The sequence below is a fragment of the Actinokineospora guangxiensis genome, from assembly GCF_042657845.1.
GTDB classification, from domain to species: Bacteria; Actinomycetota; Actinomycetes; order Mycobacteriales; family Pseudonocardiaceae; genus Actinokineospora; species Actinokineospora guangxiensis.
Genome location: NZ_JBHSKF010000001.1, coordinates 676,364 through 788,030, shown reverse-complemented (window position 1 = coordinate 788,030; position 111,667 = coordinate 676,364). Strand labels below are relative to the sequence as shown.

Annotated in this window: 115 protein-coding genes and 1 pseudogene (2 of these 116 cut by a window edge); 29 read left to right on the top strand and 87 right to left on the bottom strand. The window is 71.9% G+C overall.

The features are described 5' to 3' along the window. Window positions 1–1,589, bottom strand: the 5' portion of a protein-coding gene (pcrA, locus tag ACFPM7_RS03785) for a DNA helicase PcrA (RefSeq protein ID WP_378243738.1). It extends 757 nt beyond the left edge of the window; only the first 1,589 of its 2,346 coding nucleotides appear in the window; it begins with the start codon at window positions 1,587–1,589; its stop codon lies off the left edge, out of view. Between the two features lie 276 nt (window positions 1,590–1,865). On the opposite strand from pcrA, the gene ACFPM7_RS03780 reads away from it, so the two are divergent. From ACFPM7_RS03780 to ACFPM7_RS03750, 7 genes are all read left to right on the top strand, one after another. Beyond that, complete coding sequence (locus ACFPM7_RS03780) at window positions 1,866–2,147, top strand: chorismate mutase (RefSeq protein ID WP_378243863.1); 282 nt, start codon at window positions 1,866–1,868, stop codon at window positions 2,145–2,147. Window positions 2,148–2,199: 52 nt separating this feature from the next. After that, complete coding sequence (locus tag ACFPM7_RS03775; RefSeq protein WP_378243736.1) at window positions 2,200–2,505, top strand: hypothetical protein; 306 nt, start codon at window positions 2,200–2,202, stop codon at window positions 2,503–2,505. Window positions 2,506–2,582: 77 nt separating this feature from the next. Beyond that, window positions 2,583–3,257, top strand: a complete 675-nt coding sequence (locus ACFPM7_RS03770) for a PIG-L deacetylase family protein (RefSeq protein ID WP_378243734.1) — start codon at window positions 2,583–2,585, stop codon at window positions 3,255–3,257. Window positions 3,258–3,338: 81 nt separating this feature from the next. After that, the gene (locus tag ACFPM7_RS03765) at window positions 3,339–4,265 is read left to right on the top strand and encodes a hypothetical protein (protein WP_378243732.1); all 927 of its coding nucleotides are present in this window, start codon (window positions 3,339–3,341) and stop codon (window positions 4,263–4,265) included. Window positions 4,266–4,519: 254 nt separating this feature from the next. Further along, a complete protein-coding gene (locus ACFPM7_RS03760) occupies window positions 4,520–5,371 on the top strand; it encodes a hypothetical protein (protein ID WP_378243730.1) in 852 nt (283 codons plus the stop codon). A 223-nt stretch (window positions 5,372–5,594) separates the two neighbouring features. Continuing rightward, window positions 5,595–6,944 (top strand): serine/threonine-protein kinase, encoded by a 1,350-nt coding sequence (locus ACFPM7_RS03755; RefSeq protein ID WP_378243725.1) that lies wholly within the window; start codon window positions 5,595–5,597, stop codon window positions 6,942–6,944. Window positions 6,945–6,955: 11 nt separating this feature from the next. Further along, window positions 6,956–8,659, top strand: coding sequence for a serine/threonine-protein kinase (locus ACFPM7_RS03750; RefSeq protein ID WP_378243723.1), 1,704 nt, complete (start codon window positions 6,956–6,958; stop codon window positions 8,657–8,659). A gap of 8 nt (window positions 8,660–8,667) precedes the next feature. Here ACFPM7_RS03750 and ACFPM7_RS03745 read toward each other — a convergent pair whose 3' ends face one another. Then, window positions 8,668–9,570, bottom strand: coding sequence for a LysR family transcriptional regulator (locus ACFPM7_RS03745; protein WP_378243721.1), 903 nt, complete (start codon window positions 9,568–9,570; stop codon window positions 8,668–8,670). Window positions 9,571–9,656: 86 nt separating this feature from the next. Between ACFPM7_RS03745 and ACFPM7_RS03740 the strand changes: the two genes are divergently transcribed. Then, on the top strand, window positions 9,657–10,580 hold the full coding sequence (locus ACFPM7_RS03740; protein WP_378243719.1) for a DMT family transporter: 924 nt from the start codon (window positions 9,657–9,659) through the stop codon (window positions 10,578–10,580). On the opposite strand, the gene ACFPM7_RS03735 is transcribed toward ACFPM7_RS03740, so the two are convergent. Both ACFPM7_RS03735 and ACFPM7_RS03730 read right to left on the bottom strand, forming a co-directional pair. Then, a complete protein-coding gene (locus ACFPM7_RS03735) occupies window positions 10,531–11,181 on the bottom strand; it encodes a response regulator (protein ID WP_378243717.1) in 651 nt (216 codons plus the stop codon). The genes ACFPM7_RS03740 and ACFPM7_RS03735 overlap by 50 nt on opposite strands. Beyond that, window positions 11,178–12,446, bottom strand: coding sequence for an ATP-binding protein (locus ACFPM7_RS03730; protein ID WP_378243715.1), 1,269 nt, complete (start codon window positions 12,444–12,446; stop codon window positions 11,178–11,180). The genes ACFPM7_RS03735 and ACFPM7_RS03730 overlap by 4 nt, the downstream gene beginning before the upstream one ends. A gap of 124 nt (window positions 12,447–12,570) precedes the next feature. Here ACFPM7_RS03730 and ACFPM7_RS03725 point away from each other — a divergent pair, with 124 nt between their 5' ends. Beyond that, the gene (locus tag ACFPM7_RS03725; protein ID WP_378243713.1) at window positions 12,571–14,004 is read left to right on the top strand and encodes a PspC domain-containing protein; all 1,434 of its coding nucleotides are present in this window, start codon (window positions 12,571–12,573) and stop codon (window positions 14,002–14,004) included. Beyond that, entirely contained in the window at window positions 13,997–14,197 is a 201-nt protein-coding gene (locus ACFPM7_RS03720) for a hypothetical protein (RefSeq protein ID WP_378243711.1), read from the top strand. Before ACFPM7_RS03725 ends, ACFPM7_RS03720 begins: the two co-directional genes overlap by 8 nt. A gap of 73 nt (window positions 14,198–14,270) precedes the next feature. Here the strand turns inward: ACFPM7_RS03720 and guaA are convergent, their stop codons facing one another. Then, window positions 14,271–15,833 (bottom strand): glutamine-hydrolyzing GMP synthase, encoded by a 1,563-nt coding sequence (gene guaA / locus ACFPM7_RS03715; protein ID WP_378243709.1) that lies wholly within the window; start codon window positions 15,831–15,833, stop codon window positions 14,271–14,273. Between the two features lie 225 nt (window positions 15,834–16,058). On the opposite strand from guaA, the gene ACFPM7_RS03710 reads away from it, so the two are divergent. Then, entirely contained in the window at window positions 16,059–17,507 is a 1,449-nt protein-coding gene (locus tag ACFPM7_RS03710) for an aldehyde dehydrogenase family protein (RefSeq protein ID WP_378243708.1), read from the top strand. Here the strand turns inward: ACFPM7_RS03710 and ACFPM7_RS03705 are convergent. Continuing rightward, window positions 17,504–18,916, bottom strand: a complete 1,413-nt coding sequence (locus ACFPM7_RS03705) for an FAD-binding oxidoreductase (protein WP_378243706.1) — start codon at window positions 18,914–18,916, stop codon at window positions 17,504–17,506. The two genes, ACFPM7_RS03710 and ACFPM7_RS03705, sit on opposite strands and share 4 nt — an antisense overlap. 286 nt (window positions 18,917–19,202) lie before the next feature. On the opposite strand from ACFPM7_RS03705, the gene ACFPM7_RS03700 reads away from it, so the two are divergent. Further along, window positions 19,203–19,646, top strand: a complete 444-nt coding sequence (locus ACFPM7_RS03700) for an NUDIX domain-containing protein (protein WP_378243704.1) — start codon at window positions 19,203–19,205, stop codon at window positions 19,644–19,646. Here the strand turns inward: ACFPM7_RS03700 and ACFPM7_RS03695 are convergent. The 6 genes and pseudogenes from ACFPM7_RS03695 to guaB all read right to left on the bottom strand — a co-directional run. Then, window positions 19,619–21,310, bottom strand: a pseudogene (locus ACFPM7_RS03695) (FAD-dependent monooxygenase); the annotation flags it as partial. The gene ACFPM7_RS03700 and the pseudogene ACFPM7_RS03695 sit on opposite strands and share 28 nt — an antisense overlap. Window positions 21,311–21,323: 13 nt before the next feature. Next, complete coding sequence (locus ACFPM7_RS03690) at window positions 21,324–22,289, bottom strand: MBL fold metallo-hydrolase (RefSeq protein ID WP_378243702.1); 966 nt, start codon at window positions 22,287–22,289, stop codon at window positions 21,324–21,326. Window positions 22,290–22,388: 99 nt separating this feature from the next. Next, a complete protein-coding gene (locus ACFPM7_RS03685) occupies window positions 22,389–24,110 on the bottom strand; it encodes an FAD-dependent oxidoreductase (protein ID WP_378243700.1) in 1,722 nt (573 codons plus the stop codon). Window positions 24,111–24,143: 33 nt separating this feature from the next. Further along, a complete protein-coding gene (locus ACFPM7_RS03680) occupies window positions 24,144–24,359 on the bottom strand; it encodes a DUF397 domain-containing protein (RefSeq protein ID WP_378243861.1) in 216 nt (71 codons plus the stop codon). Between the two features lie 192 nt (window positions 24,360–24,551). Further along, window positions 24,552–25,694, bottom strand: a complete 1,143-nt coding sequence (locus tag ACFPM7_RS03675; protein ID WP_378243698.1) for a GuaB3 family IMP dehydrogenase-related protein — start codon at window positions 25,692–25,694, stop codon at window positions 24,552–24,554. 41 nt (window positions 25,695–25,735) lie between these two features. Continuing rightward, window positions 25,736–27,247, bottom strand: coding sequence for an IMP dehydrogenase (gene guaB / locus ACFPM7_RS03670; protein WP_378243696.1), 1,512 nt, complete (start codon window positions 27,245–27,247; stop codon window positions 25,736–25,738). 208 nt (window positions 27,248–27,455) lie between these two features. On the opposite strand from guaB, the gene ACFPM7_RS03665 reads away from it, so the two are divergent. Then, window positions 27,456–27,824, top strand: coding sequence for a DUF5319 domain-containing protein (locus ACFPM7_RS03665; RefSeq protein ID WP_378243859.1), 369 nt, complete (start codon window positions 27,456–27,458; stop codon window positions 27,822–27,824). A 63-nt stretch (window positions 27,825–27,887) separates the two neighbouring features. Here the strand turns inward: ACFPM7_RS03665 and ACFPM7_RS03660 are convergent, their stop codons facing one another. From ACFPM7_RS03660 to ACFPM7_RS03645, 4 genes are all read right to left on the bottom strand, one after another. After that, entirely contained in the window at window positions 27,888–28,814 is a 927-nt protein-coding gene (locus tag ACFPM7_RS03660) for an anti-sigma-D factor RsdA (RefSeq protein WP_378243694.1), read from the bottom strand. Window positions 28,815–28,816: 2 nt separating this feature from the next. Then, window positions 28,817–29,389 (bottom strand): sigma-70 family RNA polymerase sigma factor, encoded by a 573-nt coding sequence (locus tag ACFPM7_RS03655; RefSeq protein WP_378243692.1) that lies wholly within the window; start codon window positions 29,387–29,389, stop codon window positions 28,817–28,819. A gap of 324 nt (window positions 29,390–29,713) precedes the next feature. Next, window positions 29,714–30,310, bottom strand: a complete 597-nt coding sequence (locus tag ACFPM7_RS03650) for a response regulator transcription factor (RefSeq protein ID WP_018682728.1) — start codon at window positions 30,308–30,310, stop codon at window positions 29,714–29,716. 122 nt (window positions 30,311–30,432) lie between these two features. Further along, window positions 30,433–31,254: a hypothetical protein gene (locus tag ACFPM7_RS03645; protein ID WP_378243690.1), complete on the bottom strand. Its 822-nt coding sequence runs from the start codon at window positions 31,252–31,254 to the stop codon at window positions 30,433–30,435. A 224-nt stretch (window positions 31,255–31,478) separates the two neighbouring features. Here ACFPM7_RS03645 and ACFPM7_RS03640 point away from each other — a divergent pair, with 224 nt between their 5' ends. Continuing rightward, window positions 31,479–32,033 carry a dihydrofolate reductase family protein gene (locus tag ACFPM7_RS03640; protein WP_378243688.1) on the top strand — a complete coding sequence of 185 codons (555 nt, stop codon included), beginning with the start codon at window positions 31,479–31,481 and terminating at the stop codon, window positions 32,031–32,033. Here ACFPM7_RS03640 and ACFPM7_RS03635 read toward each other — a convergent pair whose 3' ends face one another. After that, window positions 32,034–32,969: a MerR family transcriptional regulator gene (locus ACFPM7_RS03635; RefSeq protein WP_378243686.1), complete on the bottom strand. Its 936-nt coding sequence runs from the start codon at window positions 32,967–32,969 to the stop codon at window positions 32,034–32,036. It abuts the gene before it with no gap. A gap of 218 nt (window positions 32,970–33,187) precedes the next feature. On the opposite strand from ACFPM7_RS03635, the gene ACFPM7_RS03630 reads away from it, so the two are divergent. Continuing rightward, window positions 33,188–33,487, top strand: coding sequence for a WhiB family transcriptional regulator (locus ACFPM7_RS03630; RefSeq protein WP_378243684.1), 300 nt, complete (start codon window positions 33,188–33,190; stop codon window positions 33,485–33,487). A gap of 55 nt (window positions 33,488–33,542) precedes the next feature. Here ACFPM7_RS03630 and groL read toward each other — a convergent pair whose 3' ends face one another. Both groL and groES read right to left on the bottom strand, forming a co-directional pair. Continuing rightward, window positions 33,543–35,162: a chaperonin GroEL gene (gene groL / locus ACFPM7_RS03625; RefSeq protein ID WP_378243682.1), complete on the bottom strand. Its 1,620-nt coding sequence runs from the start codon at window positions 35,160–35,162 to the stop codon at window positions 33,543–33,545. 80 nt (window positions 35,163–35,242) lie between these two features. Then, window positions 35,243–35,536 (bottom strand): co-chaperone GroES, encoded by a 294-nt coding sequence (gene groES, locus ACFPM7_RS03620; RefSeq protein WP_189209554.1) that lies wholly within the window; start codon window positions 35,534–35,536, stop codon window positions 35,243–35,245. A 194-nt stretch (window positions 35,537–35,730) separates the two neighbouring features. Between groES and ACFPM7_RS03615 the strand changes: the two genes are divergently transcribed. The 4 genes from ACFPM7_RS03615 to ACFPM7_RS03600 all read left to right on the top strand — a co-directional run bounded on the left by ACFPM7_RS03615 (window position 35,731) and on the right by ACFPM7_RS03600 (window position 40,166). Beyond that, the gene (locus ACFPM7_RS03615) at window positions 35,731–36,759 is read left to right on the top strand and encodes a toll/interleukin-1 receptor domain-containing protein (protein ID WP_378243679.1); all 1,029 of its coding nucleotides are present in this window, start codon (window positions 35,731–35,733) and stop codon (window positions 36,757–36,759) included. Next, window positions 36,756–37,256: a GNAT family N-acetyltransferase gene (locus ACFPM7_RS03610; RefSeq protein WP_378243857.1), complete on the top strand. Its 501-nt coding sequence runs from the start codon at window positions 36,756–36,758 to the stop codon at window positions 37,254–37,256. Before ACFPM7_RS03615 ends, ACFPM7_RS03610 begins: the two co-directional genes overlap by 4 nt. A gap of 56 nt (window positions 37,257–37,312) precedes the next feature. Then, the gene (locus ACFPM7_RS03605; RefSeq protein ID WP_378243677.1) at window positions 37,313–38,200 is read left to right on the top strand and encodes a patatin-like phospholipase family protein; all 888 of its coding nucleotides are present in this window, start codon (window positions 37,313–37,315) and stop codon (window positions 38,198–38,200) included. 82 nt (window positions 38,201–38,282) lie between these two features. After that, window positions 38,283–40,166, top strand: coding sequence for an N-acetylmuramoyl-L-alanine amidase (locus tag ACFPM7_RS03600; RefSeq protein WP_378243675.1), 1,884 nt, complete (start codon window positions 38,283–38,285; stop codon window positions 40,164–40,166). A gap of 7 nt (window positions 40,167–40,173) precedes the next feature. On the opposite strand, the gene tsaD is transcribed toward ACFPM7_RS03600, so the two are convergent. From tsaD to tsaB, 3 genes are read right to left on the bottom strand one after another with little or no spacing between them, the layout of a single operon-like run. After that, the gene (gene tsaD, locus ACFPM7_RS03595) at window positions 40,174–41,211 is read right to left on the bottom strand and encodes a tRNA (adenosine(37)-N6)-threonylcarbamoyltransferase complex transferase subunit TsaD (RefSeq protein WP_378243673.1); all 1,038 of its coding nucleotides are present in this window, start codon (window positions 41,209–41,211) and stop codon (window positions 40,174–40,176) included. After that, complete coding sequence (gene rimI, locus ACFPM7_RS03590; RefSeq protein WP_378243855.1) at window positions 41,208–41,690, bottom strand: ribosomal protein S18-alanine N-acetyltransferase; 483 nt, start codon at window positions 41,688–41,690, stop codon at window positions 41,208–41,210. The genes tsaD and rimI overlap by 4 nt, the downstream gene beginning before the upstream one ends. 2 nt (window positions 41,691–41,692) lie before the next feature. Beyond that, complete coding sequence (gene tsaB / locus ACFPM7_RS03585) at window positions 41,693–42,340, bottom strand: tRNA (adenosine(37)-N6)-threonylcarbamoyltransferase complex dimerization subunit type 1 TsaB (RefSeq protein WP_378243671.1); 648 nt, start codon at window positions 42,338–42,340, stop codon at window positions 41,693–41,695. Between the two features lie 117 nt (window positions 42,341–42,457). Here tsaB and ACFPM7_RS03580 point away from each other — a divergent pair, with 117 nt between their 5' ends. Beyond that, window positions 42,458–43,786 carry an acyl-CoA synthetase gene (locus tag ACFPM7_RS03580; protein ID WP_378243853.1) on the top strand — a complete coding sequence of 443 codons (1,329 nt, stop codon included), beginning with the start codon at window positions 42,458–42,460 and terminating at the stop codon, window positions 43,784–43,786. Here the strand turns inward: ACFPM7_RS03580 and tsaE are convergent. From tsaE to glmS, 5 genes are read right to left on the bottom strand one after another with little or no spacing between them, the layout of a single operon-like run. Then, window positions 43,761–44,237: a tRNA (adenosine(37)-N6)-threonylcarbamoyltransferase complex ATPase subunit type 1 TsaE gene (gene tsaE / locus ACFPM7_RS03575; protein WP_378243668.1), complete on the bottom strand. Its 477-nt coding sequence runs from the start codon at window positions 44,235–44,237 to the stop codon at window positions 43,761–43,763. The genes ACFPM7_RS03580 and tsaE overlap by 26 nt on opposite strands. 18 nt (window positions 44,238–44,255) lie before the next feature. Further along, window positions 44,256–45,293, bottom strand: coding sequence for an alpha/beta fold hydrolase (locus ACFPM7_RS03570; protein ID WP_378243666.1), 1,038 nt, complete (start codon window positions 45,291–45,293; stop codon window positions 44,256–44,258). Further along, entirely contained in the window at window positions 45,290–46,369 is a 1,080-nt protein-coding gene (alr, locus tag ACFPM7_RS03565; protein WP_378243664.1) for an alanine racemase, read from the bottom strand. Before alr ends, ACFPM7_RS03570 begins: the two co-directional genes overlap by 4 nt. Further along, the gene (locus tag ACFPM7_RS03560) at window positions 46,362–47,789 is read right to left on the bottom strand and encodes an NAD(P)H-hydrate epimerase (RefSeq protein WP_378243662.1); all 1,428 of its coding nucleotides are present in this window, start codon (window positions 47,787–47,789) and stop codon (window positions 46,362–46,364) included. The genes alr and ACFPM7_RS03560 overlap by 8 nt, the downstream gene beginning before the upstream one ends. Then, complete coding sequence (glmS, locus tag ACFPM7_RS03555) at window positions 47,789–49,633, bottom strand: glutamine--fructose-6-phosphate transaminase (isomerizing) (RefSeq protein WP_378243660.1); 1,845 nt, start codon at window positions 49,631–49,633, stop codon at window positions 47,789–47,791. The genes ACFPM7_RS03560 and glmS overlap by 1 nt, the downstream gene beginning before the upstream one ends. A gap of 50 nt (window positions 49,634–49,683) precedes the next feature. Here glmS and ACFPM7_RS03550 point away from each other — a divergent pair, with 50 nt between their 5' ends. Then, complete coding sequence (locus ACFPM7_RS03550) at window positions 49,684–50,460, top strand: dienelactone hydrolase family protein (RefSeq protein WP_378243657.1); 777 nt, start codon at window positions 49,684–49,686, stop codon at window positions 50,458–50,460. A 411-nt stretch (window positions 50,461–50,871) separates the two neighbouring features. On the opposite strand, the gene ACFPM7_RS03545 is transcribed toward ACFPM7_RS03550, so the two are convergent. The 13 genes from ACFPM7_RS03545 to ACFPM7_RS03485 all read right to left on the bottom strand — a co-directional run bounded on the left by ACFPM7_RS03545 (window position 50,872) and on the right by ACFPM7_RS03485 (window position 64,684). Further along, window positions 50,872–52,437, bottom strand: a complete 1,566-nt coding sequence (locus ACFPM7_RS03545) for a hypothetical protein (protein ID WP_378243655.1) — start codon at window positions 52,435–52,437, stop codon at window positions 50,872–50,874. Then, window positions 52,427–52,741 carry a type VII secretion target gene (locus ACFPM7_RS03540; protein ID WP_378243653.1) on the bottom strand — a complete coding sequence of 105 codons (315 nt, stop codon included), beginning with the start codon at window positions 52,739–52,741 and terminating at the stop codon, window positions 52,427–52,429. Before ACFPM7_RS03540 ends, ACFPM7_RS03545 begins: the two co-directional genes overlap by 11 nt. Before the next feature lie 3 nt (window positions 52,742–52,744). After that, the gene (locus tag ACFPM7_RS03535) at window positions 52,745–53,281 is read right to left on the bottom strand and encodes a hypothetical protein (RefSeq protein WP_378243651.1); all 537 of its coding nucleotides are present in this window, start codon (window positions 53,279–53,281) and stop codon (window positions 52,745–52,747) included. Between the two features lie 11 nt (window positions 53,282–53,292). Beyond that, window positions 53,293–55,509: a WXG100 family type VII secretion target gene (locus ACFPM7_RS03530; RefSeq protein ID WP_378243649.1), complete on the bottom strand. Its 2,217-nt coding sequence runs from the start codon at window positions 55,507–55,509 to the stop codon at window positions 53,293–53,295. 26 nt (window positions 55,510–55,535) lie between these two features. Continuing rightward, window positions 55,536–55,901 carry a hypothetical protein gene (locus tag ACFPM7_RS03525; protein WP_378243647.1) on the bottom strand — a complete coding sequence of 122 codons (366 nt, stop codon included), beginning with the start codon at window positions 55,899–55,901 and terminating at the stop codon, window positions 55,536–55,538. A gap of 153 nt (window positions 55,902–56,054) precedes the next feature. After that, window positions 56,055–57,386: a phosphoglucosamine mutase gene (gene glmM, locus ACFPM7_RS03520; protein ID WP_378243645.1), complete on the bottom strand. Its 1,332-nt coding sequence runs from the start codon at window positions 57,384–57,386 to the stop codon at window positions 56,055–56,057. 88 nt (window positions 57,387–57,474) lie between these two features. Continuing rightward, complete coding sequence (gene rpsI / locus ACFPM7_RS03515; protein ID WP_378243851.1) at window positions 57,475–57,909, bottom strand: 30S ribosomal protein S9; 435 nt, start codon at window positions 57,907–57,909, stop codon at window positions 57,475–57,477. 146 nt (window positions 57,910–58,055) lie between these two features. Next, on the bottom strand, window positions 58,056–58,499 hold the full coding sequence (rplM, locus tag ACFPM7_RS03510; RefSeq protein WP_378243643.1) for a 50S ribosomal protein L13: 444 nt from the start codon (window positions 58,497–58,499) through the stop codon (window positions 58,056–58,058). 265 nt (window positions 58,500–58,764) lie between these two features. Further along, window positions 58,765–59,055, bottom strand: a complete 291-nt coding sequence (locus tag ACFPM7_RS03505; RefSeq protein WP_378243641.1) for a WXG100 family type VII secretion target — start codon at window positions 59,053–59,055, stop codon at window positions 58,765–58,767. Between the two features lie 59 nt (window positions 59,056–59,114). Continuing rightward, window positions 59,115–59,396, bottom strand: coding sequence for a WXG100 family type VII secretion target (locus ACFPM7_RS03500; protein ID WP_378243639.1), 282 nt, complete (start codon window positions 59,394–59,396; stop codon window positions 59,115–59,117). Window positions 59,397–59,610: 214 nt separating this feature from the next. Further along, entirely contained in the window at window positions 59,611–59,865 is a 255-nt protein-coding gene (locus ACFPM7_RS03495) for a hypothetical protein (protein ID WP_378243637.1), read from the bottom strand. Window positions 59,866–59,941: 76 nt separating this feature from the next. Next, window positions 59,942–63,931, bottom strand: a complete 3,990-nt coding sequence (gene eccCa / locus ACFPM7_RS03490) for a type VII secretion protein EccCa (RefSeq protein WP_378243635.1) — start codon at window positions 63,929–63,931, stop codon at window positions 59,942–59,944. A 42-nt stretch (window positions 63,932–63,973) separates the two neighbouring features. Then, window positions 63,974–64,684: a hypothetical protein gene (locus ACFPM7_RS03485; protein WP_378243633.1), complete on the bottom strand. Its 711-nt coding sequence runs from the start codon at window positions 64,682–64,684 to the stop codon at window positions 63,974–63,976. Window positions 64,685–64,816: 132 nt separating this feature from the next. Here ACFPM7_RS03485 and eccD point away from each other — a divergent pair, with 132 nt between their 5' ends. Genes eccD through mycP (ACFPM7_RS03470) form a run of 3 tightly spaced genes read left to right on the top strand, consistent with a single transcriptional unit; the run spans window position 64,817 to window position 69,035 of the window. Then, entirely contained in the window at window positions 64,817–66,220 is a 1,404-nt protein-coding gene (eccD, locus tag ACFPM7_RS03480; protein ID WP_378243631.1) for a type VII secretion integral membrane protein EccD, read from the top strand. Further along, window positions 66,217–67,650 (top strand): type VII secretion-associated serine protease mycosin, encoded by a 1,434-nt coding sequence (gene mycP, locus ACFPM7_RS03475; RefSeq protein WP_378243629.1) that lies wholly within the window; start codon window positions 66,217–66,219, stop codon window positions 67,648–67,650. Before eccD ends, mycP (ACFPM7_RS03475) begins: the two co-directional genes overlap by 4 nt. 5 nt (window positions 67,651–67,655) lie before the next feature. After that, the gene (gene mycP, locus ACFPM7_RS03470; protein WP_378243627.1) at window positions 67,656–69,035 is read left to right on the top strand and encodes a type VII secretion-associated serine protease mycosin; all 1,380 of its coding nucleotides are present in this window, start codon (window positions 67,656–67,658) and stop codon (window positions 69,033–69,035) included. 52 nt (window positions 69,036–69,087) lie between these two features. Here the strand turns inward: mycP (ACFPM7_RS03470) and ACFPM7_RS03465 are convergent, their stop codons facing one another. The 3 genes from ACFPM7_RS03465 to eccB form a co-directional block, all read right to left on the bottom strand. After that, window positions 69,088–70,140, bottom strand: a complete 1,053-nt coding sequence (locus ACFPM7_RS03465) for a hypothetical protein (protein ID WP_378243625.1) — start codon at window positions 70,138–70,140, stop codon at window positions 69,088–69,090. Window position 70,141: 1 nt separating this feature from the next. Beyond that, complete coding sequence (locus ACFPM7_RS03460; protein ID WP_378243623.1) at window positions 70,142–70,456, bottom strand: hypothetical protein; 315 nt, start codon at window positions 70,454–70,456, stop codon at window positions 70,142–70,144. Window positions 70,457–70,559: 103 nt separating this feature from the next. After that, a complete protein-coding gene (gene eccB, locus ACFPM7_RS03455; protein WP_378243621.1) occupies window positions 70,560–72,197 on the bottom strand; it encodes a type VII secretion protein EccB in 1,638 nt (545 codons plus the stop codon). Between the two features lie 547 nt (window positions 72,198–72,744). On the opposite strand from eccB, the gene eccE reads away from it, so the two are divergent. The 3 genes from eccE (at window position 72,745) to ACFPM7_RS03440 (ending at window position 76,479) form a co-directional block, all read left to right on the top strand. Then, the gene (gene eccE, locus ACFPM7_RS03450) at window positions 72,745–73,929 is read left to right on the top strand and encodes a type VII secretion protein EccE (RefSeq protein ID WP_378243619.1); all 1,185 of its coding nucleotides are present in this window, start codon (window positions 72,745–72,747) and stop codon (window positions 73,927–73,929) included. Window positions 73,930–73,976: 47 nt separating this feature from the next. Then, window positions 73,977–74,684, top strand: coding sequence for a hypothetical protein (locus ACFPM7_RS03445; RefSeq protein WP_378243849.1), 708 nt, complete (start codon window positions 73,977–73,979; stop codon window positions 74,682–74,684). 220 nt (window positions 74,685–74,904) lie between these two features. Further along, window positions 74,905–76,479, top strand: a complete 1,575-nt coding sequence (locus tag ACFPM7_RS03440) for a S8 family peptidase (RefSeq protein ID WP_378243617.1) — start codon at window positions 74,905–74,907, stop codon at window positions 76,477–76,479. A 77-nt stretch (window positions 76,480–76,556) separates the two neighbouring features. Here the strand turns inward: ACFPM7_RS03440 and ACFPM7_RS03435 are convergent, their stop codons facing one another. From ACFPM7_RS03435 to infA, 9 genes are all read right to left on the bottom strand, one after another. After that, window positions 76,557–76,766, bottom strand: coding sequence for a hypothetical protein (locus ACFPM7_RS03435; protein ID WP_378243615.1), 210 nt, complete (start codon window positions 76,764–76,766; stop codon window positions 76,557–76,559). A 167-nt stretch (window positions 76,767–76,933) separates the two neighbouring features. Beyond that, on the bottom strand, window positions 76,934–77,710 hold the full coding sequence (gene truA / locus ACFPM7_RS03430) for a tRNA pseudouridine(38-40) synthase TruA (RefSeq protein ID WP_378243847.1): 777 nt from the start codon (window positions 77,708–77,710) through the stop codon (window positions 76,934–76,936). Between the two features lie 62 nt (window positions 77,711–77,772). Further along, window positions 77,773–78,354: a 50S ribosomal protein L17 gene (gene rplQ, locus ACFPM7_RS03425; protein WP_378243613.1), complete on the bottom strand. Its 582-nt coding sequence runs from the start codon at window positions 78,352–78,354 to the stop codon at window positions 77,773–77,775. Between the two features lie 40 nt (window positions 78,355–78,394). After that, window positions 78,395–79,447: a DNA-directed RNA polymerase subunit alpha gene (locus tag ACFPM7_RS03420; RefSeq protein ID WP_378243611.1), complete on the bottom strand. Its 1,053-nt coding sequence runs from the start codon at window positions 79,445–79,447 to the stop codon at window positions 78,395–78,397. Between the two features lie 88 nt (window positions 79,448–79,535). Further along, the gene (gene rpsD / locus ACFPM7_RS03415; protein ID WP_378243609.1) at window positions 79,536–80,141 is read right to left on the bottom strand and encodes a 30S ribosomal protein S4; all 606 of its coding nucleotides are present in this window, start codon (window positions 80,139–80,141) and stop codon (window positions 79,536–79,538) included. Between the two features lie 23 nt (window positions 80,142–80,164). Beyond that, entirely contained in the window at window positions 80,165–80,572 is a 408-nt protein-coding gene (gene rpsK, locus ACFPM7_RS03410) for a 30S ribosomal protein S11 (RefSeq protein ID WP_026424141.1), read from the bottom strand. Between the two features lie 194 nt (window positions 80,573–80,766). Next, the gene (gene rpsM / locus ACFPM7_RS03405; RefSeq protein ID WP_378243606.1) at window positions 80,767–81,147 is read right to left on the bottom strand and encodes a 30S ribosomal protein S13; all 381 of its coding nucleotides are present in this window, start codon (window positions 81,145–81,147) and stop codon (window positions 80,767–80,769) included. Window positions 81,148–81,302: 155 nt separating this feature from the next. Beyond that, a complete protein-coding gene (gene rpmJ / locus ACFPM7_RS03400) occupies window positions 81,303–81,416 on the bottom strand; it encodes a 50S ribosomal protein L36 (protein WP_010148647.1) in 114 nt (37 codons plus the stop codon). 82 nt (window positions 81,417–81,498) lie between these two features. Beyond that, window positions 81,499–81,720, bottom strand: coding sequence for a translation initiation factor IF-1 (gene infA / locus ACFPM7_RS03395; protein ID WP_005166804.1), 222 nt, complete (start codon window positions 81,718–81,720; stop codon window positions 81,499–81,501). 345 nt (window positions 81,721–82,065) lie between these two features. Between infA and ACFPM7_RS03390 the strand changes: the two genes are divergently transcribed. Next, entirely contained in the window at window positions 82,066–83,043 is a 978-nt protein-coding gene (locus ACFPM7_RS03390) for an aldo/keto reductase (RefSeq protein WP_378243603.1), read from the top strand. 133 nt (window positions 83,044–83,176) lie between these two features. On the opposite strand, the gene pdxR is transcribed toward ACFPM7_RS03390, so the two are convergent. The 29 genes from pdxR to rpsL all read right to left on the bottom strand — a co-directional run bounded on the left by pdxR (window position 83,177) and on the right by rpsL (window position 101,908). After that, a complete protein-coding gene (pdxR, locus tag ACFPM7_RS03385; protein ID WP_378243601.1) occupies window positions 83,177–84,583 on the bottom strand; it encodes a MocR-like pyridoxine biosynthesis transcription factor PdxR in 1,407 nt (468 codons plus the stop codon). 8 nt (window positions 84,584–84,591) lie between these two features. Next, window positions 84,592–85,365, bottom strand: a complete 774-nt coding sequence (gene map, locus ACFPM7_RS03380) for a type I methionyl aminopeptidase (protein ID WP_378243599.1) — start codon at window positions 85,363–85,365, stop codon at window positions 84,592–84,594. A 44-nt stretch (window positions 85,366–85,409) separates the two neighbouring features. After that, a complete protein-coding gene (locus tag ACFPM7_RS03375; RefSeq protein WP_378243598.1) occupies window positions 85,410–85,964 on the bottom strand; it encodes an adenylate kinase in 555 nt (184 codons plus the stop codon). Continuing rightward, the gene (gene secY / locus ACFPM7_RS03370; RefSeq protein WP_378243596.1) at window positions 85,961–87,271 is read right to left on the bottom strand and encodes a preprotein translocase subunit SecY; all 1,311 of its coding nucleotides are present in this window, start codon (window positions 87,269–87,271) and stop codon (window positions 85,961–85,963) included. Before secY ends, ACFPM7_RS03375 begins: the two co-directional genes overlap by 4 nt. A gap of 366 nt (window positions 87,272–87,637) precedes the next feature. Then, window positions 87,638–88,084: a 50S ribosomal protein L15 gene (gene rplO, locus ACFPM7_RS03365; RefSeq protein ID WP_378243594.1), complete on the bottom strand. Its 447-nt coding sequence runs from the start codon at window positions 88,082–88,084 to the stop codon at window positions 87,638–87,640. Next, window positions 88,084–88,266, bottom strand: a complete 183-nt coding sequence (gene rpmD, locus ACFPM7_RS03360) for a 50S ribosomal protein L30 (RefSeq protein ID WP_378243592.1) — start codon at window positions 88,264–88,266, stop codon at window positions 88,084–88,086. Before rpmD ends, rplO begins: the two co-directional genes overlap by 1 nt. Before the next feature lies 1 nt (window position 88,267). Further along, on the bottom strand, window positions 88,268–88,930 hold the full coding sequence (gene rpsE / locus ACFPM7_RS03355) for a 30S ribosomal protein S5 (RefSeq protein WP_378243590.1): 663 nt from the start codon (window positions 88,928–88,930) through the stop codon (window positions 88,268–88,270). A gap of 34 nt (window positions 88,931–88,964) precedes the next feature. Beyond that, window positions 88,965–89,366, bottom strand: coding sequence for a 50S ribosomal protein L18 (gene rplR, locus ACFPM7_RS03350; RefSeq protein WP_378243845.1), 402 nt, complete (start codon window positions 89,364–89,366; stop codon window positions 88,965–88,967). A 2-nt stretch (window positions 89,367–89,368) separates the two neighbouring features. Further along, a complete protein-coding gene (gene rplF / locus ACFPM7_RS03345) occupies window positions 89,369–89,908 on the bottom strand; it encodes a 50S ribosomal protein L6 (protein WP_378243588.1) in 540 nt (179 codons plus the stop codon). 12 nt (window positions 89,909–89,920) lie between these two features. Beyond that, window positions 89,921–90,319 carry a 30S ribosomal protein S8 gene (rpsH, locus tag ACFPM7_RS03340; protein WP_378243586.1) on the bottom strand — a complete coding sequence of 133 codons (399 nt, stop codon included), beginning with the start codon at window positions 90,317–90,319 and terminating at the stop codon, window positions 89,921–89,923. Window positions 90,320–90,396: 77 nt separating this feature from the next. Further along, window positions 90,397–90,582, bottom strand: coding sequence for a type Z 30S ribosomal protein S14 (locus tag ACFPM7_RS03335; protein WP_189209506.1), 186 nt, complete (start codon window positions 90,580–90,582; stop codon window positions 90,397–90,399). A gap of 4 nt (window positions 90,583–90,586) precedes the next feature. Further along, on the bottom strand, window positions 90,587–91,150 hold the full coding sequence (rplE, locus tag ACFPM7_RS03330) for a 50S ribosomal protein L5 (protein ID WP_378243583.1): 564 nt from the start codon (window positions 91,148–91,150) through the stop codon (window positions 90,587–90,589). Between the two features lie 2 nt (window positions 91,151–91,152). Further along, a complete protein-coding gene (gene rplX / locus ACFPM7_RS03325; RefSeq protein ID WP_378243581.1) occupies window positions 91,153–91,470 on the bottom strand; it encodes a 50S ribosomal protein L24 in 318 nt (105 codons plus the stop codon). Between the two features lies 1 nt (window position 91,471). Continuing rightward, window positions 91,472–91,840 carry a 50S ribosomal protein L14 gene (gene rplN / locus ACFPM7_RS03320; protein WP_378243579.1) on the bottom strand — a complete coding sequence of 123 codons (369 nt, stop codon included), beginning with the start codon at window positions 91,838–91,840 and terminating at the stop codon, window positions 91,472–91,474. 64 nt (window positions 91,841–91,904) lie between these two features. Next, window positions 91,905–92,192 (bottom strand): 30S ribosomal protein S17, encoded by a 288-nt coding sequence (gene rpsQ, locus ACFPM7_RS03315; RefSeq protein ID WP_378243577.1) that lies wholly within the window; start codon window positions 92,190–92,192, stop codon window positions 91,905–91,907. Then, entirely contained in the window at window positions 92,189–92,431 is a 243-nt protein-coding gene (rpmC, locus tag ACFPM7_RS03310; RefSeq protein WP_378243575.1) for a 50S ribosomal protein L29, read from the bottom strand. The genes rpsQ and rpmC overlap by 4 nt, the downstream gene beginning before the upstream one ends. Continuing rightward, a complete protein-coding gene (gene rplP / locus ACFPM7_RS03305; RefSeq protein WP_378243573.1) occupies window positions 92,431–92,850 on the bottom strand; it encodes a 50S ribosomal protein L16 in 420 nt (139 codons plus the stop codon). The genes rpmC and rplP overlap by 1 nt, the downstream gene beginning before the upstream one ends. 3 nt (window positions 92,851–92,853) lie before the next feature. Beyond that, the gene (gene rpsC / locus ACFPM7_RS03300; protein ID WP_378243571.1) at window positions 92,854–93,666 is read right to left on the bottom strand and encodes a 30S ribosomal protein S3; all 813 of its coding nucleotides are present in this window, start codon (window positions 93,664–93,666) and stop codon (window positions 92,854–92,856) included. Next, window positions 93,666–94,082: a 50S ribosomal protein L22 gene (gene rplV / locus ACFPM7_RS03295; protein ID WP_378243569.1), complete on the bottom strand. Its 417-nt coding sequence runs from the start codon at window positions 94,080–94,082 to the stop codon at window positions 93,666–93,668. Before rplV ends, rpsC begins: the two co-directional genes overlap by 1 nt. A 33-nt stretch (window positions 94,083–94,115) precedes the next feature. Then, window positions 94,116–94,397 carry a 30S ribosomal protein S19 gene (rpsS, locus tag ACFPM7_RS03290; protein WP_033384221.1) on the bottom strand — a complete coding sequence of 94 codons (282 nt, stop codon included), beginning with the start codon at window positions 94,395–94,397 and terminating at the stop codon, window positions 94,116–94,118. Between the two features lie 17 nt (window positions 94,398–94,414). Continuing rightward, the gene (gene rplB, locus ACFPM7_RS03285) at window positions 94,415–95,248 is read right to left on the bottom strand and encodes a 50S ribosomal protein L2 (protein WP_378243566.1); all 834 of its coding nucleotides are present in this window, start codon (window positions 95,246–95,248) and stop codon (window positions 94,415–94,417) included. A gap of 13 nt (window positions 95,249–95,261) precedes the next feature. Beyond that, window positions 95,262–95,561 carry a 50S ribosomal protein L23 gene (gene rplW / locus ACFPM7_RS03280; RefSeq protein WP_378243564.1) on the bottom strand — a complete coding sequence of 100 codons (300 nt, stop codon included), beginning with the start codon at window positions 95,559–95,561 and terminating at the stop codon, window positions 95,262–95,264. Next, a complete protein-coding gene (gene rplD, locus ACFPM7_RS03275; RefSeq protein WP_378243562.1) occupies window positions 95,558–96,235 on the bottom strand; it encodes a 50S ribosomal protein L4 in 678 nt (225 codons plus the stop codon). Before rplD ends, rplW begins: the two co-directional genes overlap by 4 nt. A gap of 1 nt (window position 96,236) precedes the next feature. After that, the gene (gene rplC, locus ACFPM7_RS03270) at window positions 96,237–96,887 is read right to left on the bottom strand and encodes a 50S ribosomal protein L3 (protein ID WP_378243560.1); all 651 of its coding nucleotides are present in this window, start codon (window positions 96,885–96,887) and stop codon (window positions 96,237–96,239) included. Between the two features lie 31 nt (window positions 96,888–96,918). Further along, window positions 96,919–97,224 carry a 30S ribosomal protein S10 gene (gene rpsJ / locus ACFPM7_RS03265; RefSeq protein ID WP_003938093.1) on the bottom strand — a complete coding sequence of 102 codons (306 nt, stop codon included), beginning with the start codon at window positions 97,222–97,224 and terminating at the stop codon, window positions 96,919–96,921. Window positions 97,225–97,566: 342 nt separating this feature from the next. Beyond that, window positions 97,567–98,760 carry an elongation factor Tu gene (gene tuf, locus ACFPM7_RS03260; RefSeq protein ID WP_378243557.1) on the bottom strand — a complete coding sequence of 398 codons (1,194 nt, stop codon included), beginning with the start codon at window positions 98,758–98,760 and terminating at the stop codon, window positions 97,567–97,569. Window positions 98,761–98,923: 163 nt separating this feature from the next. Further along, a complete protein-coding gene (gene fusA / locus ACFPM7_RS03255) occupies window positions 98,924–101,023 on the bottom strand; it encodes an elongation factor G (RefSeq protein WP_378243555.1) in 2,100 nt (699 codons plus the stop codon). A gap of 38 nt (window positions 101,024–101,061) precedes the next feature. After that, the gene (rpsG, locus tag ACFPM7_RS03250; protein WP_378243553.1) at window positions 101,062–101,532 is read right to left on the bottom strand and encodes a 30S ribosomal protein S7; all 471 of its coding nucleotides are present in this window, start codon (window positions 101,530–101,532) and stop codon (window positions 101,062–101,064) included. A gap of 1 nt (window position 101,533) precedes the next feature. Continuing rightward, window positions 101,534–101,908 (bottom strand): 30S ribosomal protein S12, encoded by a 375-nt coding sequence (rpsL, locus tag ACFPM7_RS03245; protein WP_030473471.1) that lies wholly within the window; start codon window positions 101,906–101,908, stop codon window positions 101,534–101,536. 404 nt (window positions 101,909–102,312) lie between these two features. Between rpsL and ACFPM7_RS03240 the strand changes: the two genes are divergently transcribed. Next, complete coding sequence (locus tag ACFPM7_RS03240; RefSeq protein ID WP_378243550.1) at window positions 102,313–102,855, top strand: hypothetical protein; 543 nt, start codon at window positions 102,313–102,315, stop codon at window positions 102,853–102,855. An 88-nt stretch (window positions 102,856–102,943) separates the two neighbouring features. Here the strand turns inward: ACFPM7_RS03240 and ACFPM7_RS03235 are convergent, their stop codons facing one another. The 6 genes from ACFPM7_RS03235 to rpoB form a co-directional block, all read right to left on the bottom strand. Further along, the gene (locus ACFPM7_RS03235) at window positions 102,944–103,405 is read right to left on the bottom strand and encodes a hypothetical protein (protein ID WP_378243548.1); all 462 of its coding nucleotides are present in this window, start codon (window positions 103,403–103,405) and stop codon (window positions 102,944–102,946) included. After that, window positions 103,402–104,337: a WXG100 family type VII secretion target gene (locus tag ACFPM7_RS03230; RefSeq protein ID WP_378243546.1), complete on the bottom strand. Its 936-nt coding sequence runs from the start codon at window positions 104,335–104,337 to the stop codon at window positions 103,402–103,404. Before ACFPM7_RS03230 ends, ACFPM7_RS03235 begins: the two co-directional genes overlap by 4 nt. Then, entirely contained in the window at window positions 104,334–104,684 is a 351-nt protein-coding gene (locus ACFPM7_RS03225) for a hypothetical protein (protein ID WP_378243544.1), read from the bottom strand. The genes ACFPM7_RS03230 and ACFPM7_RS03225 overlap by 4 nt, the downstream gene beginning before the upstream one ends. Window positions 104,685–104,773: 89 nt before the next feature. Continuing rightward, window positions 104,774–105,511 carry a D-Ala-D-Ala carboxypeptidase family metallohydrolase gene (locus ACFPM7_RS03220; RefSeq protein WP_378243542.1) on the bottom strand — a complete coding sequence of 246 codons (738 nt, stop codon included), beginning with the start codon at window positions 105,509–105,511 and terminating at the stop codon, window positions 104,774–104,776. Window positions 105,512–105,732: 221 nt separating this feature from the next. Further along, window positions 105,733–109,632 carry a DNA-directed RNA polymerase subunit beta' gene (locus ACFPM7_RS03215; protein ID WP_378243540.1) on the bottom strand — a complete coding sequence of 1,300 codons (3,900 nt, stop codon included), beginning with the start codon at window positions 109,630–109,632 and terminating at the stop codon, window positions 105,733–105,735. Between the two features lie 113 nt (window positions 109,633–109,745). Continuing rightward, a protein-coding gene (gene rpoB / locus ACFPM7_RS03210) for a DNA-directed RNA polymerase subunit beta (protein WP_378243539.1) crosses the window boundary here: on the bottom strand, window positions 109,746–111,667 show its 3' portion. The gene runs 1,573 nt beyond the window's last position; only the last 1,922 of its 3,495 coding nucleotides appear in the window; its start codon lies beyond the right edge, outside the window; it ends in the stop codon at window positions 109,746–109,748.

The window sequence follows — 111,667 nt, the reverse complement described above, 5'->3', positions numbered from 1 at the left end:
CGGGTGCCGTCCTGGGGGTCGTCGCTGGCCTCCAGTTCGGCGCGGTAGCCGGTCTGCTCCAGCACCGCGTCGAGGATCTCGGCGACGTCCTGGCCGTCGTCGACGAACCGGCGCAGGCCGTCGAGCAGCTCCACGAAGCCCGCGATCGCGCGCTGCGAGCGGGGGTTGAGCATCGCGACCTTGCCGTCGGCGGCGTCGCGCAGGGCCGCGGCGAAGGACGTCCGGTAGCGCTCGGCGTGGGTGGACACGCACGCCTCGGCGCGGTCGCCGATGCCGCGCTTGGGCACGTTGAGGATGCGGCGCAGGCTGACCGTGTCCTCCGGGTTGGCCAGCACGCGCAGGTAGGCCATCGCGTCGCGGACCTCGCGGCGCTCGTAGAAGCGCACGCCGCCGACGACCCGGTAGGGCAGGCCGAGGCGGATGAAGATCTCCTCGAAGACCCGGGACTGGTTGTTGGTCCGGTAGAAGACGGCGATGTCGTTGTTGTTGGCGTCGCCGGAGTCGACCAGCCTGTCGATCTCGTTGGCGACGAAGGACGCCTCGTCGTGCTCGTTGTCGCCGACGTAGCCGACGATCTTCTCGCCCTGGCCGTGGGCGGTCCACAGTCGCTTGTCGCGGCGGCCGGAGTTGCGCGAGATGACCGCGTTGGCCGCGTCCAGGATCGTCTGGGTGGAGCGGTAGTTCTGCTCCAGCATGACCGTGGTCGCGTTCGGGTAGTCGCGCTCGAACTCCACGATGTTGCGGATCGTCGCGCCGCGGAAGGCGTAGATGGACTGGTCGGCGTCGCCGACCACGCACAGCTCGGCGGGCGGCACGTCCGGCAGGCCCTTGCCGATCAGCTCGCGCACCAGCACGTACTGGGCGTGATTGGTGTCCTGGTACTCGTCGACCATGATGTGGCGGAAGCGGCGGTGGTAGTACTCGGCGACGTCCGGGAACAGCTGGAGCATCTCGACCGTGCGCATGATCAGGTCGTCGAAGTCCATCGCGTTGGCCTGGGCCAGGCGCTGCTGGTACTCCACGTAGACCTCGGCGACGCGCCGCTCCAGGTCGTTGGTCGCGTTCGCCTTGGCCGTCTCCGCGTCGATCAGCTCGTTCTTGAGGTTCGACAGGTGCACCGACAGGGTGCGCGCGGAGTAGCGCTTCGGGTCGAGGTCGAGGTCGCGGGCGACCAGGGTGATGAGCCTGCGCGAGTCGTCGGCGTCGTAGATGGAGAAGCCCGACGTCAGGCCGATCGTCTTCGCCTCGCGGCGCAGGATGCGCACGCACATGGAGTGGAAGGTCGACACCCACATCGCGTTCGCCCGGCGGCCGACGAGGTCGACCACCCGCTCCTTCATCTCGGCCGCGGCCTTGTTGGTGAAGGTGATGGCCATGATCTCGCCGGGGTGCACGCGGCGCTCGGCCAGCAGGTAGCCGATGCGCCGGGTGAGCACCCTGGTCTTGCCGGAACCGGCTCCGGCGACCACGAGCAGCGGGCTGCCCGCGTGCTCGACGGCCCTGCGCTGCTGGTCGTTGAGGTCGTCCAGGCTGGACGCGCCGGAGCGCGGCGGCGGGGACGAGCTGGGGAGGTCGAATAGCGCTTCCATTTGGGTCGCCACGCTACCCGGGCCCACCGACGATCGCGACGATCCCGCCTCGACCCGACGGGCGCGGATGTGCCACACTCGTGGCGTGCTGCGCACCTTCGAGTTTTTCTACGGGAACCGGACTCCGGCTCCCGTGGTGGCGTAGCGCCAAGACCCCCACACGAAGCCCCGGAGTCCGGTCGGACCCGGGGCTTTTCCGCGCCGGGCCGGGTGGCTCCACTCCCGCGGAGGACCACAATGAGCACCGTGTCCCAGGAATCCACGCCCCAGGAGTCCATGCTCGAGCAGGCCAAGCCCGCCACCGAGCTGCCGCAACCGGCCGAGGTCGCCGAGCTGCGCAAGGAGATCGACGACCTCGACAAGGAGATCCTGCGGCTGGTCAAGCGCCGCGCGGAGGTCTCCCAGCGGATCGGGGCGGCGCGGATGGCAGCCGGCGGGCCGCGCATCGTCGTGAACCGCGAGATGGACGTGCTGGCCCGCTACCGCGAGCTCGGCCAGGCGGGCCGGATGCTGGCGATGGCGCTGCTGGACCTCGGCCGCGGCAAGCTGGGCCGCTAATCAGGGAAATCCCCCCATACCGGGCCGCCGCACCTGGGGCACACTGGCAATCATGGGACTCATCGCGCTGATCGTGGTCATCGTCGGGCTCGTCGTGACGATCGGCCACGCGGCATATCTCGGGCTGTTGAACGCGGCGGCGAAGAAGAAGGGCTCCGCGGGGGAGGTCACCGCGCGCGACATGCGCGCGCGGCTCCCCGTGGCGGGCGCGACGGTGGCGGGCGCGGTGCTGGCCGGGCTCATCTCCGGCGGCTCCGGCTTCGCCGACATCCTGGCGATCCTGCTGGCGGGCGGTTCGGCGGCGATCGCGGCCTCGGCACAGGCGGCCACCCAGCAGCGCTACCGGATCGAGAGCTGAGCCGGAGAAACTGAACACTTCCGGGTGATCCGCCTACCCGGGTCCGGGACTCTGCGCTACGACCTAGGCTCCTGGAAATGAGCACTGCTCTGGTGGTGTGCGCCCACCCAGACGACGTCGACTTCGGCGCGGCGGGCACCGTCGCGTCCTGGACGTCGGCGGGCGACGAGGTCGTCTACTGCGTCGTGACGTCCGGGGACGCGGGCGGGCACCCCGGCGCGGTGCGGGAGGCGGAGCAGCGGGCCGCGGCCGAGGCGGTCGGCGTGGCCCAGGTCGTCTTCCTCGGGTACCCGGACGGCCGGGTGACGGCGTCGCTAGACCTGCGCCGCGACATCGCGCGCGTCATCCGCCAGGTCCGCCCCGACCGGGTGCTCACCTGGAGCCCGGAGATCAACTGGGACCAGGTCGCCACCACGCACCCCGACCACCGGGCGGTCGGCGAGGCGACCTTCGCCGCGGTCTACCCCGACGCCCGCAACCCGCACGCGCACCCCGAGCTGCTCGCCGAGGGCCTACAGCCGTGGTCGGTGCCCGAGCTGTGGCTGGCCGACGGCCCGGCCGGGCTGCGCAACCGCGCGGTCGACGTGACCGCCCACTTCGAGCGCAAACTCGCCGCGCTGGCCGCCCACGTCACCCAGACAGGCGGCAATCCCGACCTCCCGGCCCAGCTGCGCGCACACTTCACCGAGGTGGGACAGCGGCACGGCATCGACGGGCAGGCTGAGGAGTTCCAGGTAGTCGACACCAGATAGCGCGTAGTCGGTCGGTGACACAGAGTCGACGCAGGGTCGGATTTCGGCGTCACGACCGGCCAGAACGGGAGTCTCCACAGCATGACGAGGGGGCACGACAGCGGCAGGCACCGGCGGGGCGGGAGTCCGCTGGGCTGGACTCCGCGCGCGAGCAGGCGGGAGCGCTCGGCGCACGCGGTGGCCGAGGCCGAGACCGAGGTGATCCCGGTGGTCGACGAGTTCCCGGACTCGCCCGCCGCCGGGCTGGCCAAGTTCAACCTGGGGTCGATCCCGGCCTCGGTCTCCCCGCCGCGCAGCTGGCGCAGGGCGGCGTGGTTCTCCGTCGCCGCGTCGGCGCTGGTGCTCATCGGCCTGGTCTTCGCGGCGGCGACGCTGGTCACCGCGCCGCGCAAGCCCGACATCGTCGACGCGCTGCCGGGCATGCCGACGGCGCCGAACCTCGTCGTGGCCCCGACCGAGGAGCCGGTCCGCGAGCCGCTGCCCTCCGGGGGCGCCGCCACGACGACGACCCCGACCCCGGCGCCGGTGCCCACGACCACGACCCCGCCCGAGCCGGGACGGCCCGAGCGCCCGGAGCCGGTTCCACCGCCGCCCGGCGAGGCGGGCCCGCCCGCGCCGCCGCGCCCGCCCGCCCCGTCCGCCGCGCCGCAGAAGCCGCCGCGCACGACGATCTCCACGCCGATGCTGGTGCCGCCGCCCGCGACCGACGCGACCCTCATGGGCGACCGGACCGAGGAGTACTACGCGCAGGTCGCCGCCAACCCGGACGCGGCCCACGAGCTGACGACCGGGCCGCTGCGCCGGGAGGGCCCGGAGTCCATCGAGCGCCGGTACGCCGGTGTCGAGGAGGTCGAGGTCACCGCGATGACCATCGATCCCGGCCGGGGGACCACCCGGTCGCAGCTGCGCGTGGTGCGCGAGGACGGGTCGGTGTCGACCGTGGAGCGGGAGCTGACCTTCACCTACGGCGACAACCCCATGATCAGCGGCGACACCGCCGCGTCCTGAGCCCCTCCCCCGCCCGCCGGACCCGTGCGCCCGACCGGGTCGGGCGGTTGGACCTCGCGGCCGGACGGCCTGCTCCGATCGCCCTCGTGACGCCGGTAAACACGCGCGCTCCGAGTGAGCCGTTGCTCCGTTCGAGTGAATCTCCCCACCACCCTCTTTCCTCGATCGGGTGAACAGCCGAGAAAGGGTGGTGTGCGTGCTCTGAGCAGGGTACGAGTGGGCCGGTAGTGCATCGAGTGCGAAGGACAGCGGCAGTGGACCGACCGGGTACCGGCAAGCGCCGGGTTCGTTCGGGGGCCGTCCGTGCCACGGAGATCATCGACCGGGCCACCCGGCGATTCCCCCGCCACGCGGCCCCCGCCGCGGCGGACGCGCGGGCCGCCGGGCCCGTCCCCGCCGAGGCCGACGCGCCCGAGGAGACCCGCTCCCCCGCCTCGCGCGCGGCGAAGCTCGCCGGCCTGGCGCTGGCCGCGCTGACCCTGTGCGGCACGGTGGGCGCGGCCGTGGCCGTCTCCCGGGAGCGCGGCGAGACCGCCTCGGCCGGGCAGGCGGGCCCGATCACCGGCCCCCGCGCGCTGCTGCCCGACGACCTCGCGGCGGCCGTCTCCGGCACCGCGCGCCCCACCCAGCCGCCGCGCACCGCCGCCTCCACGGCGATCGTCGGCGCCCCGCCCGCCTCCGGCGAGGACAGGGCCGGTGGCGACGGCGGTGACGACCGAGGGGACGTCGGGAAGGGCGACGGGAAGAGCGACGGCACCCGCCCCGCCGCCGAGGACCCCGAGCCGCCGCCGTCGACAGCGGGGATGAGCGACGAGGACTTGGTCGCCGAGTACTACCGCCTGGTGCGCGAGGACCCGGTGGACGCCTTCGGCCTGCTCTCGGGCACCTCGTTCGGCGCCGACCTCGGCCACTTCATCTCGTCCTGGTCGGGCGTGACGGACGTGCGGGTCGGCGAGATCAGGACCACCGCCGACGGGGTGCTGGCCGACGTCCGGATGCTCCTCGCGACCGGGCAGACGCTCTGGGTGCGCCAGCTGTTCGACGTGACCGAGACCACACCGCGGCGGATCGCCAACGTCACTCTGCTCTCCGCTCAGGTCAGCTGACCAGCGATTCACACGTTCGGGCGACCACCTCCGTCCGGCTGTGACACCATGTAGCGGCTACTGAATCGCCCCGGTGATCCGGGACCGCGTTCAAACGCGCTGCGTGAACGCCTAGCCTGGACAGGTCGGCCTGGGGCCAACGTCGCCGAGTGGGTACCCGCCCAGGACGCACAGACGAGCAGGCCCGCGGATGAACGGCGCGGGCGAGGGAGGTTCCGGTCGGATGAGCGACGAGGGCCGGCTGGTCGCCGGGCGCTACCGGCTGGCCGAGCGCATCGGCAACGGCGCGATGGGCATCGTGTGGCGCGGCGTGGATGAGCGCCTCAACCGCGAGGTCGCGGTCAAGCAGCTCATCCTGTCGCCCCTGCTGCCCGCCGACGAGGCCGAGGAAGCCGTCGCGCGCTGCATGCGCGAAGGCCGCATCGCCGCCAAGCTGCACCACCCGAACGCCATCGGCGTGTTCGACGTGGTCGACGCCGACGGCACGCCGTGGCTGGTCATGGAGTACCTGCCCTCGGCGAGCCTGGCCAACGAGCTGGCCGACAACGGCCCGCTGCCCGTGGCCGAGGTCGCGCGCATCGGCCAGCAGATCGCCGCCGCGCTGGCCGCGGCGCACGCGGCGGGAATCGTGCACCGCGACGTCAAGCCCGGCAACATCCTGCTCGGCCACGACGGCACGGTGAAGATCACCGACTTCGGCATCTCCCGGGCCACCGACGACGTCACCGTCACCAAGACCGGCCTGATCGCGGGCACTCCGGCGTACCTGTCGCCCGAGGTGGCCATCGGCAAGGACCCCGCGCCCGCCTCCGACGTCTACTCCCTCGGCTCGACGCTGTACGCCGCGATCGAGGGCGAGCCGCCGTTCGGGCTCAGCGAGAACACCCTGGGCCTGCTGCACGCCGTCGCCGCGGGCCGGATCAACCCGCCGCAGCGCGCGGGCGCGCTGACCCCGGTGCTGATCGCGCTGCTGGCGCCCAACCCCGAGGACCGCCCGAGCGCGGTGCGGGTCCGGGAGATGCTGAGCGCCGTCGCCCGCGGCGAGGAGCCGGACGTGCCCGCGACGGCCCTGGTGGCCCCGGTGCTCGCCGGCGACGACAGCACCCGCATGGTGGCCAGGCCCAGCGAGCTGACCGGCACCGGCGCGCGGGCGCTGGGCACCACCGGCAGCGGCAGGCCCGTCGCCCCGCCGCCGGCCAAGTCGCACCGCCCGCTGATGTTCGCCAGCGCGGGCGTGGCCATCGTGATCGCGCTCGGCGCGTGGCTGCTGGTGCGCGCCACCGGCGCCGACGACCAGCCCGGCGGCACCCCGCTGCCCTCGCGCCAGCCGGTGACCACCACCCAGGTGATCACGACCACGGAGGCGACGACGGAGCCCGAGACCACCAGGACTACGGTCGCTCCGAGGACGACGCAGGAGCCGACGACGACCACCGCGGTTCCCACGACCACGGAGCCGACGACGACCACCGAGACGACCACGACGACCGAGCCGACGACGGACGAGCCCACCACCACGACGGCAGAGCCGACCACCAACCCGGTGACCACCACCGCCGCCAACCCCAACTGACCGGAGCTTCGATGTCCAGCGAGCAGACCCTGGTCGCGGGCCGCTACCGGCTCGGGAGCAAGATCGGCAGCGGCGCGATGGGCGTGGTCTGGCAGGCCCGCGACGAGCGCCTGCACCGCACGGTGGCGGTCAAGCAGCTGCTGTCGCAGCCCGGCCTGAGTTCCGAGCAGGCCGAGGAGTCGCGCCAGCGCGCCATGCGCGAGGGCCGCATCGCCGCGCGCCTCTCGCACCCCAACGCGATCACCGTCTACGACGTGGCCGAGCACGAGGGCCTGCCGTGGCTGATCATGGAATACCTGCCCTCGCGCAGCCTGGCCGCCGAGCTCAACGAGCGCGACACCATCGCCCCCACCGAGGCGGCCCGCATCGGCTCGCAGGTCGCCGCCGCACTGGTGGCCGCGCACGCGGCGGGGATCGTGCACCGCGACATCAAGCCCGCCAACGTGCTGCTCGGCGACGACGGCACGGTCAAGATCACCGACTTCGGCATCTCCCGGGCCACCGGCGACATCACCGTCACCGCGACCGGGATGCTGGCGGGCACGCCCGCCTACCTGGCCCCCGAGGTCGCCAAGGGCGAGACGCCCGCGCCGTCCTCGGACGTGTTCTCCCTCGGCTCGACGCTCTACACCGCCGTCGAGGGGCACTCGCCGTTCGGGCTCAGCGAGAACACGCTGGCCCTGCTCTACGCCGTCGCCGCCGGCCGGATCACCCCGCCGAAGCAGGCCGGCCCGCTGACGGCGCTGCTGATGCAGCTGCTGCGCCCGGACCCCAACGAGCGCCCGTCGATGGCCGCGGCGCGCGACGGCCTGGCCGCCATCGCCGCGGGCAAGGCGCTGCCCGCGGTCGCCAACCAGCTGACCGACCCGTACCCGAAGCCGCAGGGCAGACCGGTGCACAGCCCGCCGCCGCACACCCCGGCCCCAGGCACCCGGCTGGACATCCACCCCTACGGCGACCCGACCCCGCCGCCGCGCACCCCGCCGCCGGGCATGCCGATGGGCGCCCCGCAGGGCACCCCGCCGCGCGGGCAGCGCCCGATGCCGCCGCACACCCCGGCAGGGGGTGTGCGCTCGGCCGCGCAGGCGGGCGGTGCCCGCTCGGTCGCCCCGGCCGCTGCCCCGCCGCGCAAGCAGGGCCGCGACGTCCGCTCCATCGTGCTGACCGTGCTGGCCATCGTGGCCGCCGCGCTGGTGGGCATCCTCGTCGCAAGCCTGATCACCAAGGGCGGCGACGACAACAAGGCCGACGGCAACCTGCCCACCACCACGAACGAGCAGCCCGCCACCACCACCTCGGCCGAGGCGCCCGAGACGACGACCGAGCGGCCGACGACCACGACCACCACCACGACGACCACCACCACGAAGCCCGCTCCGCAGGCCCCGCAGTTCGCGAAGTTCGTGAAGGACTACTACGGCCTGCTGCCGGAGAACATCGAAGGCGGCTGGAACCTGCTGACCGAGAACGCCCAGGCGCTCTCCGGCGGCTACGAGAACTTCAAGAAGTTCTACGGCGGCCTCAAGGACGTCTCCATCCGCAACATCAAGGCCGACGACCAGGGCAACGTCACCGCCCGGGTCCGCTTCGAGCCCAAGGACGGCGACGCCTCCAACGAGGCCTACACCTTCCGCGTGGTCGCCCTGGAAGACGGCACCTACCGCATCGACAGCTTCCGCTCAGGCGGCGGGGGCGGCGGAGACGACGACGGCTGAGCGGGCTCTCAGACCGGCCCCTCCGCCGCCTCGCGCAGCGCCGTGAGCAGACCCGCCACCGCGGGATGGTCCATCGATGACTCCCGAACGGCGGCGTGGATGACCCGCACCGGCTCCGGCTTGCGCAGTCTGCGCACCACCACCCCCGGGTGCCTGCTGCCCAGCCCCATCCTCGGGATCACCGTGACCCCGAGCCCCGCGGCCACGAAGCCCTGCGCCGAGGCGTAGTCCTCGCTCTCCACGACCACGTCCGGGCTGAACCCGGCCGCCGCGCACGCGTCGAGCAGGATGCGCAGGCAGGGACCGGGCGGCCACTCGCTGCCCACCCACGGGTCCTCGGCCAGGTCGGCCAGGTCCAGCACGCGCTTGGCGGCCAAGCGGTGCCCGCGCGGCAGGACGGCCTGGTACGGGTCGTCCAGCAGGTGCATGGTGCGCACGCCCGGCGCGACGAGCCTGCTGGAGCGGTGGATGAAGATGGCCAGGTCGGCGTCGCCGCGCTCGACCTCGACCAGGGGGTCCTCCGGGTCGATCAGCTTCAGGTCGACGCGGACGCCGGGGTGCTCGCGGCGCACCCTGGCCAGCGCGGGCGGGACCAGGGCGGCGCCCGCGGTAGAGAAGTAGCGGACCGCGACCCGGCCGGTGACACCCGCGCGCAGGTCGGCCAGGGCGGTCTCGGCTTCGGCGAGGCGGGTGCCGATGAGGCCGGCGTGCTCGGTGAGCAGGACGCCCGCGGCGGTGGGGCGCACGCCGCGACCACTGCGCTCCAGCAGGGCCACGCCCGCTTCCCGCTCCAGCGCGGCGATCTGCTGGCTGATGGCCGAGGGCGTGTAGCCGAGGTTCGTGGCCGCGGCGCTGACCGAGCCGCTGGTCACCACGGCCCTGAGCACCTGCATCCTGCGCACGTCGAGCATGTAGCCGAGCTTAAACGTCGGTGCACGACATTTCACTTGTCCTGCGAGGTCGGCGGGGGCACCGTGGGCCGCGAGAGGAGCGTGCGATGGCGGGCGGACGGGGAACCCTGGTCAGGATGGGCCTGGTGGCCTTGATCTGGGGGTCCAGTTTCTTGTGGACGGAGATCGCGCTGCGCGGGCTGGCGCCGGTGCAGATCGCGGTGGTGCGGTGCGTGCTCGGGGCGCTGGTGCTCATCGGGCTCTGCTACGCCTCGGGCAACCGGCTGCCGCGCGAGCGGCGCAGCTGGTTCCACATGGGAGTCGGGGCGCTGCTGGCCAACGCGCTGCCGTTCACCCTCTTCGCCGTCGGACAGCAGACCGTCGACTCCGGGGTCGCCGGGGTGATCAACGCGACCACGCCGCTGTGGCAGCTCGTGCTCGGACTGGCGCTGGGCTCCGACCGCGGCCTGGGCCCGGTGCGGGTGGCCGGGCTGCTCCTCGGCTTCCTCGGCACTCTGGTGATCTTCGCGCCGTGGGACGGGTCGCTGGGCTGGGGCGCGCTGGTGATCCTGGCCGCGGCGATCAGCTACGCCGTGGCCTACGCCTACCTCGACCGGACGATGAAGGGCCGCATGCAGCCGATCGCCATGTCGGCGACGCAGCTGAGCGCCGCGGCCGGGCTGATGCTGCTCGTGCTGCCCTTCGGGGGGACCGAGCCGGTCGCGCTGAGCTGGCCGGTGGTGCTGGCCGTCGGTGTGCTGGGCGTGTTCGGCACCGGCTTCGCGTTCGCGCTGTTCTACCGGCTCCTGGCCGACGAGGGCCCGACGAACGCCGCCGTGGTCGGCTACCTGCTGCCCGTGGTCTCGGTGCTGCTCGGCTCGACGTTCCTCGGCGAGCCGCTGAACGCGCGCATCGTCGCGGGCATGGCGGTCGTGCTGCTGGGCGTGGCGATGACCAGGATCACGCGCAGGCCCGCGGCGGTCACACGAGTCGTCGGTCCGACGCCCACCGCGACAGCTCGTAGCGATTAGACAGCTGCGTCTTGCGCAGGACGCTGGAGACGTGGGTCTCCACCGTCTTCACCGAGATGAACAGCTCGGAGGCGATCTCCTTGTAGGCGTAGCCGCGGGCGAGCAGGCGCAGCACGTCGCGCTCGCGCGGGGTCAGCAGGTCCAGCTCGGGGTCGCTGATCGGCGCGGCGCCCGGCCGGTCGGCGAAGGCGTCCAGGACGAACCCGGCCAGGCGCGGGGAGAACACCGCGTCGCCCTCGGAGACGCGGATGATGGCCTTGGTCAGCTCGGCGGCGGAGATCGTCTTGGTGACGTAGCCGCGCGCGCCCGCCCGGATGACCGCGATGACGTCCTCGGCGGCGTCGGAGACCGACAGCGCCAGGAACACCACCTGGGGGAACTTCTGCCGCGCCTGGCGCAGCACCTCGGCGCCGCCGCCGTCGGGCATGTGCACGTCGAGCAGCACGACCTGCGGCTTGAGGTGCCCGATGCCCGCCACGGCCTCGCCCACCGAGCCCGCCTCGCCGACGACCTCGATGTCACCACCGGCGCTATCCAGTTCGGAGCGCACGCCCGCGCGGAACATGCTGTGGTCGTCGACGAGGAACACCCGGACAGTCATGCGCCCACCTTCGCACGTGGCATCTGCAGTTCGACCTCGGTGCCCTCGCCCGGCGTGGTGCGCAGCCGGACACGGCCGCCGTTGCGCTCCATCCTGCCGTGGACGGAGTCGGCGAGGCCATGCCTGTCGTCGGGGACGGTGTCCGGGTCGAAGCCCTTGCCGCGGTCGCGGACGAACACCGTCACCACGTCGGGCTCCACCTCGGCGTAGACCGACACCTCGCCGACCCCGGCGTGCTTGGCCGCGTTGACCATGGCCTCGCGGGCGGCGGCGACCACGGCGTGCAGGCCCGCGGCGTCGAGGGGGCAGTCGCCGACGACGACGCTCTGCACGCTGATGGCGAAGGTGTCCTCCACCTGGCCCGCCGCGCGCGCCAGCACTTCCGAGAGCTGTTCCTCGACCGCCTCGCCGTCCTTGGCGTCGACCTTGCCGTAGCCCGACGGGCTGTAGAGCCAGGTCCGCAGCTGGCGCTCCTGGCCGCGGGCCAGCCGCAGCACCTCGCGCGGGGACTCGGACTGCTTCTGGATCAGCGCGAGCGTCTGCAGCACGGAGTCGTGCAGGTGGGCGGCGATCTCGGCGCGCTCCTCGGTGCGGATGCGGGCCCGCCGCTCGTCGCCGAGGTCGCGGACCAGGCGCAGCCACCACGGCACCGTCAGCAGGGCGACCCCGACCAGCGCGGCGATGACCGCGACCAGGGTGAACTGCACCTGGTCGAGGCCCATGCTGGTGAGCAGGAAGACGGCGATGCCCGCGGCGACCAGCGCCGCGCCGGAGAGCACCCGCACGACCGCCGCCGCGCCGCCCCCGCCGAGCACCGCGCCCTTGGCCTTGCGCCGGGTCGACTGGTCGGCCTCGCGCCAGACCAGCGCCGCGCCGACCAGGGTGACGCCGATGCCGCCCGCCACCCAGCCGTTGACCGCGCTGGAGAGCGCCCAGGTGCCGATGATCAGGCCGACGCCGAGGGCGAGCAGGCCGATGGCCTGCTGGCGCTCGCGGCCGGACACCTCGCGCATGGGGGTGTCGGCGGGCTGCTGCGGGGCGAAGATCCAGAACAGGCCGTAGGCCAGCACCCCCGCGCCGCCGAGCGCCGCGCCCACGGTGAAGGCGATGCGCACCCACAGCACCGGCAGGCCGGTGTGGTCGGACAGGCCGCCCGCGACGCCCGCGAGCGCGCGGCCGCTGCGGCGCCGCTGCAACCGGTCCCCGCCGGTCAGCGCCACCGTCTTCGGCCCGCTGCGCTCGATCTCGGCCTCCGGCTCGGTCATGGCTGTCTGCACTCCAGCATGCTCACACGGGCGCGCGTCCACAACATCGGGGAAGGACCCTGACATCGGGTTCAGGGTCGATCCCCGATGCGCGCGGCGGGGTCGAGGGGCGATCCTCGGTAGCGTGAGTGGAGCATCGAAGTCCTCCCAGGTGGAGGACACCATCAAAGACATGTGGGCGACGCGGCCCAGACGACCGCGGCGGGGCCGCAAGGTCGCGGGCGTCGCCGCCGGCATCGGCGAGCGCTACGGGATCGACCCCGTCATCCCGCGCGTGCTGTTCGCCGTGCTGTCCTTCTACGGCGGGGCGGGCGTGCTGCTGTACGTGCTCGGCTGGCTGCTGCTGCCCGAGGAGGACGACGAGGTCTCCCCGGTGGAGTCGCTGGCGGGCAAGGGCCGCAGCGCCACGTCGGGGCTGTTCACCATCCTGCTGATCCTGGCGCTGATCCCGCTGTTCGGCTGGTTCTTCGACAAGGACTTCGGCGGCTTCTTCGGGCTTCTCGTCGGCGCGGGCGTACTGTTCCTGCTGCACCGGGGCCGCTCGCACCTGGGCAAGGTGCCACAGCCGCCCGCCCAGCAGACCTACGCCCCCGAGCACGCCACCGGGTACCCGCTGTACCCCTCCTACCCGGCGTACCAGACCGCCGGGGAGTCCTACCAGGGTCCCGCCGCGGCCCCTGGACAGGCAGCCCCGACGGACACCTTCAGCGCGTCCACCCACGGCGCACCCAGCTCCAGCGCGGCTGCCCCCAGCACGCCCGCTGGCGGCAGCCCCACCAGTGCTTCCAGCGGGTCGGAGGCCCCCATGAACAGCCACCACGCGGTCGACGTCGAGCAGCCGCCCACGCCGCCGGCGTGGGACCCGCTGGGCGCGGCGCCGTTCGCCTGGGACCTGCCCGAGCCCGCCCGGCACGAGCCGGAGCCCGACGCGCCCGCGGTGGTCCGCAAGCGCTCCAAGGCCGGGCTGGTCACCGTCGGGGTGGCGCTGCTGGCCGTCGGCGGGCTCGTGCTGGCCGGGCCGGTGCTCGGCGGCTGGGTGAGCGTGCCGCACATCATCGGCGTCGTGCTCGGCGTGCTGGGCCTGGGCATGTTCCTCGGCGCGTTCCGCGGCGGCGGCGCGGGCCTGATCGGCCTCGCCGCGCCGCTGGCCGCGGTCGGCATCGTGCTGACGGTGGTCTGGCCCAACGGCTGGGAGGGCTCGGGCGGCCTGGGCGACCTGCAGGCCCGCCCGACCACGCTGGAGCAGGTGCAGCCGGTCTACGCCCGCAACGTCGGCTCGGTCGACCTCGACCTCACCGCGCTGCCCGACAGCGGCTCGGTGACCACCAAGGCGGTCATCGACGTCGGCGACGTGACCGTCATCGTCCCGGAGAACGCCGACCTGGTGGTGCGCTGCTCCAGCGGTCTCGGCGAGGTGTTCTGCCTGCACGAGAGCCGCGGCGGCTCGGCCCCCTCGGTCGAGCTGACCGACTACGGCCCCGACGGGCCCGGCGGCCTGAAGATCGAGCTGCACGCCGAGACGAGCGGCCCTGGAAACGTGGAGGTCATCCGTGGCTGAGTGCACCAAGCACCGCAAGCCGAACCTGTTCACCATGGTGTGCGGCCTGGCGACGATGGCCGTGGCGGCCTTCATCCTCAGCGACGGCCGGATGTGGGTGCCCGTGCTGGACCTGCGCTGGATCGTCGCGGGCGGCGCGGTCTTCCTGGGCCTGCTGTTCCTGGCGGCCTCGACCAGGCGCAAGCGCGAGTAGCCCCCGTTCCACTCACACCACCCCGCTCACACGACGGCGGCCGTCCCACCCGGGACGGCCGCCGTTCTCGCGTCTACTCCCACTCGATGGTGCCCGGCGGCTTGCTGGTCACGTCCAGCACGACCCGGTTCACCTCGGCGACCTCGTTGGTGATGCGGGTGCTGATGCGCTCCAGCACGTCGTAGGGCAGGCGGGTCCAGTCGGCGGTCATCGCGTCCTCGCTGGACACCGGGCGCAGCACGACCGGGTGGCCGTAGGTGCGGCCGTCGCCCTGCACGCCGACGCTGCGCACGTCGGCCAGCAGCACCACCGGGCACTGCCAGATGTCGCGGTCCAGGCCGGCGGCGGTCAGCTCCTCGCGGGCGATGGCGTCGGCGGAGCGCAGGATGTCCAGGCGCTCGGCGGTGACCTCGCCGATGATGCGGATGCCCAGGCCGGGGCCGGGGAACGGCTGGCGCTGCACGATCGTCTCCGGCAGGCCCAGTTCGGTGCCGACCCGGCGGACCTCGTCCTTGAACAGCGCGCGCAGCGGCTCGACCAGCTCGAACTCCAGGTCCTCCGGCAGGCCGCCGACGTTGTGGTGGCTCTTGATGTTGGCCGTGCCCGCGCCGCCGCCGGACTCCACCACGTCCGGGTAGAGGGTGCCCTGCACCAGGAAGCGGAACTTCTCGCCGCCCGCGGCGGCCTGCAGGTCCAGCTCGGCCTGCTCGAAGACCCGGATGAACTCCCGGCCGATGATCTTGCGCTTCTGCTCGGGGTCGGTCACCCCGGCCAGGGCGTCCATGAACCGCTCGCGCGCGTCCACGGTCACCAGGTTGACCCCGGTCGCGGAGACGTAGTCGCGCTCGACCTGGGCGCGCTCGCCGGAGCGCAGCAGGCCGTGGTCGACGAACACGCACGTCAGCCGGTCGCCGATGGCGCGCTGCACCAGCGCGGCGGCGACGGCGGAGTCCACGCCGCCGGAGAGCCCGCAGATGGCCTTGCCGTCGCCGATCTGCTCGGCGATGCGCGCGACCTGCTCTTCCACGATCGACGCGGTCGTCCACTGCGGACGGATGCCGGCGATGTCGTGCAGGAAGCGGCGCAGCACCTCCTGCCCGTGCGGGGAGTGGCCGACCTCGGGGTGGTACTGCACGCCCGCGAAGCGGCGCTCGGTGTCCTCGAACGCCGCCACCGGGGCGCCCTGGCTGGTCGCGGTGACCGCGAAGCCCTCGGGGGCCTTGGTGACGGCGTCGCCGTGGCTCATCCACACCGGGTGCCGCCCGGGCAGCGCGTCGTGTAGGACGCCGCCGTCGGGGGCGAGGTCGGTGCGGCCGTACTCGCGGGTGCCGGTGCGCTCCACCACGCCGCCGAGGGCCTGGGCCATGGCCTGGAAGCCGTAGCAGATGCCGAAGACCGGCACGCCCGCCTCGAACAGGGCCGGGTCGACCGCCGGGGCGCCGTCGGCGTACACGCTGGACGGGCCGCCGGAGAGGACGATGGCGGCCGGGTCGCGCTCCAGCAGCTCGGCGACGGGCGCGGTGTGCGGGACGACCTCGGAGTACACCTGGGCCTCGCGCACGCGGCGGGCGATGAGCTGGGCGTACTGGGCGCCGAAATCGATGACGAGGACGGGCCGGTGGTCGGGGCTTGCCATGGGGCCTCCGGGTTCGGGCGTGCGCGTCGGCACGCAGGGTTCGCGTGCCGACCGGTCCCTCCCTGGGTTTCTCTCCCGGAGATGCCTGCCCGCTCCCGCGGGCTTTCCGTGGCGCTCGAACCAGACCCGCTCATCGCGGCGGAACCCTAGCCACCAACGTCGGTCGACGTGCGGCCATCCTAACTCCGGCGGGCTTCGGCGCCCGGCGCGGCCTACGGTTGGGGCATGACGTTCGACACCGCCGCCAAGCCCCGCCCGTTCTGGGTCGCGGGGTCGGCCCGCTCGGGGACCGAGACCCTGGACGTGCACCACCCCTACGACGGCACCGACGTGGCGACCGTCTCGGTGCCCTCGGCCCAGGACGTCGACGAGGCGGTCGCCGCGGCGGCCGGGGTGGCCAGGGAGTTCCGCTCGACGCCCGCGCACGTGCGCGCCGCCGCGCTCGACCACGTGTCCCGGGCGCTGGCCGCGCGCTCGGAGGAGATCGCCGAGACGATCACCGCCGAGAACGGCAAGCCGCTGAAGTGGGCCGAGGTCGAGGTGGCCCGCGCGGTGTCGACCTTCCGCTTCGCCGCCGAGGAGGCGCGCCGCTTCGTCGGCGAGCTGCAGCGGCTGGACACCGACCCCAACGGCGAAGGCAGGCTCGGCGTCGTGCTGCGCCGCCCGCGCGGGCCGGTGCTGGCGGTCGCGCCGTTCAACTTCCCGCTGAACCTGGTCGCGCACAAGGTCGCGCCCGCGCTGGCCGTCGGCGCGCCGGTCATCGTCAAGCCCGCCTCGGCGACCCCGCTCTCGGCGCTGATCCTCGGCGAGATCCTGGCCGAGACCGACCTGCCCGCGGGCGCGTTCTCCGTGCTGCCGGTGCGCGGGCGCGACATGGCCGCGCTGGTGCGGGACCCCCGGCTGCCGGTGATCTCCTTCACCGGGTCCACGTCGGTCGGCTGGGGGATCATGGACTCCGCGCCGCGCAAGCACGTGGTGATGGAGCTGGGCAGCAACAGCGCGGCCATCATCTGTCCTGACTGGACGGACTTCGGGCACGCGGCCAAGCGGATCGCGACCTTCGGCAACTACCAGGCCGGGCAATCCTGCATCGCGGTGCAGCGGGTCATCGTGCACCGCGACGTCGCCGAAGCGTTTGTGCCCGAGCTGGTCTCGGCGGTGCGCGCGCTGGTCGTGGGCGACCCGCACGACCCGGCCGTGGAGGTCGGGCCGCTCATCGATGAGGACAACGCCGAGCGGGTCGAGTCCTGGATCGCCGAGGCGGTCTCGGGTGGGGCGCGGGTGCTGGTCGGCGGCGAGCGGTCGGGGACGACGATCAGCCCGTGCGTGCTCGCCGACGTGCCGCCGGAGGCGTCGGTGTGCCGGGAAGAGGTGTTCGGGCCGGTGCTGGTGGTGTCGGTGGTCGACAGCGTGGACGAGGCGTTCGCGCAGGCCAACGCCACCGAGTACGGCCTGCAGGCGGGCGTGTTCACCCGCGATGTGCAGGTGGCGTTCCGGGCGGCGGCGGAGCTGGAGGTCGGCGGGGTCGTCGTCGGCGACGTGCCCAGCTACCGGGCCGACCAGATGCCCTACGGCGGGGTGAAGGGCTCGGGCACCGGGCGCGAGGGCGTGCGCTCGGCGATGGCCGACTACACCGAGGACCAGGTCGTGGTGCTCTCCGGGCTGACCCTCTAGGCCTTGGCCAAGCCCTGGGCGAAGGCGAAGACGTTGTCGGGGTCGTAGCGCTTGGCGGTGTCGCGCAGGCGGTTGACGTTGTCGCCGTAGTACATGATCCCCCAGTCGGGCATGGCGGACTCGATGTAGTTGACGTAGCCGCCGCTGAGCCCGTCGCGGGCCAGCGCGTCGCGCACCTCGGCGACCGCGCGCGAGGCGGACGCGGCGGCCTCGGCGGTGGCCTCCTGGTAGATCTGCACCGTCGCCAGCGCCTCCCGGTGCGGGAAGGCGGTCTCGGCGGGGCCGACCTCGGCGATGGCGCCGCCGAGGGAGTCGATCAGCAGGTCCATGCCGTCGCGGCCGTCGACCTGGGCGACCAGCCTGCCCGGGTCGGTGGGCGCGGCCAGCACCCGGGAACTGGCGGCGAAGGCCTCGCGCGGCGCGCGGGACGGCGCGCAGGCCGCGAGGCTGCCGCAGCCCGCGAAGTGCACCACGACGTCGAGGAAGTCGCCCTCGCGGACCAGCCGGTTCGCCGGGGTGGCGGCCAGCCCGTCGAGCAGGCCCTCCAGCCGCGAGCGCGGACCGACGAAGCACCCGCTGACCCGCCCGCGCGGCGGCGACCCGCCGACGACGACCAGGTTCGACCACAGCTCGGGCGGCGCGCCCGCGACCCACTCCTGCCAGGCGCCCAGCGCCTCGGCCACCGCGCCCGGGGCGAAGTCGAGGCGGAAGTAGGAAAGTTCGTCGGGGATCGGGTGGGTGGCGAAGGTGAAGTCGGTGACGATGCCGAAGTTGCCGCCCCCGCCGCCGCGCAGGCCCCAGAACAGGTCCGGCTCCTCCTCGGCCGAGACGCCCAGCTGCCGCGAGTCGGCGGTCACCACTGTCGCGCCGACCAGGTTGTCGCAGGTCAGGCCGTACTTGCGGCTGAGCACGCCGAGACCGCCGCCGAGGGTGAGCCCGCCGATGCCGACCGACGGGCAGGTGCCCGCGGGGATCATCCGGCCCCGCTCGGCGAGGGCGGTGTAGACGTCGATCAGGCGCGCGCCCGCGCCGACGACGGCGGTGCCGTCGTCGCGGACCTCGATGTCGGCCATGGCGGCGAGGTCGACGACGAGGCCGCGGTCGGGGGTGGAGTACCCGGCGTAGCTGTGCCCGCCGCTGCGCGCGGCGATCGGCAGCGCCGAGGCGGCGGCGGACTCGATACAGGCCTTCACGTGGTCGGCGGTGCTCGGGCTGGCGACGGCCAGGGGCTCGCGCTTGTCGAGCAGCGGGTTGTAGGAGCGGCGGACGGTGTCGTAGTCGGTCTCGCCCCTGGTGACCAGGGCCCCGTCGAGGGCGGCCCGCAGCGCGTCGAGGTCGGGCGGCACGACGGCGCGCGTCGTCGTGGTCGGCGGGACGGGCACGGGCGGCCCGCTCGGGGGCGTCGGCACGCTGCCACCCGAACACGCCGACACCGCCGCCGCAACCCCCGTCGCGCCTGCCACGTGCAGAAACGCCCGCCTGGTAAGCCCCACGCCGCACCTCCCCGGCGATCTCACCACCGCGGGGGCGTCGCGGCCACCCGCGGCTGTTGCCAGTTCTTCAGTCTTTTGACCGCTGCCGAGGTCGCGCCCGGGATACCCCGTCGGGCCCGTGAGCGGGACCACTTGCTGAGCGCGGGCACCGGTTCCACCGAATTGGCGGAATGCCTGGTTGTGGTCGCCTATCGTGCGGCCCATGATCACCCCAGCCCGCCCGCTGACCGCCGCGGGCGCCCTCTTCACCGACGGCGACGGCCGCGTCCTGCTGGTGGAGCCGACCTACAAGCCGGAGTGGGAGATCCCCGGCGGGGTGGTGGAGGGCAGCGAGACCCCGGCCGAGGGGTGCGCCCGGGAGGTGCGGGAGGAACTGGGCCTGGAGATCGTCCCCGGCAGACTCCTGGTGGTCGACTGGGCCCCGTGGCAGTCCGACGCCCGAGTCCTGTTCGTCTTCGACGGCGGAACCCTGCCCCCGACGACCTCCTTCCGCCTCCAGCCCGAGGAGATCCGCTCGGCTCGCTTCGCCGCTCCGGCCGAAGTCACCCACCGCTGCCTGCCACGCCTGTCCCGGCGCGTCCATGCGGCACTGGCGGCGTGGGAGCGTGGCGAGACCCGCTATCTGGAGAACGGCACAGCGGTCTGAGCCGACCACCCACACGCGCGAGCGAGAGCGTCGTCCACCCCCTCCCCTGTGGGCAGCACGGCGGCGAGGTACCCGTCCGGCCGCACGACCGCGGCACCGTCATCTCCGAGCCCGAGAACGGCGGCGGCCTCCGCGCTGATCCGGAGCGCGAGGACTGGCGGTGGTCTGGTTGCGGCGGTGGGGGTGGAGGCGCTCGGGGGTGGGGTGGCGGGAGAGGGGGGTGGACCGGCGGGCGGCGAGCCGGGTGACTGTGCTGCGGCGGGCGGGGCGTCGGCGGCTGCCGACGAGGCGGCGGAAGGTGGTGGGTGGGGTGAGGCGTGCAGGAGGGTGAGGGTTGGGGGGAGGGACTGGCGGAGGTGGTGGCCGGTGGTGAGGGGGAGGTCGGGGCAGAGGACGCCGGGGAGGGGTGGGCGGGGGGTGTTGGGGGTGGTGGGGAAGGTGGCCTGGGCCGAAGGCGGGGCGGGGGTGGTCAGGGGGGAGGTCAGGTACCAGTGGGGTTCGGACAGGCGGCCGGAGTTGATGGCGGATCGGGCGGTGGGGTTGGTGGGGGCCTGGGTGAGGCTGGTGGTGCGGTGGGTGTGGTCTTCGGGGGTGGTGGGGGCCAGGAAGCGCATGGTTTCGGTGGTGACGCGGAGGTTTTCGGCTGCGGCGGCGGAGCGTTCGGTGTCGTAGGTGGTCAGCAGGGTGGGGGAGCCCCAGGAGTGGCGGATGGCGGCGATCTTCCAGGCGGCGTTCTCGGCGTCGGCTATGCCGGAGTTCATGCCTCGGGCGCCGAAGGGGCTCATGATGTGGGCGGCGTCGCCTGCCAGGAGCACTCGGCCGACGGTCATGGCGGGGACGCGGCGTTGGTGGAAGCGGTAGCAGGAGGCCCAGAGGATCTCGTAGTCGGTGCTGCCGACGATGGCCCGGATTCGGGTGTCGATGGCGCCGGACGCGCGGTCGGCGGAGAGGTCGAAGTCGGCTGGGACCTGCCAGTCGATGCGCCACACCGAGTTCGGCTGCGGGTGGATCAGGACCTGGCGGCCGGGGTTCCACTGTGGATCGAAGTGGAAGTGGCGTTCCGGGGTGGGGTGGCCGAGGTCGGCGCGGATGTCGGTGATGAGGAACTTGTCCGGGTAGGACGTGCCGTCGAAGGGGAGGCCGAGCAGGGGGCGCACCGTGGAGTGCGCTCCGTCGGCGGCGACGCAGTGGGTGCCGTGGAAGGTGTCGCCGGTGGCGGTGGTCAGGGTGACGCCTGCGTCGTCTTGGGCCAGTCCGACTACTCGCTGGCCGGTCCGAAGCTCGACCAGCGGGGACGCGCGGACGAGGTTGTCGAGGATGCGCTCGACCACGTCCTGCGGAGTGTTGACGAAAGGGGGGAACTGGCCCGGCTCCGGGCGCGGTAGTTCCTGGTGGGCGACTTGGCGGTGCTGGTGGAAGATCCGGCCGGAGTACCAGGTCACCCCGGCCCCGACCACCGACCAGCCTGCTCCGATCCGTTCCAGCACATCGAGCATGTCGCCCTGGACGCAGATCGATCTGCTGCCCGCGGGTGTCCGCTCGGGGGCCGCCTCCAGCACGACTGCCGGCACTCCGGCTCTGGCCAATCCCAGTGCGGCCACCATTCCCACCGGGCCCGCGCCTACTACCAGCACAGGCCTCATCGCCGCTCGCTCCTCACGGCGGGAAGGGGCGCGGTCATTGGGTGTCGGCTTTCAGGGTGGACCAGACTTCGCGGTCGCGGGTGGCTGTCCAGACGGTGGGCCAGTCCACTCCGGACAGTTCGTCCCAGAGGCGTTGGACGTTGAAGGGGAGGCAGTGCTCGAAGATGGGCCACGTGCCGTAGCGGTCGACCAGGGCCGCGTGTGCGGCCTGGAAGGCGGCGCGGACGGTGCCGCCTGAGTGGTGGATCGGGGTTACGGTGCGTTGGAGTTCGGTGAGGAAGTGGCGGGTTTGGGTGATGGCGGCGGGGACGTCGGGGCCGGTGACGACGGGGCCTCGGCCGCCGATGAGGGTGGTGGCGTTGAGGGAGGCGACGGTGTCCAGGGTGGTGGTGGACCAGTCGGCGTGGAAGGCGTCGCCGGTGTAGAGGGCGGCGGCGGATTCGACCAGGTCGCCTGCGAAGAGGATGCCGCGGGTAGGCAGCCAGGCGACGATGTCGCCCGCGGTGTGGCCCCGGCCGCAGTGGGCCAGGACCAGGTCGCCGCGGTTGCCGCCCAGGGGGATCACCATGCGGTCGGTGAAGGTGAGGGTGGGGCGGGTGAGGCCGGGGATGGATGACGGGTCCTCGAACAGCCTCGGCATGCGGGCCAGTTCGCTGGCCCAGTCGGCTTCGCCGCGCTCCTCGATGAGGTCGCGGGTCGCGGTGTGGGTGATGATCTCCGCTGCGTCGAAAGCGGCGGCCCCCAGGGTGCGCACGGCGTGGTAGTGGGTCAGCACGAGGTAGCGCACGGGTTTGCCGGTGCGCTCGCGCAGGTGGGCAAGCCAGCGGCGGGCCGCGACCGGGGTGGCTCTGGCCTCGACGCAGACCAGGAAGTCCTCGCCCTCGATGGCGCCGACGTTCGGGTCGCCCTCCGCGGTCAGGGCGTACACGCCGCCGCCGAGGTCGGCGAAGGTCTCGGTCTTGCGTTCGAGGTCGCCGCTGGAGGCGAAGGAGTCGGTCATAAGGCCACCGTGCCGGCCGGGTCGGCCGGGCGGCCAGGCGAAGTTTCGCGCCTGTGGACAACTGTGGAGAGCGCGGGGAGGACGCCCGGGGCGATGGACTCAGCGCCGGACCGGCTGGCCGTTCACCTCGACCAGGCGCAGCGCGGCCGGGGCGGCGGCGGGCACGGCGGGGGCGGTCGGGGCGACCGGTGACACGCGCTCGTAGGCCGCTCCGGGTTCGGGGCGCGGGTCGGCTTCGCCCTTGTTGGGCCAGAGGGAGAAGGCGCGTTCGGCTTGGGCGGTGATGGTCAGCGACGGGTTCACGCCCAGGTTCGCCGAGATCGCCGAGCCGTCGACCACCGAGATGCCCGGGTAGCCGTGCACCCGGTGGTAGGGATCGATGACGCCGGACTCCCGCGACTCGCCGATCGGGCAGCCGCCGAGGAAGTGCGCGGTCATCGGGATGTTGAACACCTCGCCCCACGTGCCGCCCGCCGTGCCGCCGATGTGCTTGGCCGTCAGCTCGTTGGCCAGCTGCCCGGCCGGGATGTACGACGGGTTCGGCACGCCGTGGCCCTGGCGCGAGGTGTACTTGCGCCGCCCGAACAGGCCCTTCTTCAGGTACGTCGTGATGGAGTTGTCCAAGCACTGCATGACAAGCAGGATCACCGTCCGCTCGCTCCACCGGTAGCCCTGCAGCAGCGCGAGCGTCTTGAGGGGGTGGCGCAGCATGTACAGCAGCGCTTGCAGGATGCGCGGCACCTTGGACCCGCCGTCGGTGGCGATGGTCTGCAGCAGGCTCATCGCGTTGCTGCCCTTGCCGTAGCGCACGGGTTCGATGTGGGTGTTCTCGTCGGGGTGGATGGACGAGGTGATCGCCACGCCCGAGGAGTAGTCGTTCTCCCGGTCCACCTTCGACCGCGCCGCACCGATGATCGACTCGGAGTTCGTCCTGGTCAGCTCGCCGAGACGGGGCGAGAGGGCGGGCAGTGCGCCGCTGTCGCGCATGCGGTGCAGCAGGTTCTGGGTGCCCCAGGTCCCGGCCGCGAGCACCACCTGACCGGCGGTGATCCGGCGTCCGCGCCGCTTGCGGCCGGTCTCGTGGGCCAGGACCTCGTAGCCGCCGCCGACCGGGCGGACGTCGGTCACCGTGGTCAGCGGCAGGACCGTGGCCCCGTTCTTCTCGGCGAGGTAGAGGTAGTTCTTGACCAGCGTGTTCTTGGCCCCCACCCGGCAGCCGGTCATGCACGAGCCGCACTCGGTGCAGCCGGTCCGCGCGGGCCCCGCACCGCCGAAGTACGGGTCGTCGACGGCCTCGCCGGGCTTGTCGAACAGCACGCCGACGGGTGTCGGGTGGTAGCTCTCGGAGATCCCCATGTCGGCGGCGACCTTGCGCATGACCTCATCCGACGGCGTCGTCGTCGGGTTGGTGACCACGCCGAGCATGCGCGAGGCCTGGTCGTAGTGCGGGGCCAGCTCCGACTCCCAGTCGGTGATGCCAGACCACTGCTTGTCGGCGTAGAAGCCCTTCAGGGGCTTGTAGAGGGTGTTCGCGTAGACCAGCGACCCGCCGCCGACGCCGGCGCCCGCCAGCACGACGACGTCCTTGAGCAGGTGGATGCGCTGGATGCCGAAGCAGCCCAGCTTGGGCGCCCACAGGTACTTCTTCAGCTCCCAGGAGGTCTTGGCGAACTCGTCGTCGGCGAAGCGCCTGCCCGCCTCGACCACCGCGACCCGATAGCCCTTCTCGGTCAGCCGCAGCGCCGCCACGCTGCCGCCGAACCCCGAGCCGATCACGACGACGTCGTAGTCCAGCTTGTTACCGGTGAGTTCGGGAGCCATGCGCCTGAGGTTAAGGCGCGAGACAGGACGTGGCTAGAGCCGAGCGGACATTTTCCCGTAACTTTGGGTAACACTGCTGCTGACCAGGGCGTTCAGCGCCGAAGCGGGAACGATGAGCATCGGGCCCTCGGCGTTCTTGGAGTCCCGGACACCCGCGTGCGCGCCGGAATGCGCACGCTCGACACAGTTGCCGTTGTTGCCGCTGCCACGGCTGGACTTGCCCCACTCTGCTCGGAGAAATCGGGGCAGGTGGTCATCTCGACCGAGGCCGACGCGATGGCCGTCTGCTCCGTCGGGACCTCGATGGGTTGGTCGGGATCGTCCATCCCGACCACTCCGCCATCTACCTGACGCCCGAGCAGTCCTACGAGTTCGCCGACGCGCTGCGCAGCGCCACGGCGCAGGTCGAGCGGGACAACCGAGCCGCCAAGGAAACCCGGGTCAGGCCCGAACTGTCAGCCCGACCTTCTGGAACTCCTTGACGTCGCTGTAGCCCGTCTTCGCCATCGCCCGGCGCAGGGCGCCGAAGAGGTTCACCAGGCCGTCGGGGTCCGTCGCCGGGCCGAACAGCAGGGTGCGCAGGTCGACCTCGACGTCGTCGGTCACCGGCAGGACGCGGCTGCGCGGCAGCGACGGGTGCGCCGCCGAGGCCGTCCAGTACAGGCCCTGGCCGGGCGCTTCACCCGCCACCGCGAGCGGCGCGCCGAGCATGACCGCGTCGGCGCCGCAGGCGATGGACTTGGCGATGTCGCCGCTGGTGTGCACACCGCCGTCGGCGATGACGTGCACGTAGCGGCCACCCGTCTCGTCCAGGTAGTCGCGGCGGGCGGCGGCCGCGTCGACGATCGCGGTGGCCATCGGCACGCCGATGCCCAGGGCCGCGTCCGTCGTCGTCACGCCCGCGCAGTAGCCGTAGCCGACGATCACGCCCGCCGCGCCGGTGCGCATCAGGTGCATCGCCGTGCGGTAGTCGTGCACGCCGCCTGCGATGACCGGGATGTCCAGGTTGGCGATGAACTGCTTGAGGTTCAGCGGTTCGTCGTCGGCCTCGCGGGCCACGTGCTCGGCGGAGATGATCGTGCCCTGCACGACCAGCACCTCCACTCCGGCGGCCAGCAGGTCCGGGGTCAGCTCGGCGGCGTGCTGCGGGCTGACCCGCACCGCCACCGTCACGCCGGAGTCCCGGATCTGCTTGATCGCCTCGGTGAGCAGGTCGACGCGGACCGGCTCGGCGTGCGCCTCCTGCAGCAGCCGCACCAGCTCGGTCGGCTCAGCGCCGTCCTCCAGCGCCGTGACCAGGCGAAACAGCACCTCTTCCGGGTCGGAGTGGCGTGCCCACAGGCCCTCGGCGTTGAGCACGCCCAGACCGCCCAGCTCCCCGACCGCCACCGCCGTGCGCGGGGAGACGACCGCGTCGCTGGGGTGGGTGATCAGCGGGATGTCGAAGCGGTAGGCATCGATCTGCCAGGCCGTGGAGACGTCCTTGGACGAGCGCGTGCGCCGCGAGGGGACGATTTCGATGTCGTCCAGCCCGAACGCGCGCCGAGCCGTCCGGCCCATGCCGATGTCGACGAGATCCCGCACCTCAGTTGTCCCTTCGCCCAGGCCAGCCTGACCAGCGCAACCTAGCGGGTCGTGTAGTTCGGCGCTTCGACGGTCATGGTGATGTCGTGCGGGTGGCTCTCCTTGAGCCCGGCCGAGGTGATGCGCATCAGCTGGGCGTTCTGCAGCTCGGCGACCGTGCGCGAGCCGGTGAAGCCCATGCCGGCGCGCAGACCGCCGATCAGCTGGAAGACCACCTGCGAGAGCGGGCCGCGGTAGGGCACGCGGCCCTCGATGCCCTCGGGCACCAGCTTGTCGTCGGCGAGGACGTCGTCCTGGGCGTAGCGGTCGCGGGCGAAGGACTTGGCCTCCCCGCGCGAGCGCATCGCGCCCAGCGAGCCCATGCCCCGGTAGCCCTTGAACTGCTTGCCGCTGACCAGGATGACCTCGCCCGGCGCCTCCTCGGTGCCCGCCAGCAGGCTGCCCAGCATGACCGTGCTCGCGCCCGCGGCGATGGCCTTGGCGATGTCGCCGGAGTACTGGATGCCGCCGTCGCCGATGACCGGCACGTCCGCGGCCAGGCACGCCTGCGCGGCCTCGTAGATCGCGGTGATCTGCGGGACGCCGACCCCGGCGACCACGCGCGTGGTGCAGATCGAGCCCGGGCCCACACCGACCTTCACGCCGTCGGCGCCCGCGTCGATCATGGCCTGCGCGCCCGCGCGGGTGGCGACGTTGCCGCCGACGACGTCGACGGACTCGCCCACCTCACGCTTGAGCTTGGCGACGATGTCGAGCACGTCGCGCGCGTGGCCGTGCGCGGTGTCCACGACCAGCACGTCGACGCCCGCGTCGACCAAGGCCATCGCCCGCTCCCAGCCCTGGTCGCCGACGCCGATGCCCGCGCCGCAGATCAGCCTGCCGTCGGGGTCCTTGGTGGCGTTGGGGAACTGCTCGGTCTTGACGAAGTCCTTGACGGTGATCAGCCCGCGCAGCCTGCCGTCGCCGTCGACCAGCGGCAGCTTCTCCACCTTGTGGCGGCGCAGCAGGCCCAGCGCGGCCTCGGCCGAGACGCCCACCTGGGCGGTGATCAGCGGGCCCTGGGTCATCACCTCGCTGACCGGGCGCTGGTGGTCGACCTCGAAGCGCATGTCGCGGTTGGTGATGATGCCGACGAGCTTGCCGTCGGCGTCGGTCACCGGCAGGCCGGAGATGCGGTAGCGCGCGCACATCTCGTCCACGTCGGCGAGCGTGTGCTCCGGGGAGCAGGTCACCGGGTCGGTGACCATGCCCGCCTCGGAGCGCTTGACCGTCTCGGCCTGGCGGGCCTGCTCCTCGATGGACAGGTTGCGCTGGAGGATGCCGATGCCGCCCTGCCTGGCCATCGCGATGGCCATGCGCGCCTCGGTCACCGTGTCCATCGCCGCCGACGCCAGCGGGATGCGCAGCGTCACGTTGCGGGAGAACCGGGTCGAGGTGTCGACAGTGCTCGGGATCACATCCGACTGGGCGGGCTGCAGCAGCACGTCGTCGAAGGTCAGCCCGATGGCGGCGAACTTGAGCGGTACTCCGTCAGCGGTGAGCTCGCTGGTCATGACGGTTGGGCGACCTTCCTGCGGGGGTGGTGCGGCGGGTGGCAGGGGACCGCGATGCCTCGCCGGCGGCACGGTTGCCCCATCGTATCTGGGACCAACCGGGGGGAGCCGGGTAGCGTGCGTGGTCGTGGCGCATGACGCAGTTCCCCCGAACCCGTTCGACGACGGCCCGTGGGACCGCCCCGCGGGGCGCGAACACGGCGGCGCCCTGCCGCCGGACCCGTTCGCGGGGGACCCGGACGACCCGGCCCGCGCACTGGACGAGCCCGACGCCGACCCCGACGACATGTCGGCCGCCGAGCGCGCCGAGCTGCTCGGCGACCTCGCCGACCTGGCCGTGTACCAGGCGCTGCTGGAGCCGCGCGGCGTGCGCGGCATCGTCGTCGACTGCGGCGACTGCCAGGAGCCGCACTACCACGACTGGGCGCTGCTGGCCGCGAGCCTGGAGCAGCTGCTGCACGACGGCCGGATGCGCCCGCACGAGCCCGCCTACGACCCGGACCCGTCGTCCTACGTCAGCTGGGAGTACTGCCGCGGCTACGCCGACGGCGTCACCGCGAGCGAGAACGCCCACTAGCCGCCACGGAAAGCACAAGGCCGCTGTCCCGGGGGGACAGCGGCCTTGTCGTTGGTCGGTGGGTTACGGGCTTTCCGTGCCGCCTGCGGTGGTGGAGTCGGACTCCGACGTGCCGCTGCCCGGCTCGTCCACCCTCGGGGTCTCCGTCACCGACGACGAGGTGGTCGGCGGGTCGGTGGTGGTGGGCGGGCTGCTCGGCGAGGTCGTCGTCGGCTCGGTCGTCGGCTCGCTGGTCGTCGGCAGCGTCGGGTCGCTGGTGGTGTCGACCGGAGGTGTGGTCGGGACCACGGTCGTCGGGTCGGCCACCGGCGGCGGCTGCACGCCGTCGGCCGGGATGCCGGGCAGGCGCGAGGCGAGGTCGCGGTGGCGGGCCACCAGGTCGTCGCGGCCGTCGCCCATGGCGACGGCGGGCAGCTCCTGCTCGGCCTCCATCAGCACGGTGCGCGCCTGGGCGAGGTTGCCCTCGGCGAGTGCCGCGTCGGCTGCGGCCAGGTCCTCGCGGACGTTGGCCGCGGCCTCCACGGAACGCGCGTGGTCGGTGTAGAGGACCTTCGTCAGGCCCCAGAGGGTGTCGCCGGGCTGGGCGTCGCGGGCGGCGAGGCCCGCGCCGGTGAAGGCGATGGCGAGCACGGCGGCCGCGGCCGCGAACGGCACCAGCAGCCGGGGGCGGCGCTGGCGGCGGGTGCCCGCGGTGATGACGGTGTCGGAGGCCAGGCGGGTGTCGACCAGCACGCCGATCGGCTCGGCGTCGATCTCATCGCGCCAGGAGGTCAGCAGCGCGGCCAGCTCGGCGTCGGCCGGGTGCTCGGTGAGCGGGTCGAACGCCGGCGCGGAGGGCTCCCCGCGCAGCGAGGCGCCGAGCGCGTCGAGGAAGGCGTCGTCGGCGTGCACCTTGGCGAAGTCGATCAGCTCGCCGTCGCCGTCCATGTCGTCCAGGACGTTCAGGTCGTCAAAGGGATCACGGCCGTCGTCCCTGCCTCTGTCGGACACCGTCAGACCACCTCCTCCGTGGACAACGTCTTGCGCAACCTTGCCAATGCCCTGTGCTGTGCCACGCGCACGGCCCCAGGGGTCGACCCGACCGCTTCCGCGGTCTCCTCGGCGGAGAGCCCCACGACGACGCGCAGGGTAACGATCTCACGCTGCTTCTCGGGGAGGATCTTCAGGAGGTCGTCCATGCGCCTGCTGAGTTCGCTCTGCAGCGCGAGCTGCTCGGGACCGGCGCCGACCTCGGCCTCGTCGGGCACTTCCGCGACGGGCTCGGAGCGGTTGCGCGCGGAGGCCCGGTGGGCGTCGGCGACCTTGTGCGCCGCGATCCCGTAGACGAAGGCAAGAAACGGGCGCCCCTGGTCGCGGTACCCCGGCAATGCCGTCAACACCGCGAGACACACCTCCTGGGCCACGTCGTCCGCCGAGGCGAACGACCGTTCCTGCCTGCCCACGCGGGCTCGGCAGTAGCGCACTACCAGGGGGCGAACGGAGCCGAGCACGTGTTCCACCGCGCGAGGATCGCCCTCGACGGCGGCACCGACCCAGGTGTCCAGTCCGTCCCCCGTTGTGGTCATCGCAGAATGCAGCCCTGGCGTTACGAAGGTGGCCAACTCGAAGACACCCCACGTGCGTGTCGATCGACCGTCGTCCTGTTGTCCGACCGGTTGCTCGATCGCTGGTCGATGCCCACCGTACCGTTCTTTCGAGTGATGCCTAGGGGCTGTACGGAGTGCGGACGGCTCGACACACGCCGTAGGCGTGACTGGCGACACAGGCTAGCGCCCTTCTTGCTGTCCGCAAGTTTCGGGTGGACTGTTCCACCCCGTGGCGCACGACGAGCCGTGCGTGCCCGCTCCCACCCGGGCACCCACGGCTCGTCGCCGACGCTGAGGTCTCTCCTAGGAGACCAGGCCGCGCCGGAACCCGTGTGCCACCGCTTGCGCGCGGTCGCGGACGCCGAGCTTGCGGAACAACCGCCGCGCGTGCGTCTTCACAGTGTCTTCGGACAGGTACAGCTCGCGGCCGATCTGTCCGTTGCTCTTGCCCTGGCTCATGCCCCGCAGCACCTGCAGCTCCCGGTCGGTGAGCTGCACACCGGGGTCGCTGGGCTGGCGCGGCGCGGGCACCGAGGTGCTGGCGAGCGTGTGCGCCAGCGCGGCGACCAGTTCCGGCCTGCTCGCGTCCCACCGCAGGTAACCGCGGGCGCCGCCCGCGATCGCCGCGGCGATGCTGCCCGCGTCGTCGGGCGCGCCGAAGACGATGACATTCGCCTGCGGGTTCGCCGAGACGAGCCGTCGCGTCGCTTCCACCCCAGTCGGCACGGCGCGCTGGGTCCCAACCAGAACGACGTCAACCGGCTGACGGGAGAAACGGGCGAGCAACTCGTCACCGTGAGCTACGCAATCGATGCGACTGACCCCTGGTACCGCGGACATGACGCGGGTCAAGCCCTCCCGGACACTGCGGCGGTCGTCGCAGATCAAGACCGTCGTCACGGGGACTCCTTCCTGCAGCCGAGTGACGTTCCACTTCCCCTATCGGACGCTGCGCACCGAACCTTGACCCGATCCGGTGGTAAATCTGTCAACAAACGCGCCGATCGGCGGTCGCCCGGAGTTCACCTGTTCGGAGCAGACGCGAACAACCAGGTAGGAACCCAGGGAGATCGCCGGGCCACCCGGCGCGCGATCGGGTCAGAGTGTCGTAACACACAGTGCAACGCCTCCCTCGCTTGTTCCTTGCGTTCTGTTTGTCCGAGTTCGGCGAGAACCAGCGCGGCGGGCCAGACGAGCGGCGCGAGCCGATGGCCGATCGCATCCCGCAAGTTGCCGTCGAGCAGCGCGAGGGCCTCGTCCCGCTCCCCCGCCGCCGCGAGCGCGACGCCGAGGACGATCCCCGACTTCACCCGGTGCCGCACCGACGGGAATCCGACCGCCACCGCCTCCCGCGCCGGGGCGACGGCGGCCGCGGCGTCCCCGGCCGCCAGCGCCAGCTCCGCCCGCAGCCACCCCCGCCGCACCCGGGACCGCTCCCCCGCCTGCCCGGTGTCGCGCTCGACCAGCCTGCGCGCCTCCCCGACCCGGCCCGCGCCGATCGCGTCGGCGGCCAAGCCGAGCAGCGCGTCCGAGCGGGCCTCACCGGTCCCGGCCTTGGCCAGACCCACCGCGTCCCACCGCCGCGCCTCGGCGTGCCCGCCGAGCTGGCGCAGGTGCGCGGCCCGAGTGGCGGCGGCGAGCGCGGCCAGCTCCCGGTCCGGGCCGCTGACCAGCGGCAGCAGGTGCGCGGCCGCGGCAGCGTAGTGACCCCGGCCGCCCAGGGCCACCCCGGCCAGCCAGGCCTGCCGACCTCCGGTCACGCGGCCGGGGAGGGGGGCTGCGGGGGTCGCGCCGAAGGCGGCTGAGCGCAGCTGTTCAGCAACTGAGGAAGTGTCTCCACCCATCTGGCCGAGTCTGCCGTCCCGGCCCGACAGCGCGAAGCCCCGAGCGAACCCGACATTCCCGCCACAGCGGCTCGGATCGTCCGCGCTCAGCGGGGCCGTGCGGGTCCTGGGCATGCGGCTCACCTCCGGTGTCTCCGTGCATCGGCGGCGACTGCCGAGTGTTACCGGGCAGGACCGTTCGGGTCAGGCGTGCGCGGTGGTGATTCACCCGAGAAGATGCGGGGGTGCGCACCTTCAAGCTCCAGGTCCAGGTCACCGCCGACGGCTTCATGGGAGGGCCGTCCGGCGAGATGGACTGGATGACGCTGTCCTGGTCCGACGACCTCAACGCCTACATCGAAGCCCTCACCTCCGGGGTCGACACGATCGTCCTCGGGCGCGGGCTCGCCGAGGGGTTCATCCCGGCCTGGGAGTCGCGGCCCGCGCACGAGGACGACGCCAGCGTCGACTTCATGATCAACACGCCCAAGGTCGTCGTGTCGCGGACGCTGGCGGAGTCGCCGTGGGAGAACGCGGTCGTGGTCGCCGATCCGGCGGCGGCGGTGGCCGAGCTCAAGGCCCGGCCGGGGGGCGACCTCATCGCCTACGGGGGCAGTTCCCTCGTGCGGAGCCTGATCGCCGGCGGCCTGCTGGACGAGTTGCACCTGGTGGTGAACCCGGTGTCCATCGGCCGGGGCCTGCCCGTCTTCCCCGAGGACGGCTACCAGCGGCTCGCGCTGACCGGCGCGACCCGGTTCGACTGCGGCATGGCGGTGCTCAAGTACGAGCGCCCCGAGTGATCAGGTGATGAACGACTCGATGCGCGCCACCGCGCAGGTGAGGTCGTCGAGGTATTCCACTCGGGCGGGCAGGTCGACGTCGTGCCAGCCAGGGCCGCAGGCGAACAGGTGCACGCGCTGGCGGGTGCGGGGCAGGTGCACCAGCGCGCCCGGGTCGGCGTGGGCCGGGAGGTGGGCGTAGAGGGCGACCGCGGCCGGGGCGGTGCGGCGGACCGCGGCGACCAGCGCGGGCAGGGGGATGGCGCAGCCGAGCATGCGGGTGCCCAGGCCGCGCCGGGCCAGGGCCGCGCGCAGCACGTACAGCGGCAGGCTGTGCGTCTCCTCGGGGGTGCAGCCCAGCAGCACCGGGCGCGGGTTGCGCGGCGTGGTGACCAGCGGGGTCGCCCGGACCATGGCGGCCATCGCGCACTCGGTGACCAGGTGCTCGACCTCGACGCAGTCCCCGGCGTACAGGGCGCGCCCGCCGATGGCGGCCAGCACCGGGCGGATCACGTCGTCCCAGACCGCGGGGACGCCGTCGGCGTCGATGGCCTCGGCGAGCATGCGCTGGACCGAGACCTCGTCCATCGCCATGGCCGCCCGGCCGAGGCCGCGGGCCGGGCGGGCCGCGCCGGGCATGACCAGCCGGGCGCCGTCGCCGCCGCGCGCGGGCGTCCGGGTCGACCGGGTGGACCGGGTCGACTCTGCGGCGGCGCGCAGCGCGTACCCGGCGGCCTCGGCGGGCGAGGCCCCCTTGAGCAGGGCGCGCTGCATCAGTTCGAGGCGGTGGACGTCGGCCGGGGCGTAGCGGCGGTGGCGGCCCGTGGTGTGCCCGGTCGGCCCGACGCCGTAGCGGCGGTCCCACGTGCGCAGCGTCGCCGGGGCGATGCCCAGCCTGCGCGCCACCGCCGCCACGGTGAGCGGTGGCTCACCCACCGCCTCGGATTCGGTTACCACCCGTCCATCGTCGGGTGACACGGCGTGGGCGGCAACCGGGCGATCACGCCTCCGACGACCACGCTGCGTCGTCTGGGTGATGCCGAACGGCTGAATCGGCTAACCAAAGAGTCGATCACCCTTGAACAAGTTTTGGCGCGGTCCTAGCGTGTAATCCACTGCACCAAATGGAGTATTGACTCCAAGCCGAACGTCCTACCTACGTGGAGGCGGCCACCATGGCGGACACTCGCAGGCTTCCGGGTCCCAACGCTGATGTCTGGGACTGGCAGCTCGACGGATCATGCCGAGGGATGGACAGCGCGTTCTTCTTCCACCCCGACGGCGAGCGCGGCCCAGCCCGCGCGCGCCGTGAAGCGAAAGCCAAATCAATCTGCCAGGCCTGCCCGGTCCTGGCGCTGTGCCGCAAGCACGCGCTGGCCGTGCACGAGCCGTACGGCATCTGGGGAGGGCTCTCGGAGTCCGAGCGGGAATCGATCATCAAGGCCGAGAAACGCTCGCTCGCCGTGGCCACCTGAGACGAACCGAGGGCCTGTCCACACCGGACAGGCCCTCGGTCGTTCGCGCTGGCGGTCAGTGACCGTGACCGTGCCCGTGGCCGTGACCGGCGGCGGGCTCCTCTTCCTTCTTCTCCACGACGGCGCTCTCCGTGGTGAGCACCATGCGGGCGATGGAAGCGGCGTTGGCGACCGCGGAGCGGGTCACCTTCACCGGGTCGATGACGCCGTCGGCGAGCAGGTCGCCGTACTCCAGCTTGGCCGCGTTGAAGCCCTGGCCCCAGGGCAGCTCGCGCACGTTGTTGACGACGACCGCGCCCTCCTGGCCGCCGTTGATGGCGATCCAGGCCAGCGGCGCGGACAGCGCCTCGCGCACGATGGCCACACCGGTCGCCTCGTCGCCGGTGAAGCCGAGGTCACCCTCCAGCTCCTTGGCGACCTGCACGAGGGCGGCGCCGCCGCCGGGCACGATGCCCTCCTCGACCGCGGCCTTGGTGGCCGCGACCGCGTCCTCGATGCGGTGCTTGCGCTCGGACAGCTCGGTCTCGGTGGCCGCGCCGACCTTGATCACGGCGATGCCGCCGGAGAGCTTGGCCAGCCGCTCCTGCAGCTTCTCGCGGTCCCAGTCGGAGTCCGACGCCTCGATCTCCTTGCGGATCTGCTCGGCCCGGCCCGCGGTCGCGTCCTTGCCGCCGCCGCCATCGATGATCACGGTGTCGTCCTTGGTGACCACCACGCGGCGGGCGGTGCCCAGCACGTCGAGGCCGGACTCGGACAGCTTGACGCCGATCTCGGCCGAGACGACCTGCGCGCCGGTGACGGCGGCCAGGTCGTCCAGGAAAGCCTTGCGGCGGTCGCCGAAGTACGGCGCCTTGACCGCGACGGCCTTGATCGTCTTGCGCAGGGCGTTGACCGTCAGAGTGGACAGCGCCTCGCCGTCGACGTCCTCGGCGATGATCAGCACGGGCTTGCCGGACTGCGCGATCTTCTCCAGGATCGGCAGCAGGTCGGCCAGCGCGGAGATCTTCTCCCGGTGCAGCAGGACGTAGGTGTCCTCCAGCACGGCCTCCTGGGCCTCCGGGTCGGTGACGAAGTGCGCCGAGACGAAGCCCTTGTCGAACTGCACGCCTTCGGTGACGACCAGCTCGGTGGCCAGCGTGGAGGACTCCTCCACGGTGATCACGCCGTCCTCGCCGACCTTCTCGATGGCCTCGCCGAGCAGGGCGCCGATCGAGGCGTCGCGGGAGGCGACGGTGCCGACCTGGGCGATGTTGTCGCGGCCCTTGACCGGGGTGGCCTTGGCCTTGAGCGCCTCGACCACGGCGTCGGCGGCGGCCTGGATGCCGCGGCCGAGCGAGGTCGGGTTGGCGCCTGCGACCACGTTGCGCAGGCCCACGCGCACGAGCGCCTGGGCGAGCACGGTGGCCGTGGTGGTTCCGTCACCGGCGACATCGTTGGTCTTGGTCGCCACGTTCTTGGCGAGCTGGGCGCCCAGGTTCTCGAATGGGTCTTCCAGGTCGATCTCGCGCGCGATGGTCACACCGTCGTTGGTGACGGTCGGGCCGCCGAACTTCTTGGCAAGGACCACGTGCCGGCCGCGCGGGCCGAGGGTGACCTTGACCGCGTCGGCCAGCTTGTTGACACCGCGTTCGAGGGCCCGACGAGCGTCCTCGTCGAAAGAAATCTGCTTGGGCATGTTTCCCTCTTCGCAAAAGCCGAAGCGCCCCGGACCCCCGGTGTGACGCGGGAGCCCCGGGGCGCTCAGTCGGCTGGGTCCTAGTTGATGACGGCCAGCACGTCGCGCGCGGAGAGGATCAGGTACTCCTCGCCGTTGTACTTGACCTCGGTGCCGCCGTACTTGGAGTAGATGACGACATCGCCGACCTGGACGTCGACCGGCACGCGGTTGCCCTTGTCGTCGATGCGGCCCGGACCAACGGCCAGGACCTTGCCCTCCTGGGGCTTCTCCTTGGCGGTGTCCGGAATCACCAGACCGGAAGCCGTCGTGGCCTCGGCCTCGCTCGCCTGGACAACGATCTTGTCCTCGAGCGGCTTGATGTTGACGCTCACCGCTGTGACCTCCACGGGTCGTCTGAAAGCGATTGGCAGGTATCCGACGGCTCCTGCCACCCCGCCGTCGCGGGTGTCGGGGCAGTTGGATGCCGTGCACTGGCACTCTACCCATGCGACTGCTAACCCTGCAACGAGGCCCCCGGGGTTTCCGGTTTTCCCACCGCGGCCGCCCGTGGTCGATGCTGTCCTGTGTGACCCACGACATGCCCATCCCGGTCTTCCTCAGCTACGCGCAGATCGACGACGACGGCCTCGGCTTCGTGGACGCCTTCCGCAAGGACCTGCGCTACTACTGCGCCGCCGACCACAACCGCGCGGTCGAGGTCTTCTACGACCGAGCATCCCTCGGCTGGGGCGACGGCTGGCGGGAGAGCATCAGCGCCGCCGTCGACGGCGCGCTGGTGTTCCTGCCGCTGGTCACGCTCACCTACTTCGACCGGCCGTGGTGCCGCGACGAGCTGCTGCAGTTCTACAGCTCCGCGCACAACCGCGACGTGGACGACCTGCTGCTGCCGGTGGTGGTGCTCGGGCACAGCCACATCACCCCCGACAGCCAGGACGCCGCGGTGCGGGTGATCGCCGAGCGCCAGCAGTTCGACTTCCGCGAGGCCGCGATCGCCGGGCCGGGCACGGCGGTGTGGCGGGCCACCATGATGCGGCTGGCGGGCGAGCTGGTCGCCACCGTCGACAAAGCCGAGCCCCGGCTGGCCCCGGCACCGGTGCGCGACCGCGAGGCGGCGGGCCGGATGGTGCGGGGGGCAGGCGGCAAGCTGATCGAGGCGACGGTCGCGCTGACCGACACCCTGGCGACGTTCGTCCCCGAGTTGGAGGGCGCCGCGGCCGCCGCGCACGGCGGGGACCCGCGCGCGATCGCGGGCCGCCTCGCCCCGGGCGGGCGGGCCCTGGAGCACCGCGGGCTGGCCCTGCAGGACGCGGCCGTCGAACTCGACGGGCACCTGCGCGCGTTCGTGGGCATGACGATGGCGACCGGCACGCCCGCCGAGCGAGACCGCCTGCGCGCGGAACTCGCCCAGCTGGGGTCGGGCACGCCCGAGCTGGACGGGATGGCCGAGATGTGCGCGCGCTCCCTTGGCCTGCTGCGCCCGCTGGAACTGGGCAACGTCGCGCTGCGCCAGGCGCTGGCCCCCCTCCGCATCGGGTTCCGCGCGGTCGGCACGGCGGTGGGCATCATGAGGGCGTGGACGGAACTGGGGCGCTGATCAGGCCCGCCGAGGAGGCGGACTTCGCGCGGCTGCGGGAGATCGAGGTGCTGGCGGGGGCGGCCTTCGCCGAGGTGGGGATGCCGGACATCGCCGGGCACGAGCCGCCGTCGGCGCGGGTGCTCGGGCACTTCGCGCGCGCGGGCCGGGCGTGGGTGCACCTGGCCGACGGTCGGGTCGGGGCGTACCTGCTGGCCACGGTGGTCGACGGGTGCGCGCACGTCGAGCAGGTCAGCGTCGATCCCGCGCTGCGCGGGCGGGGGCTCGGGCGGGCGCTGATCGATCACCTGGCGGGCTGGGCGCGGGAGCGGGGCATGCCCGCCCTCACCCTGACCACCTTCCGCGACGTGCCGTGGAACGCGCCGTACTACCGGCGCATCGGCTTCGCCGAGGTGCCCGCGGCGGGCGGGCTGGCCGCGCTGGTCGCCGAGGAGGCCGGGCACGGCCTCGACCCGGCCGCCCGGGTCTGCATGCGGCGCGGGGTCGCACCGTCCTGACGCGGTGAGCGGGTGCGCACGCGGCGCCGCGGTGAGCCGGCGTTACCGTCGCGGGCGTGCACGCCGTTCGGGATCTGCTCATCGCCCGCCGCTCGGGGGTCCGCGACGACCTCCGGCTCGCCCTCGCCGTCGAGGGCGGGGCGAGCAGAGGCGCCTACTCCGGCGGGATGGTCGCCGCGCTCGCCGAGCTGGGCTTCGGGCACTGCTTCGACGCCGTCTACGGCGCCTCCGCCGGGGCGCTGAACGGCGCGTGGTTGCTGGCCGGGCAGGCCCCGACCGGGGTGCTGGGCTGGTCGGACCCGCTGGTCATGCGCCGGGTGACGAACCCGTGGCGGGCGCTCACCGGCGGGCCGGTCGTGGACACCGAGCACCTGGTCGAGCGGATCTACCCGGCGATCCCGATGGACTTCGCCGCCGTGCTGGCCAACCCGACCACCTTCCACCCGCTGGCCACCGACGCCGAGACCGGCGCCGCGGTCGACCTCGCCCCGACGATCACCGACGCGGTCTCGCTGCGCGCCGCCCTGCGCGCCTCGACGGCCCTGCCGATGCTGGCGGGGCGCCCGGTGCGCATCGGCGGACGCGCCTACATCGACGCCGGGATCGCCGAGTCCGTCCCGTTCCGCACCGCCGTCGCCCAGGGCGCGACCCACGTGCTGGTGCTGCGCACCCGCGCCGACGCGCCCGTCCCGCTGCCGTCGCGGGCGGAGACGTCGCTGGTCACCCGGTACCTGCGGCGCTCGGCTCCAGGCGCGGTGGCCGCCTGGACGGCCCGCCACGAGCGGGTCACCGCCGACGAGGCGCACCTGGCCGAGCACACCTCGATCCTGCAGATCCGCCCGCCCGTCGACGCCCCCGAGGTGTCCCGGCTGACGCGCGACCCGTTCGTGCTGCGCCGGGCCGTGCGCCTCGGCAGACACGCGGTCACCGCCGCCCTCGGCTGACGCGCCACGACCGGGTGAAGCGTCCGGCGGCGGGCCCGCGGGCTTCCTAGGGTTGAGGACCACCCTGACGGAAGGTCGTCCCGTGCAGCGATGTCGCCTCCTGGGGGTGGTGGCCGTCGCCGCCGCCGCCCTGGTGATCACCGAGCCCGCCGCCGCGCGGGCCGACGAGCAGCGGCAGCGCGCCTTCGCCGAGGCGGCGGCCGAGCACGACGTGCCCGAGGAACTGCTGGTCGCGGTGTCCTACCTCCAGTCACGGTGGGACGCCAACGAGGGCAGGCCGAGCGTGGCCGCGGGCTACGGCCCGATGCACCTGACCGATGTCGCCTCGGCGAACGCGGGCGGCACACACCACGAGCACGCCGAGGACCCGCGCGGCGACACCGCCCGCAAGCCGCTCGTGCCCCGGCGCGCCGAGTCGGACCTGTCCGCGCCGTCGCTGCGCACGCTGGAGCGCGCCGCCGAGCTGAGCGGCCTGTCCCCCGCCGAGCTGCGCGCGGACCCGAGCGCCAACATCCGCGGCGGCGCGGCGCTGCTCGCCGAGCACCAGCGCGCCCTCGGCGGGGCGAGCGACGACCCGGCCGACTGGTACGGCGCGGTCGCCCGCTACAGCGGCGCCACCGACACCGCGACGGCCCGCGCGTTCGCCGACGAGGTCTACGCCGTGCTGAACACCGGCGTGTCCACCACCACCGACGACGGCCAGCGGGTGCGCCTCGACGCCGCGCCGGTGCAGCCCGACCGCTCCGTGCTGGACCGGATGGGCCTCTCGCCCGCGGCCCCGGGCGCGGCCGAGTGCCCGTCCGGCCTGGGCTGCCAGTGGCTGCCCGCGCCGTACGAGAAGTTCACCGGCGCGGACGGCGCGGCGACCTACGGCAACCACGACAAGGCGAACCGGCCGAGCAGCCAGAAGGTCGACTACATCGTCATCCACGACACCGAGGCCAGCTACGACTCCACGGTCCGCTCGGTGCAGAACCCGAAGTACGTCAGCTGGCACTACACGCTGCGCAGCTCCGACGGCCACATCGCCCAGCACGTGCCGACCAAGGACGTGGCCTGGCACGCGGGCAACTGGTACGTCAACGCCAAGGCGATCGGCCTGGAGCACGAGGGCTTCGCCGCGCAGGGCAGCTGGTACACCGAGGTGATGTACCGCACCTCGGCCAAGCTGGTGAAGCACCTGGCCGCCAAGTACTCGGTGCCGCTGGACCGCCACCACATCCTCGGCCACGACACCGTGCCCGGCCTGGTGCCCGAGCGCGTGCGGCAGATGCACTGGGACCCGGGGCCGTACTGGAACTGGGCGCACTACTTCACCCTGCTCGGCGCGCCGCTGGCCGCCGAGGGCTCGCCGGGCACCGGCATCGTGACCGTCAAGCCGGACTACGCCAAGAACAAGCCGAGGTTCACCGGGTGCTCCGGCGGCGGCGCGTGCCCGGCACGCGGGTCGTCGGCGGTGCCGCTGCGCTCCGCGCCGAACGACACGGCCGCGCTGCTCAAGGACATCGGCCTGCGCCCCGGCGGCGAGCGCTCGACCATGCACGTCTCCGACATCGGCAGCCGGGTCAGCACCGGGCAGCAGTTCGCCGTCGCCGAGCGGCGCGGGGCCTGGACCGCGGTCTGGTACCTGGGCCAGAAGGGCTGGCTGCGCACCGCGCACACCGTGCCCGCCACCGGCCAGCGGGTGCGCGCCAAGGGCGGCAAGCCGGTGGCGGTCTACGGGCGCGCCTACCCGCGCGCCTCGGCCTACCCGGCCGGGATCGAGCCGCAGCCGGACGTCGCGTTGCAGTACACGATGCCGCCCGGTCAGGACTACGTGCTCGGCGGCGACGTGGCCTCGGAGTACTACAAGGCAACGACCTTCGACGCGGCCGGCCATGTCGTGGTGCGCGGTGAGCGGTACCTGCAAGTGCAGTACGGGCACCGCATCGGCTTCGTCAAAGCCGACGCGGTGACCGTCCGCTAGACCTCGTCTACACCGAGATGGTCGACACCGGCAGCGCCGGGTTCGCCGAGAGGTCCAAAGAGGACGGCTTGACACCCGCGGCGACCAGGTGCGCGCCGAGCGCGGCCATCATCGCGCCGTTGTCGGTGCACAGCCTCGGCCGCGGCACGCGCAGCTCGATGCCCGCCGCGGCGCAGCGCTCGGCGGCCAGCTCCTTGAGCCGGGAGTTGGCCGCGACGCCGCCGGAGACGACCAGCGTGGCGATCCCCTCGTCCTGGCAGGCGCGCACGGCCTTCATGGTGAGCACGTCGGCGACGGACTCCTGGAAGGACGCGGCGACGTCGTCGATCGGGACGGGCTCGGGCTCGTGGGCCTCCACCCAGCGGGCGACGGCGGTCTTGAGGCCGGAGAAGGAGAAGTCGTGGCGGGCGTCGCGCGGACCGGTGAGGCCGCGCGGGAAGGCGATCGCCCTCGGGTTCCCGCGGCGGGCGGCGGCGTCGATCGGCGGGCCGCCGGGGTAGGGCAGGTCCAGGACGCGGGCGACCTTGTCGTAGGCCTCGCCCGCGGCGTCATCGATGGTGGAGCCGATCTCGGTGATGGACGTGGCGAGGTCGTCCACGCGCAGCAGCTGGCTGTGGCCGCCGGAGACCAGCAGCGCCATGCACGGCTGGGGCAGCGGGCCGTACTCCAGGGTGACCGCGGCGATGTGCCCGGCGAGGTGGTTGGCCCCGTACAGCGGCACGCCCAGCGACAGCGCGTACGCCTTCGCCGCGGAGACGCCGACCAGCAGCGCGCCCGCCAGCCCCGGCCCGCAGGTCACGGTGATGGCGTCCACATCGGACATGGCGAGCCCGGCGGCGTCGAAGGCGCGGCGCATGGTCGGCACCATCGCCTCCAGGTGCGCGCGGCTGGCCACCTCGGGCACCACGCCGCCGAAGCGGGCGTGCTGCTCGACGCTGGAGGCGACCTCGTCGGCCAGCAGCCGCACCCCGCCGTCGGCGTCGAGGGCGACGATGCCCACGCCGGTCTCGTCGCAGGAGGTCTCGATGCCCAGGATGATCGTCACGCCTTCTCCTTGACCGCTTCGCCCACGACGGCGGGGCGCGTCATCGTGTACGCGTCCGCGCCGGAGGGCTGGTAGTAGCGCCTGCGCACGCCGACCTGGCTGAACCCGTGCGCGGCGTAGAGGGCGATGGCGGGCTCGTTGTCCGTGCGCACCTCAAGGAACACCGTCGCGGCGACGGCGTCGGCCTCGGCGAGCAGGGCGCGCAGCAGCAGCCTGCCGACGCCGCGGCGCTGCCAGGTCGGGTCGACGCCGAGGGTGTGCACGCTCGCCTCGGCCTCCCCGGGCGGGCCGACCACGGCGAGCCCGGCGTAGCCGACGAGCAGGTCGTCCTCGCCCGCGTAGGCGCCCAGGTAGAAGTGGCCCCAGTCCAGCTCGGAGGCGAACGCGGCCTCGCTCCACGGGTCCTCCCCGGGGAACAGCAGGCGCTCCAACTCGGCGCAGCGGGCCAGGTCGGCCCGGCGCAGCCGCGCGAGGCGCACCGTCACCTCGGGCTCACCCGCTTGCGCGCGCCGGGCACCACGGCGTCCGGGCGGCGCAGGTAGAGCGGGGTGAGCGGGCCGGGTTCGGCGCAGGCCAGCAGCTCGGCGCGGGCGGCGGCGACCAGCCCGGCCGGGGTGGGGTGCACCGGCTCGACCAGCGGCAGGCCGAAGTCGTGCAGGTCGGCGCCCGCGACCCGGGTGGCGTGCGGGGCGCGCACCTCGGCGGCCGGGGAGACGTGCGGGCCGTCGACGCGCACGCCCTGGGCGTCGTAGGTCGCCCAGTACACCTCGCGGCGGCGGGCATCGGTGACGACGAGCAGCGGCTCGCCCGGCACGGCGGCGGCGATCGCGTCCAGCGAGCAGACCGGGTACACCGGCTTGCCGAGGGCGTGGCCGAGCGCGCCCGCGCTGACCATGCCCGCGCGCAGCCCGGTGAACGGCCCCGGTCCGACGCCGCAGACGATCGCGTCGACGTCGGCCAGCTCGCGCCCGGCCTCGGCCAGCGCGTCGCGCACGTGGGGGGTGAGCAGCTCGCCGTGCGCCTTGGCGTCCACGGTGACCCGCTCGGCGAGCACGCGGGCGCGCTCACCCACCTCGACGAGACCGGCCGTCACTGCGGGGGTGGCGGTGTCCACTGCCAGAACCAACACAGTCGTCAAGAGTACGAGAGGCGCTGCTCACACCCCCGGGCGGCCACTAAAGTCGGTCGGGTGCTGCTGCCGCCCACCGCTGCCGACCGGCCCGCCGTCGCGTTCCCCGGTCTGTCCATGACCCACGGCGACGTGGTCGCCGCCGCCCGCGCCGTCGCCGACCGGGTGTCCGGCCGCACCCGGGTCGCGGTGTGGGCGACGCCCTCGCCGGAGACGGTGCTCGCCGTGGTGGGCGCGCTGGCCGCCGGGGTGGCGGTGGTGCCGCTGAACCCGAAGGTGGGCTCCCGCGAGCTGGCCCACATCCTCGCCGACAGCGCCCCCGAGCTGCTGCTGCACGCCCCCGGCGACACCCCGGAGGTGGAACTGCCCAAGCACGCCGTGGACACCGCCGCCCGCGTGCACGGCGAGCCGCTGCCGGAGCCGGACCCGGAGTCGGTGGCCTTCGTCGTCTACACCTCGGGCACCACCGGCCCGCCGAAGGGCGTGCTGCTGCCCCGCCGCGCGGTGGCCACGAACCTGGACGCGCTGGCCGAGATCTGGTCGTGGACCGCCGAGGACGTGCTGGTGCACGGCCTGCCCCTGTTCCACGTCCACGGCCTGATCGTCGGCGTGCTGGGCCCGCTGCGCCGCGGCGGCGCGCTGCGCCACCTCGGCCGCTTCTCCAGCGCCGCGGTCGGCGCGGCCTTCGACACCGGCGCCACCCTGATGTTCGGCGTGCCGACGATGTACCACCGCCTGGGCCTGGACTGCGCCGAGGACCCCGCGCTGGCCGCCGCGGTGGGCCGGGCCCGGCTGCTGGTGTCGGGCTCGGCGGCGCTGCCCGCCACCGACCACGCCCGCATCACCGAGAGCACCGGGCAGCGCGTCGTGGAGCGCTACGGCATGACCGAGACCCTGATGAACTGCGGTGTCCGCGCCGACGGCGAGCGCAGGCCCGGCATCGTCGGCCCGGCCCTGCCCGGCGTCGAGGTCCGCCTGGCCGACGTCGCCGACGGCATGGGCGAACTGGAGGTCCGCGGCCCCAACCTCTTCCTCGGCTACCTCAACCGCCCGGACGCCACCGAGGCCGCCTTCGCCGACGGTTGGTTCCGCACCGGCGACATGGCCGTCCAGGAGCCCGACGGAGCGTTCCGCATCGTCGGGAGGCGGGCGACGGACCTGATCAAGAGCGGCGGCTACAAGATCGGCGCGGGCGAGATCGAGAACGCGCTGCTGGAGCACCCCGCCGTGGCCGAAGCCGCCGTCACCGCCGAACCCGACGACGACCTCGGCGAGCGCATCGTCGCCTGGGTGGTCCCCACCGGCGAGCCCCCGTCGCCCGACGAACTGGCCGACCACGTCGCGGCCCTGCTGGCCCCGCACAAACGACCCCGCGTCGTGCACTTCCTGGACGCGCTGCCCCGCAACGACATGGGCAAGGTCACGAAGCGGGCTCTGCGGGCCTGACCGACAGCGCCTCGATCCGCTCCACCCATGTCCCCGCGGGCTCCAGCACGGCCTCGCGCGTGTCATCCGCCCGGCGGGTCAGCCGGATCAGCAGGTGGTCGGAGTTCAGCCGCTCCGCCGCCCCCTCCCCCCACTCGATCACCACGGCCGCCGCCACCAGCTCGGTGTCCAAGTCGAGGTCGTCCAGCTGCGACAGGTCCCCGCCGAGCCGGTAGGCGTCCACATGCACCATCGGCACGCCGCGGTCCCCGGCCGGGTGCTCCCTGGCGATGATGAACGTCGGGCTGCTCACCCGCCCCCGCACGCCCAGCCCCGCCGCGATCCCTTTCGCCACCACGGTCTTCCCCGCTCCCAGCGGACCGGCGAGCAGCACCAGGTCACCCGCCGCCATCAGTCCGCCGACGCGCTCGCCGAAGGCGAGGGTGTCCTCCGGGGTACGCAGCTCCACCACGACTCCACCTTCCACAGCTCACTCGGAGCACTCGCGCAGCAGCACCGCCAGGTGGCCGGTGACCACCTCGGGCTGCTCCAGCATCACCAGGTGCCCGGCCCCGCGCACCCGCACCAGCGTCGAGTCGGGCAGCTCGGCGGCGATGCGCTCGGCGTGCGGCCACGGGGTCATCCAGTCCTCGTCGCCGCTGAGCACGAGCACGCGGCACTCCCGCAGGCCGGCGAGGGCCGCGTAGCGGTTGTGGCTGCCGAGTGTCTCGATGAAGTCGGCGAGGACGCGCACCGGGGTCACGTTCAGCATGTCGACCAGGAAGTCGACCAGCTTGGGGCTGACCTCGCCCGAGCCGAAGCCGACGGTGCGCACCGCGCCCCTGGTGAGCTGGCCGCCCGCGGCGCGCACGAGTTCGACCAGGCCGGGCTGCCAGTCGGCGACGCGGCCGATGAGCCGGGTGAACGGGTTGTACTTGGACAGCAGCGGGCGCGGCAGGCCCTGCTTGCCGACCTCGCCCGCCGAGGTCCCGATCAGCGCGACGCCGCGCACCCGGTCGGCGAACAGCTCGGGGCGCAGTTCGGCCAGGGCCATGACGACCATGCCGCCCATCGAGTGCCCGACGAGCACCAGCGGGCCGTCCGGGGCGACGGCGCGGATGACCTCGTCGAGGTCCTCGGCCAAGTGCTCGATCTTGCTGTCGGCTTCGGTGGAGCGCCCGGAGCGGCCGTGGCTGCGGTGGTCGTAGAGCACCTGGGCGACGCGCGGGGCGGTCATGGCGGCGAGGTCGCGGCGCTGGAAGTGCCAGCACGCGCGGCTGAGGGCGAAGCCGTGCACGAGGATCACGGTCAGGTCGGGCGTGCCGCCGTCGGCGGGGTCGACCTCCTCGACCGACAGCGCCAGGCCGTCGGCCGCCGCGACGGTGCTCACCCGGTCGGGCTCCAGCTCGCCCAGCGGCTCCTCGGCGTAGGGGTCCTCGGCCTTGCGGCGCTTGGTGAGCACGACGACGGCGGCAGCGGCGGCCAGGCCGACCGCGCCGCCCGCCGCGGCGATCACCCTGCCCCTCACCGCCGCCCCCGGTAGGCGCGCGAGACCCGCGACCGGTACATGCCGGTGACGATCTCGTAGTCGATGGTGCCGATGGTCTCGGCCCACTCGGTGGCCGTCGGCTCACCGCGCGTCCCCGGTCCGAAAAGGACCACCTCGTCACCGGGCCGGGTCGCCGCGTCGCACTCGACGGCGATCTGGTCCATGCAGACCCGGCCGCGCACCGGACGCCGTTCTCCGTTCAGCAGCACCGAGAAGCGGCCGGACAGCAGGCGGGGGACGCCGTCGGCGTAGCCGACCGGGACCAGCGCGAGGCGGGTGTCCCGCTCCGCGGTCCAGGTGTGTCCATAGGAGACAGACTCGCCCGCGGCGATCTCCTTCACCGACACCACGGACGACCGGAACGTCATCGCCGGTGTCAGGCTCTCCCCGCCGGGCACCGGATTCAGCCCGTAGCCGGCGATTCCCGTGCGCACCATGTCGAAGCGCAGGTCGGGCCGGGTCAGCGTCGCCGCGGAGTTGGCGATGTGCCGACGCGGTTCCAGCCCCGCCACCAGCGCCTCGCCGTAGGCCCGCGCGAACCGCTCGGCCTGGGCATCGATCGACGGGTGGCCGGGCACGTCCGCGCACGCCAGGTGCGACCAGATCGCGTGCACCCGCTCCCCGGACTCCGCCGCCGCCCGCACCAGCTCCGGCCACAGCGCCGCCGGGCACCCGCTGCGGCCCAACCCGGTGTCGACCTTCAGGTGCAGCCGCGCGCCAGAAGCCGCCTTCAACTGCTCCACAGTGGACACGGAAACGTCGATCCCGGCGTCGGCGGCGGCGCGCATGTCCGTCCCCACGGCATCCAGCCAGCACAGCACCGGCGCGTCGATCCCGGCGGCGCGCAGTTGCAGCGCTTCAGCCAGCGCCGCCGTCCCCAGCCAGGACGCGCCGGCCTCCAGCGCCGCCCGGCCGACCTCGACCGCGCCGTGCCCGTACCCGTCGGCCTTGACCACGACCATCGTCTCCGCGGGCCCGGCCAGCTCGACCAGCCGCGCCACGTTGGCCCGGACGGCGTCCAGATCGATGACCACCTCGGCCCTCGGCTCAGCCACCGAGCACCTCCCGGATCGCCTCCGGCAGCGCCGCCAGCACCGGCGACGCCGACACCGGCGCGCCCCGCGCGGCCAGCTCGCCGGCCCGCACGTGCGCCCACGCCGCCGCGCCACCGGCGGTCACCGGATCGATCCCGGTGGCCAGCAGCGCGCCGAGCAGCCCGGACAGGATGTCGCCGGACCCGGCGGTCGCCAGCCAGTGCGAGCGCGCCGGATTCACCAGGGTGCGGCCGTCCCGACCGGCGACGACGGTCGCGTGCCCCTTGAGCAGGACGGTCACGCCCAGCCGGGCGGCAAGCGCTTGCGCCGCCGCCACGCGGTCGGCGCCGAGCCGGATGCCCAGCGGCCCGGCGATCCTGGCGAACTCGCGCTCGTGCGGGGTGAGCACGACGGCGGCGTCCGGGTCGCGGGCGTCCCACAGGTCCGGGTGCGCGCCGAGCAGGGTGATGGCGTCGGCGTCGGCGCAGACGGCCGTGCCGTCGGCCAGCACCTCGCGCAGCACGTCGCGCGCCGCCGCCCCGGTGCCCATGCCGGGCCCGACGACCCAGGCCTGCACCCGGCCCGCGTCGCCCACGGTGCCGGTGGTGACCACCTCGGGCCAGCGGGCGCGGACCTCCTCGGCGGCGGGCCCGGCGTAGCGGGTCAGCCCGGAGGTCGCCGCGACGGCCGCGCCCACGGCGAGCACCGCGGCCCCCGGGTAGCTCGCCGAGCCCGCGGCGACACCCACGACGCCCTGGGTGTACTTGTCGTCGGCCGGCCCCGGCAGCCGCCAGGCGGCGGCCACCTCGGCGCGGTCCAGGACGGCGAAGTCGGGGTCGGACAGCTCCAGCCCCAGGTCGACCAGGTGCACCTCGCCGCAGCGCTCGGCGGCGAGCGCGTGCACCGGCTTGTGCGCGCCGAAGGTCACCGTCACCTCGGCGGTCACCGCGGGCCCCTCGACGGCCCCGGTGTCCGGGTCGACGCCGCTGGGCAGGTCGACGGCCACCACGGGCGCGGTGATCCTGGCGACCAGGTCGGCCGCCGGAGCCCGCAGCGGGCCGCGCGCGGAGAGCCCGACGATCCCGTCGACCACCAGGTCGGCGGAGTCCACATCAGACGGTGTGCCGAGGCGTCCGCCCGCGCGGCGCAGGGCCGCCAGCCCCTCGGCGTGCAGGCGCTCGGGATCGACCGGGACCGCGACGACACCCACCGAGCGGCGGCGCAGCAACGCCCCGGCCCACAGCGCGTCGCCGCCGTTGTCCCCGGTGCCCACCAGCAGCACGACGCGCCGCCCGGCCACGCCGCCGCTGCGCCGCAGCAGAGCGAGGGCGTGCTGGGCGACGCCGTGCGCGGCCCGGCGCATCAACGCGCCGGGCGGCGTCCTGGCCAGCACCAGCCGCTCGGCCTCGCGCACCCGGTCGGTGGCCCAGACGCCGTTCACTACTCGACCGTGACGGACTTGGCCAGGTTGCGCGGCTTGTCCACGTCGTAGCCGCGGGCGCGGGCGATCTCGGCGGCCAGCACCTGCAACGGGACCGTCGACACCAGCGGCTGCAGCAGCGTCGGCACCGCGGGCACCTCGATCAGCTCGTCGGCGTACGGGCGCACCGTCTCGTCGCCCTCCTCGGCGATGACGATGGTGCGCGCGCCGCGGGCCTGGATCTCGCTGATGTTGGACACCAGCTTCGCGTGCAGCACCGCGCGGCCCTTGGGCGAGGGCATCACCACGACGACCGGCAGGCCCTCCTCGATCAGCGCGATCGGCCCGTGCTTCAGCTCGCCCGCCGCGAAGCCCTCGGCGTGCATGTACGCCAGCTCCTTGAGCTTCAGCGCGCCCTCCAGGGCCACCGGGTAGCCGACGTGGCGGCCCAGGAACAGCACCGCCTTGGAGTCGGCCAGCTCGCGGCCCAGCTCGCGCACCCGGCCGACGGTCTCCAGCACCCTGGTCACCGCGGCGGGCATGGCCTCCAGCTCGTGGAACTCCCGGGCGATCTCGTCGGAGTACTTCGTGCCGCGCGCCTGCGCCAAGGCCAGGCCGACCAGGTAGTTCGCCGCGATCTGGGCGAGGAACGCCTTGGTGGAGGCGACGCCGATCTCCGGGCCGGCGTGGGTGTAGAGCACCGCGTCGGACTCGCGCGGGATCTGCGCGCCGTTGGTGTTGCAGACCGCCAGCACGCGCGCCTTCTGCTCGCGCGCGTGGCGCACCGCCTCCAGCGTGTCCGCGGTCTCACCGGACTGCGAGACCGCCACGACCAGGGTGTCGCGGTCGAGCACCGGGTCGCGGTAGCGGAACTCCGAGGCCAGCTCGACCTCGACGGGCAGCCGCGTCCAGTGCTCGATGGCGTACTTGGCGACCAGGCCGGAGTGGTAGGCCGAGCCGCAGGCCACGACGAAGACCTTGTCGACGTCGCGCAGGTCCTGGTCGGAGAGGCGCTGCTCGTCGAGCACGATGCGCCCGTCGACGAAGTGCCCGCGCAGCGTGTTCGCCAGCGCGTCGGGCTGCTCCTCGATCTCCTTGAGCATGAAGTACTCGTGGCCGCCCTTCTCCGCGGCCGAGAGGTCCCAGTCCACGGTGAACGGCTTGACGACGGCCTCGCCGCCGAGGAAGTCGGTGACGGCGTAGCCCTCGCGGGTGATCTCCACCAGCTGGTCCTGCCCCAGCTCGACGGCCTCGCGGGTGTGCTCGATGAACGCCGCCACGTCGGAGGCGACGAACGTCTCGCCCTCCCCGAGCCCGACCACCAGCGGCGAGGACCGCCGCGCCGCGACGATCCGGTCCGGTTCGTCGGCGTGGCTCACGACCAGCGTGAACGCGCCTTCCAGGCGGCGGCAGACCGTGCGCACGGCCTCGGCGAGGTCACCGCCGTAGGCGCGGGCGATGAGGTGCGCCGCGGTCTCGGAGTCGGTGTCGCTGGCCATCTCGACCCCGGCGGCCTCCAGCTCGGCCCGCAGCGCGGCGAAGTTCTCGATGATCCCGTTGTGCACGACCGCGACACGCCCGGTGGCGTCGCGGTGCGGGTGGGAGTTGCGGTCGACCGGCGCGCCGTGCGTGGCCCACCGGGTGTGCCCCATCCCCGCGGTGCCCGCGAAGGCCTCGACGCCCACCTCGGCCACCCTGGCCTCCAGGTTGGCCAGCCTCCCGGCCTTGCGCTCCACCACGATCGCGCCATCCGCCAGCACGGCGACGCCCGCGGAGTCGTACCCGCGGTACTCAAGCCTGCGCAGCCCGTTGAGCACCACGTCCAGCGCCTGACGGTGTCCTACGTAACCCACGATTCCGCACACGGCGACCAGGGTAACCACGTGTCCGCCGTCTCCCCGGATAGGCTTCCCGCATGGCACGCCCGCTCGCCGAGCTGACCCGCCCAGGCCCGCACGAGGTCCTGCGCGGTGACCTCGCCCTCGTCGGCCTGCCCGGCACGGTCTTCACCCCGAAGTCCGGCAAGAACCTCCCCGCGATCGCCTTCGGCCACGGCTGGCTGCAGCCCGTGTCCCGCTACCGCGGCCTCCTGCGCCACCTGGCCTCCTGGGGCATCGTCACCGCCGCCCCGGCCACCCAGTCGGGCCCCTTCGCCTCCAGCAGGCTCCTCGCGGGCGACCTGCGCACCACCCTCGACATCTGCGCCGGCGTCCGCCTGGGCACCGGCGACATCAGCGTCGACCCCCGCAGACTCGGTTTGGCAGGCCACTCCACCGGCGCAGGCTGCGCCGTCCTGGCCGCCGCCGAAGACGACCGCGTGAAGGCAGTGGCCACCCTCGCCGCCTCCCAAACCCGCCCCTTCGCCTCCGACGCCGCCCGCGACTGCACCATGCCCTCCCTGCACCTGGCAGGGGGCCGCGACATCGTCGCCCCACCGGTCGCCCACGCCGAACTGATCGCCCGAAACTGGGCGGGCCCCTCCCGCCTCAGCACCCTGCCCAAGTCCAGCCACCTGGCCTTCACCGAAGGCAAGCACTGGAGCAACCTGGTCATCCAGGGCAAACCCGACTCCGCCGCCCACAAACTGACCAAGGCCCTCCTGACGGCGTTCTTCCTGCACCACCTGACCGGCGACAAGAAGTACGGCGAACTCTTGGACCAGCCCATCAAGGGCTTGGTAGACGCCGCCTAACCGCCCCCACCCACCGCACTGTCCGATGGGGTGAATTCGCGTCGACGGGGGAGAAGAATCGCCGCTAAACGGCCCACCCCGCCAACGCACCCACCCCAAGCGAAGTATCCGGCCCCCCACCGCCAGGATATCCAACTGAACCCTCACGCCGCAGGAACCAAAACCGCCCCTGTGGACTACCTCACCGCTTCGTCATCCAGCTAACCGAGAAGAACCCCGTATCCGACGGATCGTCCGGCTCGGGCCGACGCCGTCGAGCAGCCGCCGGAACCACCGGAGCCTCAACCCGCCGATGCGCGGCCAACTTCTCCCCGCACACCTTCTTGGCGTCATCCAACCGATCCCCAAACTCAGCACTAATCGCCGAGAACCGCGACCGCACCGCCCGAACAACCGGATCATCCACCACGGTCACCCCCTCGGGGCCGGAGCGCCGATAATCCCGTCGAACCCCGCAGCCGGATCATCCACACCATCAAACAAACTCCCCTGAATCCGCCACTGCCCCGTCTTGCGCTCAGAATCTCCCCCTTGCCCACCACCACCCATTCCCCCACCCATCATCCCGCCTCCCATCATCCCGCCCCGCCCACCCGACCCCTCCCCGGCAGCCGCCGCAGCCACCGGCACCCCACCCGCCTTCTTCCCGTCCCCCATCTCCTGAGCCCCAGTCATCGGCCCATCCCCCAACGGCGCCGCAGCGGTCGCCCCAGCCCCTGGCCCACCACCAACGCCCCCGACTCCGCCAGAACCCGCGCCAGCAGAACCCGCGCCAGCAGAACCCGCGCCGCCAGAACCCGCACCACCGGAACCAGCCTCGGAAGGCGTCGACACCGCCCCATCCCGAGCCTCAGCAACGGCACCCCCCTCAGACTCGATCGTGTACTTCTCCGGCTCCCCCACCCCGTCATCCACCGTCACCTGGACCCGCCCCGGCCCCAGCTGCTCAGCCCGGATGACCGTCTCCCCGACCCGCACCTCATCCGAGCCGTCGCCAAGCTCCAGAACCCGCCTCTCCCCATCCACCGTCAGCCCGTACCGCCCCTGCGAATCCGGCCCGACCAGCGTTATCGTCCGCTCGCCGTCCCGGATGACGACCCGATCCCCGCCGGTCACCGGCGGACCGGACACCGCCCCGGCGAACGGCTCGTCCACGACCTCACCCGCCACCTCGCCCAGCACCTGCCAGGCCGCCGACACCGCGTCGTGCGCCGCCCGCAGCCCACCGCGGAACCTGCCCACCAGCGCGTCGTAGCGCGCGCAGAACTCATCAAGCCACGCCATCACGTCGTGACTGGGCCATGGCGGTGCGCTGCGCGCGTTCAGGTCGCACACCCCGGCCGAGCGCAGCTCGTCCGGCACGAACGTCCGACCCCACAGCGAGCCGTCCCCGAGCGCGGCGTCGACCCGGTCCACCTGCGTCTGCCGGAGAGCCAGGTCGTCCATCCGCAGGTCCACCGACCGGGCGTCGTCCGCCCAGGCCCGCAGCACCCCCGAGACCACCTCACCCGCGCCCTCAAGGCCCACGGCGAGCCGGGTGACACCGTCCTGCCACGACCGCACCCCGGACGCGTAGCGCCCGAACCGGCCGGTGGCCGCCGTGGCCACGGCCTCGTCCCACGCGTCGTAGAGGCCCGTGCCGACGGCGTCGACCGCTTCGCGCAGCGCCTCGGCCGCCGCGGAGAGCGCCGAGAGCCGCGCGGCCGTGGCCGCCAGGGCCCAGAACTCGACGCCGCGCAGGTCGGCGAGCAGCTTCTCGTCGTCCGGTGTGCCCCACACCGGTTCCGCCCAGCCCTGCTTGGCCGCCGGGTGGGTGCGCCAGCGCGCGTAGACCGCGCCCGCCTCGCGGGTGGACAGCGCCTGGGCGCGCTTGGCGATCTCGGCGTCGATCAGGGCGCTGCTGGTCTCGCCGGTGTCGGAGCCGCCGGGTTCGACCAGCGCGGCGGTGATGGCGTCGGCGGACATGTCAGCGCTCACCCGCTGCCCGGATGCGCCGCGCGTTCTCCTCGTCGGTCTCGGTGATCCGCTTGGCCGACTCGGCCAGCTCCTCGGCGAGCCCGGTCAGCACCGGGACCGACTCGGCGAAGGACTCGCGCAGACCGGTGACGGCCGCGACCACGGCCTCTCCCGTGCCGAGCCGGGCCGCGAGCGGGCCGAACCGCTCGGCGGTGATGCCCTCCCGTCCCGCGAAAGCGACGACGTCGTCGAGCGCCGTGGCGATGTCGGCGAGACCGCGGACGGCGCGCTCGACGGCCTCCGGGTCGACCCGCAGCTCCCCCATGGGCTATCGCCGCATCCAGCTCCGGCCGGACCAGTCGTCGTCCTCGCCGTCAGCGGGCCGAGGGGACGGCGCCGGTCGGCGCGGCGGCTCGGGTGTGCGCGGCGGGGCCGGGTGGCGCTCCTCGGCGTGGTCGTCGTCCTCGCCGAACTTCAGGTAGCGGCTCGGCGCGGGCGGGGCCTGGGGAGCGGGCTCCGGCGGCGCGGGGCGCGGCGGGGGCGGTGGGGGCGGCGCCTGCTGGGCGGGGGCATCCTCGTCGCCGAAGGACAGCACCGTGCGCTTGGCCTCGCGCGGGGCCCACGCGTTCTGCTGCTTCTCCCGCTCCGCCTCGGCGGCGGCGCGGGCCTCGGCCTTGCGCGCGTGCTCGTCCTTGGAGTCCTGCGTCATCTTGGCCAACCGCTCGTTGGCGCTGGTGGCCGCCTTCTCGATCTCCTGCGAGCGCTCCAGGGCCCGGTCCATCGCCCGGCGGCCCGCCTCGGTCGCCTGATCGATGCGGCGCCGGGTGGCGTCCGGGTCCATCTGGTCCATCAGGTACTGGCTCATGACCGCCCCCGTCAGCGGAAGTCGCCGAGAAAGCCGCCGATGCTGGAGTCGGCCTCGGCGTAGTCGTCGTCGAAGAGGTTGCCGGTGGTGCGCCACTGGCCGACCGCGCGCTCGGCGTCGCCGCCCTGGCCGCCGCCCGCGCCCATCCCGCCGCCCATCATGCCGCCGCCCATGGCGCCGGAGCTCTGCTGCTGGCCGTCGCCGCCCGGGTTGCCGTTGACGGCCCCGGACAGCGCCGACTCGCCGGTGACGGCAGCCGCCTGGCCCATGACCTGCTCGGGCGTGGCGGGCATCTGGTCGCCGAACGCGCTGCCCGCCGCACCCGACGCGCCGTCGACGGAGGCGGGCGCGGTCACGCCGTGGTCGGACCCGAACGCGCCACCGCCGGAGGCGTCGGCATAGGCCGCGGGCTCAGCGAACCCGCCGGAGGTGTCGGAGAACACCGCGGGCTCGGCCGCACCGCCGAACGCGCCGCCCCCGGACCCGCCGATGAAGTCCGCGCGGTCACCGGAGCCGCCGCCGGTGGCCGACGGGTCGGTCCACAGCGACGCCCCGGAGGTCGCCGCCGACGCCTCGGTGAACCCGCTCGGCAGCGGCTGCCCCGCGGGGGCGGGCTGCGTGCGGACCTCATCGGGCTTGTCCGGCGACGGCGTCCCCGACTGCTCGGCGTCGGCGTAGTCCAGCGTGTAGGTCGTGGGCTCGCCGCCGCTGCCGTCGTCCACGGTCACCACGACGACGTCGCCGCCGCCGGGCCGCTCCGCGGTGATCGTCATCGGCGGGTCGGAGATGACGGCCTTGCCGTCCTCGCCCGGCACGATCGCCTCCCCGCCACCGGCGCCGCCGCCCGCGAGGCCGTCGGGCCCCGAGCCGGTCGGGCCGAAGCCCGCGCCGCCGGAGCCGGGCATCGCGCCGGGCAGGGCAGCGGGACCCGCTTCGCCGAAGTCGACGGTGTAGGTCTTGGGCTCGCCCGAGCCGTCGTCCACGGTGACCTTGACCTGGCCCTGGCTGTCCGGGCTGGTGACCTCGATGGTCCGCCCGTCCTCCTCGATCTTCACCGTCTCCGGCGCGCCGCCGGTGCCGGGCGCGCCGTCCGGGCCGCCGCCGGGATTCTGGCCGGGGTCGAGACCGGGGTCGAGATTGTCGGGGTCGTTGGGGTTGTTCGGGTCGGCCTTGCCGTCGCGCTCCAGCGAGCTGAGGTCCGGCGGAGGCGGCGGGGGCGGTGTGCCGCCACCCGAGCCGGACCCGCCACCGGAGCCCGAGCCGCCGCCCGAGCCGGAGCCGCCGCCGGACCCGCCACCGTTGCCGCCACCGCCCTGGTCGTTGCCGCCGCCCTTGTCGTCCCCGCCGCCACCCTGGCCGCCGGGGACCTTCATCAGCGCGAAGACCTTGAGGTCGGCCATCAGGCGCAGGTTGTCCAGCGCGGCGTCGTGCAGCTCGGTGACCTGGTCCTTGAGGTCGTTGGTCGAGGTGTACCAGTTGTCGATCTGCTCTTTGATCGCGTCCTTGGATGCCTCGGAGCCGTCGAGGATGTCGCGGACCATGCCGCGGACCTTGTCGCCGCTCTCGTCGCAGTCGGTCTCGTCGAAGTACTCCATCCACTGCTTGGTGACCAGCTTGCCGATCAGGTCGCCGGAGTCCTCGCCGTCGTTCTTGTCGCAGTTGATGGACAGGTGCCACTCACCGCAGCGGTCGGCGAAACCGTCGAGGTTGTCGTGGGTCTCCCAGTCCTCCGGCTGCGGGTGGCAGGAGAAGTCGAGCTGGCTGACCGAAGTGGCGCCATAGGAGGAGTAGAGCTGGGAGATGCTGTCCATGGCGGCGGTGAAGCCGCCCGCGGTCGTCCGGCACGCCCCGGCGAAGTCGGTGAGGGTCTTCTCCATCCGCTCGACCGAGGTCTTGAACGCCTCGAACGACTCGCCCTTCCAGTCGTGGGCGAGCTTGTCCTTTCCGGACTTCACCACCTGCGCGATGTTCTCCATCGCCGCGGCGAGGCCCTCCATGCGCAGGGCGTCCTTCTGGATCTTGCCCCAGCGCAGCTCGTTGACCTCTTGGCGCTTCTCCGGGCTCTTCGGCGCGAGGTTCAGCGACAGCTTGGCGTCGTAGGCGGGCACCATCGTGTCCACGCCCTTGTCGAGGCGGTCGCCGATCTCGTCCCACGCCTCGCCGCGGCTGCTCGCGCCCGCGGAGATGTTCACCATCGCCTGGTAGGCGTCCGGCTTCGCGAAGTCCATGTCTTCCCCCTAGTCCCCGAGCCCGCTCAGACCGCGACCGAGCCGCCGCCACCGGTGTCCGTGCCCGAACCGCCGGTGTCCATGTCCGACTCGATGGTCTTCAGCCTGCTGTAGCCGGAGGTGTCGGACTCGACGGTCAGGTCGGTGCCCTGGTTGAGGTTGGCGCTGACGGCGCCGAGGTGCTTGGCGAGGTTGCCGAGATCGGCCATGATCGCCTGCCAGTACTGCTCGAACTCCGCGCCCTGGGTGCCCGCCCAGGTCTTGCCGAAGTCCGCGGCCTTGGCCGTGCTCTGCGCCATGTCGGTCTGGATCATCGACACCTGCGACTGCGCCTCGGCGAACACCGCGGCGAACCCCCGGACCGCGTCCGCGTCGAACTCGAACCCGCTCACAGCTCTCCCCTTCCGGTTCCCCGGCCCCGTGCTGCGCAGCGTACTCGCCCGCGAGCGCCGCCATGGGCCGAACGGACGATCGCGACTGTCCGCTGGGAATGGGATGTGCGCAGGCCAGGACCGGTTCCGCCGACGTTGCGGACGCGAAGGCGGCTAGGCGGTGGCCACCACGCCCGCGAGCCGGTCGGCGGCGGACTGCGCCAGGTCCTGGGTGGCGGCCTCGACCATCACCCGGACGAGCTGCTCGGTGCCCGACGGGCGCAGCAGCACCCTGCCGGTGTCGCCCAGCTCGGCCTCGACCGCCGCGACGGCCTCGCTCACCCGGGGGGACACCGCGACGGCGGCCTTGTCGGCGACGCGGACGTTCACCAGGACCTGGGGCAGCCTGGCCATCACGCCCGCCAGCTCGGCCAGCGGCGTGCCGGTGGCCGCGACGCGGGCCATCAGGCGCATGGCGGTCAGCAGGCCGTCGCCGGTGGTGGCGAAGCCGGGGATGATCACGTGCCCGGACTGCTCGCCGCCCAGCGCCAGGCCGGAGGCGCGCAGCTCCTCCAGGACGTAGCGGTCGCCGACGGCGGTGGTGCGCAGGGCGACGCCCGCGTCCCGCATCGCCAGGTGCAGGCCGAGGTTGCTCATGACGGTGATGACGAGGGTGTCCTCGACCAGCTCGCCCGCGTCCTTCATGGCCAGCGCGAGCACGGCCATGATCTGGTCGCCGTCGACCACCTCGCCCGCGGCGTCCACGGCCAGGCAGCGGTCGGCGTCGCCGTCGTGGGCGATGCCCAGGTGCGCGCCCTCGGCGATGACCGCGGCGCGCACGTCGTCCAGGTGGGTGGAGCCGCAGCCGTCGTTGATGTTCTCGCCGTCGGGCAGCGCGTGCAGGGCGATGACCTCCGCGCCCGCCTCGCGGTAGGCACGCGGGGCGACCGACCAGGCCGCGCCGTTGGCGCAGTCCACCACGACCTTGATGCCGTCGAGCCGGTTCGGCACCGCCTTGAGCAGGTGCTCGACGTAGCGGTCGGCGGCGTCGGCGATGTCGTACACGCGGCCGACGCCGGTGCCGGTCGGGCGGCCGTCGGCCGAGCCGATGCCCGCCTCGATCTCGTCCTCCAGGGCGTCGGGCAGCTTGTGCCCACCCGCGGCGAAGAGCTTGATGCCGTTGTCCGGCATCGGGTTGTGCGATGCGGAGATCATTACCCCGAGGTCGGCGGCCAGCTCGCCGACGAGGTAGGCCACGCCCGGCGTCGGCAGCACCCCGACCCGCATGACGTCCGCCCCCGCCGAGGCCAGCCCGGCGCACACCGCGGCCTCCAGCATCTCGCCGCTGGCCCTCGGGTCGCGGCCGACCACGGCGACGGGCCGGTGGCTGCGGTCGTGCGCGGCGAGCACCCGCGCGGCCGAGGCGGCCACCGCCATGGCCAGTTCCGGGGTCAGGTCGGCGTTGGCGAGACCGCGCACGCCGTCGGTGCCGAACAGGCGGGCCATGGGCGGGAAACCTCCACGGGAAGGGGACCGGGAAACCAGAACGGGAGCAGCACGGTGCGTGCTGCTCCCGAACGGGACGTGCTGCGGATCAGCGCTTGCTGTACTGCGGCGCCTTGCGGGCCTTCTTGAGGCCGTACTTCTTGCGCTCCTTGACCCGCGGGTCACGGGTGAGGAAGCCCGCCTTCTTCAGCGGCGGCCTGTCCTCGCTGTCCAGCTCGATCAGCGCGCGGGCGATGGCCAGGCGCAGCGCGCCCGCCTGCCCGGTGATGCCGCCGCCGTGCAGGTTCGCGCGGATGTCGAAGGACTCGTTCTTCTCGACGGTCACCAGGGGCTCGCGGATGAGCTGCTGGTGCACCTTGTTCGGGAAGTACTCCTCCAGGGTGCGGCCGTTGAGGAGGAACTTGCCGGAGCCGGGGGTGATGCGCACCCGGACCACGGCCTCCTTGCGGCGGCCGACGGTCTGCGCGGACTCGGCGGTCAGCCGGGGCAGCGCCGGAGCGGCGGGCTCGTCGTCGGCCTCGATGGCCTCGAACGAGTCGGCCTGCGGCTCGGCCTCGGCGGACTCAGCCTGCTCGGTCTCGGCGACCTCGGCGTCGGTGGACTCGACGGCGTCGGTGGACTCGACGGCCTCGGGGGTCTCCTCGGCCTCGGTCTTCACGGCCTCTTCACTCACTTGGCGACCTTCGCAATCTCGAACGGCGTGGGCTGCTGCGCCTCGTGCGGGTGGCTCGGGCCCGCGTAGACCTTCAGCTTCTTGGCCTGGGCGCGGCCCAGCTTGTTCTTGGGCAGCATGCCCTTGACGACCTTCTCCAGCAGCCGCTCAGGACGGGTGTCGAGCATCTCGCCGAAGGAGCGCTTCCGCAGACCGCCGGGGTAACCGCTGTGCCGGTAGACGAACGCGGTGTCGCGCTTGCTCCCGGTCAGGGCGACCTTCTCGGCGTTGACGATGACGACAAAGTCGCCGGTGTCGACGTGCGGGGCGTAGGTGGGCTTGTGCTTGCCGCGCAGCAGGTTCGCGACGTGCGTGGCGAGCCTGCCAAGCACCACGTCCTCGGCGTCGACAACGTGCCAAGCGCGGTCGATCTCGCCGGGCTTCGGGGTGTACGTGGGCACGGGTCTACCTCATTGTCAACTTGCGTCGTGGGTACCTGTGCGGGCCTCACCCCTGGTCGGACTGGTCCAACCAGGGGCGCGCAACGCACCTCGACCAGGACCAGCCCAGCGAGCAACACGCCCCGCGCCGCACAACAAAGAAAGAAGATACCCGGTGGGTTCGGTGAGGGTCAAAACGGGTCCCCCATAGCCCGTTCGTGTGACCCCGGACACGCGTCGAGCCCGCGGGCACAGGGCCCGCGGGCTCGCAACGACTCGCGCTGGACTAGGCCCAGCGGGCCGAGTTGGCGCGCTCGGTGGCCTCGTAGTTCTCACCGGCCTGGCCGACGGCGGCACCGATGGACGACAGAACCTGCTTGAGGCTGTCGTAGGCCTGGTCCCACTCGCGCTGCTTCTGGTTCCACGCCTCGGACGCGGCGCCCTCGTAGTTGGCGGCCAGCGGCGCGAGGCGGCTCTTCAGCTCGCCCAGCAGACCCTCGAGGGTCGCGGAGGTGCTGTTGATCGACTGGGACGCGTTCGCGACCTCAGCGAAGTTAACCTTGATCATGTCGCCCATGGTTGGGTCTCTCCCTTGGAATGAAAGCCTGTAGTGAGGTCCGGCACCTAGGGCCGAGATCAGCCGCCGAGGACGTTGGTGATGTTGCTCAGGGACTGCGAGGACTCTTCCTCCTGGCGGATGTAGGCCTCGTTCGACTGCTTGAGCTGCTCGGAGATGCCCTGCAGGGCGTCGTGCAGCTTCGTGGCGTCGGCCTGGTAGCGCTGCAGCAGGGTGTTGAACGCCTGCGACGCCTGACCGGACCAGTTGTCCTGGAGCGGGGTGAGGTTGTTGTAGAGGCTCTTCAGAGCGTCCTGGCTCTGCTGGTTGACGTTGTCGACGTCGACCGCGGCCTTCGCCATCTCCTCGGTACCAATACCGTAACCAGACATTGGGAGTGACCCCCTGCTTCGCTTGTTCGGCTTGAACGGTTCCCGTTCGTATGCCCCTTACGACTGCGACCCTGCCAGGTTCGGTTCCACCGAGGTTGCAGTTGGCGGGAGGTCGTTGCTCCTGTAAATGCGGAATTCAGGAACCCGCAGGTCAGCGCCCACATAGCGTGTGCATTAGCACCCGTTACGGGCGGAACAGGATGGTGTGCTCGGAGAAATCGTCATCATCCGGATCGGACGGTCCGGGCCGTGTGGCGTCCGCGTCGGCGGCCTTGGCCTCGGCGTCGCGCCGGGCGGCGTCCGCCGCCTCGTCCTCGGCCTCGCGCCGCAGCGTCGCCGAGTGCGCCCGCGCCTCTGCCGCCGCCCGCCGGGAGCGGGTGACGGCCGAGGCGAGTTCCGCGCGGAACCGGGCGACGGACTCCGCGAAGTCCTGGTTCATGCCCGTGACCCTACTTCGCCCTGGGGTCGGGCCAACCCCCGATCGGAGTCCGCCGAGCCCGTCCCGCCGAGCGTGCTCAGTCCGGCTGGATCCAGCCCACGTGCATCAGGGCCTGGCCGAGCTTGCGGGTGACGATCGTGCCCCGGCCCGGCGGCATCGCCGAGGGCTTCACCGTGCCCAGCAGCGCTCCCTCGTCCTTGGACCCCGACATCACCATGCCCGGGCTGGCGATCTCGCGGAGCTTGCCCAGGATCGGGTCGAACATCGCGCGGGAGGCGCCGCCGGTGCGGCGGACGGCGACGACGTGGAGGCCGACGTCCTTGGCCTGGGGGAGGAACTCGGACAGGGGCTGCAACGGGTTGTTGCCCTGGGGGGCGACCAGGTCGTAGTCGTCGACGATGACGAAGAGTTCCGGGCCCTTCCACCAGGAGCGGTTCTTGAGCTGCTCCTGGGTGACGTCCGGGCCGGGCAGGCGCTTGAGCATGGAGCCGCGGACGTCCTTGACGACGTCGCCCAGCTGGTTGGAGGAGACCGCGTAGGACAGCAGGTGGTCGGTGTTGATGAAGCCGAGCATCGTGCGGCGGTAGTCCACCAGGATGATGACCGCTTCCTTGGGGGTGTAGCGGTCCATGATGCCGCGGACGATGACCCGCAGGAGGTTGGTCTTGCCGGACTCGCCGTCGGCGAAGGCCATGAAGTGGGGCTCGTTGTCGAAGTCCAGGTAGACCGGGGCCAGGTCGTCCTCGTTGACCCCGATGGGCACCATGTGGTTGCCGCGGTGGGAGTCCAGCGCCAGCAGCTCCTCGTAGGGCAGCAGCTCGGGCAGCAGGCGGACCTTGGGGGCCGTGCGCCCGCGCCAGGAGCCGGTGATGCGGGCGACGGCGTCCTGCACGCCCACGGCCACGTCCTCGGCGCTGCTGGAGCCGTCGATCCTGGGCAGGCCGACGAGGAAGTGCAGCTTGTCCCTGGACAGGCCCCGGCCGGGGCGGCCCGCGGGCACGTTGACCGCGACCCGGCGGTCCACATCGGACTCCGACGGGTCGCCGAGGCGCAGCTCGAAGCGGGTGCCCATCAGGTCCTTGAGCGCCGGGCGGATCTCGGCCCAGCGGTTGGCGGCCACGACGACGTGGATGCCGTAGGACAGGCCCTGGGCGGCCAGGTTGACGACCTGCATCTCCAGCGCCTCGAACTCCTGGCGGAAGTTCAGCCAGCCGTCGACGATGAGGAACACGTCGCCGAAGGGGTCGTCGGCCATCTCGCCGCGGCGCTTGCGGTTGCGGTAGTCGGTCATCGAGTCGATGCCCTTGTCGCGGAACCGGGCCTCGCGGTCGGTGACCAGGCTGGTCACCTCGGCCACCATGCGGCGGACCTTGTCCGGGTCAAGACGGCCCGCCACGCCGCCGACGTGCGGCAGGTTCTCCAGCGAGGCGAGCGTGCCGCCGCCGAGGTCGACGCAGTAGAACTGCACCTCCTGCGGCGTGTGGGTCAGCGCCATCGACGTGATCATCGTGCGCAGCATCATCGACTTGCCGGTCTGCGGGCCGCCCGCCACCGCGGCGTGGCCCGCGGCGCCGGAGAAGTCCGCCCACAGCAGGTCGCGGCGCTGCTCGTAGGGCTTGTCGATGATGCCCAGCGGGATCTGAAGCCTGCCGTTGCCGTAGAAGCCGACCGGCGACAGACCGCGGTCCTCGGTGGGCTGAAGCGGCGGGAACAGGGTGTCCAGGGAGTTGGGCTCGTTGAGCGGCGGCAGCCACACCTCGTGCGCGGGCGGGCCCTGCCCGACCAGGCGCCCGACGATGACGTCCAGCTCGCTGACCTCGTGCCCGCCGTCGGGCTTGGGCTCCTCCTTGACCGGGGTGACCGGCTTCTCCGGCTCCTTGGGGATCTCCACGTAGTCCGGCACGAACAGCTTCGCGCGCCGGTCCCCGGTGACGGCGGTGACCGGGCCCGCCGCCTGCATGCCCGCCGGCCGGTAGGCCCCGGAGACGTAGGCGGCCTTGAACCGCACCATCGTGCTGGTGTCGTACTTGAGGTAGCCCGAGCCCGGGATGGACGGCAGCTCGAAGGCGTCCGGCACGCCGATCGCCGCGCGCGACTCCGCCGCGGAGAAGGTCTTCAGGCCGATCCGGTAGGACAGGTGCGAGTCCAGGCCGCGCAGCTTGCCCTCCTCCAGGCGCTGCGAGGCCAGCAGCATGTGCATCTGCAGCGAGCGGCCCAGGCGCCCGATCATGACGAACAGGTCGATGAAGTCCGGCTTGGCCGAGAGCAGCTCGGAGAACTCGTCCACGACGATGAACAGCGCGGGCAGCGGGTCGAGGTCGGCGCCGTTCTCGCGCGCTTTCTCGTACTCCCACACGTTCTTGAAGTTGCCGCCGTTCTTCAGCGCCTCCTGGCGGCGGTTCATCTCCCCGGCCAGCGCGTCCTTCATGCGGTCGACCAGCGTGATCTCGCCGGCCAGGTTGGTGATGACCGCCGAGACGTGCGGGGCGCTGTCCAGGCCGAGGAACGTCGCGCCGCCCTTGAAGTCGACCAGGACGAAGTTCAGCGTCGTGGACGAGTGGGTCGCGAGCATGCCCAGCACCAGCGTGCGCAGGAACTCGGACTTGCCGGAGCCGGTCGCGCCGATGCACAGGCCGTGCGGGCCCATGCCCTCCATCGCCGCTTCCTTGATGTCGAGCTCGACGGCCTGCCCGAACTCGCCGATGCCGAACGGCACCCGGTAGCGGTCGCGCACCGGCCGCGGCCGCCACGCCTGCGCCACGTCGAAGGTCATCGGGTCGCCGGGGATGCCCAGCAGCTCCAGCAGCGTCGGGTTGGCCGCGAGCGCGTCCTCCTCGCCGGAGTCGGCCTGGCCCGCGCCGAGGCGGTACGGGGAGAGCTTGCGGGAGAGCGCCTCGGCCTCGGCGGTGGTGAGCGTGTCCGGCGCGGCGAACCACTCCACGCCGCTGGCGCTGCGCGCGCCGAGCTTGTCGTCCTCGACCACCAGGCGCAGGCCGCGGCGGGCGGTCAGCGAGCCGAGGGAGTCCGACAGGTCCAGCAGCGTGACGCCGACGAAGCCCTCCTCCAGCACGATCGCCTCTTCGCGGGTGACCTCGCCGTCATCGATGACGATGACCACGTGCGGCTGGTCGGGCTGCGGCGGGGCGTTGCGGGTGAAGCGGGGCCGGTCGCGCAGGTTGTCGTCCAGCCAGTGCTCGATCTGGGCCAGGGACCCGGCCATCATCCGCAGCTGGCCGATGCCGTCGACCATGGTGGGGTGCTGCACGTGGGGAAGCCACTTGGCCCACTCCCACTCCTGCTTCGCCTTGCCGGAGGTGACGACGGCGATCAGCACGTCGTCGGGGCTGTGGAAGGTGACCAGCTGGGCCAGCAGCGCCCGGACCAGGCCGCGGCAGCGCTCGCGCTCGCCGGAGACGCCGACCGCGGCGAACCCGCGGATGGCGACCTGGATGGGCAGGTCGGGCACGATCGAGTGGCCGCGCACGAAGCGGCGCAGGGCCAGGGTGGCGATCGGCTCCAGCTCGTCGACCGGACCGGTCTGCGGCGGGACCAGGCGGGTGGCCAGGCGCTGCGAGCCGCGCCCGGCGCGCAGGTGGCAGAAGTCGGGGTCGGCCTGGCGGCGCTCCCACATGCGGCGGCTGGTGGCGATCGACCACAGCGCCTGCGGGTCGGGGTGGGTCCACTCCAGGGCGGCGCGCTGGTCGAGGGCGGCCTCGCGGGCCCGGTCGCGCATCTGGCCGAGGTAGCGCAGGTAGTCCTTGCGGTCCTCGTTCATCTCGGCCTTCTTCTGGCCGCCGCCGCGCCCGCCCATGCCGCCGGCCATCATGCCCACCGTCGAGATGAGGAACATGCCGCCGAACATCAGCGACATGGGGCTCCTGGACATGGTGAACATGAAGATCATCATGCCGATGGAGGCCACGATCATGACCGCGGGCAGCATCTTCATCACGATGCTGCCCGGGATGACCCTGGGCACCTCCGGCGGCGGCTCCAGGTGCACCTCGCCGCCGGGCTGACGGGGCGCGGCCATGCGCGGCGTCCGCTTGAACTGCAGCGTGCTCACCGGGAGGACACCTCTCTCATGGGCAGGACTTGACCTCAGAACCTACCGAACGCCTTCGCCGCCGTCCGGGGATTGGGCCGGACGGACCTTGTCGAGCGAGCCGATGGATGCCACGCACGCGGCGGTGACCAGCGCGCCCACCAGGATCTGTGGCCACCCGCCGTCACCGCTGATGGCGAGCAGGTAGACGCCCGCCGCGGCGATCACCGCCAGCAGCACGCCGAGGGCGAAGCGGGCCGGGCCCGCCGCGCCCGAGACGGCCGCGGCCAGCGCGGCGAGCACGAGGTAGGCCCCGCCCCCGGTCAGCGTCGCCAGACTGGGGTCGTCGGCGGCGACGGCGGCCACCAGCAGCAGCGCCGCGCCGCAGGCGATCGCGAAGGGCGCGTAGGCCGTCAGCGGCCGCGGGCCGGGGGCGACCTCGTGGCGCAGCAGCAGCGGCAGCGCGCAGAGCAGCAGCAGGCCGCCCACGACCAGACCGAGCGGGTCGACCCCGTCGAAGCCCACGAGCGAGGCCGCGAAGGCCAGCGGCGCGGCCAGCAGCACCACGCCCAGCGCCATCCGGCCGGGCAGCGTCCGGCCCACGGGCGAGAGCGCCGAGACCAGCACGGCGGCCAGGTAGGCCACCGGGAGCACGACCGCGGCCGAGTAGTGGTGCACGGCAGCGGCGTAGACCCCGGCCGCGACAGCGGCCAGACAGGCGACCAGCGCGAACACCGTGCCCAAGATCGCGCTGCGCGCGCGTGCTGCGGCCACCGGCCCCCCGTTCGGTTGCACCCGCGTCCGGTTTCTGCGCCAACCGGCTCACCCGCCTGAGGCGGTGCGTCCATACTAGGGGCCGTCCCGGGTGCCCGGGACACGTTCGGGGACCGGTAAGGGGGCCAGCGAGTGGCAACGGGGACGACCGTGTTCAGCCGGGTGACGGTGGTCGCCCCGAGAACGCGCATCGACGTGGCGCTCCCCGCCGACGTCGCGGTGGCCGACCTGCTGCCGATGCTGCTGGAGATGGCCAAGGAGGCCGCCCCCGACGGCGGCGCCCGCCACGGCGGCTGGTGCCTGGCCAAGCTCGGCGACGCGCCGCTGGACCCCAGCCGCACGCTCGGCTCGCTCGGCGTGGTCGACGGCGACATGCTCCAGCTGCGCAAGCGCGCCGAGAATCCGCCGCCTCCGCTCTACGACGACGTCGTCGACGCCATCGCCGAGGCGGCGCCGGACAGCTACCGGCCCTGGACCAAGGACACCGCGCGCCGCATCGGCCACATCGCGGGCGCGCTGGCGCTCATCGCGGGCGCGTTCTCCGTGCTCATGGGCGGCCCGATGGGCGGCGGCGGCAACCTCGGCCCGGCGATCGTCTCCGGCGTGGCCGCGGTGGTCTTCGTCGCGCTCGGCGCGGTGATCGCCCGCGGCTACCAGGAGCGCGCGACCGGTGTGCTCATCGCGGCGGCGGGCGCGCTGCCGATGGCCTTCGTCAGCGGCCTGACGATCGTGCCCGGCGGGCCGGGCCGCGCGGCGCTGCTGCTGGCCTGCGCGCTGGTGCTGATCGTGTCCTCGGCCTCGATCATGCTCATCGGCTCCGGCGTGACGACCTTCGTCGCCGCCGGGTCGGCCGCAGGCCTCGGCGTGATCGCCTTCGGCGTGGCCACGCTGATCGCCCACCCCGCCCCCGGCATCGCCGCGGGCGCGGTCGCGGTCGCGCTGGCCGGGCTCTCGCTGCTGCCCAGGCTGACCATCCAGCTGGCCAGGCTGCCGCTGCCGAACGTGCCGGGCAGCGCCGAGGACCTCAAGGAGGACACCGGCTTCCCGGACTACCGCTCCATCGAGCGGCGCGCGGGCCTGGCGCACGAGTACATGACCGGCATGATCATCGGCTGCGGCGCGGTGGCCGCGATCGGCGCGATCATCGCCGCGTCCGCCCCCGGCCCGTGGGGCATCGCCCTGGGCATCGTCGCCACGCTGGTGCTGCTGCTGCGGGCGCGCACCTACGCCAACGGGAGCCAGGCCATCGCGCTGCTGGTCACCGGGATCGTGTCGGCGGGGGGCATCCTGATCGGGTGGCTGTGGATGATGCCGCCCTTCGAGCGGCTGCTGTGGGTCTTCGGCTCGCTGGTGCTGGTCGGCGCGGGCGGGCTCGTGCTGGGCGTGGTGTTCCCCAACCAGCGCTTCTCCCCGCCGCTGCGCCGCAGCGTCGACATCTTCGAGGCCATCTGCATCGCGGTCGTCCTGCCCCTGTCGCTGGCGGTCATGGAGCTCTACTCGGTGCTCCGGGCCGTGGACTTCAAGATCGGCGGATGAGGGCGGTGCGGCGCGTCCCGGCTCTGCTGCTCGCCGCGGCGCTGGCCATGGCGGTGCCCGCGCAGCCCGCGCTCGCCCAGCAGCCGGAGACCAAGACCGCGGGCGCCCAGCCGCCCGCGCTGCCGCCGGGCACCCCGGTGCCGAGCGGGGCGGACCCGGACCTGGCCTACGCGCTCAAGACCGCGTGCATCCGCGGGCACAAGGACAACATCGACATCAAGAACCGGCCGTGGGGCCAGATCCGGCTCCAGTTCGACGAGCTGCACAAGTTCGCCACCGGCAAGGGCGTGCCGGTCGCGGTGATCGACACCGGCGTGTCCCGGCACCCCTTCCTCGGCGACCGGCTGCGCGGTGTCGGCGACTACGTCAAGAAGGAGCACAACGGCCTGGAGGACTGCGACGGGCACGGCACGCAGGTCGCGGGCATCATCGCCGCCGCGCCGCCCGCGGGCTCCGACATCGGCTTCACCGGCATCGCGCCGGGCGCGCAGATCCTGAGCATCCGCCAGTCCAGCGCCAACTACACCGGCGAGCGCCCGCCGACCACCGAGGGCGGTCGCGGCGAGGAGGTGGCCGCGGGCAACCTGACCACGCTGGCGCAGGCGGTCGTGCTGGCCGCCAACTCCGGGGCCAAGGTCGTCAACATGTCGGTCAACCGGTGCCGCCCGGCGTCGAACTACGAGATCGACTCCGGGGAGCTGGCCCTGCAGGCCGCGGTGAAGTACGCGGCCGAGCAGAAGGACGTCGTGCTGATCACCTCGGCGGGCAACACCGGCGAGAACAACTGCCCCGACTCCAAGAACGGGTTCGACCCCAACAACCCCACCCACATCGTGACCCCGCCGTGGTTCGCAGGCCACGTGCTCTCGGTCGCGGCGATGGACCGCAACGGCGACCCCGCGCCGTTCACCGTGCAGGGCCCGTGGGTCGGGGTGTCCGCGCCGGGCACCGACATCATCTCCCTGGACCCCTCCGGCGACGGCCTGGCCAACCTGCACATCAAGTCCGACGGCTCCAAGGACACCATCAAGGGCACCAGCTTCGCCGCCCCGTACGTGGCCGGGCTGGCCGCGCTGATCAGGGAGCGCTTCCCGAACCTGAACGCCCGCCAGGTCATCGACCGGATCAAGCTGACCGCCGCGCACCCGGCCGCGCCCGGCGGGCACGACAACCTCGTCGGCTTCGGCATGATCAACCCGATCGGCGCGCTGACCGCGATGATCCCGGCCGAGCAGGGCGTGGAGCCGGAGGAGTCGCGCAGCGTGCGGATGACCATGCCGCCCGCCGTGCCCAAGGACCTGACCCCGATGACGGTCGCCCTCATCGGCGCGGGCGGCGGCGTCCTGCTGCTGCTGATCACCCTCTTCGTCGTCCACACGATCCGGCGCAACCGCCCGGAGACGCGGACCGAGCCGAGGGGGCAGGCATAGACCCCGTGGCGAGACGCTGCGCGGCCGCGGCCCTGGCCGCGGTCCTGGCCTGCGCGGTCCCGGCGGGCGCGCTCGCCCAGGAGACCTCGTTCGCCGATCCGCCGCCGGTGGACATGTCGAAGCCGGTGCCCTCCAGCGCGATCCCGGACGCCACGCACACCCAGAAGACCGCGTGCGTGACCGACCTGCCGCGCGACGTCGACATCAAGGGCGCGCCGTGGGGCCAGGACCGGCTCCAGTTCGACGAGCTGCGCAAGTTCGCCACCGGCAAGAACGTGACGGTCGCGGTCATCGACACCGGCGTCACCAGCCACCAGTGGCTCAAGGGGCGGGTCAGCGGGGCGGGCGACTACATCCAGAAGGGCGGCGACGGTCTCAGCGACTGCGACGGCCACGGCACCGTGGTCGCCGGGATCATCGCCGCGAAGCCGCCCTCCGACGTCGGCTTCCGCGGCATCGCCCCGGACGCGCGCATCCTCAGCATCCGCCAGTCCAGCACGTTCTTCGAGCGCGAGACCACCGACGGCGGCAAGGAGCCCGCGGGAACGCTGGCCACCCTGGCCTCGGCGATCGTCCGCGCGGTCGAGCAGGACGCCGACGTGGTCAACATGTCGGTGAACCGGTGCAGGCCGTCCGGGCCCATCACCGAGGACGAGAAGGTCCTGCAGCGCGCCCTGCGCTTCGCCCACGACAAGGGCGTGGTGCTGGTGACCTCGGCGGGCAACGTCAACGAGGACAGGTGCAAGGAGTCGGCCAACGGCTTCGACCCCAACAACCCGACCAACATCGTCACCCCGCCGTGGTTCGACGAGTACGTGCTGTCCGTCGGCGCGATGGACCGCAACGGCGACCCGGCGGCGTTCACCGTGCAGGGCCCGTGGGTCGGGGTGTCCGCACCCGGCACCGAGATCACCTCGCTGAACCCGGCAGGCGACGGCCTGGCCAACCAGCGCGCCACCGCCAACGGCGACCGCGCCCCCATCGAGGGCACCAGCTTCGCCGCCCCGTACGTCGCCGGGCTGGCCGCGCTGGTCAAGGAGCGCTACCCGGAGCTGACCGCGCGCCAGGTCATGGACCGCATCAAGCTGACCGCCGCGCACCCGGCCGCGCACGGCGGCCGCGACAACCTCGTCGGCTACGGCATGGTGAACCCGGTCAGCGCGCTGACGGCGATGATCCCGGCCGAGCAGGGCGTCGAGCCCGCAGTCTCCGAGGACGTGCGCATGGCCATGCCGCCCGCGGTGCCCGAGGACCTGACCCCGATGAGGGTCGCCCTCATCGGCGCGGGCGGCGGCGTCCTGCTGCTGCTGGTCACGCTGTTCGTGGTGCACACCGTGCGGCGCAACCGGCCCGAGCTGCGGTCGGACCCGCGGGGCCAGGCGTAGGCGCGGGCCCGGCTTCCCCGACTGCCCCTGCTGCCCCGGCTGCCCCGACTGCTCAGTCGTCGCCGATGACCGAGGGGGACGCCTTGGCGGGTGCGCCGAAGATCTCCTCGGGCTTGCCCTGGACGCGGGCGCGCGGCTTGTGCTCGTTGTCGCCGTTCTGACCGCCCATCATGCCGCCCATGGGCGGCATCATGCCCATGCCCATGCCGCGCCCGCCCGCGGCGGCCCCACCGCCCGCCGCGGCCGCGGCAGGCGCGCCCGCGGGCTGCTTGGAGCTGCCCGCCTCGCCTGCCATGACGTAGCCGCCCGGGTTGAGCGGGGTGGCCGGGGCTCCGGTGCCCGCGCCCGCGCCGCCGCCGATCCCCGCGCCGCCACCGCCGATGCCCGCGCCACCGCCGCCGCCGCCGACACCCGCCCCGGCGCCCGCCGGAACCGACGGCCCGTCCTTCTCCACCGGCTTGCCGGTCTCCGGGACGGACACGGCCCAGTCGACCTCGGGGAAGGGGTGGGACATGGCCGCGGTCTGGAACGCCGCCGACCCGTCGATGCCCTCGCACAGCCGGACCAGGGCCTCAAGGACTTGGCGCACCGAGTCGAACAGCTCGCCGCTGGGCTTGCGGACCTGGTCGAGGTAGAAGCGGAGCCGGTCGTCGCCGACGCCGCGGCTGGAGCCCGCCGTCTCGGCGGTGTCGACCAGCATGTCGGCGAGGGTCACCACGATCTCGCGCAGGCCGTCGGCGGTCTCGTCCAGGACGTCGGCCATCGCGGCCATGGCGTCGGCCATGTCGTTGCCCGCCAGGCCGACGGAGTTCATGTACTCGATGAAGGAGTCGGCGTCGGCGCCCTGCCACGCCGCGTCCAGACCGCCCAGCGGGGTGGTCAGGTCGGTGGAGACCTGCTCGGCGACGACGCTGACGGCGCGGTAGCGCTCGGCCTCGGCGTGCAGCTCGCTCCAGCGGCCGACCACGGGGGCGAAGTGCTCCTCGACCGGGTCGGGCACGCCCAGCTCGGCGCACAGCCGGGACAGGAAGTCCAGGAACGGGCCGATCCCGGCCTCGACGTCGGAGCCGTCGGGTCCGCCGACCGCGGGGCGGGCGATGACCACCTCACTCACCCCCGCTGCGGCGCAGCGCGAGCACGCCGTCGTCGTCGGAGGCGCGGTGCTTGTCGGCGATGTCGTGCAGGGTCTCCCCCGCCGAGGTCAGCGCCTCGACGCCGCGGGTGAGCTGCGCGCGCAGCGCCGTGGAGGCGCGCTGGTAGGCATCCGCCGTGCGCACCGTGCGGCCCAGCTCGCCGAAGGCCTCCGGGCCGAGCGGGGCGGTGTCGAGCACGGTGGCGCCGTCGGAGAGCCGCCCGGCCGCCTCGGTGACCGTCTTCGCGTAGTCGACGATCCAGTCGGGATCGACCTTGATGCCTGCCATCGGGCGGGGACCTCCTTCGGGCGTGCCGTGCACCACATCCGACGGTAGGCGGCCGCGCGCGGTTCCCCTAACCCGATCTTCGATCAGGGCGCTTCCCGGCCGCTCAGCCGCCGCCCTCGCCCTCGGCCTGCGGCTGCTCGGTGAACTGGCCGTCCTCGACCGGGACGGTGTCGTAGGTCTGCAGCACGTCGCGGGCGTTCAGCGACGCGCCGCTGGGCAGCAGCCGCACGATCGCGTCCGGCGCCGGGCTCTGCTCGGGCAGGTTCAGCGCCTTGGCCGTCTGCAGGTCCGGGATGCCGTACTTCACGCCGCGGTCGGAGATGACGTAGATCGGCCCGACGGCGAAGTCGGCGGGCGAGTTGGACCCGCGCACGATCGCGGCCTTGCCGGGCGGCATGTAGAAGTGGTCGATGCGGTCGCCGTCGGCGTTGGCGGTGGAGATGTCGACCACCGCGGGCTGGCCGGAGGCGTTGTTGGGCACCGGCAGCGACTTGCCGACGAAGACCTTGGTCTGGCCGACGGCGTTGGGGGCCTCGCCGACCAGCGCCCAGCCCAGGCACACCGTCGGCGTGCTCGACGGGGTCAGCACCTCGGGCACGACCGACGGGAAGTCCTTCTCGTCGATGACGTCGCGCACGATCTGGCCGGGCAGCTCGTCCGGGCTGACCTTGCCGATCTCGGCCTGGCCGCCGCCTGCGAAGCGGATCAGGTCGGCGGTGGTCTTCTTGATCTGCTGGACGCCGTCCTTGAGCACCACGTAGTAGACGAACTGGCCCGCGCGTTCGACCTCGAACACCTCGCCGACGCTCATGCCCTGGATGTCCACCGAGCTGGCCCCGCCGCGGCCGGGGATGGCGGGCGAGCTCAGCGCCGCCGCCTCCGGGATCGCGTTGAGCAGGCCGACGGTGATCTGGCGGACGTCGGCCAGGTCGAGGTTGAGGGCGTCGACCACGGCCTGCTTGGTGATGTCGACCTCGGCGCGCACCGTGTTGGTGTTGCGGACGTTCGCGTTCTCCGGGGTGCGGTAGACCAGGTAGTGCTTGCCGGTGGGGGCCTTCACCAGCAGCGCGGCGTTGGTCTCCAGCTCGGCGCCGAGGTCGGCCACCCCGCCGATGACCGTCGTCCTGATCTCGTCCTCGCTGGCCTCGTCCACCAGGCTCGGGTCGAGCTGGTACTGGTCGCAGACGGTCCAGTTGTTGGAGACGCGCTGCTCGGGCTTCTCCGGCAGCAGCTGCGGCGCGTCCTGGATGCCGGTCAGCCGGTCGCGGGCGATGCCCTCCAGCTTGGCGTCCGGGATGAACTTGGGCGCGGTGGGGCTGTCCGGCGCGGCGGGGGCGCCGCCGAACATGTCGCCCTCGCCTTCGGTCTGGCTGCCGACGCCCTGGGCCTCGGGGTTGCTGCGGGCCAGCAGCAGCAGGCGCGCGGAGGCGAGGTTGAAGGTCGGGATCAGCACCTTGCCCTTGGGGCTGCTGTTCAGCAGGACGTAGACCGCGCCCGACGGCTGGCCGATGACGATGCCGTCCTTGTCCGGCGGCTTCGGCGCGGGGCTCAGCAGGCCCCAGATGAGGAAGCCGATCATGCCGACGGCGCCGAGGCAGATGCCGACGATGGTGGCCCTCGTGTGCGTCCGCATCGGGTCGTGCAACATCACCGCGTCCTTGCGGACCAGCGCCGACTGCATCCTGCGCAGCACGAAGCGGTATGCCTGAACCTGGGACTTGGTCGTCGGTGTTGATGGCATTCTCGGCTCGCAGCTCTCCCCGTCGCGGTACGGTTCCGCAGGATAGTCGTACGGCTCTGAGCCGTATGCCGGTTCCGCCGAACCGGGTACCGAGACTAGGGGAATGATCGATCGGATGTCCGTGAGCAACCCGCCGCGCCAGGGCAGGACCCCACCTCCGGGACAACCGCCGCGTCCCGGTCCCGGCGGCCCCGGGGGTCCGGGCAGACCTGGTGGTCCCAGGGTGCCCGGCAGGCCGGGTGGCCCCGGCGGGCCGAATGGGCCCGGCGGGCTTGGCGGTCCGAGCGGGCCCGGTGGTCCGGGCGGTCCGAGTGGTCCGAGTGGTCCGGGCGGTCCGAGTGGTCCGGGCGGTCCCGGCGGTCCGAGTGGTCCCGGCGGTCCCGGCGGTCCGAGTGGTCCCGGCGGCCCGAAAGGTCCCGGCGGCCCGGGTGGTCCCGGCAGGCCGGGAGGTCCGGGCGGCCCGGCGGGCGCCGCCCCCAAGGGTCCGCCGCCGCCCAAGGTCGCCGCGCGCAGGCGCGCCCGCGGCGCGAGCCTCGGCCCCCTCCCGGTGGCCAACCTCGTCGTCCTCGAGGTCGGCGTCGCGATCGGGCTCATCCTGCTCGCGATCGACCAGGACCTGCTCTACGTCGCGATCGGCGTGGCCGTCGTCGCGCTCGTCGTGGCGTTCCTGCGCTGGCGCGGGCGCTGGTTCACCCAGTGGGTGACCGTGACGGCCCGCTACCTCACCCGCTCCCACACCCGCACGACCAAGCCGCCCGCCGTGGTCACCATGGAGCAGATGGCCCCGGGCAGCGAGGCCGAGGTCACCGGACCGGACGACCCGAGGGTGGCGCTGCTGCGCCTGGCCGTCCCCGACCTCGTCGTCGCCCACGGCGTCGACCACGAGCGCAAGCCCGTCGGCCTGGCCTGGCACGAGGGCACCTGGACCGCGGTGCTGCTGGTCGACCCGACGCCCGCGCTGGTCAGCCAGGTCGGCGCCACGCCGAACCTGCCGCTGGGCGCGCTGGCCCCCTGCCTTGAGGACCGCGGCGTGGTCCTCGACGCCATCCAGGTCATCTGGCACTGCTACCCGGGCAGCGCGGCGCTGCCGCCCAACTCGCCCGCCCTGGCCTCCTACCTCGAGGTGCTCGGTGGGCTGTCGGCGGCGGCCCGGCGCAGCACGTGGGTGGCGATCCGGCTCGACCCGCGCCGGTGCCCGGCGGCGGTGCGCGAGCGCGGCGGCGGCGTCGTCGGCGCCCACCGCGCCCTCATCGGCGCCCTGTCCCGCGTGCGCAACGCGCTGGAGTCGCGCGGCGTGCCGACCCGGCCGCTGGACCCCGACGAGCTGCTCAAGGCGGGCATCTCCGCCGCCGAGCTGACCGGCGCGGCGGGCGGGCAGAACCGGGTGTCGCTGCGCGAGCGCTGGACCGGCGTCACCGCGGCGGGCATCGGCCACGCCAGCTACGCCATCACCGGCTGGCCGCAGGGCAAGCCCGCACAGAGCCTCACCGCGCTGACCAGCGTGCGCGCGCTGTCGGCCACCGTCACCATGTCGATCTCGCCGGGCGCCGACGACGGGCAGGTCGGCCTGCGCGGCCTGGTGCGCGTCAGCGCCCGCAACCCCGACGAACTCGGCCTGGCCGACGAGCGGCTGAGCGCCATCGCCGACCGCATCGGCATCACGCTGACCCCGCTGCGCGGGCTCCAGGCGGCCGGGCTGGCCGCGTCGCTGCCGCTGGGAGGGCAGGTATGACCGAGGTCGTGAGCGAGCCCGCCAAGCGGCGCGGCTCCAGCAGGCTGATGGACACCAAGAGCGGCGCGGGCGTCGCCCCGGAGTTCACGGTGTCGGCGGAGATGCTCTCGGCGATCAGCCCGTCGGGCGACCGCGGCGGCATGGTGCTGGGCTCGGGCGTGCAGGGCGAGCCGATGATCATCTCGGCGCTGCGGCCCGCGCCGACCCGCATCGTGCTGGTCGGCGGGCTGTACCTGGCCAGGCAGGTCGCGCTGCGCGCGATGGCCGTCGGCGCGTGGGTGGTCGTGGCCACCGGGCGGCCCGCCGCCTGGCAGGTGCTGCAGAAGGCCGCCGGGACGGGCCCGGACGGCAGGCCCGCGCCGCTGGTGCAGATCCGCAGGCTCAGCCCCGTCGAACTGCCCCGCCCCTCCGAGGACAGCCCGCTGCTGGTCGTGCACGACGGCGGCCCCACCCCGCAGGAGCTGTTCCCGCCGCGCTCGCCGTGGCAGACGACCGTCTACGTGCTGCCCTACATGCACCCGCAGGCCGGAGCGACGGCGTCCACAGCGGACCTCGTGCTGCTCCAGCGCCTCCCGGTGGGACAGGCCCAACTGGCCGGTCGCGTGTGGAACCTCCCGCCGCACATGCTCCAGCAGCTCAGCAACCTGCCCGACGACCAGGTCGTCGCGCTGGGACGCAACCTGTGGAAGCCGATGCGGCTGGTCACCACGCAGAAGGAGCAGCAGATCCTGGGCCCGGTACGCCGAGGCGACTAGGCCGTTCGGCCGTACTTGATACGCCATTGAGCACAACCCGTTACCAGGGCGTGGGCATCTGTTCAAATCTCGGTGAAGGCTGCCCTTGCGGCGGCATTCGGCGATAAACCACTGTGATGGACGTCCGCGCGGACACCCCCTGCACCACATCTCCCGAAGCATGCGGCCCTGATCACGAGGGTCTGGTGACGCATGCTCCCTGCACATAGGAGATCGACAGATGGGTAAGTCTCGCGCTGAGTCGCTGCGTCGACTCGCCGGGGTGGGCATCGCCGCGGCCGCCACGGTCGCCGCCGGTGTCAGCCTCGCCTCGCCGGCCGGGGCCGCCGAGGGCCAGATCCTGGGCGCCGGCAAGGCGACCGCAATCGAGGGCAGCTACATCGTCGTCATGAAGGACGGCGTCTCCGCTCAGGCCGCGACCGCCGACAGCCTGGCCGCGCGCCACGGCGGCCAGGTCAAGCACCGCTTCAACGCCACCATCAAGGGCTTCTCCGCCACGATGAGCGAGAAGCAGGCCAAGCGGCTGGCGGCCGACCCGTCGGTGGCCTACGTCGAGGCCGACCAGGTCGTGCGCATCGCCGAGGACCAGAACAACCCGCCGTCGTGGGGCCTGGACCGCATCGACCAGCGCGACCTGCCGCTGAACAGCAAGTACTCGTTCTCGACGCGGGCTGCCAACGTCAACGCCTACATCATCGACACCGGCATCCTGAACTCCCACACCGACTTCGGCGGTCGCGCGGTCTCCGGCCGCGACACCGTCGACAACGACAACGACGCCACCGACTGCAACGGCCACGGCACCCACGTGGCGGGCACCGTCGGCGGCGGCGCGTACGGCGTGGCCAAGGGCGTCAAGCTCTACGGCGTCCGCGTCCTGAACTGCCAGGGCTCGGGCACCAACGCGGGCGTCATCGCCGGCGTCGACTGGGTGACCTCCAACCACGTCAAGCCCGCCGTCGCCAACATGAGCCTCGGCGGCGGCGCCTCCACCGCGCTGGACGACGCGGTCCGCCGCTCGATCGCCGCGGGCGTCAGCTACGCCGTCGCCTCCGGCAACTCCAACGCGAACGCCTGCAACTACTCGCCCGCCCGCGTGGCCGAGGCCCTGTCGGTGAACGCCAGCGACCGCAACGACGCGCGCGCCAGCTTCTCCAACTTCGGCACCTGCACCGACCTGTTCGCCCCCGGCGTGAGCATCACCGCGCCGTGGCACACCGGCAACTCCGCCACCAACACCATCAGCGGCACCTCGATGGCGTCCCCGCACGTCGCCGGCGCCGCGGCGCTCTACCTGGCCGCCAACCCGTCGGCCACCCCGGCGCAGGTCCACACGGCCATCGTCAACGCCGCCACCCCGAACAAGATCACCAACCCCGGCACCGGCTCGGCGAACCGCCTGCTGTTCACCGGCACCGGCGGCACCGACCCCGAGCCCCCGACCGGCTGCCAGGCCGTGACCAACGGCACCGACGTGTCCATCCCGGACGCGGGCTCCGCCGTGACCAGCTCGATCACCATCTCCGGCTGCACCGGCAACGCCTCGGCCACCTCCTCGGTCGCGGTGAACATCGTCCACACCTACCGCGGCGACCTGGTCATCGACCTGCTCGCCCCGGACGGCTCCTCCTACCGCCTGAAGAACTCCAGCGGCTCCGACAGCGCGGACAACGTCAACGCCACGTACTCGGTGAACCTCAGCTCCGAGGCCGCCAACGGCACCTGGCGCCTCTCGGTCCGCGACGTGTACGCCGCTGACACCGGCTACATCAACAGCTGGACGCTGGACCTGTAAGTCCTCTTCGGACATCTAGGCCCACCAGCACAGAACGGCCCGTCAGGTCCCCCGGACCCGACGGGCCGTTCGCCGCGTCAGTCCAGCCCGAGGATGTCCGGGCGGACGGCGACGAGCGTGAGCGCGACCGTCGCCAGCAGGCTCGGCACCCAGAGCGCCGCGCAGCAGACGACCGGCCTGCCGCAGGAACCCGCCTGCGGGATCACCGGCTCGGGGATCTCGACGGGCTCCTGCTCGGGTTGCCGCTCCGGCGGGCCCGGGAGGTGGGCAGGACGGGCCGGGTGCACAGCGCGTGGATCGTGCTCCGCGCGAACGGCCGGGTGTGCCGGGAGCCAACGTCCGGGCGCCGCCCCGGTGCTGCCCCGCAGCTCGGTCAGCCAGCCCCAGGGACGCCCTCGGTCGGGGTGCCTGTTCGAGCGGGTGCCCCGACCCCTTCATGCCAGCGGCTGATTGTTCAGCGGGTGCGGATGTTGCGGGTGAGGTCGGCTCTCGCGGCCAGGTCGGTGTCGGCCGGGTAGTCCACGGCGGTCAGGGTCAGGCCGAGGGCTGGGGCGACGGTGATGTCGGAGACGCGGACCGGTGAGGTGAGCAGCGAGCCGGGCCAGGTGATGGGCTTGCGGCCCTCGCCGACGGCGAGCAGGGCGCCCATCAGGCTGCGGACCATGGAGTGGCAGAAGGCGTCCGCTGCGACGTGGGCGGCCAGCTCGTCGCCCTCGCGGGTCCACGACAGGCGTTGGAGTTCGCGGATCGTCGTGGCGCCCTCTCGGCGCTTGCAGAAGGCCGCGAAGTCGTGTTCGCCCAGGAGGTGTTCGGACGCCGCGGAGAGGGCGTCCAGGGACAGCGGGCGCGGCCACGGGACGACGAAGGTGCGGCGCAGGGGGTCGGCGCGCCAGGGGGCGTCGGTGACGCGGTAGGCGTAGTGCCTGCGCAGGGCGCCGAAGCGGGCGTCGAACTCGGGCGGGACCACCCGGGCGGCGGTGACCCGCACATCGCCGGGGAGGGCGCGGGAGAGGCGGTGGACCAGGAACCCGGGGTCCGTGTCGGCGGGCAGGTCGACGTGGGCGACCTGGCCGCTGGCGTGCACCCCGGCGTCCGTGCGGCCCGCGACGGTCAGGCGGACCGGGCGGCGCAGGGCGCGCTCCAGGGCCTCCTCCAGCACCCCGCACACCGTGCGGCGGGACGGCTGGCGGGCCCAGCCGGAGAAGTCGGCGCCGTCATAGGCGATGTCCAGGCGGAAGCGAGCGAGCCCGCCATCCCCGGTGGGGGTGGCGGGCTCGCTCGGGTGCTGCTCGGTCAGGACTTGTCCTTGCCCTCGTCCGCGCCTTCCGCGGGCGCCTCGGCGGCGTCCTTGGTGGCGGACTCGGGCGCGTCGGCGTCCTGGTCCTTGGCGTCGGCCGCGTCGTCGGCCTTGGCCTCGGCGGCCTCGTCCGAGGTGGTGTCCTCGGCCTTGGGCGCGGCCTTCTTCTCGTCCGCGGCGAACTTGGTCTTGCGGGCGGCCTCGGCCTCCGCGGTGACCGTCTTCTCCTGGATGAGCTCGATCACGGCCATCGACGCGTTGTCACCGCGACGGGGCATCACCTTGATGATGCGGGTGTAGCCGCCGTTGCGGTCGCTGAAGAACGGGCCGATCTCGGTCATCAGGCGCTGGACGACGTCCTTGTCCCGGATGACCTTCATGATCTCGCGGCGGTTGTGCAGGTCGCCGCGCTTGGCCTTGGTGATCAGCCGCTCCGCGACCGGGCGCAGGCGGCGCGCCTTGGCCTCGGTGGTGGTGATCCGGCCGTTCTGGAACAGCGAGGTGGCCAGGTTGGCCAGCAGCAGCCGCTCGTGGGCCGGGCCGGCGCCGAGCCGGGCGCCCTTGGTTGGGGTGGGCATTGATGCTCCTTGTTGAAATCCACGAGGCCCCGCGAAGGACCTAGAGCTGCTCGGTCTCCGCGTAGTCCTGGCCGTCGTCGGTGCCCGTGTCCGCCTGCGACGCCCAGCCCGCGTCCGCCGAGTAATCGGTGGCCGCTGCGGTGGGGTCGAACCCGGGCGGGCTGTCCTTGAGCGCGAGGCCAAGGCCGACCAGCTTCATCTTGACCTCGTCGATGGACTTCGCACCGAAGTTGCGGATGTCCAGGAGGTCGGCCTCGCTGCGCGAGACCAGTTCGCCCACGGTGTGGATGCCCTCGCGCTTGAGGCAGTTGTACGAGCGCACGGTGAGGTCGAGGTCCTCGATCGGCATCGCGTAGGCGGCGATGGTGTCCGCCTCCTGCGGCGACGGGCCGATCTCGATGCCCTCGGCATCGATGTTCAGCTCGCGCGCCAGGCCGAACAGCTCGACCAGCGTCTTGCCCGCCGACGCGACGGCGTCGCGCGGGGTGATCGACGGCTTGGTCTCCACGTCCAGCACGAGCTTGTCGAAGTCCGTGCGCTGCTCGACGCGGGTGGCCTCCACCTTGTAGGTCACCTTGAGCACCGGCGAGTAGATCGAGTCGACCGGGATGCGGCCGATCTCGGCGCCCGCCTGCTTGTTCTGCATCGCCGGGACGTAGCCGCGACCGCGCTCGACGACGAGCTCGATCTCCAGCTTGCCCTTGCCGTTGAGCGTGGCGATGTGCAGGTCCGGGTTGTGCACCGTGACGCCCGCGGGCGGCACGATGTCACCCGCGGTGACCTCACCGGGGCCCTGCTTGCGCAGGTACATCGTCACCGGCTCGTCCTCCTCGGAGGAGATCACCAGCTCCTTGAGGTTCAGGATGATGTCGGTGACGTCCTCCTTCACCCCCGGGACGGTGGTGAACTCGTGCAGCACACCGTCGATGCGGATGCTGGTCACCGAGGCGCCGGGGATGGAGGACAGCAGGGTCCGCCGCAGCGAGTTGCCGAGCGTGTAGCCGAAACCGGGCTCCAACGGCTCGATCATGAAGCGGGAGCGGGTCTCGTTGACCGGCTCCTCGGTCAGGGAGGGACGCTGTGAGATGAGCACTTCTGGGTGTTTCCTTTCCGAAGGCGCCCGCTATTTGACGCCCAGCGAAAGTCGGGCGGCGGCCGGGATTGGCCGCCGCCCCGGTAGGTCACTTCGAGTAGAACTCGACGATCAGCTGTTCCTGGACGGGAACATCGATCTGGGCGCGCTCGGGCAGCTGGTGCACCAGCACGCGCAGGTTCGACGGGACGAGCTGCAGCCAACCCGGGATCGGGCGGTCGCCGACGGACTCCTTGGCGACGACGAACGGCAGCGTCGGGAACGACTTCGGCTTCACGTCGATGATGTCGAACTTCGACACCTGGAAGCTGGGGACGTTGACCTTCTTGCCGTTGACCAGGAAGTGGCCGTGGCTGACCAGCTGCCGCGCCTGGCGGCGGGTGCGGGCCAGGCCCGCGCGGTAGACCACGTTGTCCAGGCGGGACTCCAGCAGCTGGAGCAGGACCTCACCGGTCTTGCCCTGGCGGCGGGCGGCCTCGACGTAGTAGCGGCGGAACTGCCGCTCCAGGACGCCGTAGGTGTAGCGCGCCTTCTGCTTCTCCTGCAGCTGGAGCAGGTACTCGCTCTCCTTGACCCGTCCGCGGCCGTGCTGGCCGGGCGGGTAGGGGCGACGCTCGAACGCCTGGTCGCCGCCGACGAGGTCGACCTTGAGGCGACGCGAGATGCGCGTCGCGGGGCCGGTGTAGCGTGCCATGGTTTTCTACTCCTCCCCGTTCCTCAGACCCGGCGCCGCTTGGGCGGGCGGCAGCCGTTGTGAGGCTGCGGGGTCACGTCCTGGATGGTGCCGACCTCAAGACCCGCCGCCTGCAGCGAGCGGATCGCGGTCTCCCGGCCGGAGCCGGGGCCCTTGACGAACACGTCGACCTTCTTCATGCCGTGCTCGGCCGCCTTGCGGGCGGCGTTCTCGGCGGCCATCTGCGCGGCGAACGGGGTCGACTTGCGCGAACCCTTGAAGCCGACGTGCCCGGACGACGCCCACGCGATGACGGCGCCGGTCGGGTCGGTGATGGAGACGATCGTGTTGTTGAACGTGCTCTTGATGTGGGCGTGCCCGTGCGAGATGTTCTTCTTTTCCTTGCGCCGGACTTTCTTGACTCCGGCGCCGGTGCGCGACTTGGGGGGCATTTCTGGCTGGGTCTCCTACTGAGAACGCTTCGAGATGGTGACGGTGGGGGCCGCGTGCCGGATACGAGTCCCGGCGTCCGTGTACAGCTCGCGCAGTGCGGCCGGACGGCTCGCACGGGGCGCGACGGCAAGAGCCATGAAGGCCCGGTTGCGTCGCCTCTGCGGGGCGACGACCACGGTCTGGCGGCCGGTGCTCACTTCTTGCCGGCCTTCTTCTTGCCTGCGACGGTCTTCTTCGGGCCCTTGCGGGTGCGGGCGTTGGTCTTGGTCCGCTGACCGCGGACGGGCAGACCGCGGCGCCACCGCAGACCCTCGTAGCAGCCGATCTCGATCTTGCGGCGGATGTCGGCCTGCACCTCGCGGCGCAGGTCGCCCTCGACCTTGAAGTGGTTCTCGATGTAGTCGCGCAGCCGGGACAGCTCCTCATCGGAGAGGTCCTTGACGCGCAGGTCAGGGGAAATCTCGGTGGCGGCGAGCAGCTCCTTGGAGCGGGTCTTGCCGATCCCGAAGATGTAGGTGAGCGCGATCTCCATGCGCTTCTCGCGCGGGAGGTCGACGCCTACGAGTCGTGCCATGGCGGCTTCTGTCTCCTGTCGGTGGTCTTCAGGTCTTCTCCCCCACCACCCCCGACCGACTCAAGGTCGAGGACCCGGCCTGAAGTCCGGGCGTGAACCGGGCCCGTGTGGCCCGGCAGGTTGAGGGAGGTCCTCTAGTGCCTGTAAGGCGGCGATCAGCCCTGGCGCTGCTTGTGGCGCAGGTTCTCGCAGATCACCATGACCCGCCCGTGACGGCGGATCACCTTGCACTTGTCACAGATCTTCTTGACGCTCGGCTGGACCTTCACGTCCCAGTTCTCCTGCTCGGTCGCCTAGCCCCGCGTCGCGGGGGCAAGCAGTGTTGTCACCCGGTCCGCGACGGACCGGGGGTCACTTGTAGCGGTAGACGATGCGACCGCGGGACAGGTCGTAGGGCGAAAGCTCTACGACGACCCGGTCCTCGGGCAGAATGCGGATGTAGTGCTGCCGCATCTTGCCGCTGATGTGTGCCAGCACCTTGTGGCCGTTCTCCAACTCGACGCGGAACATCGCGTTGGGGAGTGGCTCGACCACGCGGCCTTCGACCTCGATGGCCCCGTCCTTCTTGCCCATGTCCTCCGCGTTTCGTGACGGTGTCGGGTGAATCCGTGGTGCCGTGCGCCGTGGCAACGAGCAGCTACCCTGGGCGACACGCACAACAGAGACGGCGCTTGCACAGCGCCACCGAAGTAGTCTACGCGCCCACGAACGGCGCCCCAAATCGGGTCCCTTACCGCACGCCCGACATCCGCCGCAAGGCGGACCCGGCGGCGTCCGCCAGGGCCCCGCGGGCCTGGCGCGGTACGACCCCACCAGCAGATCGACGCCAGTGGATGTCCGTTTCGCCGGTTTCCGGAAGCATGCTCGGTACCGGCGACGCTAGGGTCGATCCGTCGGACGCGCTGGTGGGAGGAAACCGTGGAGTACGCGAGGCTGGGGTCGTCCGGGCTGCAGGTGTCCAGGATCGCGCTCGGCTGCATGAGCTACGGGCAGCCCGACCGGGGCACCCACCCGTGGTCGCTGCCCGAGGACGAGGCGCTGCCGTTCTTCAAGCAAGCGCTTGACCTCGGCGTCACGTTCTTCGACACGGCGAACATGTACTCGCTGGGCTCCAGCGAGGAGATCACCGGCTCGGCCATCCGCAGGCTGACCCGCCGCGAGGACGTCGTCCTGGCCACGAAGGTCTTCTTCCCCATGGACGGGCCCCGTTCCGGCGGCCTGTCCCGCGGCGCGATCCTGCGCGAGCTGGACGCCTCGCTGCGCAGGCTCGGCACCGACTACATCGATCTCTACATCATCCACCGCTGGGACCACGAGACCCCGATCGACGAGACCATGCAGGCCCTGCACGACGTCGTGCGCTCCGGCAAGGTCCGCTACCTCGGGGCGTCGTCGATGCACACCTGGCAGTTCGTGACCGCGCAGCACACCGCCGACCTCCACGGCTGGACCCGGTTCGTCAGCATGCAGAACCACTACAACCTGATCAACCGGGAGGAGGAGCGCGAGATGCTGCCCTACTGCCGCGCGGCGGGCGTCGGCGTCACCCCGTGGAGCCCCCTGGCCCGCGGCAAGCTCGCCCGCGACTGGGACGAGACCACCACCCGCACCGGCGGCGACCCGATCCAGGACGCCCTGTACGCCGCGACCGACCAGGCCGACCGGGCCGTGGCGGGTGTCGTGGCCGACATCGCCGAGGAGCGGGGCGTGCCGCGCGCGCGGGTCGCGCTGGCCTGGGTGCTGCGGCAGCCGGGGATCACCTCGCCGATCGTCGGCGCGACCAAGCCCCACCACCTCGCCGACGCCGCCGCGGCGGTCGAACTCGCCCTGACCGAGGACGAGCTGGCCCGCCTGGCCGCGCCCTACGTGCCCCACGCGGTCGCCGGGTACGAGTAGCCGCCGCCTGTGCTCACGGCGGCCACTCGCGCACCCCCAGTGGGGCGGGCGAGCCACCCGCGGGCGCGCACCTGCCCCGCCGACGACGGTAGTGCGGGCCGAGGAGCGAAGTCCCGGTCCAGTTCGGTGCTTTCTACCTGGACCGGTCCGCGGCCAGCAGGACCTCGACCAGCGCGCCGATCGCCCCGTCGACGGCGGGCTCCGGCGGCCTGCCGAACCCCACGACGACACCCTCGGACCTCGCCTCGCCGTGCCAGCACGGGCCGAGGGCGTGCAGCTTGAGACCCCGCCGCGCCGCCGCCCTGAGCACCGCTTCCTCCGTGGGCCCGGCGCCGGGGAAGCCGACGACGAAGTGCAGCCCCGCGCTGATCGGGGTGACCGGCAGGTGCGGCACCCCGGCGGCCAGCGCGGCGGTGAAGCGGTCGAGGCGGCGGCGGAAGACCGCGCGCATCCGGCGCAGGTGGCGGTCGTAGCGCAGCGAGCGGACCAGCTCGGCGAAGGCGAGCTGGTCCGGCACGGAGTTCTCCGCGCCGGAGCGGCGCTTGGCCTCGACGACCGGGCGCACCAGCGGCTCCGGCAGGACCAGCCAGGCCAGCCGCAGCCCGGGGGCCAGCGTCTTGCTCAGCGTCCCCAGGTAGGCGACGTTGTCGGGGGCGAGCGCGTGCAGCGCGCCGGGCGCGCCGGGGTCGTGGCGGAACTCCGCGTCGTAGTCGTCCTCGACCACCAGCCGGTCGTGCTCGCGCGCCCAGGCGGCCAGGGCGGCCCGGCGCTCGGGGTGCAGCGCCACCCCCATCGGGTACTGGTGGGCCGGGGTGACCAGCAGCGCGTCCGGGTCGGCCGCGGCGACCGCGTCCACCCGCACGCCGTCGGCGTCGACCGGGACCGCGACGATCTCGGCGCCGCGGGCGGCGGCGATCTCGCGGTGCCGGGGCAGGCACGGGTCCTCCATCGCGATCCTGCGCCGCCCGGCCGCGACGAGCGCGTCGACCACGACGGCCAGCGCGTGCGAGGCGCCGCAGCACACCACCACCCGCTCCGCCGAGGCGAGCACGCCGCGGGTGCGGGCGAGGTAGTCGGCCAGCACCCCGCGCAGCGACGCCGCGCCCGCGGCGGGCGGGTAGTCGAGGCCGCTGCCCGGGGTGGCGGCCAGGGCGGCGCGGGAGGCGGCCGACCACTGCGCGAACGGGAAGGACGCCAGGTCGGCCGCGCCCGCCCGCAGATCGATGGCGGGCGGGCGCACCGCGTCCTCCGGTGCGGCCGGGTGCTCCCGGCGCTCGGTGACGGTGGTGCTCCCACCCGGACGGGCGCTCAGGTAGCCCTCGGCCACCAGGTCGCCGTAGGCGTCGACGACGGTGCCGCGGGAGACGCCCAGCTCCTGGGCGAGGACGCGGGAGGACGGCAGCGTGGCCGCGGGCCGCAGCCTGCCGGACTCGACCGCCGCGCGCAGGTGCGCGGCCAGCGTCGCCCGCCGCGCCCTGGGCGGGCAGGCCGCCATGTCCAGCTCCAGGAGCAGGTCCAGCGAGCCCGCCCGTGACCGCACTCCCGGGCTCAGTCCTCGGGGGCGGTGAGGACCCAGGGGCCGTCGTCGGTGACCGCGACGGAGTGCTCCCAGTGCGCGGAGCGGGAGCCGTCGGCGGTGACGACGGTCCAGCCGTCCTCCAGCTCGACGGTCTCCTCGGTGCCCAGGGTCAGCATCGGCTCGATGGCGATGGCCATGCCGGGACGCAGGCGGGGGCCCTTGCCGGGCTTGCCGTGGTTGGGCAGGAACGGGTCCATGTGCATGGAGCTGCCGATGCCGTGGCCGCCGTACTCGCGGACGATGCCGTACACCCGGCCGTGGGCCTCGCCGGAGGCGATCGCCGACTGCTCGATGGCGTGCGAGATGTCGGTGAGGCGGGCGCCGACGACCAGGGCCTCGATGCCCGCCAGCATGGCGACGCGGGTGGCCTCGGAGAGCTGCTCGTCGGCCTCGGCGGCCTCGCCGATGAAGAGGGTGACCGCGGAGTCGCCGTGCCAGCTGTCGAGGATGGCGCCGCAGTCGACGGAGATCATGTCGCCGTCGGCGAGGACCTGCTCGCGGTTCGGGATGCCGTGCACGATCTGCTCGTTGACCGAGGCGCAGATGCTGGCCGGGAAGCCGTGGTAGCCCTTGAAGCTGGGCACCGCGCCCGCGTCGCGGATGGTCTGCTCGGCCAGCTCGTCCAGTTCCTGGGTGCTGACACCGGCCTTGGCCGCGGCGGCGACCGCGGTGAGCGCGCGGTGGACCACCAGGCCCGCCGCCCGCATCGCCTGCAGCTCACCGGGGGACTTGATCTCGATCATCCGGCCGCGCCACTTCGCCAGGCCGCGGAGGAGCCCGCCACCACTCACGTCCGGGCGCGCAGGGCGTCCAGCACCCGGCCGGTGATCTCGGCGACGTCGCCGACGGCGTCCACGGTGATCAGGACGCCGCGGTAGTGGTCGAGCAGCGGGGCGGTCTCGTCCCGGTAGACCTGCTGGCGGTGCCGGATGACGGCTTCGGTGTCGTCGGCGCGCCCGCGGGCGAGCAGGCGCTCGACCACGACGTCCTCCTCGACCCGGAACTCGATGACCGCGTCGAGCTTGTCGCCCGCGTCGGCCAGCAGCTTCCCGAGCACCTCGGCCTGGCCGACGTTGCGCGGGAAGCCGTCCAGCAGGAAGCCGCCCTCGGCGTCGGGCTGGGCCAGCCGCTCGGTGACCATCGCGTTGGTCACGGCGTCGGGGACCAGCTGACCGGCGTCGAGGTAGCGCTTGACGTCCTGGCCCAGCTCGGTGTTGTTCGCGATGTGCGCCCGGAACAGGTCACCCGTGGAGATGTGCGGGACGCCCAGCTGCTCGCTCAGCGCCGTCGCCTGGGTGCCCTTGCCCGCTCCGGGCGGGCCGACGAGAACAACACGCGTCACTTGAGGAACCCTTCGTAGTTGCGCTGCATCAGCTGGCTCTCGATCTGCTTCACGGTGTCGAGGCCGACGCCCACCATGATCAGCACGGCGGTACCACCGAACGGGAAGTTCTGGTTCTGGCCCTCGCCACCGGCGATGTCCAGGAAGAAGTTCGGCAGTACGGCAACGATGCCAAGGTAGATGGAGCCGGGCAACGTGATGCGGCTCAACACGAAGTTCAGGTACTCGGCGGTCGGGCGGCCCGGGCGGATGCCGGGGATGAACCCGCCGTACTTCTTCATCTCGTCAGCGCGCTCGGTGACGTTGAACGTGATGGTGATGTAGAAGTAGGTGAAGAAGATGATCATCGCGAAGTACACGAGGATGTGCACCCAGCTGCCCTGATCCGTCAGGTGCGTGTTGATGAAGCGCTGGATCCACGAGTCGTCGGTGCCGACCAGGTTCACGATCAGGTCGGGCAGGTACAGCAGCGACGAGGCGAAGATGATCGGGATGACGCCTGCCTGGTTGACCTTCAGCGGCAGGTAGGTCGAGGTGCCGCCGTACATGCGGCGACCGATCATGCGCTTGGCGTACTGCACCGGGATGCGGCGCTGGCCCTGCTCGACGAAGACGACCGAGGCGATGATCAGCACGGCGAACGCGCAGACGACGGCGAAGACGACCGGGCCGTTGGTGTCGAGGATGTTGCGGCCCTCGATCGGGATGCGCGCGGCGATGTTGACGAAGATGAGCAGCGACATGCCGTTGCCGATGCCGCGCTCGGTGACGAGCTCGCCCAGCCACATGATGACGGCGGTACCGGCGGTCATCGTGATGACGATGATGGCCAGCTTGAAGATGTCGCTGTCCGGGATGATCGGGTTCGGGCAGTTGCCCAGCAGGCCGCCGCGGTCGGCCATGGCCACGATGCCCGTGGACTGCAGGACGGCGAGCGCGATCGTCAGGTAGCGCGTGTACTGCGTCAGCTTGCCCTGACCGGCCTGGCCTTCCTTCTTCAGCTGCTCGAAGCGCGGGATGACCACCGTGAGCAGCTGGATGATGATGCTGGCGGTGATGTAGGGCATGATCCCGAGCGCGAACACCGAGAGCTGGAGTAGCGCGCCGCCGCTGAACAGGTTCAGCAGCTGGAAGACGCCCTGGTTGGCGTCCGCGCTGAGCTCGATGCACTCCTGCACGTTCACATACGAAACGCCGGGCGACGGGAGGGCGGCTCCGACACGGTAGAGAACGATGATCCCCAGCGTGAAGAGGATCTTCTTTCGCAAGTCCGGTGTCGCAAGAGCCGAGCGGAAGGCGCTGAGCACGCGAAGACCTCCTCGGCGTCGCCTGCATTCCGCTGCAGGCGATACTGCGGGCAGCCGGCGCGGGCCGCCGGCAGGGAACAGGGAACCCTATCCCATCGACATCGCCGACAGGCCAGGGCCGCCCCACAGACGGTAGTCCCTGGGGCGTAAGGCCGACTTTAACAGCATGAGTGACGCACTCCGCACGCAGTGCCATTGAGGGACTGCGCCTGGCCACACGGGTGGTGGGCCTGCGGCCGGTAACCGGCTGGTCCCCGCGCGACCCCGCGGGAGGCGACCCGCCGGGACCTCTCCGATGGGACGCGCGTCACACAAACAGCGAGGCCGGGCACCCGTGGGGTGCCCGGCCTCAGTGGTTCGGCTCGATCAGGCGAGCGCGGTGGCGGAGCCACCGGCGGCCTGCAGCTTCTCCACGGCGCTGCCGGAGAACTTGTCCGCGGTGACGTCCAGCTTCACGCCGTTGACGTCGCCGTTGCCGAGGACCTTGACCAGCTGGTTCTTGCGGACCAGGCCGGACTCGACCAGCGCGGCCACGTCGACCGTGCCGCCCTCGGGGAACTTCTCGGCGAGGTCGCCGACGTTGACGACCTGGTACTCGACCCGGAAGCGGTTCTTGAAGCCCTTGAGCTTCGGCAGCCGCATGTGGATCGGCATCTGGCCGCCCTCGAACGCCGCGGGGACGTTCTTGCGCGCCTTGGTGCCCTTGGTACCGCGGCCCGCGGTCTTGCCCTTGGAGCCCTCACCGCGACCCACGCGGGTCTTCTCGGTCTTGGCGCCGGGGGCCGGGCGCAGGTGGTGCAGCTTGATCGCCATCAGTCGACCTCCTCGACAGTGACGAGGTGGCGGACCGTGTGGATGAGGCCGCGCACCTCGGGCGAGTCCTCGCGCACCGTGGACTGGCGGATCTTGCGCAGACCCAGGGTGCGGAGGGACTCACGGTGGTTGCGCTTGGTGCCGATGCCCGAACGCACCTGGGTCACCTTGAGCTTGGCCATGTCAGTTCCCCGATCCAGCGGCGGCAGCCGCCGCGCGAGCGCGGAGCATGCCAGCGGGAGCGACGTCCTCCAGCGGGAGACCGCGGCGGGCCGCGACTTCCTCGGGACGCTGCAGGTTCTTCAGCGCCTGAACGGTGGCGTGCACGATGTTGATGGCGTTGTCGGAGCCCAGGGACTTCGACAGCACGTCGTGGACACCGGCGCACTCCAGCACGGCACGGACCGGGCCACCGGCGATGACACCGGTACCGGCGCTGGCCGGGCGCAGCAGCACGACGCCCGCGGCCTTCTCACCCTGCACGGGGTGCGGGATGGTGCCGCCGATGCGCGGGACGCGGAAGAAGTTCTTCTTCGCCTCCTCGACGCCCTTGGCGATGGCCGCGGGAACTTCCTTGGCCTTGCCGTAGCCGACGCCGACCATGCCGTCGCCGTCGCCGACCACGACCAGGGCGGTGAAGCTGAAGCGACGACCGCCCTTCACGACCTTGGCGACGCGGTTGATGGCCACCACGCGCTCCAGGTGCGGGGTCTTCTCCTGGGCCGCCCCGCCGCGACCGCCGCCGTCACGACGGTCCCGGCGGTCGCGGCGGTCGCCGCGCTCGCCGCCCTGACCGCCCTGTCCGCCGCCGTGACCGCCGCCGAACTGCCGCGTACGTCCCGGCATCAGGCGTTCCTTCCCTTGTCAGTGCAAATCATGATCAGAACTCCAGCCCCGCCCCGCGGGCCGACTCGGCCAGCGCGGCGATACGGCCGGTGTACTTGTTGCCGCCGCGGTCGAAGACGACCTTGGCGATCCCGGCGTCCTTGGCCCGGGCCGCCAGCAGCTCGCCGACCTTGGCCGAGCGGGCCTTCTTGTCGCCGTCGACACCGCGCACATCGGCCTCCATCGACGACGCCGAGGCCAGCGTGCGGCCCGTCAGGTCGTCGATGATCTGGGCGAAGACGTGGCGCGAGGACCGGTGCACCGCCAGACGGGGGCGCTCCGCCGTGCCGCTGACCTTCTTGCGGAGGCGGAAGTGCCTGCGGGTCTTGGACGTGCGACGCAGGGTCGAGGCGTCCTTGCCCACCGGCTTGCTCTTGGTAACAGTGGTAGCGGCCATGATCACTTACCCGTCTTTCCGACCTTGCGGCGGATCTTCTCGCCCGCGTACCGCACGCCCTTGCCCTTGTACGGGTCGGGCTTGCGCAGCTTGCGGATGTTGGCGGCGACCTCGCCGACCTGCTGCTTGTCGATACCCGAGACGGAGAACTTCGTGGCGCTCTCGACCTTGAAGGTGATGCCCTCCGGCGGCGAGATCTTGACCGGGTGGCTGAAGCCCAGAGCGAACTCCAGGTCCGAGCCCTTGGCCAGCACGCGGTAGCCGACGCCGTGGATCTCGAGCTTCTTCTCGTAGCCCTCGGTCACGCCGACGACCATGTTGTTCACCAGCGAGCGGGTGAGGCCGTGCAGGGCGCGGCTCTGCCGCTCGTCGTTGGGACGGGTGACGCTGAGCGCCCCGTCCTCACCGCGCTCGACCGTGATCGGCTCGGAGACGGTGATGGCCAGGGTGCCCTTGGGGCCCTTGACGCTGACGTCGTTGCCGTTGATGGTCACGTCCACGCCGGACGGGACGGTGATCGGAAGCCTTCCGATGCGAGACATGTGTCAGTCCCCTTACCAGACGTAGGCGAGGACTTCCCCGCCCACTCCCGACTTGGTCGCCTGCCGGTCGGTCATGAGGCCGCCGGACGTGGAGATGATCGCCACGCCCAAGCCGCCGAGGACCTTGGGAAGACTGGTCGACTTCGCGTACACCCGCAGACCGGGCTTGGACACCCGGCGCAGGCCCGCGATGCTGCGCTCGCGGTTCGGGCCGTACTTCAGCTCGACGACGAGGTCCTTGCCCTTCTCGCCGTCCTGGTCGCGGTAGCCGGTGATGTAACCCTCGCGCTTGAGGATCTCGGCGATGCTCGCCTTGAGCTTGGAGTGCGGCAGCACGACCTCGTCGTGGTATGCCGAGTTGGCATTGCGCAGACGGGTCAAGAAGTCTGCGATCGGGTCGGTCATCGTCATGGTGACCTGTCAACCTTTCTCGCCGTGGTTCCCGCACGGGCCTGCGGCGATCATGAAGGTCTGGGGGGACTCAGCCCTTACCAGCTGGACTTGCTCACGCCGGGCAGCTCGCCCCGGTGCGCCATCTCCCGCAGGCAGATCCGGCACAGGCCGAACTTGCGGAAGACCGAGTGCGGACGGCCGCACCGGTTGCAGCGGGTGTACGCCCGGACCTTGAACTTCGGCTTCTTGGCGGCCTTGTGAACCAGCGCCTTCTTCGCCATGTGCTCAGTTCTCCTTGAACGGGAAGCCCAGGTGCTTGAGCAGCGCCCGGCCCTCCGCGTCGGTCCTCGCGGTGGTCACGACCGTGATGTCCATGCCGCGCTGGCGGTCGATGGAATCCGGGTCGATCTCGTGGAACATCGACTGCTCGTTGAGACCGAAGGTGTAGTTGCCGTTGCCGTCGAACTGCTTGCCCGACAGGCCGCGGAAGTCGCGGATACGCGGCAGCGCGATCGTCAGCAGGCGGTCGAGGAACTCCCACATGCGGTCGCCGCGCAGGGTGACCCTGGCGCCGATCGGCATGCCCTCGCGCAGCTTGAACTGCGCGATCGACTTGCGGGCCTTGCGCACCTCGGGCTTCTGGCCGGTGATGGTGGCCAGGTCGCGGATGGCGCCCTCGATCAGCTTGCCGTCGCGGGCGGCGTCGCCGACGCCCATGTTGACGACGACCTTCACGACGCCGGGGATCAGCATCGGGTTCGAGTACTCGAACTCGGTCTTCAGGGCACCCGAGATCTCGTCGCGGTACCGGGTCTTGAGCCGGGGGATGATCTTCTCCGTGGTAGTCATGATCAGATCTCCTTCCCGTTGCCCTTGCCGCGGGCGATGCGGACCTTGCGGCCGTCCTCGGCGGTCTTGTACCCGACCCGGACGGCGTTGCCGTCGGCCACCAGCATCACGTTCGAGACGTGGATGGGGGCTTCCTGGGTCACGATGCCGCCGGACTGGGCGCCGCGCTGGTTCTGCGAGACGCGGGTGTGCTTCTTGATCCGGTTCACGCCCTCGACCAGGACCTTGTTGGTCGCGGGGTAGGCGTGGATGACCTTGCCCTTCGCGCCCTTGTCCTTGCCCGAGATGACGACGACCGTGTCGCCCTTCTTGATCTTCATGTCAGAGCACCTCCGGCGCCAACGAGATGATCTTCATGAACTTCTTGTCGCGCAGCTCGCGGCCCACCGGGCCGAAGATGCGGGTGCCGCGGGGCTCACCCTCGTTCTTGATGAGCACCGCCGCGTTCTCGTCGAACCGGATGTAGCTGCCGTCGGGGCGGCGGCGCTCCTTGACGGTGCGCACGATGACCGCCTTGACGACATCGCCCTTCTTCACGTTCGCGCCGGGGATGGCGTCCTTCACGGTGGCGACGATGATGTCGCCGATGCCCGCGTAGCGCCGCCCCGAGCCGCCGAGCACGCGGATGCAAAGGATTTCCTTCGCCCCGGTGTTGTCGGCGACGCGCAGGCGCGACTCCTGCTGGATCACGTCTACTCCTTGACCATTCCTGGCCTGCCAGATTCCGACCTGGCAGGCTCGGCCTAGATCTTTCCTACTTGGCGCGCTCGATGACCTCGACCAGGCGCCACCGCTTGGTGGCGCTCAGCGGCCGGGTCTCCATCAGCAGAACACGGTCGCCGACACCGGCGGTGTTCGCCTCGTCGTGCGCCTTCACCTTGGTGGTGGAGCGCATGATCTTGCTGTAGCGCGGGTGCTTCTTGCGGTCCTCGAGCGCGACGACGATGGTCTTGTCCATCTTGTCCGAGACCACGAGGCCCTCGCGGACCTTGCGGGTGCTCGTGCGCTTGACGTCCTCGGTCACGTTCGTTTCCTCGCTCATGCGGCGCCCTCACCGCTCTCGTCAGGGGCGGCCGAGAGCCCGAGCTCGCGCTCGCGCATCACGGTGTAGACCCGGGCGATGTCCTGCTTGACCGTGCGCAGGCGGCGGTTGTTGTCCAGCTGGCCGGTCGCCATCTGGAACCGGAGGTTGAACAGCTCCTCCTTCGCCTCCCGCAGGCGCAGCACCAGCTCGTCGTCGGTCAGCTCGCGCAGATCCGTCGCGGTGGTCCCGGCGGCCATCAGAAGTCACCACCCTCACGCGTCACGATGCGGCACTTCATCGGCAGCTTGTGGATCGCGCGGCGCAGTGCCTCACGCGCCACCGTCTCGTTGGGGAAGGTCATCTCGAACAGCACGCGGCCGGGCTTGACGTTGGCCACCCAGTGCTCGGGCGAGCCCTTGCCGGAGCCCATGCGGGTCTCGGCGGGCTTCTTGGTCAGCGGGCGGTCCGGGAAGATGTTGATCCAGACCTTGCCACCACGGCGGATGTGCCGGTTGATCGCGATACGCGCCGACTCGATCTGCCGGTTGGTCACGTACGCCGGCTCCAGCGCCTGGATGCCGAACTCGCCGAAGGTCACCTTCGTGCCGCCCTTGGCAGCGCCCGAGCGGTCCGGGCGGTGCTGCTTGCGGTGCTTGACCTTGCGTGGGATGAGCACTGCTCAGCCCTCCCCGTTGGTCGCGGCGGACGCGTCGGTCGCCGGGGTGTCGGACGCGGCGGCGCGACCCGCCTCGGTGCTGGTGGGCGTGGTGCCCGCGGAGCCGGAGCGGCGCGGACGGCTGGGCCGCTCGCGGCGGGGCTCGCGGCGCGAGTCCGCGGGCTGGCGCACGTCGGCCTCGCGACGGCCGCCGACGACCTCGCCCTTGTAGATCCACACCTTGACGCCGATGCGGCCGAAGGTGGTGCGGGCCTCGAAGAAGCCGTAGTCGATGTCGGCGCGCAGCGTGTGCAGCGGGACCCGGCCCTCGCGGTAGTGCTCGGAGCGGGACATCTCCGCGCCGCCGAGGCGGCCGGAGCACTGCACGCGGATGCCCTTGACCTGCGGGGAGCGCATGGCCGACTGGATGGCCTTGCGCATCGCGCGGCGGAAGGACACGCGGTTGGACAGCTGCTCGGCGGTCACCTGGGCGACCAGCTGGGCATCCGACTCGGGGTTCTTGACCTCGAGGATGTTGAGCTGGACCTGCTTCTTGGTCAGCTTCTCCAGCTCACCGCGGATGCGGTCGGCCTCCGCGCCGCGGCGGCCGATGACGATGCCCGGCCGGGCGGTGTGGATGTCGACGCGGACGCGGTCACGGGTGCGCTCGATCTCCACGCGGGAGATGCCTGCGCGCTCCATGCCCTTGGACAGCAGGCGGCGGATCTTCACGTCCTCTGCGACGTACTCCGCGTACTGCTTGTCGGCGTACCAGCGGGACCGCCAGTCGGTGGTGATCCCGAGGCGGAAGCCGTGCGGGTTGATCTTCTGCCCCATTAGCGGGCACCGCCCTTCTTGCCCTTGGCGGGCTTGGCAACCGCCGGACGCGACTCGACCTCGATGGTGATGTGGCTGGTCCGCTTGCGGATGCGGTAAGCGCGACCCTGCGCGCGCGGCCGGAACCGCTTCAGGGTCGGGCCCTCGTCCACGAACACCGTCGACACCCAGAGGGTGTCCGGGTCGAGACCGAGGTTGTTCTCGGCGTTGGCGACGGCACTGGCCAGCAGCTTGGCCACCGGCTCCGAGGCGGCCTGCGGCGCGAACCGGAGCACGGCCAGGGCGTCACCGGCGCTACGTCCCCTGATGAGCTCGACGACCCGGCGCACCTTCATCGGCGTCATCCGGACGTAGCGAGCCCGAGCCACGGCGCGCGGAAGCTCTTCCGTCGCCACGGCGTCGTTACGGGCGTTCATCGCTGTTCCCCTTGCTCTTTCTCTGATCCGTGCCTAGCGGCGGCGCGACTTGCGGTCGTCCTTGATGTGGCCCTTGAACGTGCGGGTCGGGGCGAACTCGCCCAGCTTGTGACCCACCATGGCCTCGGAGACGAAGACCGGGACGTGCTTGCGGCCGTCGTGCACCGCGATGGTGTGGCCCAGCATGTCCGGGATGATCGTGGACCGGCGGGACCAGGTCTTGATGACGGTCTTCTTGCCCGACTCGTTCAGCGCGTCCACCTTCTTGAGCAGGTGGTCGTCCACGAACGGGCCCTTCTTCAGGCTGCGTGGCATTGCTTCTACCTCCCTGCTCAGCGCTTCTTGCCGGTACGGCGGCGGCGGACGATCAGCTTGTCGCTCGGCTTGCGGCGGCGGGTGCGGCCCTCGGGCTTGCCCGCGGGGTTGACCGGGTGGCGACCACCGGAGGTCTTGCCCTCACCACCACCGTGCGGGTGGTCGACCGGGTTCATGGCGACACCGCGGACGGTCGGGCGCTTGCCCTTCCACCGCATGCGGCCCGCCTTGCCCCAGTTGATGTTGGAGTGCTCGGAGTTGCCCACCTCGCCGACGGTGGCGCGGCAGCGCACGTCGACGTTGCGGATCTCGCCCGACGGCATGCGCAGCTGCGCGTACGGCCCGTCCTTGGCGACCAGCTGCACGCTGGAACCGGCCGAGCGGGCGATCTTGGCGCCACCGCCCGGACGCAGCTCGATGGCGTGCACCACGGTGCCGACCGGGATGTTGCGCAGCGGCAGGTTGTTGCCCGGCTTGATGTCGGCCCGCGGGCCGGACTCGATCGGGTCACCCTGGCGCAGCTTCGCGGGGGCGATGATGTAGCGCTTCTCCCCGTCGGCGAAGTGCAGCAGCGCGATGCGCGCGGTGCGGTTGGGGTCGTACTCGATGTGAGCGACCTTGGCCGGCACGCCGTCCTTGTCGTGGCGGCGGAAGTCGATCAGCCGGTACGCGCGCTTGTGACCGCCGCCCTTGTGCCGGGTGGTGATCTTGCCGTGCGCGTTGCGGCCACCGCGGCCGTGCAGCGGGCGGAGCAGCGACTTCTCCGGGGTGGAGCGGGTGATCTCGGCGAAGTCCGAGACGCTCGCGCCGCGACGACCGGGGGTCGTCGGCTTGTACTTGCGGATACCCATTGTCTACTCGTCCTTACGCGGCCGGGCCGCCGAAGATCTCGATCGGCTTGCTCTCCGGGGACAGGGTGACGATCGCGCGCTTGGTGTCCTTGCGCTTGCCGTAGCCGGTGCGGGTCCGCTTGCGCTTGCCGTTCCGGTTGAGCGTGTTCACGCTCAGCACCTTGACCGCGAAGATCTTCTCGATCGCGATCTTGATCTCGGTCTTGTTAGCACCCGGGCTCACCACGAAGGTGTACTTGTTCTCCTCAAGGAGACCGTACGACTTCTCGGAGATCACCGGCGCGAGCACGATGTCGCGGGGGTCGGGGATCACTTGTCCTCCTCCGACACCTCGGCGGAGCTGGCCTTGGCACGGATGACCTTGGCCGGACCGGCGAGGAAGGCGTCATAGGCGGCCTTGGTGAAGACGATGTCGTCGTTCACCAGGACGTCCAGGGTGTTCAGCTGGTCCGGCGCGATGATGTGGACCTGCGGCAGGTTGCGCACCGACACCCAGGCGACGTCCTCGTCGCGGGTCAGCACGACCAGCACGCGGCGGGCCGAGGTCACCGACTCGATCAGCTTGCGGGCGGTCTTGGTGGACGGGGTGTCCCCGCCGACCAGCGCCGACACGATGTGCAGCTGCCCGGCGCGGGCCCGGTCGGAGAGGGCGCCGCGCAGCGCGGCGGCCTTCATCTTCTTGGGCGTGCGCTGCGAGTAGTCGCGGGGCTGGGGGCCGTGCACGACGCCGCCGCCGACGAACTGGGGCGCGCGGGTCGAGCCCTGGCGGGCGCGGCCGGTGCCCTTCTGGCGGTACGGCTTCTTGCCACCGCCGGAGACCTCGCCGCGGGTCTTCGTGGAGTGCGTGCCCTGGCGCGCCGCGGCCTGCTGGGCCACGACGACCTGGTGCATCAGCGCCACGTTCGCGGTCGCGTCGAAGATCTCGGCGGGCAGGTCGATGCTGCCGTCGGTCTTGCCCTCGGGGGTCTTGACCTCAACGGTCGTCATCTCAGGCACCGCCCTTCGCAGCGGTCTTGAGGAACACCAGGCCGCCCTTGGGGCCGGGAACGGCGCCCTTGAGCAGGATCAGGCCGGACTCGGCGTCGACCTGGTGCACGGTCAGGTTCTGGGTGGTCACCCTGGCGTTGCCCATGCGGCCCGCCATGCGCAGGCCCTTGAACACGCGGCCCGGGGTGGCGCAGCCACCGATGGAGCCGGGCGAGCGGTGCTTGCGCTGGGTGCCGTGGGAAGCGCCGAGGCCCTTGAAGCCGTGGCGCTTCATGACACCGGCGGTGCCCTTGCCCTTGGTGGTGCCCGTCGCGTCGATCACCGCACCGGCCTCGAACACCTCGACGGTGATCTCCTGGCCCAGGGTGTACTCGGCCGCGTCAGCGGTGCGCAGCTCGGCCAGCACGCGGCGCGGCGTGACGCCCGCCTTGTCGAAGTGGCCCCGCTCCGGCTTGTTCACCTTGCGCGGCGCGATGGCGCCGAACGCGATCTGAACAGCGGCGTAGCCGTCCTTCTCCTGGCTGCGGATCTGCGTGACCACATTGGGTCCGGCCTTCACGACGGTGACCGGGACGATCCGGTTGTTCTCGTCGAAGACCTGGGTCATCCCGAGCTTGGTGCCCAGGATTCCCTTCATCTGCCTGTCAGACATGGCTCTCGTTACTCTCCGCCTCGACGCGCGCTTACTGGATGTTGACGTCGACGCTGGCAGGCAGGTCGATGCGCATGAGCGCGTCCACCGTCTTCGGCGTCGGGTCGAGGATGTCGATCAGCCGCTTGTGCGTGCGCATCTCGAAGTGCTCGCGCGAGTCCTTGTACTTGTGCGGCGAGCGGATGACGCAGTAGACGTTCTTCTCGGTGGGCAGCGGCACGGGGCCGACGACCCGAGCGCCGGTGCGCGTGACGGTCTCCACGATCTTGCGCGCGGACGCGTCGATGGCCTCGTGGTCGTACGCCTTGAGCCGAATGCGGATCTTTTGTCCCGCCATGGTGGCTTGCCGTTCCTCTTCTCGCGATCCTCGGCGGGGGCCTGACCTATCCAGGCCGGTGCCGCGCCGCTTCCCTGTTCACAAGTCAATGTGGAGCCGTCTGCCCTGGTCGCTCCGGTCCACGCGGTCGGGCGTGTCGCGGAGGTTCCACATGCTCGTCCCTTGGTCGAACCTCAGGACTGGCATTCGGTTCCGAAGGGCCGGAACGGCCCTGGCCCTCGTTCCCGCCCTCCGCGCGTGGTGAGCGCGGCGGCCGTGCAACGAGCAACCCGTAGAGCATCCCACACGGGGTGGGGACGAACAAAACCGGGGTGGCCGAACTAACGGCCACCCCGGCTCAGCTCACTTGTTGATCTTGGTGACGCGGCCCGCGCCGACGGTCCGGCCACCCTCGCGGATGGCGAAGCGCAGACCCTCGTCCATGGCGATCGGCTGGATCAGCTTGACCGACATGCCGGTGGAGTCGCCCGGCATGACCATCTCGGTGCCCTCGGGGAGGGTCACGACGCCGGTCACGTCGGTGGTGCGGAAGTAGAACTGCGGGCGGTAGTTGTTGAAGAACGGGGTGTGGCGACCGCCCTCGTCCTTGCTCAGGATGACGACCTGGGCCTCGAACTCGGTGTGCGGGGTCGTGGTGCCCGGCTTCACGATGACCTGGCCGCGCTCGATGTCCTCGCGCTTGATGCCGCGGAGCAGCAGGCCGACGTTGTCGCCCGCCTGGCCCTGGTCGAGGAGCTTGCGGAACATCTCGACACCGGTGACGGTGGTCTTCTGCGCCTTCTCCTTGATGCCGACGATCTCCACCTCCTCGTTGACGTTGACGACGCCGCGCTCGATGCGGCCGGTCGCGACGGTGCCGCGGCCGGTGATCGTGAAGACGTCCTCGACGGGCATGAGGAAGGGCTTGTCGGTCTCGCGCTCCGGCTGCGGGATGTGCTCGTCGACCGCGTCCATCAGCGCGATGAGGCGCTCGCCCCACTCGGCGTCGCCCTCCAGCGCCTTGAGCGCGGAGACGCGCACGACCGGCAGGTCGTCGCCGGGGAAGTCCTGCGCGGACAGCAGCTCGCGCACCTCGAGCTCGACGAGCTCCAGGATCTCCTCGTCGTCGACCATGTCGGACTTGTTCAGCGCCACGACGATGTAGGGCACGCCGACCTGGCGGGCCAGCAGCACGTGCTCGCGGGTCTGCGGCATCGGGCCGTCGGTCGCGGCGACCACCAGGATGGCGCCGTCCATCTGCGCCGCACCGGTGATCATGTTCTTGACGTAGTCGGCGTGACCCGGGCAGTCGACGTGCGCGTAGTGGCGCTTCTCGGTCTGGTACTCGATGTGAGCGATCGAGATGGTGATGCCGCGCTGCTTCTCCTCCGGCGCCTTGTCGATCTCGTCGAACGGCGTGAAGGGGTTCAGGTCAGGGTACTTGTCGTGCAGGACCTTGGAGATGGCCGCGGTCAGCGTGGTCTTGCCATGGTCGATGTGACCAATGGTGCCGATGTTGACGTGCGGCTTGGTCCGCTCGAACTTGGCCTTAGCCACTGGACTGTCCTCCTGGACTGGTTAGCTTGTCCGCTGTGGTCGTGGACGGTATCCGCCCGGACCCGGCAGCGGTCCATCAGGGTCGATTGTGCGGACCCCGGGGAGGCCCCGGGGAGCCCGCACGTCGGGGTCCGCGCCCGGTGGCGCGGACCCCGGTGCGGGGTTACTCCCCCGTCGCCTTCGCGATGATCTCCTTGGCCACGTTCGTGGGAACCTCGGCGTAGGAGTCGAACACCATCGAGTAGTTCGCCCGGCCCTGGGTCTTCGACCGCAGGTCGCCGACGTAGCCGAACATCTCCGACAGCGGGACCAGGGCCTTGACGATCCTGGCGCCGCTGCGCTCCTCCATGGCCTGGATCTGGCCGCGGCGGGAGTTGAGGTCGCCGGTGACGGTGCCCATGTACTCGTCCGGCGTGGTCACCTCGACGGCCATCATGGGCTCCAGCAGCGCGGGGTCCGCCTTGCGGGCGGCCTCCTTCAGCGCCATCGAGCCCGCGACCTTGAAGGCCATTTCCGACGAGTCGACCTCGTGGTACGCGCCGTCCAGCAGGGTCAGCTTCAGGCCGACCAGCGGGTAGCCCGCCAGCACGCCGTACTGCATGGCGTCCTGGGCACCGGCGTCCACCGAGGGGATGTACTCCCTCGGCACGCGGCCACCGGTGACCTTGTTCTCGAACTCGTACAGCGCGCCGTCCGCGGTGTTCAGCGGCTCCAGGGCGATGACGACCTTCGCGAACTGGCCGGAGCCACCCGTCTGCTTCTTGTGGGTGTAGTCGTACTTCTCCACGGCGCGGCGGATGGTCTCGCGGTAGGCCACCTGCGGGCGGCCGATGTTCGCCTCGACCTTGAACTCGCGGCGCATGCGGTCCACCAGGATGTCCAGGTGGAGCTCGCCCATGCCGGCGATGATCGTCTGGCCGGTCTCCTCGTCCAGGTTGACCTTGAACGTGGGGTCTTCCTCGGCCAGCTTCTGGATGGCCAGGGAGAGCTTCTCCTGGTCCGCCTTCGTCTTGGGCTCGATGGCGACCTGGATGACCGGGTCCGGGAAGGTCATCGACTCCAGCACGATCGGCTTCTGCGGGTCGCAGAGCGTGTCGCCGGTGGTCGTGTCCTTCAGGCCGATGACCGCGTAGATGTGGCCCGCGCTCGCCGAGGTGACCGGGTTCTCCTTGTTGGCGTGCATCTGGAACATCTTCCCGATGCGCTCCTTGCGGTCCTTGGTCGAGTTGATGACCTGGGCGCCGGAGTCGACCTTGCCGGAGTACACCCGGACGTAGGTCAGCTTGCCGAAGAAGGGGTGGACCGCGATCTTGAAGGCGAGGCCGGAGAACGGCTCGTCGGCCGAGGCCGCGCGGGTGGCCGGGGTCTCCCCGTCCTGCAGCGTGCCCTCGACGTCCGGGACGTCCAGCGGCGACGGCAGGTAGTCCACGACGGCGTCGAGCATGGGCTGCACGCCCTTGTTCTTGAACGCCGAGCCGCAGAGCACCGGGTACGCCGAACCCTCGTTGACGATCTTGCGGAGGCCCGCCTTGATCTCGGCGATGGTGATCTCCTCGCCGCCGAGGTAGCGCTCCATCAGGTCGTCGTCGGTCTCGGCCACGGCCTCGACCAGCGCCTCGCGGTACTCCTGCGCCTTCTCCAGGAGGTCCGCGGGGATCTCCTCGATGGCGTAGTCCTCGCCCTTCTGGACCTCGCCGCGCCAGGTGAGCGCCCGCATCTCGACCAGGTCGACGACGCCGATGAAGTCGGACTCGGCGCCGATCGGGATCTGGATCGGCAGCGGCTTGGCGCCCAGGCGGTCGGAGATGGTCTTCACCGTGAAGTAGAAGTCCGCGCCGAGCTTGTCCATCTTGTTGACGAAGCAGATGCGCGGGACGTCGTACTTGGTCGCCTGCCGCCAGACCTGCTCGGACTGCGGCTCGACGCCCTCCTTGCCGTCGAAGACCGCGACGGCGCCGTCGAGCACGCGCAGCGAACGCTCCACCTCGACGGTGAAGTCGACGTGGCCGGGCGTGTCGATGATGTTGATCTGGTGGTCTTTCCAGAAGCAGGTCGTGGCCGCGGAGGTGATGGTGATCCCCCGCTCCTGCTCCTGCTCCATCCAGTCCATGACCGCGGCGCCGTCGTGGACCTCACCGATCTTGTAGCTGATCCCGGTGTAGAACAGAATCCGCTCGGTCGTGGTCGTCTTGCCCGCGTCGATGTGGGCCATGATCCCGATGTTGCGGACCTTGGCCAGGTCGGTCAGCACGTCGAGTGCCACGGGTTTACCCCTGTCCTATCTGAGATCAGCTACCGGGATTACCAGCGGTAGTGGGCGAAGGCCTTGTTGGACTCGGCCATCTTGTGCGTGTCCTCGCGGCGCTTGACGCTCGCGCCCAGGCCGTTGGAGGCGTCGAGGAGCTCGTTCATCAGGCGCTCGATCATGGTCTTCTCGCGACGGGCGCGGGAGTAGGTGACCAGCCAGCGCAGGCCCAGCGTGGTGGAGCGACCGGGCTTGACCTCGATCGGCACCTGGTAGGTGGCGCCACCGACGCGGCGGGACTTCACCTCGATGGTGGGCTTCACGTTGTCGAGCGCGCGCTTGAGGGTCACGACGGGGTCGGTGCCGCTCTTGTCGCGGGCGCCTTCGAGGGCGCCGTAGACGATGCGCTCGGCGACGGAGCGCTTGCCGTCGACCAGAACCTTGTTGATCAGCTGCGTGACCAGCGGCGAGCTGTAAACCGGGTCAGAGATGAGCGGCCGCTTCGGGGCCGGTCCCTTACGGGGCATGTCAGCTCTTCTCCTTCTTCGCGCCGTAACGGCTGCGGGCCTGCTTGCGGTTCTTCACGCCCTGGGTGTCCAGCGAGCCGCGAATGATCTTGTAACGAACGCCGGGGAGGTCCTTCACACGACCGCCGCGGACGAGCACCATCGAGTGCTCCTGGAGGTTGTGACCCTCACCCGGGATGTAGGCGGTGACCTCGATGCCGCTGGTCAGCTTCACGCGAGCGACCTTGCGGAGCGCGGAGTTCGGCTTCTTCGGGGTGGTGGTGTACACACGCGTGCACACGCCACGCCGCTGCGGGCTCCCCTTGAGAGCCGCAGTCTTCTGCTTGGCGACCTTGTCCTGGCGGCCCTTGCGGACCAGCTGCTGGATCGTGGGCATAGACCGGCTTTCTTCCTGTCGCGCCCTGGCTGGGCGCCTGCTTGCTAGCGAGTTCCTGCATGTCCGCCCGTACCCCGAGGTCGGGCGTGTCGCCGCCCTCCCCCGGAGCACCCGCAGGAGAACGTATCCCCACGGGTTCGGAAGGTACTTCCGGCGACTGGTGCAGGAGGCCGTCGGCAGACGACCCGCACGGCACAGGCGCACAGACCGACCCGACACAAGTCGGGCACGAGTAGCAAAGATACCGTCCCCGCTCGGGCGGGGTCAAAACGGGGGGTACCGCCAACCGGGGTACCGAACACGGGAACAACGCCGGACACGCCGTAGGCGCTCCCCCGCGGCGCCTCACTGGGCGGCCTTGCTGTGGCGAACGCCATACCCGGCGCGTGGGTAGCCTGCGGGGCGTGGATCTGTTCTCCGCGCCCGCGCTGCTGATCGAGCAGGACGCGGGTGTCCGCACGTCGTTCTTCAACACCGCCTACGCCGTCGACGTCTACGACGAGCGCGGAACGCTGCTGGCCAGGGTTCGCGACCGCGGCGGCCCCGGGCTCAAGGGCGTGGTCAGGATGGTGGACGAGCCGGGCGTCACCCCGTACGACCTGACCGTCACGCTGCCGGACGGCCGAGAGGCGCTGGGGATCAGGAAGGGCTTCCACTGGCTCGGCGGCGGCCAGGTCACGGTCACCGGGCCGGACGGCGCGCCGGTCGGCTCCCTGGCCCGCAAGTTCGCCTCGGCGATCCGCCTCAGCGACCCGGCGGGCAGGCCGCTCGGCGACTTCACCGACGTCGCGGCCTTCCACTACGGGGAGCTGGCCAAGCGCGACGGCCGCAGGGTCCGCCGCAACACCCTTCGTTTGCACCCCGACCAGACCGGCCCGACCCGCCTCCTGGCGATCGCCGCGGGCCTGGCCAACAACGTCGTCTCGGGTCGGGGCAACAAGGCATAGCCACACCTGCCGGGAACGCCGATCGCCCGCCGTGCGCCTGGGGGCGGCACGGCGGGCGATCGGTCTCAGGTCAGCGCGGGTGCTCGCCTCACCAGGCCGAGCGCATGATGCCGCCGCCGTCGGGGTCGTCGTCGTCCCCGCCCCGGGGGCCGCCGCCGAGGGCGTCGATGATGTCCTGGGGGTCCTGGCCCTCGCGGATGGCGTCGTGGGCCTGGCGCAGCTGCTCCACGTTGGCCGCCATCGCGGCCTGGACGCCCTCGTCGTCCAGGGCGCGTCCGGAGAGGACGTCCGACCAGGACAGCTCGCCGTCCTTGATGCGCTGGACCATGTCGCGCATCTCCTTGGGGGCGCCGGGAGCGGTGGCGGCGCGCTCGATCTCGGCGATGTCCTTTTCGGACAGGCCTGGCGCGCGGTTGCCCGCCGCGGCGGCCTCGACGGCGGTGCGCTCGACGTCGGCGATGCGGGCGTCGACGCCCGCGATCAGCTCCTCCAGGCGGGCCTGGTCGTACGGGAAGGTCGCGCCGGGGCTGCCGGGGATCGGGATGGTCATCGCGGGCTCCCGCTGGTCGCCGGGGCGGGGGCCGGGGCGGACGGCGGCGGCGCGGACGGGGGCGGCGCGGACGGGGGTGGCGCGGTCGGGGCGGTGGGGACGGGCCTGCCGTTCGCCACGTTGTTGACCTTGCCGTTGATGCCCCACGCGGCCATGCCGACGCCGAGCGCGCCGGACTTGGCCGCGGCGGCGCCGTCGGCGAACTTCTCCTGGCCGTCCTGGTAGGAGTCGACGACGTCGAGCAGGTCGTTGACGTCGCGGACGTCCTTGAGCTTCATCAGCGCGGTGCCCATGGCGACGATGCCGTCGACCATGCCCTGGACACCCTCGATCAGCGTCTGGATCGAGATAATGATCTTGCGGATGGCGTCGGCCAGCTCGATGGCGTCGTAGACCAGCCACACCGCGCGGCCCCAGCCGACGACCGGGATGGCCGCTGTCATGACGGCTTCCATCAGCTTGCCGACCAGCTTGTCCAGCAGCGTCAGCGCCAGGCCGCACGCGGTGCGGCAGGTGCTGGCCATGGACTTGAAGCGGTCGCCGATGATGCGCGCGAGCTGCGAGTCGGCCTCGCAGGCGATGGCCCACATGGTGTCCATGCGGCGGCGGAAGCTGCCCGCCGCGTCGCCCTCCCAGTGCTGGCCGAGCTGGTCGGCGCCCGCGTCGAGGTTGCGGCGCACCGAGTCCAGGGCCTTGCTGACCTGGTTCCACGCGTGGGCGTTGGCGTCGATCTTCTCGAAGTCGCCGAGCAGCGGCTTGATGAGCACGTCGACCAGGTTCTCCCCGGTGACCTTCTCGTAGATCCAGTTGACGCCCTGGATCTTCCAGCCCGCCTTCTCGATCAGCTCCTGGGTGGACTGCCTGCCGGGGCGGTCCTCGGCGCCCGCGCTCAGCGCGGCGGCCGGGTCCTCGACGTCGGGGTAGGTGCTCACCGGTCGCCTCCAAGCACGCTCGTGCCGGGCAGCGTGTTGATGCCTTGTTCGATCAGGGTGAAAGTCTCGCCATTGGTGAGGTCCGTGCCGTCGTAGGCCTCGGAGGCCTCGACGAGGCCGGCCGCGTCCTTGGTCATGACCCGGTTGGCGAAGTCGAGGGTCTCGCCGTACAGGGTGGCGATGCCGGTGACGACCGGGTGCAGCAGCGTCAGCAGACCGGTGAACCCCGCGGTGTCGCCGCCCTTGGTGACCGCGTGCTCCTTGATGGTCATGAAGTGCTGGGCCTGTCGCGTCATCAGCTCGCTGTAGCCCACCAACTCCGCGGGCTCGACCTTGAACTCACCCACCGGGGACTCCTCCTCCGCCTCGTCCGTGCGGGTGAGACGGCGGCCACTGGCCGCCGGTTCCCCGACCGGGGGAACCGGCGGCCGGAAGATCACATGCCGCAGCTGGGAGCCGACCAGAACCGACCGCCGCGGTGGTCGACGTGGGTGTGGTCGTTGTGGCCCGGGTAGCCGGGGCCCAGGATGCCGTTGAAGCCGTGGTTGCGGGCCTGCTGGGCCAGCCTGCACAGCGAGTGCGGGCCGGACCCGAGGTCGACGGCGTCGCCGTAGAGGTGGCGGCTGTTGCTCGCCCCGCCGACGGCGTCGTTGCACGCCCGGCTGCGGAAGCCGCTCGTCACCCTGATCGACTGGTCGCCCAGGGCGCGGCGCAGCGCCTGCAGCTTCCACATCGACACCAGCGCGTTGAACTTGGCCGTCGACGCCGCGACCGCTCCCCCGCCCCACGTCGAATTGCAGTTGTTCAGCTCGGCGTAGGAGAAGTTGATCGGCGTGCAGTCGTCGTCCTGCAGCGCGTAGATGCGGCTGAAGGTGGCGGGCCCGGCGATCCCGTCGGCGCCGAGGCCGTAGGCCTGCTGGAACCGGGTCACCGCGGCTTTGGTGGCCGGGCCGAACTGGCCGTCGAGGGACAGCACGGCCCCGTAGCCGGGGTAGCCGGCGACGCGGATCTGCAGCTGGCGCACGTCTTCGCCGGAGCTGCCCTGGGAGAGGGTGCGCCCCCAGGTGTAGCAGCCGTCGGCCGCGGCGGGCTGCGTGCTGAGGACCATCGTCGCGAGCACGGTGGCGATCACGACGGGGATGACGGATAAGAGGCGGGCACTGCGGCGCTTCACGCGGACCTCCAGGGGGCAGGGTTACACCGCGCCCGAGGGTGGCGCACCCCACGACGGCCCGTCAACGAATCACCAACTGTATCCGCGATTCGGCCGAACTCCTCAGGTCCGAACGGCCCTGTCCACAGGGGACTCCCCTATCGCCCCCTACCCGGAGACGGGCCAGGCCCCGCGAGCTGTGCTCGCGGGGCCTGGCTCCGAGACGATCTTCAGGACATCGGTCAGCGGTAGTCGCGGCCGAAGTCGTAGTCGTCCAGCGGGACGGCCGCGCCGGTGCCCGTGCCGAAGACGTCCGGGGTGTAGTACCCGTCGTCGTAGCTCGGGATGGCGTAGGCGGCCACGCGGGCCTCCTCGGTCGGCTGAACCTGGATGTTGCGGTACTTGTTGATGCCGGTACCGGCCGGGATCAGCTTTCCGATGATCACGTTCTCCTTCAGGCCGACGAGCTTGTCGCTGCGGCCGTTGATGGCCGCGTCGGTCAGCACGCGGGTGGTCTCCTGGAAGGAGGCCGCCGACAGCCACGAGTCCGTGGCCAGCGACGCCTTGGTGATGCCCATCAGGACCGGGCGGCCGGAGGCGGGCTCGCCACCGGCGGCCACGACGCGGCGGTTCTCGGACTCGAACTCGGCGCGCTCGATCAGCGCGCCGGGCAGGAACTCCGCCGCCCCGCTGTCGAGGATCGTCACCCGGCGCAGCATCTGCCGGACGATGACCTCGATGTGCTTGTCGTGGATGGACACACCCTGCGCCCGGTAGACCTTCTGGACCTCGTCGACCAGGTGCAGCTGGGCCTCGCGGGGACCCATGACCCGCAGCACCTCGTGCGGGTCCGGGGTGCCTTCGAGCAGCTGCTGGCCGACCGCCACGTGGTCGCCGTCGGCGAGCGGGCCGTCCGGCGTCAGCGCGAGGCGCTGGCGCTTGGACAGCTTCTCCATCACGATCTCCTCGGAACCGTCGTCCGGGATGATCGTGATCTTCCAGTAGCGGTCGCCGTCCTCGATGCGCACGCGGCCGTCGGTGTCGGCGATCGGGGCCCGGCCCTTGGGCTGGCGGGCCTCGAACAGCTCCTGGACGCGGGGCAGACCGGTGGTGATGTCGTCCCCGGCCACACCGCCCTGGTGGAAGGTGCGCATGGTCAGCTGGGTGCCGGGCTCGCCGATGGACTGCGCGGCGACGATGCCGACGGCCTCGCCGATGTCGACCAGCTGGCCGGTCGCCATCGAGCGGCCGTAGCAGGTCGCGCAGACGCCGACCGCGGCCTCGCAGGTCAGCACCGAGCGGACCTTGACCTTCAGCACGTTGGACGACAGCAGCTTCTCGATGGCCGGGTCGCCGAGGTCGTCGGCGCGGTTCATCAGGACGTTGCCGTCGGAGTCGGTGACGTCCTCGGACACGCAGCGCGCGTACAGGCCCGTCTCCACGTACTGGTGGCGCACCGCCCGGCCGTCGGCGCCCGCGACGCCCAGCGGCATCACGATGCCGCGGGTGGTGCCGCAGTCGACCTCGCGGACGATGACGTCCTGCGACACGTCCACCAGACGACGGGTCAGGTAGCCCGAGTCGGCGGTGCGCAGCGCGGTGTCGGCCAGACCCTTGCGGGCGCCGTGCGTGGCGATGAAGTACTCCAGCACCGACAGGCCCTCGCGGAAGTTGGCCTTGATCGGGCGGGGGATGAACTCGCCGCGCGGGTTGGTCACCAGACCGTTCATGCCCGCCAGCTGGCGGATCTGGGTCATGTTGCCCGCCGCGCCCGACTTGACGATCATCGGGATCGGGTTGTCGTCGGGGAAGTTCTCCTCCATGACCCTGGCGACCTCGTCGGTGGCCTTGGCCCACACCTGCACCAGCTCGCTGTTGCGCTCGGAGAGCGACAGCTGACCGCGCTGGTAGCGCTTCTCGACCGTGTCGGCCTTGGCCTCGTAGTCGTCCAGGATGCCCTGCTTGGCGTCCGGGACGAGCACGTCGGAGATCGAGATGGTGACGCCGGATCGGGTCGCGTAGTAGAAGCCCGCGTCCTTGAGCTTGTCCAGCGTCTGCGCCACGGCCACCATCGGGTAGCGCTCGGCGAGGTCGTTCACGATCGCGGCCTGGTTCTTCTTGGCCAGCTGCTCGTTGATGAACGGGTAGTCCGCCGGGAGCAGGTCGTTGAAGATGACCCGGCCCAGCGTGGTGTCGGCCAGCCACGGGCTGCCCGGCGTCCAGTCATCGCCCACCATGCCCGGACCGGGCGTGCGGTGGGTGAGGCGGATCTTCACCGGCGACTGCAGGCTGATCACGCCGCGGTCGTAGGCCATGATCGCCTCGGCCGGGGACGAGAACGCCTGGCCCGCGCCGGGGCTGCCGTCCTTGAGCCTGGTCAGGTAGAAGATGCCGGTGACCATGTCCAGACGCGGCATGGCCAGCGGGCGGCCCGAGCCGGGCGAGAGGATGTTGTGGCTCGACAGCATGAGGATGCGGGCCTCGGCCTGCGCCTCGGCCGACAGCGGCAGGTGCACCGCCATCTGGTCGCCGTCGAAGTCGGCGTTGAACGCCTCGCACACCAGCGGGTGCAGCTGGATCGCCTTGCCCTCGACCAGCTGCGGCTCGAAGGCCTGGATGCCCAGGCGGTGCAGGGTCGGCGCGCGGTTGAGCATGACGGGGTGCTCGTTGATGACCTCTTCGAGCACGTCCCACACGGCCGGGCGCGCGCGCTCGACCATCCGCTTGGCGGACTTGATGTTCTGCGCGTGGTTGAGGTCGACCAGCCGCTTCATGACGAACGGCTTGAACAGCTCCAGCGCCATCGCCTTCGGCAGACCGCACTGGTGCAGCTTCAGCTGCGGGCCGACGATGATGACCGAGCGGCCCGAGTAGTCCACGCGCTTGCCGAGCAGGTTCTGGCGGAACCGACCCTGCTTGCCCTTGAGCAGGTCCGACAGCGACTTCAGCGGGCGGTTGCCCGGCCCGGTGACCGGACGGCCGCGGCGGCCGTTGTCGAACAGCGCGTCGACGGCCTCCTGCAGCATCCGCTTCTCGTTGTTGACGATGATCTCGGGCGCGCCGAGGTCGATCAGCCGCTTCAACCGGTTGTTGCGGTTGATCACGCGGCGGTACAGGTCGTTCAGGTCGGACGTGGCGAAGCGGCCACCGTCGAGCTGCACCATCGGGCGCAGGTCCGGCGGGATGACCGGGACGCAGTCCAGCACCATGCCCATGGGCGAGTTGCGGGTCGCCTGGAAGGCGGCCACGACCTTGAGCCGCTTGAGCGCGCGCAGCTTCTTCTGGCCCTTGCCCGAGCGGATGGTCTCGCGCAGGATGTCGGCCTCGGCGTCGACGTCGAAGTCGCGCAGCAGCGTCTGGATGGCCTCGGCGCCCATGGCGCCGGTGAAGTAGTCGCCGTAGCGGTCGATCAGCTCGCGGTAGAGCATCTCGTCGGCGATCAGCTGCTTGGAGTCCAGCTTGGTGAAGGTGCTCCAGATCTCCTCGAGCCGGTCCAGCTCGCGCTGGGCCCGGTCGCGGAGCTGGCGCATCTCGCGCTCGCCGCCCTCCTTGACCTTGCGGCGGACGTCGCTCTTGGCGCCCTCGGCCTCCAGCTGGGCGAGGTCGCCCTCCAGCTTCTGGGCCCTGGCCTCGATGTCGGCGTCGCGCTTGTTCTCGACCTGCTTGCGCTCGACGCCCATCTCGGACTCGAGGGTGGGCAGGTCGTTGTGCCGCAGCTCGGTGTTCACCCCGGTGATCACGTAGGCGGCGAAGTAGATGATCTTCTCAAGGTCCTTCGGGGCCAGGTCGAGCAGGTAGCCCAGCCGCGACGGCACGCCCTTGAAGTACCAGATGTGGGTGACCGGGGCGGCCAGCTCGATGTGGCCCATCCGCTCGCGGCGCACCTTGGCCCGGGTCACCTCGACGCCGCAGCGCTCACAGATGATGCCCTTGAAGCGCACGCGCTTGTACTTGCCGCAGTAGCACTCCCAGTCCCGGGTGGGACCGAAGATCTTCTCGCAGAAGAGACCGTCCTTCTCCGGCTTCAGCGTCCGGTAGTTGATGGTCTCGGGCTTCTTCACCTCACCGAACGACCACTGGCGGATGTCGTCAGCGGTCGCCAGGCCGATGCGCAGCTCATCAAAGAAGTTGACGTCCAGCAAGGGTATTCCTTCTCCCCATATTGGGTCATGGCTAGAGGGGATCGGCGCTGGTCGGGGCCCACTTTCGGACCTCCGCAGTGGGAGTCCGAAGCGGACCCCGACCGGCGAGGGTTCTAGTTAACGACGTCGTCCACGGAGGGCGACTCGTTGCGCGAGAGGTTGATGCCCAGGTTCGCCGCGGCGCGCTCCAGGTCCTCGTCGTCGGTGTCGCGCATCTCGATGGCGGCGCCGTCGCTGGACAGCACCTCCACGTTCAGGCACAGCGACTGGAGCTCCTTGAGGAGCACCTTGAAGGACTCCGGGATGCCCGGCTCCGGGATGTTCTCGCCCTTGACGATCGCCTCGTAGACCTTGACCCGGCCGAGCACGTCGTCGGACTTGATCGTGAGCAGCTCCTGCAGCGTGTAGGCCGCGCCGTAGGCCTGCATGGCCCAGCACTCCATCTCGCCGAACCGCTGGCCACCGAACTGCGCCTTACCACCGAGCGGCTGCTGGGTGATCATCGAGTACGGGCCGGTCGACCGGGCGTGGATCTTGTCGTCGACCAGGTGCAGCAGCTTCAGGATGTACATGTAGCCCACGGCGACCGGGTACGGGAACGGCTCCCCGCTGCGGCCGTCGAGCAGCTGCGCCTTGCCGTCCTCGCCGACCATGCGCTCGCCGTCGCGGTTCGGGCGGGTGGAGGCGAGCAGACCCATCAGCTCGTTCTCCTTGGCGCCGTCGAACACCGGGGTAGCGGTGTTGGTGTCCGGCTCGACCTCGTAGAGGTCCTCGGGCAGCTGCTTGGCCCACTCCGCGTCCGGGTCGATCGACCAGCCCTGCATGGCGCACCAGCCGAGGTGCAGCTCCAGGATCTGGCCGATGTTCATACGACGCGGGACACCGTGGGTGTTCAGGATGATGTCGACCGGCGTGCCGTCGGGCAGGAACGGCATGTCCTCGACGGGCAGGATCTTGCCGATGACGCCCTTGTTGCCGTGGCGGCCTGCGAGCTTGTCGCCGTCCTGGATCTTGCGCTTCTGGGCGACGTAGACCCGGACCAGCTCGTTGACGCCGGGGGGCAGCTCGTCCTCGTCCTCGCGGGAGAACACCCGGATGCCGATGACCTTGCCGGACTCGCCGTGCGGCACCTTCAGCGAGGTGTCGCGGACCTCGCGGGCCTTCTCGCCGAAGATCGCGCGCAGCAGGCGCTCCTCCGGGGTCAGCTCGGTCTCGCCCTTGGGGGTGACCTTGCCGACCAGGATGTCGCCCGCGGAGACCTCCGCGCCGATGCGCACGATGCCGCGCTCGTCGAGGTCGGCGAGCACCTCCTCGGAGACGTTCGGGATGTCCCGGGTGATCTCCTCGGCGCCCAGCTTGGTGTCGCGGGCGTCGATCTCGTGCTCATCGATGTGGATCGAGGTCAGGACGTCGTCCTGCACGAGGCGCTGCGACAGGATGATCGCGTCCTCGTAGTTGTGGCCCTCCCACGGCATGATCGCCACGAGCAGGTTCTTGCCGAGGGCCATCTCGCCCTCTTCGATGCACGGGCCGTCGGCGATGACCTGGCCGACCTCGACCCGCGCGCCCTCGGTCACGATGGGCTTCTGGTTGATGCAGGTGCCCTGGTTGGACCGGCGGAACTTGTGCAGGCCGTAGGTGCGGCGCGAGCCGTCGTCGGCCATGATCGAGATGAAGTCGGCGGAGACCTCCTCGACCACACCGGCCTTCTCGGCGGTGACCAGGTCGCCGCCGTCGACCGCGGCGCGCAGCTCCATGCCGGTGCCGACCAGCGGGGACTCGCTGCGCAGCAGCGGGACCGCCTGGCGCTGCATGTTCGCGCCCATGAGCGCGCGGTTGGCCGCGTCGTGCTCGAGGAACGGGATCATGGCGGTGGCGACGGAGACCATCTGCCGCGGCGAGACGTCCATGTAGTCGACGTCGAAGGGCTCGATGAACTCGACCTCGCCGCCCTTCTTGCGGACGAGGACGCGCTCCTCGAGGAAGTTGCCCTGCTCGTCGATCGGCGCGTTGGCCTGCGCGATGACGTGCCGGT

Bases quoted from the DNA above. Each gene is read 5' to 3' on its own strand.
- ACFPM7_RS03780 (WP_378243863.1), top strand. From the start codon at position 1,866: ATGCTCGAGCAGGCCAAGCCCGCCACCGAGCTGCCGCAACCGGCCGAG.
- ACFPM7_RS03775 (WP_378243736.1), top strand. From the start codon at position 2,200: ATGGGACTCATCGCGCTGATCGTGGTCATCGTCGGGCTCGTCGTGACG.
- ACFPM7_RS03770 (WP_378243734.1), top strand. From the start codon at position 2,583: ATGAGCACTGCTCTGGTGGTGTGCGCCCACCCAGACGACGTCGACTTC.
- ACFPM7_RS03765 (WP_378243732.1), top strand. From the start codon at position 3,339: ATGACGAGGGGGCACGACAGCGGCAGGCACCGGCGGGGCGGGAGTCCG.
- ACFPM7_RS03755 (WP_378243725.1), top strand. From the start codon at position 5,595: ATGAGCGACGAGGGCCGGCTGGTCGCCGGGCGCTACCGGCTGGCCGAG.
- ACFPM7_RS03750 (WP_378243723.1), top strand. From the start codon at position 6,956: ATGTCCAGCGAGCAGACCCTGGTCGCGGGCCGCTACCGGCTCGGGAGC.
- ACFPM7_RS03745 (WP_378243721.1), bottom strand. From the start codon at position 9,570: ATGCTCGACGTGCGCAGGATGCAGGTGCTCAGGGCCGTGGTGACCAGC.
- ACFPM7_RS03740 (WP_378243719.1), top strand. From the start codon at position 9,657: ATGGCGGGCGGACGGGGAACCCTGGTCAGGATGGGCCTGGTGGCCTTG.
- ACFPM7_RS03735 (WP_378243717.1), bottom strand. From the start codon at position 11,181: ATGACTGTCCGGGTGTTCCTCGTCGACGACCACAGCATGTTCCGCGCG.
- ACFPM7_RS03730 (WP_378243715.1), bottom strand. From the start codon at position 12,446: ATGACCGAGCCGGAGGCCGAGATCGAGCGCAGCGGGCCGAAGACGGTG.
- guaA (WP_378243709.1), bottom strand. From the start codon at position 15,833: ATGGCAAGCCCCGACCACCGGCCCGTCCTCGTCATCGATTTCGGCGCC.
- ACFPM7_RS03710 (WP_378243708.1), top strand. From the start codon at position 16,059: ATGACGTTCGACACCGCCGCCAAGCCCCGCCCGTTCTGGGTCGCGGGG.
- ACFPM7_RS03700 (WP_378243704.1), top strand. From the start codon at position 19,203: ATGATCACCCCAGCCCGCCCGCTGACCGCCGCGGGCGCCCTCTTCACC.
- ACFPM7_RS03690 (WP_378243702.1), bottom strand. From the start codon at position 22,289: ATGACCGACTCCTTCGCCTCCAGCGGCGACCTCGAACGCAAGACCGAG.
- ACFPM7_RS03685 (WP_378243700.1), bottom strand. From the start codon at position 24,110: ATGGCTCCCGAACTCACCGGTAACAAGCTGGACTACGACGTCGTCGTG.
- guaB (WP_378243696.1), bottom strand. From the start codon at position 27,247: ATGACCAGCGAGCTCACCGCTGACGGAGTACCGCTCAAGTTCGCCGCC.
- ACFPM7_RS03655 (WP_378243692.1), bottom strand. From the start codon at position 29,389: ATGACCACAACGGGGGACGGACTGGACACCTGGGTCGGTGCCGCCGTC.
- ACFPM7_RS03645 (WP_378243690.1), bottom strand. From the start codon at position 31,254: ATGGGTGGAGACACTTCCTCAGTTGCTGAACAGCTGCGCTCAGCCGCC.
- ACFPM7_RS03630 (WP_378243684.1), top strand. From the start codon at position 33,188: ATGGCGGACACTCGCAGGCTTCCGGGTCCCAACGCTGATGTCTGGGAC.
- groL (WP_378243682.1), bottom strand. From the start codon at position 35,162: ATGCCCAAGCAGATTTCTTTCGACGAGGACGCTCGTCGGGCCCTCGAA.
- ACFPM7_RS03580 (WP_378243853.1), top strand. From the start codon at position 42,458: ATGACCCACGGCGACGTGGTCGCCGCCGCCCGCGCCGTCGCCGACCGG.
- ACFPM7_RS03550 (WP_378243657.1), top strand. From the start codon at position 49,684: ATGGCACGCCCGCTCGCCGAGCTGACCCGCCCAGGCCCGCACGAGGTC.
- ACFPM7_RS03540 (WP_378243653.1), bottom strand. From the start codon at position 52,741: ATGGGGGAGCTGCGGGTCGACCCGGAGGCCGTCGAGCGCGCCGTCCGC.
- ACFPM7_RS03535 (WP_378243651.1), bottom strand. From the start codon at position 53,281: ATGAGCCAGTACCTGATGGACCAGATGGACCCGGACGCCACCCGGCGC.
- ACFPM7_RS03530 (WP_378243649.1), bottom strand. From the start codon at position 55,509: ATGGACTTCGCGAAGCCGGACGCCTACCAGGCGATGGTGAACATCTCC.
- glmM (WP_378243645.1), bottom strand. From the start codon at position 57,386: ATGGCCCGCCTGTTCGGCACCGACGGCGTGCGCGGTCTCGCCAACGCC.
- ACFPM7_RS03505 (WP_378243641.1), bottom strand. From the start codon at position 59,055: ATGGGCGACATGATCAAGGTTAACTTCGCTGAGGTCGCGAACGCGTCC.
- ACFPM7_RS03500 (WP_378243639.1), bottom strand. From the start codon at position 59,396: ATGGCGAAGGCCGCGGTCGACGTCGACAACGTCAACCAGCAGAGCCAG.
- ACFPM7_RS03495 (WP_378243637.1), bottom strand. From the start codon at position 59,865: ATGAACCAGGACTTCGCGGAGTCCGTCGCCCGGTTCCGCGCGGAACTC.
- mycP (WP_378243629.1), top strand. From the start codon at position 66,217: ATGAGGGCGGTGCGGCGCGTCCCGGCTCTGCTGCTCGCCGCGGCGCTG.
- ACFPM7_RS03460 (WP_378243623.1), bottom strand. From the start codon at position 70,456: ATGGCAGGCATCAAGGTCGATCCCGACTGGATCGTCGACTACGCGAAG.
- eccB (WP_378243621.1), bottom strand. From the start codon at position 72,197: ATGCCATCAACACCGACGACCAAGTCCCAGGTTCAGGCATACCGCTTC.
- ACFPM7_RS03445 (WP_378243849.1), top strand. From the start codon at position 73,977: ATGGACACCAAGAGCGGCGCGGGCGTCGCCCCGGAGTTCACGGTGTCG.
- ACFPM7_RS03440 (WP_378243617.1), top strand. From the start codon at position 74,905: ATGGGTAAGTCTCGCGCTGAGTCGCTGCGTCGACTCGCCGGGGTGGGC.
- rplQ (WP_378243613.1), bottom strand. From the start codon at position 78,354: ATGCCCACCCCAACCAAGGGCGCCCGGCTCGGCGCCGGCCCGGCCCAC.
- rpsD (WP_378243609.1), bottom strand. From the start codon at position 80,141: ATGGCACGCTACACCGGCCCCGCGACGCGCATCTCGCGTCGCCTCAAG.
- rpsK (WP_026424141.1), bottom strand. From the start codon at position 80,572: ATGCCCCCCAAGTCGCGCACCGGCGCCGGAGTCAAGAAAGTCCGGCGC.
- rpsM (WP_378243606.1), bottom strand. From the start codon at position 81,147: ATGGCACGACTCGTAGGCGTCGACCTCCCGCGCGAGAAGCGCATGGAG.
- infA (WP_005166804.1), bottom strand. From the start codon at position 81,720: ATGGGCAAGAAGGACGGGGCCATCGAGGTCGAAGGCCGCGTGGTCGAG.
- map (WP_378243599.1), bottom strand. From the start codon at position 85,365: ATGATCGAGATCAAGTCCCCCGGTGAGCTGCAGGCGATGCGGGCGGCG.
- rplO (WP_378243594.1), bottom strand. From the start codon at position 88,084: ATGGCGATCAAGCTGCACCACCTGCGCCCGGCCCCCGGCGCCAAGACC.
- rpmD (WP_378243592.1), bottom strand. From the start codon at position 88,266: ATGGCCAAGCTCAAGGTGACCCAGGTGCGTTCGGGCATCGGCACCAAG.
- rpsE (WP_378243590.1), bottom strand. From the start codon at position 88,930: ATGCCGGGACGTACGCGGCAGTTCGGCGGCGGTCACGGCGGCGGACAG.
- rplR (WP_378243845.1), bottom strand. From the start codon at position 89,366: ATGGCCGCTACCACTGTTACCAAGAGCAAGCCGGTGGGCAAGGACGCC.
- rplF (WP_378243588.1), bottom strand. From the start codon at position 89,908: ATGTCTCGCATCGGAAGGCTTCCGATCACCGTCCCGTCCGGCGTGGAC.
- rpsH (WP_378243586.1), bottom strand. From the start codon at position 90,319: ATGACGATGACCGACCCGATCGCAGACTTCTTGACCCGTCTGCGCAAT.
- ACFPM7_RS03335 (WP_189209506.1), bottom strand. From the start codon at position 90,582: ATGGCGAAGAAGGCGCTGGTTCACAAGGCCGCCAAGAAGCCGAAGTTC.
- rplE (WP_378243583.1), bottom strand. From the start codon at position 91,150: ATGACTACCACGGAGAAGATCATCCCCCGGCTCAAGACCCGGTACCGC.
- rplX (WP_378243581.1), bottom strand. From the start codon at position 91,470: ATGAAGATCAAGAAGGGCGACACGGTCGTCGTCATCTCGGGCAAGGAC.
- rpsQ (WP_378243577.1), bottom strand. From the start codon at position 92,192: ATGAGCGAGGAAACGAACGTGACCGAGGACGTCAAGCGCACGAGCACC.
- rpmC (WP_378243575.1), bottom strand. From the start codon at position 92,431: ATGGCCGCCGGGACCACCGCGACGGATCTGCGCGAGCTGACCGACGAC.
- rpsC (WP_378243571.1), bottom strand. From the start codon at position 93,666: ATGGGGCAGAAGATCAACCCGCACGGCTTCCGCCTCGGGATCACCACC.
- rplV (WP_378243569.1), bottom strand. From the start codon at position 94,082: ATGAACGCCCGTAACGACGCCGTGGCGACGGAAGAGCTTCCGCGCGCC.
- rpsS (WP_033384221.1), bottom strand. From the start codon at position 94,397: ATGCCACGCAGCCTGAAGAAGGGCCCGTTCGTGGACGACCACCTGCTC.
- rplB (WP_378243566.1), bottom strand. From the start codon at position 95,248: ATGGGTATCCGCAAGTACAAGCCGACGACCCCCGGTCGTCGCGGCGCG.
- rplD (WP_378243562.1), bottom strand. From the start codon at position 96,235: ATGACGACCGTTGAGGTCAAGACCCCCGAGGGCAAGACCGACGGCAGC.
- rplC (WP_378243560.1), bottom strand. From the start codon at position 96,887: ATGTCTGACAGGCAGATGAAGGGAATCCTGGGCACCAAGCTCGGGATG.
- rpsJ (WP_003938093.1), bottom strand. From the start codon at position 97,224: ATGGCGGGACAAAAGATCCGCATTCGGCTCAAGGCGTACGACCACGAG.
- rpsG (WP_378243553.1), bottom strand. From the start codon at position 101,532: ATGCCCCGTAAGGGACCGGCCCCGAAGCGGCCGCTCATCTCTGACCCG.
- rpsL (WP_030473471.1), bottom strand. From the start codon at position 101,908: ATGCCCACGATCCAGCAGCTGGTCCGCAAGGGCCGCCAGGACAAGGTC.
- ACFPM7_RS03235 (WP_378243548.1), bottom strand. From the start codon at position 103,405: ATGACCATCCCGATCCCCGGCAGCCCCGGCGCGACCTTCCCGTACGAC.